Raw genomic sequence first — 114,125 nt, 5'->3', positions numbered from 1 at the left:
GGCTGGCACCGGAGGTGAATGCGGTGCTCAAAGCTCGGGACATGGCACTGAAGAAGAAGGCGGGTTCCGATGCACGCGAATTGCGTTCGGAGCTGGACAGACTCGGCGTAGTGGTGCGCGACAAGAAGACCAGCCAATACTGGCGCCCCCTGGTCAGATCATGACTGTGCTGCGACGGCATCGAGAACGCGCATGGGACGTCGCCGCCATCGTGTTCGCACTGTTGTTGGTGTTGTCGGTAGCCGCAGGCACCGAAGGGATGACCACTACCCAAACGGTCGTCTCGATCGTCGTGGGCGTTCTCGGCGCTGTGTTGCTGTGGTGGCGTCGACGGTGGCCGATCGAAATCGCCGTAGCGCTGGCGGCCTGCGCTGTTCTCACCGATGCAGTGGGCGGTGCCGAATTGGTGGCCGTCTTCACCGTGGCATCTCGAAAGTCGTGGCGGGTCACCGCTGCGGTGGTGGTTCTGCATGTGCTGGCATCGGTGTTGTGGACGACTTTGTGGGCCGAACAGTCCATCTTCTACATCGGGATTGTCAGCGTTGCCTTTCTGACCATCCCGGCGGCATGGGGCATCGCCGTCAAGTCGCGCCGCGAGGTCATCGATTCGTTGCGTGAGCGGGCCGAGCGGGCCGAGTCGGAGTCGAACCTGCGGGCCGAGACCGTTCGCGGACTCGAACGTGAGCGGATCGCGCGCGAGATGCACGACGCTCTGGCGCACCGGATCTCGCTGGTCAGTCTCCACGCCGGTGCGCTCGAAGTTCGGCCGGATGTCGGTGCGCACGAGGTCGAAGTGCTTGCGTCGACCATCAGATCCAATGCCCATGGTGCTCTGGAGGATTTGCGAGAGATATTGGGAGTGCTTCGATCCGGCGACGTGAACGCGCCGCGTCCACAGCCGGGTGTGGGCGATATAGCTGCGCTGATCGAGGATTCGGAAAAAGCCGGTACGCAGGTGACGTTCGTCGACGAGATGCCTGCGGACATCTCGCTGCCGCCTTCTACTTCACGGACCGTCCACCGCGTGATTCAGGAAGGTCTGACCAACGCCAGGAAGCACGCTCCGGGGTTACCGGTGTACTGCGGGATTGCGTCGATGGACAACGAGATTCGAGTGTGGCTCGAAAACGGCATCAGTGCAGGGGGGTTCGCGACAGTACCCGGTTCTCGTTCGGGGATGATCGGACTCACCGAGCGAATCGAGCTGGCCGGAGGGCGCATCGAGTACGGAATCGCCCGCAGCAGTAGCGGAGTGGTCTACCGTTTGGAAGCGTGGCTACCATGTCCGAAGTGACCGATGGTTCCCGAGCTGGCAAGACACTCGAGGTGTTGCTGGTCGACGACGACGCATTGGTCCGGGCCGGTTTGTCGCTCATTCTGAGTTCGGATCCGGGAATCGTCGTGGTCGGTGAGTCATCGGACGGGCACAGTGGTATCGAGGCAGTGCACGCGCTGTCTCCCGATGTGGTTCTGATGGATGTGCGGATGCCTGTCCTGGACGGTCTGGCTGCCACCGAAATGCTTCGTGCAGAGGGCTTTTCAGCGGCAATCGTGGTGTTGACCACCTTCGACACCGACGAATATCTGCTGCGCGCTCTGCGTGCGGGAGCCAATGGGTTCTTGCTCAAGGACACGCCACCGCGCGACATCATCGACGCGGTGCATCGCGTCGGAACCGGGGAGTCGATGCTGTCGCCGACGGCCGTCGGACGCTTGGTCACCCACTGGCGCGAGCAGGACGCTCGATCGCACGACTCCGCCACGGCTCGAGCCCGGGACATGCTCGATTCTCTGACCGATCGAGAGCGTGAGGTGGCAGTCGCTGTCGGATCGGGGAGGTCCAACGCGGAGATCAGCGCAGAGTTGTACATGAGTGTGGCGACGGTGAAGACCTACGTGTCGCGGATCTTGACGAAGCTGGAGTGCAGCAACAGGGTTCAGATCGCGATCGTCGTGCACGAGGCGCGTTGACGCTGCGGCTCGATTCGTCTACAGCACAACGGTGATCACCAGAATCAGAACTATTGCGACAGCGAGGATCAGTGCAGCGAGGATGGCGGGCGCTGGAATCGACGTCCGATCGCCGACGGCGTCGTCGATCTGCATCAGCACGTTCTCGATGGGGTTCTTCTTCTTTCTGGGTAGATCGAACGGTGGGGGAGAGTAGGTGGAGGGAACCGGATTCACTGTGCTTTCACCGGGTTGCACGGCGGGTAGTCCCGCGACGGTGCTACCGAATTCGCGGGACGGTCGGCGAGATTCGGACACCGGTGTCGAGCGCCTCGCCCACGCCGGAACCACGCCGTCCGCAGAAGTCAGTGGTACTCCGCGTAGCTGAGCTATGGTGCCGCGCTTGCTGATCGCAGCGAGGATGATCTCGTCGCGAGCCTGCGCCATGGTGGGACGCCGAGAAGGATCGGGCTCGAGCATGTGCAGCAGCGGACCGGTGAGATCTCCGCTGCGGGTGGGAGAAATGATCTGCCCCTTGGCAACTCGGTGCAGTAATGCGATCGAATCGTGATCGATGTCGAACGGGGGTTTGCCTTCGATGGCGGTGTACAACGTGGCACCGAGGGAGAACACGTCGCTGGCGGCAGTGGGATCCTGTCCGCGGGCGACCTCCGGGGCGAAATATGCAGGCGTGCCGGTGATCACGCTGTCGTCGGATTCCTCGACGTCCCCTTTGGCGCGGGAGATGCCGAAATCACTGATCTTGACGATGCCCAGATCCTTGCCGCGGTCGGCGATCAAAATGTTGCCCGGCTTGATGTCGCGGTGCACGATTCCTGCCTCGTGCGCCTCGGTCAGTGCGTCGGCGATCTGTGCCCCGATCTGAGCAACCTCGAACGGCGGTAGCGAATCGGTGGTGCCGAGCGCCTGCGCGAGACTGCGTGAGGACAGGTATTCCATGACCAGCCACGGCTCGCCGTCGACCAGAGCGACATCGTGCATCGCGATGGCGTGGGGGCTGGACAGGCGGGCGGCGATGCGCCCCTCACGCATGGCCCGATTGCGCACCTCGACGGCTTGCTCAGGGCTCAGTGTGGTGGTGGACGTGACCTGTTTGACGGCAACCTGACGGTGCAGGAGTGTGTCGGTGGCGAGCCATACTGCGCCCATTCCGCCGCCCCCGAGTTTGCCCGCAAGGCGGTATCTTCCGGCCAGGAGGTAGTCGGGTCCGACTCCTCGTCGAACACGCTGCTGATCGGTCACGCCCACAGGTTAGTTCACGATGGCCGGGTGTGCCCGCGGCCACAGAACGGAAGCCCTCACCAGCGGCTTCGGCACCGCCTTGACGAGTCGGCGTCCGAGCGGCTTTACTGAGTGCAGATCGAAATTGTGTTCGAATACGCCACTTCCCGCGTTCGACGAACACCGATGTTTCGGCTCGATTTTCTACATCGTGAAGGGGAGTGACATGACTGTATCGGGAGCTTCTGTCACGCCGGATGTGCTCGACGGGTTGTCGCTGCCGGAGCGTGTCGCGTTGCTGCGTAGCAGGATGGCTGCCGTGCCCTCGCGGGGCGAAACGGCGTCGGTGCGCATCGAGAATTCGGTCCCCGATCCAGATCCCGTTCGCTCGGATCGGGGCGAGGCCGAGCCGATACGTCCGGTCCGTCAGCGGGCCGTTCTTCCGGTGCCCTCTGCGCTGATCGACGTGCTGCCGCACGGTGGACTGGTGCGTGGAACGGTGGCCTCGGTGTCCGGTGCCGGCTCGCTGCTGATCGGTTTGGTGGCCGCAGTGACAGGTGCCGGTGGGCATGTCGCCGTCATCGGGCAGCCTCGTTTCGGAATTCTCGCTGCGGTGGAGATGGGCGCACAGCTGAGCAAACTGGCTCTGATTCCCGATCCCGGACCCGATCCGGTGGAAGTGGCGGCAATCCTGCTCGACGGCGTGGACCTCGTGGTACTCGGTCTCGGTGGTCTGTCGGTACCGCCCACTCGGGCCAGAGCCGTGGTGGCCAGGGCGCGGAGCAAGGGTTCTACGCTGCTGGTGACCGATGGACACTGGGACGGGGCAGAGCTACGACTGGACGCATCGGTGCACGGTTACGACGGTCTCGGTACCGGTCGGGAGCTGGGGCGCGGCCGGCTCCGCGGCGTCCGATTGTCGGTGTGCGCGCGCGGCAAGGCGATGCGTCCCCGCACCGTTCGACTCGACCTGCGTTCGGAGAACGGCCGCATCGAGTGGCATGCCGAACAGCCCGAGCAGAATCCATTGTCGATCGCGGTCTCGACATGAGCATCGATCGCTCCAGCCGTGTTCTTGCCAGTCGTGTACTAGCACTGTGGTGTCCTGATTGGCCCGCTGTTGCGGCAGCTGCTCAGGCCGATCTGCCTGCCACGCATCCGGTGGTCGTCACGTCCGCCAACAGGGTCGTCGCGTGCTCGGCGACGGCACGTGCGTCGGGTATCAAACGCGGACTACGGCGTCGGGAAGCCCAGGCGCGGTGCCCGGATGTGCATGTCGCTCTGGCCGATGCCGATCGTGATGCGCGACTGTTCGAGCCCGTGGTCTCTGCCGTCGCCGCTATCGCACCGGGAGTCGAAGTGCTGCGGCCGGGCCTGTTGGTTCTCGCTGCCCGCGGTGTCGGACGGTATTTCGGTACCGAGCATCGGGCCGCGGAACGGCTGATCGACCAAGCGTCGGCTGCCGGTGTGGAATGCCAGATCGGTATCGCCGACGAGTTGTCCACTGCAGTCGTTGCCGCTCGGTACGCGCAGGTGGTACCGCGTGGAGGTGGTGCCGGCTTTCTCGCTCCGTTACCGGTGGCAGAACTCTCGGCCGAACCGAGTATGTCCGCTGCCGATCGTGGTGAGTTGGTGGACCTGTTGCGACGCTTGGGTCTACGAACCATCGGCGATTTCGCTGCGCTGTCTCCGGGTGATGTCGCGTCGCGGTTCGGTACCGATGCGGTGTTGGCGCATCGTAGTGCCAGGGGCGAGCCCGAACGCCCGCCCTCGGCCCGAGCACTGCCGCCGGATCTCGATGTGGAGTACCGGTGCGATCCGCCGATCGATCGGGTCGACGCTGCTGCATTCGCCGGGCGCGGTCTTGCCGAACAGCTGCACACCAAGCTTGCCGCCGCTGCCGTTGCGTGTACTCGTCTGCTGGTACATGCCAGTACCGGCAACGGTGAGAACCTGTCGCGGATCTGGCGCTGCGCGGAGCCGTTGACGCCGGAGGGGACAGCCGATCGCGTGCGGTGGCAGCTGGACGGCTGGCTGACCGGGCGCAGCGAGAACAAGCCGACGTCCGCGATCACCGTTCTGAGGCTCGAGCCGATCGAGGTGGTGGCAGCCGGCGAGCTGCAACTGGGGTTGTGGGGCAGTGTCGGCGACGAGGACGAGAGAGCGCGTCGGGCATTGGTCCGCGTTCAGGGTCTGCTCGGTGGCGAATCGGTGCTGGGCGGTGTGCTCAGCGGTGGGCGCGGGCCGGCCGAACGGATAACGCTGCGCCCACTCGGCGACGAGCTGGTGCCGATGTCCGATCCCTCCCATCCATGGCCCGGACGGTTACCCGAGCCTGCTCCCGCGGCGGTGATCGAGACGCGTCCCACGGTGACGCTGATGAATCGGACGGGTACGGGAATCGGCGTCACCGACCGCGGTGTGTTCGACGCGCCACCGGCACGATTGCGCTGGGGAACCAAGGAATGGGAACTGACGGGATTGGCCGGGCCGTGGCCGGTGGACGAGCGGTGGTGGGACAGCGGCAACGCATCGACAGGTCCGACAGCGCGGGCCCAGGTGGTGCTCGACGACGAAAGGGCTCTGCTGCTCGTGTTCGACGAAGGTCGGTGGCGGGTGGAGGGAATCTACGAATAGCGAGACCGCTACATTCGAGTGAATGCAGATGATGTCGGAGACGGTCGACCTCGGTGGCGTCGATATCGCCTATCGCTCGTTCGTCCCGCCGGAACACGTGAGCGCGACGCCGGTGATGTTGGTGCACGGCATGGGCGGGGACAGTGGAACCTGGGATCGCTTCGCCCGAGCACTGACCGCTCTAGGTCGCCGGGTGATCACCGTCGATCTGCGCGGTCACGGCAAGAGCGCTCACACCTCCACGTACGAGTTCGACTCGTTCGGTGGGGATCTCCTCGCTCTGATCGACCACCTCGGGCTCACCGAAGTCGATCTCGTCGGGCATTCCCTCGGCGGATATGCGGTCTCGCTCGTCGCGCAGCGTCGCCCGTCACTCGTCCGCCGCCTGGTACTCGAAGAACTTCCGATACCGATCAGGCCGGGGGATGCCCCGCCGACTCTGACGGGCAAGATGCCATCGGTCACCGAGCTCTGGCATGCGGCGACCAGCATTGTTCTGCATCCTCGTGCGGTACTCGCGTTCGATCGGTCGATGACTGCCACTGCTCTCGAACAGTTCCGTCGGCCGAATCCGCAGTGGTGGGAGTCGTTGGCCGACATCACCGCTCCGACATTGGTGCTTCGCGGAGGTCCCGGCGGCATGGTCGATCCGGTTCGGCTCGACGCGATGGTCGCCGAGATCTCGACCTGCCGCGTCGAGGCGTTCCGCACCGGGCACAGCATCCATCGCGACGGTTACTCGGCGTTCGAGGCCACAGTTCTTCCGTTCCTCGCGCACTAGGGTCTACTGATATGACTCTCGGTGTGCTGGATCGTCGGATGCTGGGTTGGTCGGCACTGTTCGTCGTGTCGCAGGCCATCATTGCTCGGTTGCTCGGACCCACTGCCCCGAATGTGCTTGCCGTGCAGACGGCGTGGTCCGCCCAGCGCTACCGGCAGAACCTGACGAGCATGGACGAGACCGAGATCGCCAGATTCCGTAGCCACTATTTCCCCGACTTCGTGCATCCGGCGATCTACGCCATCGCGCTCAGGGCCGGCGCACGCAGCCTGGCGGCGAAGACGCCGCTGAGTCCCGCGGCGACAACGGCATTGGCCGTCGCGCCCGTGGCCTCGGCCGCCGGTGACTACATCGAGAACATCGTCGGTCTGATCCTGGTGGACAACCGAGAACAGATCACCGACACCGTCGTTCGCGCCACCACCGTGGTCAGTACCGTCAAGTGGCTACTGGCGATCGGCTCACTGGGGTACCTGAGTCAGGGATTTCTGCGAGTGTGGGCACAGGCTCTGTTTCGCTGAACCTCGTGTGTCGGCTCTACCCCTGCCGTCCGACCAACTCGTCCCCGAGGGCTGTGCGTACGTACAGCACCGATCGTCCCTGCCGGACGCGTCGCACCGCCGCGGCTTCGCGCAGAACGCGAAGATGCTGGCTCGCCGCGCTGGGTGAGACGCCCAGTGCAACAGCGAGTTCCCCGGTGGTGGTGGGCGCGTCGAGCACCGTGAGAATCGTTGCACGTTGGGTACCGAGAAGATTGGTCAGTGCTCGGTTCGGAGCTGTCCGTGCCAGGTTCCACAGTGCGCCGTCCCACACTGCGCCACGCCCGCGGGCCGGATACACCAGGGAGGGAGCCCGCGTGAGGCTCGTCTGAGTGATCGCGCCGTGCACGAACACCGACGGAATCAGTGGAAGTCCACGTCCGTCGACGTCGACCCACACCTGGTCCTCGAGCCGGTCGACCCACAGCACGCCGTCGTCCCATCGAACTCGGGAATCGAGGTGCTCGAACATCTTTCGTGCCCCGAAGTGCGAGAGCTGTTGTGCTCGGTAGTCCACATCACCGTCCAGTACCGCTCGGATCCGGGCCCAGTCGGGTTCGAGGCACGTGGCCCAGTAGTGCGAGAGTGCCTGGACTGTACGGGTGCGCACCGCTCGGGCCGGACCGATGAGGACCGCAGGAACGTCTCCGGAGAAGGCGGCGGCAATATCGCGTCGCAACTCCAGTGCCGGTGTTGCGCCGACAACGGCGATCTCGTCTTCGAAGGCCGGGGCCTGGTTGGGCGGACGAGGAGCGAGAAAGTCGGGGATTCTGCCGTCGGGAGAGACCAACGCCGTCAGCATCTCGGTGTCACACTGCTGCCATGCCGTGGCGACGCGTCGACGCCACGGCTCGTGCAGACGGTGGCGATTCGGCGAGGTCCAGGCACGCAGGCTCAGGACCGTCTCGAACAGCGGCGAGACGGTCAACGAGGTATCCGCCAGGTCGGCGGCTCGGAGATGAAGTGCGAGCATGTAGTCCCACACTAAATGGTGGCGATCGCCAGCCGTGCTCGGTGTACTGATCCACATGCCCATCGACTTCGGAGATCCAGCCAATGCCGACACCTATTCCGGTCGTGAGGCCGACCCTTCCTGGGTTGCCGCGATCACCGATATCGTCGATCCGGTCGGTGCGTACGTCGTCGATCTCGGATGTGGCGGGGGCACTTATGCGCGGGCATGGCACGCACTGGGAGCGCACGTCACAGCTATCGATTCGAGTAAACCGATCCTGGAGTCCGCTCGCCGATCGTCGCCCTCGGACATTGCGTTCGAGTGTGCACCGGCTGAGCGCACCGGCCTACCCGACGGCCTGGCAGACATCGTGTTCGCTCGTGCTCTCGTCCATCACCTGCCCGACGCATCCGCCCTGGCAACAGAGATGTTCCGGCTGCTGAGGCCGGGTGGTATCGCGATCGTCCAGGACAGGACGGGCAAGGACGCGACACTGGCAGGATCGCGCACGAATCCGCGTGGTTACTTCTTCGATGCGTTTCCGCGGTTGTCGCGGGTCGAGGATCGCCGCCGACACGACGTCGACGATGTATCGGCCGCGCTCTCTCGGCCAGGATTCACCGACGTTGCCACGCAACCACTCTGGGAAACTCGTCGACGCTACACCGATCGTGAGCAGTATCTGACGGAGATAGCCGGCAGAACCGGGCGCTCCATCCTGCACGAACTCTCCGACGTCGAACTCGCGCAGTTGGTCCAGCATCTGCGTGGTCGCCTGGCATCCGGTGAGGTGATCGAACGCGATCGCTGGACTCTGTGGACCGCCGTGGCCCCATGACGCCACTCCTCACCAACTGGTGCCGGGGACCAATCTGCCGACGCGCCGGATGACCTTGCCGATGCGTGCTGTCGGTGTCTTCGGATCGTAGGGGCGGACTCGGTAAGGTACCTTCCCGTCCTCGACGGGTATCGGCACTTCGCCCTTGGCAGCAGCGGATTCGGCAAATTTTCGGTAATGCTGATGCATCGTGCGATCTTTGCCCTTGGGGCTGAAGATGGCTCCGTACTGTCCCAGTGTTCCCAACGGTGTATCGATGCGTTTGGGCTTGTCGCTCAGTGCGCGGATCACCATCGCAGCGGCCTTCTCGGGTGAGAACACGGGGCCGACGTTCTTGTCGCCTGTCGGGGTGATCATCGGGGTGTCCACCAGGGGCATGTGGATGGTGGTGTAAGTGATTCCGTCCGAGAGTGTTTCTGCGGCAGCAACATCGGTGAAGCCATCGAGTGCGGCCTTGCTCGCCACATAGGCCGAGAAGCGCGGAGGGTGTCCCAGTACTGCGGCACTGGAGATGTTGACTACATGTCCGAACTGGCGTTCGCGCAGGTGCGGTAGCAGCGCCAGCACCAATCGAATCGCTCCGAAGTAGTTGACGGCCATGGTGCGCTCGTAATCGTGCAACCGGTCTGTGGACCTATAGAGCGAGCGGCGGATGGATCGGCCGGCGCTGTTCACCAGCATGTCGACGTGACCGTGTTCGCTCAGAACGGTTTTCACGGTGTGGTCCACCGATTCGGTGTCGGTCACGTCGCACGGGTAACCGTAGGCGGTGCCGCCCGATTCGCGAATATGCTCGACCACTTCGTCGAGCTGATCTTGTCCGCGGGCCAGAAGAATGACCACAGCACCCTTGCGTGCCGCAGCCTCGGCACTGGCTCGGCCGATGCCGGACGACCCGCCGGTGATGATGATGTGACGACCGAACAGTGGTCCCCGCGGGTCGTCCCGGCGGTTCCGCTGAGGATCGAAGTTCTTCTGCCAGTACGTCCATACTCGATCCGCGTAGGTCCGCAGTGGGGGCGAAGTGATCGAGCTGCCGTGCAACGCTTTCTGGGTCGCTGCCGACTCGAACACGGTGGGCAGTGTCAGGTGATCGAGCATGACCGGTGGGACGCCGAGATCGCGGAGGGCGGCGTTGCGTTGCTTTCGTACCGCTCGGGACTTGGGGGAGACGACCGGGGCAACCAATGCTCCGGGAACGTCGAGAACTTTCGCTCGGGATCCGGCCGCCGTCGAGAATGCGGAGTACACCTCGGCCATGGACTGCGGACTCGGGTTCACCAAATGAAAAACACTGTGGGAAGCCGTGTCTCGGTGCACGAGCTCGACGATGGCGTCGGCGACGTAGTCGACCGGTACCAGGTTGGTATTGCCCATCTTCGGCACCGTGATCGGTAGCACGGAGGGTAGCTTGGCCAGTTGTGCAAAGAACGGAAAGAAGTAGTACGGCCCGTCGATCTTGTCGATGGCTCCGGTCTCCGAGTGTCCGATGATCGCGGCAGGCCGGTAGACCCGCCAGTCCACGGTGCTGTCGCGGACCAATTTCTCGGACTCGAACTTGGTGCGATGATAGGCCGTCGGAAATCTCTGGCCGAGGTCGAAATCGTTCTCGGAGAACGTCCCTCGGTAGTCTCCGGCAACGGCGATCGACGAGATGTGGTGCAGCCGAGCGCCGGTCTTCTCGGCCAGACCGATGACCGAGGCGGTTCCGGCGACATTGGTCGGTGTCTGCTCGTCGCCTGCGGTCAGGTCGTAGACGGCACCGAGATGGAGGATGTGGTCGATGTCGGACGGCACGTCGGAGAGTCCGAGCTCGGGCTCGGTGAGATCACCGATCAACGGACGAATCCGATCGCCGCCGTCGAGGTGCTGCGCGTGTCGCTCGAGGCGAGCCACCGAGGTCGGGCGCACCAGCACGTGGATCACAGCGTTCGCATCACGCTCCAGCAGTCGGGGTAGGACGTTCTTCCCGAGAAACCCGGTACCGCCGGTCACGATGTAGTTCGCCATGCGAGCCGACCTTACTCCGAAGTAAGTTCCTGGGCTAGTGGCCGATACCGGCCTTGTCGTGCACTTTCTTCATCCATGCCGGAGCCCACCAATTGGCCTCACCCATGAGCTTGACCAAGGACGGAACCAGCAGCATACGGATGATGGTGGCGTCGATGATCAGGGCGAGAATGACGCCGAAGCCGAGAAACTTCATGATCGACAGACCCGAGATGGTGAACGCCCCGGTGACCACGATCAGAATCAGCGCTGCTGCGGTGACGATACGTCCGGTGCGCTGAGCGCCGAAGACAACGGCTTCTTCGGTGCTCGCACCCGCCGCGCGAGCTTCGACCATGCGAGACATCAGGAACACTTCGTAGTCGGTCGACAAGCCGAAGATGACTGCGAGGATGAGGACCACGAACGTCGATTCGAGTGGTCCTGGGGTGACGCCGATCAGTCCTGCCCCGTGACCTTCCTGGAACACCCACGTCAGGGCACCGAAGGTTGCGCCCAAGCTCAGGCCTGCCATCAGTACAGCCTTGATCGGCAACACGATCGAGCCGAATGCGAGGAACAGCAGTACCAGCGTCGAGACGACCATGATCGAGATCATCACCGGTAGCCACTTCGCGATGGCCGCGTTTCCGTCGTCGATGTTGGCGCGTCCGCCGCCGACGAGGATCTCGGTACCGTCAGGAGGGGTGATCGAGCGCAGTGCAGACACTGCGTCGGATTGTGATTCGGCCTCGGTCAGTCGGCCGGTCGGTTCGCTGTAGGCCGCCTCGAGGGTCACGAAATCGTCTTTGGAGCCGATGAATTCGGCGCGGGCGATACCGGGCGTGGATTCCACAGCCGAGGTCAGAGCTGCAATGGGTGCGCCCTGAGGCTTCACGCCGTCCAGGCCACGAAGAACAACGGTGGCACCGTCACCGGTCGACTCGAAGTCGGTGCCGAGTGTCTCGAACGCCATGCGCGCAGGGTTGTCTTTCGGCAACGCCGTGTAGTCGACCTCGCCGAGCGAGACCTTGAGGATCGGGGTGGCGATGATCAGCAACCCAGCGACGATGACGGCTGCGACGATTCCTGGATGCTTCATCACACGGGTGACGACACCACCCCAGAACTTGTGTGCGCGTGCATCGCTGCGATCGGACGCAGTACGCGACCAGGTCCAGGAATTGATGTGGGTGCCGAGAATTGCGAGCAATGCCGGAACGACGGTCAGTGACAGGGCCGCGGCGCTCGCCACCGCGGCCATGGCGCCGAATCCGAGGGATCGGATCACCGCCTGGGGGAAGACGAGCATGCCGGCGAACGCACAGACCAACAGCAGTCCTGAGAAGACGACGGTCTTGCCGGCAGTGGCGACGGTGCGGACGGTCGCGTCGATCGGCGTCGACCCACTGCGTAGTTCTTCGCGGAACCGGCTGACGATGAACAGTCCGTAGTCGATGGCCAGCCCCAGTCCCAACAGCGACGCGACGTTGATCGAGAACGAGCTGACTTCGGTGAACTCGGTGAGGACGCGCAGGATCGCCAGGGAGCTGAGCACGCTCAGGATGCCGACGAACACCGGAACCGCCGCGGCGATCACGCCGCCGAAGATGAAGATCAGCAGCAGCAGTGTGATGGGGACTGCGATGAGCTCCGAGCGGACGAGGTCGCTTTCGAGTGTCTCACTGAGCGACACTCCGACCACGGAGGCTCCGGCGAACTGCGACTCGACGCCGGGTACTTCGAGCTGGGGCGGAAGTTCGCCGAAGGTATTGAACGTGACGCCCGAGTTGGCACCGAGGGACACCGTCACCAGTGCCTTCGTTCGGTCCTTCGAGACCAGGAATTCTTTGCTGACCGGGTCTGCGGTCCAGTACGAATTCACGTTGCCGAGGGTGTATCGACCGGTGAACTCGTCGAGCGTCGCCTGTACTCGGGGTCCGATGTCGTCGATCGTCTCGCCGTCGGGTGCGGTGTAGATCGCCACGATGTCCGGCGTCGGCTGACCGATGCCCTGGACCAGGCGTGCCACCTCCGAGGACTCACTGCCGGCGTCGGCATAGCCGCCCTCGCTCAGTTTCGAGAAGACGCTCAGCCCCAACACCCCGCCGACAGCGACGACGGCAACGACGACTGCCAGCACCCATCGTTTGTGCGATACGACGAACGAGGCCCAACGGGTCACGACGGTGCTCCGGCTCTGTGGAAGGGGTCTGTGGCGACTCGACTGTAGTTGATCGTGTCGGACCCTCGTGCTCTCATTAGAACAAGTGTTCGATGCAGTGATATCGGCAAACGGTTGATATCGGCAAACGGCAGTGGCGATGCAGTGAGGGAGGGCTCGATGGGATGGAACGACGGACCACCCACGTGGTCGGAGATGGAGCGTGTCCTGTCCGGACGTCCCAAGCCTGCGGCCCAGGGCGACGGCGGCGACAGCCCGGCGTGGTCGCGAAAGCGGGACGTCTACGACCGCACCATCGACAAGCCCGCACTGTCGGTGACGCCGTATGCAGAATTGCATGCGCACTCGGCGTTCAGCTTTCTCGACGGTGCCTCGCAGCCGGAGGAGATGGTCGAAGAAGCGGTACGCCTGGGCCTCGAATCCATCGCCATCACCGATCACGACGGTTTCTATGGAGTCGTTCGCTTCGCCGAGGCGGCCAGAGCCCTCGGCATCGGAACCGTGTTCGGTGCCGAACTATCACTCGACAGCGATCGATCGAGGGCCGGAGCGACCGACCCCGACGGCACTCATCTACTGGTGCTCGCCCGCGGGCAAGAGGGGTATCGACGGCTCTCGCGTCGGATCGCGGCCGCGCACCTCGCCGGCGGGGTGAAGGGCAAGCCGCAGTACGACATCGACGAGCTCACCGACGCTGCGGGCGGTCACTGGCAGATTCTCACCGGTTGTCGGAAGGGTCATGTTCGGCAGGCACTCGCGCGCGGTGGTCCGGAGGCAGCCGAGGCCGCGCTGCGCACTCTCGTCGACCGCTTCGGTCCCGACCGCGTGACCGTCGAACTCACCCGGCACGGAATTGCGGACGACGACGAGCGCAACGATGCGCTCGCGACTCTGGCTCGTAAATACAGCCTTCCGATGATCGCGACCACGGCCGCGCACTACGCGAGTCCGCGCAGTAGAAGGTTGGCCATGGCGATGGCCGCGGTACGTGCACGCAGCAGCTTGGACGAAGCCGCCGGTTGGATGGCACCGACAGGCGGCGCACATCTTCGGTCCGGGGCGGAGATGGCCGAATTGTTCGCGCACTATCCGGGCGCGGTGCGCGGTGCCGTCGAACTCGGTCGTGAGTGCTCGTTCGATCTGAAACTGATCGCGCCGCGCCTGCCGCCGTTCGAGGTGCCCGACGGATACACCGAGATCAGTTATCTGCGGCGACTCACGTTCGAGGGCGCGGCCCGACGCTATGGCCCGCAATCGGCGAATCCGGCGGCGTACTCCCAGCTCGAATACGAGCTCGACATCATCGAGCGGCTCGAGTTCCCCGGTTATTTCCTGGTGGTCCACGACATCGTCGATTTCTGCAAGACACACGACATCCTCTGTCAGGGAAGAGGTTCGGCGGCGAACTCCGCTGTCTGCTATGCCATCGGTATCACCAACGTCGATCCGGTGGCCAACAAGCTGCTGTTCGAGAGGTTCCTCGCACCCGAACGCGACGGACCACCCGACATCGACATCGACATCGAATCGGATCGCCGCGAGGAGGCGATCCAGCACGTCTACGCCAAGTACGGCCGCACCCATGCCGCTCAGGTGGCGAACGTCATCACCTACCGCGGCAAGTCCTCGGTACGAGACATGGCCCGTGCGCTCGGCTTCTCGCAGGGGCAACAGGACGCGTGGAGCAAGCAGATCACCCGCTGGTCCGGAATCGGTGATCAGGAAGGTGACGGTATTCCCGAGTCCGTCCTCCAACTCGCGCGGCAGATCGAGGGGTTCCCGCGGCACCTCGGCATTCACTCCGGCGGCATGGTGATCTGCGATCGGCCGATCGCAGACGTCTGCCCGGTGGAGTGGGCGACGATGGAGAATCGCAGTGTGCTGCAGTGGGACAAGGACGATTGTGCCGCAGTGGGTTTGGTGAAGTTCGACATGCTCGGGCTCGGCATGCTGTCGGCGCTGCACTACATGATGGACCTGATCGCCGAGCACAAGGGCATCGACATCGACCTCGCCTCGATCGACCTGTCCGAGCCCGAGGTGTACGAGATGCTTCAACGAGCCGATTCGGTGGGCGTGTTCCAGGTCGAGTCACGTGCGCAGATGGCTACTCTGCCGCGGCTCAAGCCGCGTAACTTCTACGATCTGGTGGTCGAGGTCGCCCTGATTCGTCCCGGTCCGATTCAGGGTGGTTCGGTGCATCCGTACATCAAGCGTCGCAACGGACTCGAGCCGGTGATCTTCGAGCACCCGTCGCTCAAGAAGGCGCTCGATCGAACTCTCGGCGTACCACTGTTCCAGGAACAGCTGATGCAGATGGCCATCGATGTCGCCGGTTTCAGTGCCGCCGACGCCGACCAATTGCGTCGCGCCATGGGATCGAAGCGATCACCGGAGAAGATGGAGCTGCTGCGCGGGCGATTCTACGACGGGATGCGCGATCTGCACGGAATCACCGGTGAGGCAGCCGACCGCATCTACGAAAAGCTGTCGGCATTCGCCAATTTCGGCTTCCCCGAGAGTCATTCGCAGAGCTTCGCCTCGTTGGTCTTCTATTCGTCGTGGTTCAAGTTGCATCATCCGGCGGCTTTCTGCGCAGGCTTGTTGCGTGCCCAGCCGATGGGCTTCTACTCACCTCAATCTTTGGTCGCCGATGCCAGGCGGCACGGGGTGCTGGTGCACGGTGCCGACGTGAACGCCAGTCTCGGCCATGCGAATCTCGAGGGAGACGGCCTCGAGATTCGCATGGGGTTGGCCGATGTGAAGTTCATCGGTACCGCACTGGCTCAGAAGATCGTCGATGCGCGAGACTCACAGGGGCCGTACTCCTCGTTTCTGGATCTGACGGGTCGCGTCGAACTGTCGGTTGCGCAGGCGGAATCCCTCGCCACGTCCGGCGCCCTGGGGTGTTTTGGAATCACGCGTCGAGAGGCATTGTGGGCTGCCGGCGCGGCGGCGGGGGAGCGCCCAGGCCTGCTCCCCGGCATCGGTGCGTCGACGAAAGCGCCTGCGCTACCGGGTATGACGGACCTCGATCTGGCGTCGGCCGATGTCTGGGCAACCGGGGTCTCGCCCAATTCCTATCCCACCCAGTTCTTTCGAGATCGGCTCGAATCTCTCGGGGTGGTTCCCGCGAATCGGTTGCTGCAGATCCCGGACGGAGACAGAGTCCTCGTCGGCGGTGCGGTGACGCATCGCCAGCGGCCGGCCACGGCGGGAGGTGTCACGTTCATCAACCTCGAGGACGAGACCGGCATGGTCAACGTGGTGTGCTCGGTCGGATTGTGGGCCAAGTACCGCAAGCTGGCGATCACCGCCCCGGCGTTGCTGATTCGCGGCAAGGTACAGAACGCAGAGGGCGCGGTGACCGTGGTGGCAGACCATCTGCAACTGATGGATCTGCGAGTGGCATCCAGGTCGAGGGACTTTCGCTGACCGGGCCACACCGCTCGCGTGCACAATCGAGTGGTGAAGCTGCTGCTGATTGCCGACACTCATCTCCCCAAGCGTGCTCGCGACCTGCCCGACGAGGTGTGGGCGGCCGTCGACGACGCAGATGTCGTGATTCATGCGGGTGATTGGGTGGACCTTGCATCGTTCGAAGCGCTGTCACAGCGGGCACGTCGTCTGGTCGCGTGCTGGGGAAACAACGACGGCGACGACTTACGGGCTCTGATGCCCGAACGCGCCGACGTCTCGCTCGGCGGGGTTCGCGTCACAGTTGTGCACGAGACCGGTGCCGCGACGGGCCGTGAACGACGCATGGCGGCGGCATACCCGGAGACGGACGTTCTTGTGTTCGGGCACAGCCACATACCATGGGACACATTCGCGGACAACGGTTTACGGCTGCTCAACCCAGGATCTCCGACGGACCGGCGTCGACAACCGTTCTGCACATACATGACGGCTGTCGCCGAGAACGGAGAGCTCGACGAAGTCGAACTGCACCGCATCGCACCTCGTTAGTGGCAGCCGAGGCGTTCACATACCGCCGGCCACCCTGATGACGGTTCCGGTGGCGTACCGCGCATCGTCGGAGAGCAACCACGACACCGCACCCGCGATCTCGTCCGGCACACCGGGGCGGCCGAGCGGGATGCTCGACGCCATCTTCTGCGGCCGCTGCCGATCTCGGTGGAAGTCGGTCTCGATGACGCCCGGTGCAACGGCGTTGACGCGAATATTCTGCGCAGCAACCTCTTTGGACAGACCGATGGTCAGTGTATCGACCGCAGCCTTGGCGGCCGCGTAGTGCACGTACATTCCGGGGCTACCGAGGGTGGCGGCAGCGGAGGAGATGTTGACGATTGCTCCGCCCGATTCGGCCATCGCTGCGATCGCATATTTGCAGCAGGTGAGGACGCCGACCAGATTGACGTCGAGGTCTGCTCTGATGGTCTCGATGTCGTTGTCCGCCAGCATCCCGACGGCGCGTGCCGAACCGGCGTTGTTCACCACACCGGTGACCGAGCCGATCTCTGCGGCCGCTGTGAACAGATCGATCACCGCTTGCTCGTCGGTGGTGTCGGCGCGCACGGCGATCACCGTTCGCCCGGATGCCGACAATTCCGTGGCCAACGCTTCCGCGGCGGCGGCACCGGAGCGGTAACCGATCACCACATGGTGCCCGTCTGCGACCAGTCGTCGGGATATCGCAGCACCGATGCCGCGGCTGCCACCGGTGACGATGGTCAAGGGAGCGCTCATCGTTCGACAATAGCCACCGCGGAGAGGGCACAATTGCAGCAGCAGCGATCGCATTCGACGGAAGGAGGCTGCGGTGATCGATCGGCCGGAGCTGGCCGCTTTTCTACGGCAGCGTCGTGAGTCGTTGCAGCCCGAGGACACCGGCCTTCCGCGTGGGCAGCGCCGGCGAACGCGGGGCCTTCGGCGCGAGGAGGTCGCCGAACTCTGCCACATGTCCACCGACTACTACGCCCGGCTCGAACGTGGGTCCGGTCCTGCTCCGTCGGAGCAGATGATTGCGTCGATCGCGCAGGGTTTGCATCTGTCGCTGGACGAGCGTGATCACGTGTTCCGCCTCGCCGGGCACGCTCCTCCAGCACGCGGAGCGTCGAGCGACCACATCAGCCCCGGATTGCTGCGGATCTTGGACCGACTGAACGACACCCCCGCCGAGATCGTGTCCGAGCTCGGTGAAACTCTGCGCCAGTCGCCGCTGGGCGCTGCATTGACCGGGGATGCGTCGTTGCGAACCGGGCCGAACCGGAGTCTGGGATATCGCTGGTTCACCGACCGAGCTGTCCGACAGACGTACCCACCAGAAGAGCGGGAGGCGCTGTCCAGGGTGTACGCGTCGGGGCTGCGTGAGATCGTCACACTTCGCGGACCTGAGTCGACCGCAGCCCGACTGTCGGCCGAGCTGCAGGAGGTCAGCGAGGAATTCCGAACCCTGTGGGAGAAGCGTGAAGTGGGGGTGCGCCCACCCGAGACCAAACGCTTCCTACACCCGACGGTAGGCATGCTGCACTTGAATTGCCAGACCCTTCTCGATCCGGAGCAGGCGCATCGTCTTCTGGTGTACACGGCGGTCCCCGGTAGCGAGAGCTACGCCAAACTGGAACTGCTCGCGGTGGTGGGAACCCAGGTCCTGACCTGATCCACGGTATCGGTCGTACACGGTGTCGGTCGTATCAGTGGATCGAGAAGTCCTGGATAAGCCCGACACCGCCGTCGAACATGGGACCTGCACGTTCACGCAGAACGATCTCCACCACCCGAGGAGCTTGAAATGGGCCGCATCGCAGATCTATCCATCCCCGACCTCAACGGGAAGCGCGCCGTCGTTACGGGAGCCAGCGACGGGATCGGCACGGTCATCGCGACGCAACTCGCGCGCGCCGGAGCGGAGGTCGTCATGCCGGTGCGCTCTGCCGCCAAAGGGAAGCGCGCAGCCGAGTCCATCCGGGCTGCGGTACCCGGCGCACAGGTAAGCACCCGCGAATTGGACCTGTCGTCACTGGATTCGGTTGCAGCGTTGTCGAGCGAACTCGTCGCCGACGGCCGGCCTATCGACGTGCTCGTCAACAATGCGGGAGTCATGCAGCCACCCGAGCGTCAAGTGACTCAGGACGGATTCGAGCTGCAGTTCGGAACCAACCATCTCGGTCATTTTGCACTCACCCTCGCTCTGCTGCCGCTTCTTCGGGCCGGTGGTGCGCGAGTCACTCATCAGACGAGCATCGCCGCACGATCGGGGACCATCAACTGGGACGACCTGAACTGGGAGCGGTCCTACGCTGTCATGAAGGCATACAGCCAGTCGAAGCTCGCGGTGGCCTTGTTCGCCCGGGAACTCGACTCACGCAGCAGGGCCGGTGGATGGGGAATCACCAGCAACATTGCCCATCCGGGAATTTCACCGACCAATCTACTTGCGGCGCAACCGGGTCTGGGGCGCCCGAAAGACTCCGCGGGACGACGGCTCATCGGTGTACTAGCCCGCGTCGGCATTGCGGGAACAGTGGACAGCGCCGCGCAACCGGGTGTGATCGCGGCGGCAGGTACAGCCTCTCGCGGTGATCAATTCGTCGGTCCTACCCGGCTGATCGGCGGGCCGCCGGCCGAGGTCGGGTTCTGGAAGCCTCTGCGCAACATGGACGACGCGCGACGACTGTGGGAAGCGTCCGAACAGCTGACCGGAGTGCGATTGACGTCCTGAAGCGATCGATGTCGGCTGGGTCGCACCATCGTCAGTGCGGTGTCGGAGCGGGTTCCCGGGCGTGGTCGACGAGATCGTGCACCAACCCGATGATCACGTCCATCTGGGCAATGACCTCGACCCGTAAGCGATCTTGCTCTTCTTCGGGCATGTTAGGTGCGTCGGGCCTGTCGAGAGACATCAGCAGGTCGATGTTCGTGCGCAGCGCTGTCAGGGGCTCCATGAGACCGGCACCGGCGTCGACGATCAGCCGTCCCTGCCTTGACCGCGACCGAGACAGGGACGCCAACATCTCGTTGAAGCTGTTGGCGAGCGATGCGAGTTCGTCGTCTCCGTTGACGTCGATGGGTTCGAAGTCGCCGGTCCTCGCAACGCGTTCGGTGCCTGCGCGGAGGCGGGTGACGGGTCTGAGGCCGGTGCGGGCAACCGCGGTACCGGCGACGCCGGCAAGCGCGACGAGGAATCCTCCGACGAGGACGAGAGCCAGAGTGAGTTTGGCAAGGAGGCGTGATGCTCCACTGAGCGATTCGGCCACCATGATGGTTTCCCCGGAGGCCGTGCGCTGGGCGGATATGTAATAGCCACGTACTTCGCGCAACGACCGATCCGCGCTGCCGTCTACGACCGACTTCTCGGGGGCATCCAGAACGCCATCGGAGTTCATGAAGGGATCGGCACCGTTCGAGGAGGTCATCAATTCTCCGCCGGTCGCGACCAGTGCGACTTTCGCTGTGGAATCTTCGGTCGCAAAACCGAACAGGTAGGGCGAAGCGCCCGACGCTGCACTGGCCATCAGGGCGTCGCTGTTTCGCCCGACGCGGTCGATGACCTGCGAACGAAGGGCCTGTTCCGCGACGAGATAGATCGCCAGAGCACTCACCGCTACGGCGAGCGCCGCCACACTCATCGTCAGCACTCGTATCCGGCCGTGCAACGACAGCGCCCTCGGGCGAGCGGTTGCACGTGAGTAGCTCATCTCTCGAGTATGCAGGTCGACGGATGATGACGATTTCGCAGGCCGCGCAGATCCACCCGGTGTGCGGCCAAGGTCGACATTCGTTCGTGTTCGGCCCTTCCCTCCGCTCCCGATACTGCCGAGCACCGGAAGCTGGATCTGATGCCGTTCCAGAGGGTCACTGATCAGAATGGCGGGTCTTCGGTGTCTTCGATCGTTGGTTCTGATTCCTGCTCGTGGTTGTCCGGTTGCTGGCGGTAGGCGATGATGCCGGATCGTCTGGGTTTGGTGGGGATGTGGGGTCTCAGGTCGTTGTCGAGGATGGGGACGGCTGTGCCATTGGCGGGCAGTGTGATTCGGGTGGTCTTGGAGGTGGATCGCCAGAGGATCGCGCCGCCCGGGAGCATGACGGCGCTCCAGTAGCCGGCGGTTTTGACGGTGTGGTGGAACTCGCAGAGACATTGGAGGTTGTTGACGGTGGTCCAGCCGCCGCCGAGGGGGTTGGCATGGTCGAACGGGGTGATGTGGTCGAGTTGGCAGCGGTCTGCTGGTCTTTGGCAGCCGGGGAATCGGCAGTGTCGGTCGCGTAGTCGGACGGCGGCGGTGGTGAGGGCGTCGGGTCGGTAGATGAGGGCTCGGTCGGTGAGTGGATCGCGGGCGACGGTCTTGCCGAGGGTGGGGTCGGCGGCGATCGCTGCTTCGAGAGCAGCGGCGAGGGAGGCGTTGCCGAGGTAAATACCTGAGGGTGTGCGGGCTGCGGGCGTGTGGCCTGTGGTGTGGCTGGCCGGGTTGTTGCGCCGACTCGCGGTGGGCAGGACGAGGGCAGAGCTGTGCCGTGTGCCCTTGCCGACGGGGGTGTGGGTACAGAACAGCGCTGCAGCGGAGGCCAGTGATCCCGGTCGATGCGGGTGCCGGTCGTCGCTGGCGGCTGCGGCTGCGGGTACCGGGTCTGTTCCTGATGCCGGGCCTGTTGGTGGTGCCGGGCCTGTTTGTGGTGCCAGGCCAGCTGGTCTCTGGCCGGAGGCTGCGGGGCCGGATGGTGTTGCAGACGAACGTGATTGCGCACAGTCCGATGCGATATCAGGTGCCTGCGATGCCTGTTCCGGAGACAGTCCTGAAGCTGGCGCGGTTTCCGAGGGAGTAGCTGCCTCGGGGTCGGTGGAGGACGGTGCGTCCGCCTGCGGGTCGGTCACCGGTGTCCCTGCACGTGTTGCTGCGTTCTTCCGGACAGGCTCGGCGGCATCAGTTTCGGGAGTTGCCGACGGGTCGGTCGCAGGTACGGGTGTGGACTCGTCGTCCTCCTCGGACCCGGCAGTCTCGTCGACCTCGCCGGTCTTCTCGTTCTCCTCAGGCCCGCCAGTCTCGCCCATCTCGTCTGCCGGCGTCTCTGGTGCCGGAGTGTTTTCCGGCGCACGTTCAGATGCGGGTGCACTGGCCGAAGTCGGTGAGGTCGAGGGACCAGCCTTCGCCTCCGAATCCGTCGCTGACCCGCCTTCCACATCATCAGCAGCATCTGCCGAGTCTGCGTCTGCGTTCACGTCGGTGTCTGCTTGCGTGTCTGTGTCCTCATCCGTCACCGTTCCCGCAGCGGATCCCGCATCGGATCCCGTTGCCGTCCCTGCTTTCTCGCCGCCGCTGCGTCGTTCCCATTCCCCGGTCTCCGGGTTCTGCACCGCCAGTCCGAGCTTCTCCGCGAGAGTGACCGCCTCGGTGAGCAGGATCTGCCATTGACTGTTGCGCGCCAACTCCCGCGCGAGATCCGGGTCGATCGAACCGTGACCGGCCAGGTATGCCGGGTTGGCGAGTAGTCCGATGAGGGTGGCGATGTCGACGGTGATCATCGTCAACGGCACCCGGCGATCGGGTTCGGGCAGTCCTCGCGTTGGCACAGGCATGCCAGGCGGGGTTCACCGTGCATCCTCGCCATGAACGCATCACACAACCGGTCCTGTTTACCGCGGGGATCTTTCGGGCAGAGGGTGTCGGCCATCTCCTCGAGCAGCTGCCACGCCGCCGCGGCCTCGGGGGCGGTCAATTCTGCTCGGATCCGCGCCAACTCACCGGCCGGGTTGTACGAGATGTGCCTGAATCGTTTCGCGAACTCGCGTAGTGCTGCCGCTTCCTCGGGGGCGACGCGTAGCAGGATGTCCCAGATCTCCGTCTCGAGTGGACCGGGCGGAGTGCGGCGGGCGGCTTCGACGATCTCGTCCTCGACCATGCGCACGATCTCGTCGGAGAGATTGTCGAGGATCCGGCACACCGTCCGCACGCGCGGAAGATCGATCTCCCGAGCGAGTCGCCCTTCAAGTATTCGTTCAGAACTACGTTGATCNCCGGGCGGAGTGCGGCGGGCGGCTTCGACGATCTCGTCCTCGACCATGCGCACGATCTCGTCGGAGAGATTGTCGAGGATCCGGCACACCGTCCGCACGCGCGGAAGATCGATCTCCCCGGCCTCGAATGCTGTCCGTACCAGGGGCAGTCGCGTGTGCAGGGCAACACCGACCGAAATGTACGATTCGGCAACCGTCGCCGAGCAGCCCAACGCGGCCGCCATCTCGGTGCGCCCGTACCGGCTGTAATGCTTGAACTTGATGTCGTGGTTGATCCAGGTCCGATGAACGTCGTAGCAGGCGGCAATCTTGCGGAACGCATGCTGGTTTTCTGCCTGCGCAGCGGCGGTCAACGCCACCAACGACACGANTGATCCAGGTCCGATGAACGTCGTAGCAGGCGGCAATCTTGCGGAACGCATGCTGGTTTTCTGCCTGCGCAGCGGCGGTCAACGCCACCAACGACACGATAGGTACAGCCATCCCCATTCACCCCCCGGTGACCCAAAACAAGAACGCATGTTCGAACAAGATGAACAGTAACCCGGAGCACCGACAGAAACGGATAAAGCCAACGAGGAGTTGATTCGCCCTGTTCAGGGGGATGACCGACGGTGTCGCCTCGCTCGTTCCACCGTTGACCTGTGCTACGCCGCTTCCAATGCCGGACCCAACCCGTCGCCGAGTTCGGTGAGGCGGTCGGAGCTCTCGGCGTCTTCGAGAAGTACTCGAGCGTCGACGACTTACGGCGAAACCTGGCGGCTGCAACGCCGGCGAGATGTTGTCCGTACGTCGCCCGAGTTCGAGGGAGTCGAGAGGCCCATCGGGGAGTCTCCGCAGGAGGCGCGGGTTTCATCGCAGTTCCCAGAGATCGACCACGACCATCGTCGATCGGCGGGGTGCATTTCCACGGTCGAAAGGTGGTCCCGGTCGGGTGCGAGCCCATTGCCGCCCATAAGCGTGCAGAGAAATGGGCCCTACTCGACTTAATTCGCCACTTCGAGGACGCATTGCCGACTCGAGGAACATGATCGAGGGCACGATCGTCGTCACTCTGCTGGAACGTCGAAACCTCGACGCGGTGGCCGCTCATACCGCACACGGTGCGTCTTCCACAGTCTCTGAGTTCGCTGCGACTGTGTTGTCAGCATGCGTCGGCGGAGCCGATCACCTCAAGCCTTGGCTTCGGGTAACCGGCTCCGTTCGACGACCGGGGATCGAGTCCCCGAAGATCAGCTACCGAGGACGCAGAACTGACCGCTGGAAAGATTCAGCGCCAGAGAGAGCGGTCCGACGCAATCGACACCCCGGCCCTCGGAGGTGGCACCGGAGCCCCACCCGGCGACGGCGAGAGTGGTCTGGCCGGCGTCGGCCCACGAGTGTGCGATGCCTCCACCCAGTGCGAAGGCGTAGGCCGTACCCGCGTTCTTGCTCGCTCCGAGTGCGACGCCGAATCCGTTGGCAAATGTGGCCGTCGATCCGGGACCGTCGTTGACGCTGACCGCGGTACCGCTGTCAGCGGCACCGGCGGTGGCCCGGCCGGTGCCCTCCGAAGTGGCACCGCAACTCGCGGTGCGGTCGACCTGGATGTCGTTGGCCGAGGGCGGAGACACGCAGTTGACTGGGGCGGCCGACGCGGTGGCGGTGCCCATCAGCGCTGCGGCGGTCATTCCTGAACCGAGAGCGAATATTGCTGCGGTACGGGCAATTCGGTTACCGAACCGACTCGACGATCGCGTGGTGGAGGAGTAGGAAGAAGAACGGCGGGGCTGGGAAACAGAGAACAACAGAAAGCTCCTTCACGAACGAAACGGGTCGATGCGGCACACCGTACCCCGCTCGAGTCCTTCACGGCAGCATGCTGCCGAGGTTTGTATAACGGTGCCGCTGGCATCCGGGAATGAATCGTCGCGGAAGTGAGGTTTCCGGACCCTGGCCAAAGCTGTTTGCACCGCCGATCGAGCGCCGAAGGCAGTGTTCCGGCCAGCGGTGAATAAGTCGAATCCAATTCTCTTACTTGCTATTTCGATATTCGGATCAGTCCTGTCCGTCGTGTCGGGCTGGGCTTGGAGCGCTGCCCGGGCGTGTGCACCGACGCCCGTCCATCGCCAGGAAATCGTTACCGACAGCTGTCGACCGGCACTGGGCGCGGGCACGTCGAACACCGCCGATCCCATAGAGGCAGGATCGACGATATCGAGCTCTGAGGGGAGCCGTCGCGGTTCGGTGTCACAGCAGAAGTGTCCGGCCATTTGTCGACGCTCACAATTGATTTCGCGTAACAGAACGGGGCGGCCCGGCCGAAGCCAGTTGCGTGGTGAATCGGTCCGCTGTGCTGCAGATGCCATGAAAGGCACGCCGGGGCTTCGACCCGAGCCCGTCAGACGCTGCCCTCGTACCCGTGTTGCCGCCATGCCTCGTACATCGTCACCGCCGCTGCGTTGGCGAGGTTGAGTGATCGACGGCCGGGGATCATCGGTATGCGAAGGCGGTCGCTCACGTGTGGGTCGTCGAGGACCTCGTCGGGGAGTCCTGTGGGTTCCGGACCGAAGAGGAGAACATCGCCGGGCTCGTACGCGACGTCGGAGTAGGAGCGTGTGGCGTGGGCGGTGTAGGCGAACACTCGCGTCGGTGCCAAGGCCGACCAAGCCGACGGCAAGTCTCGGTGCACGGTGACGGACGCCAGATCGTGGTAGTCCAAGCCGGCCCGTTTGAGCTTCGGCTCGGACATGTCGAAACCGAGCGGACCCACCAGGTGCAGTTCGCATCCGGTGCCGGCGACCAGGCGAATTGCGTTGCCGGTGTTCTGGGGGATTCGGGGCTCGAAGAACATCAGTCGAAACACCCGCTTCACTCTGCCACCACGAACCGAGGAAGTATGGGGCAGGTGGACGACGAGCAGATCATCGGTGAAGATTTTTCCGACTCTCGACTGGATGGGCAGGAGTGGAACGGCAGGCAGTTCGTCCGGTGCACCTTTCGTGATGCCGACATGAGCGGAGTTCGAACCGACTCGGTCGTGTTCACCGAATGCGATTTCACCGGCACCGACCTGACCGAATCGATCCACACGAATTCTGCTTTTCGCTCGTGCACCTTCACTCGGACAAATCTGCAGCACAGTACATTTCGCCACTCGACCATGATGGGTTCGGTGTTCGTGGACAGCCGGATGCGGCCCGCGACCTATGACGAGGTCGATTTCACTCTGGCGGCGTTGGGCAACGTCGACCTGCGCGGTCTCGACCTCACGGGGTGCCGGATGCGGGAGGCAAATCTGGTGTCTGCAGATTTTCGGAAAGCAACGGTGCGGTCGGTCGATTTTTCCGGGGCCCGTACCGTCGACGCCAAGTTCGACGAGGCCGACCTACGCGGAGCCGTCGCCGATCCGTCCCTGTGGGTGAGCGCGAGCGTCCGGGGTACCAAGATCGAGCTGATGCAGGCCGTGGCATACGCGGGAGCGCACGGTCTCGTCGTGGAAGGCTGACGCGGTCTTCGGACCGGCGCGGCACGGGTGACCCCGAGCCTGGAACAATGGCCGGGTGACTGCAACGATCCTCGATGGCAAAGCGACCCGTGACGAGATATTCGTCGATCTCACCGCCCGCGTGGCAGCGCTGCGGGAGCAGGGCATCACCCCAGGGCTGGCCACTGTCTTGGTGGGAGACGACCCGGGTTCTGCCGCGTACGTCAGGGGCAAGCACAACGACTGCGCGAAGGTCGGGATCACCTCGATTCGTCGTGATCTGCCCGCGGACATCACCCAGGCGGATCTCGAAGCAGTGATCGACGAACTCAACGCCAACCCCGACTGCACCGGATACATCGTGCAGCTGCCGTTGCCGAAACATCTCGACGAGAATGCTGCTCTGGAACGGATCGACCCGGACAAGGATGCAGACGGCCTCCATCCGATCAACCTGGGCCGTTTGGTGCTCGGTAAAGACGCTGCGCTGCCGTGCACGCCCCGTGGCATCGTGCACCTGTTGCGTCGCTACGACGTGGCACTCGACGGCGCGCACGCCGTGGTCATCGGCCGCGGCGTCACTGTCGGTCGCCCCATCGGTCTGTTGCTCACGAGACGTTCGGAGAACGCCACGGTCACGTTGTGCCACACCGGGACTCGCGATCTTGCCGCTGAAGTCTCCCGTGCCGACATCATCGTTGCTGCCGCTGGGGTTCCGGGACTGATCACCGCAGACATGGTCAAGCCCGGTGCCGCCGTGCTCGATGTCGGCGTGACCCGCACCGAGGACGGATTGCGCGGGGACGTTGCCGACGGTGTTGCCGAGGTAGCAGGTTTCCTCTCGCCCAACCCCGGCGGCGTCGGACCTCTCACTCGAGCGTTCTTGCTCACCAACGTCGTCGAGCGCGCCGAGCGCACCGCAGCCGAGAGCTGAGCGATCCGAGCATGAACGCCGCCGAGGATGCACGAGCTGAATCCGACCAGGGATTTCGTGCAGCCGTAGCCCGCAACCTGCCGATCGTCGCGGTGTCGGTCGTCGTGCTGGCGGCGCTTGTTCTGGTGTTGGCGGATCGCTGGCGGCGCGGCGCGTTCATCTTCGGATGTGCGGCGCTACTGGCCGCGGTGCTACGACTGTGCTTGCCCGAATCTCGGGTAGGAACCCTGAGCGTGCGCAGTCGTGCATTCGACGTGCTCGCGTTGGGTTGCGTCGGCGGAGCGATCGTGTTCTTGTCGCTGTCGATCGATCCGCTCGGAACCGACTGATTCCCGCTGCGGAGCCGCAGAAGTGTCAGCGGCGTCCGAGGCGAGCGAGCTCCATCGTCTCGGCGAGCAGCTTCGCCACCGAATCGGCTTCGGTGAGGAATCCGTCGTGCCCGTCGCGGGATTGGATCACTTCCAGTCCGCGGCACTGGGGGAGTTCGCGAGCGATCTCCTTCTGCAAGCGCAGTGGATAGAGACGATCCGAATCGACGCCGCCGACGATGGTCGGAACCGGTACCGACGCAAGAGCTTCGGCTACACCGCCGCGGCCACGACCGACGTCGTGACGGTTCATCGCCTCGGTGAGCAGAACGTACGTCGCCGCGTCGAACCGATTGACCAGCTTGGCGGCCTGGTGCTCGAGGTAGCTCTGAACCGAGTAGCGACCGCCGGCCCACGGATCTTCGTCGTTCTGCGCAGAGTTGCCGAACCGAATGTCGAGTTCGCTCTCGGTGCGATACGTCAGATGTGCGATGCGTCGTGCGATGCCCAGTCCGGCCGTCGGAGATGTTCCGGTCGCGTGGTAGTTGCCGCCGAGCCACCCCGGATCCGCCTTGATAGCGGCGATCTGCGTTGTCTGCGTGCCGATCTGATCAGCTGTCGCGCGGGCTCCGACTGCCAGAACCAGTGCAGCTGCCACACGATCGGGGCGACTCACGATCCATTCGAGGGTCCGCATGCCGCCCATCGAGCCGCCGACGACAGCGGCGAACCGGTCGATGCCCAGTGCGTCGGCGACGGCTGCCTCGGCCGCGACCTGATCGCGGATGGAGATTTCGGGGAACGTCGAACCGTACGGTGTGCCATCGGGTGACAAGCTGCTCGGCCCGGTGGTGCCGCCGCACCCGCCGAGCACGTTGGTTGCGAGCACACACCACTCGTCGGTGTCGATAGGGCGCCCGGGCCCGACCATTCCGTTCCACCAACCGGGCAGAGCATGATCGGCGTCCGGCGGGCCGGACACGTGCGAATCGCCCGTCAGGGCATGTTCGACGAGAACAACGTTGCTGCGGTCGGTGGCGAGTTCGCCCCATCGCTGCACCGCGACGGTGACCTGCGGAATACGAGCGCCGTTCTCGAGATCGAGACCGCCGATGTCTATGGTGCCCAGCCGCCCGTCCGGAGACGGAAGAACCGCCTCCGGACGAACGCCTGTGTCGCAGCTGTGACTCAAGATGCCGCCGCGCTGAAGCCGACCTTGAGATCGGCGATGATGTCGTCGATTCCTTCGATACCCACGGCCAGGCGGACCAGGCCGGGTGTCACTCCCGATGCCAGCTGCTCTTCGGGAGTCAGCTGGGAATGGGTGGTGGACGCGGGATGAATGACGAGTGAGCGCACGTCTCCGATGTTAGCGACGTGGCTGTGCAGTGTGAGCGCGTTGACGAACTTCTTGCCCGCGTCCACTCCGCCCTTCAACTCGAAGGCGACGATCGCACCCTGCCCCTTGGGCAACAACTCCTGGCCGCGTCGGTACCACGGAGACGATTCGAGTCCGGCGTAGTTGATCGAGACGACGTCGTCGCGGCCGGCGAGGAACTCGGCCACCTTCTGTGCGTTCGCCACATGCCGCTCGATTCGCAGGCTCAACGTCTCGATGCCTTGGCTGATGAGGAAGGCGTTGAACGGTGAGACCGCCGCACCGATGTCACGCAGCAACTGCACGCGTGCTTTCAATGCGAACGCGGGCGCGCCGAGATCGGCGAAGACCACACCGTGGTAGCTCGGGTCCGCGGTGGTGAAGTTGGGGTGACGGCCCTGGGTCCAATCGAAGGTGCCACCGTCGACGATGACGCCCGCGATGGCCGTGCCGTGCCCGCCCAGATACTTGGTCGCCGAGTGCACGACGATGTCGGCACCGTGCTTCAGGGGCTGTAGCAGGTACGGCGTCGCTACCGTGTTGTCCACGATCAACGGGATGCCGTTCTCGTGAGCTACCGCCGAGATACCGGGGATGTCGAGAATGTCGTTCTTCGGGTTGGAGATCGATTCGCCGTAGAACGCCTTGGTCGACGGCGTGATCGCGGCACGCCACTGCTCGAGATCATCGGGATCGTCGACGAACGAGACGGTGATGCCCAGCTTGGGGAGCGTGTAGTGGAAGAGGTTGTACGTGCCGCCGTACAGCCGCGGGCTCGAGACGATGTGGTCGCCTGCTTCCGCGAGGTTGAGAATCGCGAACGTCTCGGCGGCCTGACCCGATGCGAGCAAGAGCGCGGCGACGCCACCTTCGAGGGCGGCGATGCGCTGCTCGACGACGTCCTGCGTCGGGTTGATGATGCGGGTATAGATATTGCCCGGCTCCGCCAGACCGAACAACGCGGCCGCGTGATCGGTGTTGTCGAACGTGTACGAGGTGGTCTGGTAGATCGGCAAGGCGCGAGCGTTGGTAGCGCCGTCCGGGGTCTGGCCCGAGTGAATCTGCTTGGTCTCGAAGCTCCAGTTGGCAGCCGGATCGGTGAACGGATCCTCGGTGGGTGCTCCGGTGGCGTCGACGATGTCGGGGGTCGAATCGGTCATGGCTGGTGATACTCCGTTTTCTTGAGACGAGTCTGTCTACGACGAATCGAATGTCGAATGATGCTCGAAAAGTCGAGCGTTACGGGGCGTATCGGTACAGCAACACATGAGAGAACCTCCTGACAGGCCTCGGCCCCAGGAGGCCGAAGATTCAGTGGGTCCGCTGCCTGCGGACCCGCGCTTGTCGATCCGGTACTCGCGTGCCGGATCGGCCTGGTCGTTCACCCGGGGCACCCCACCGCGGTTGGAGGGTTGCCGGCCAGCAAGCCGGGGCTCGATGCTGGCACTCATGACCTGGCGAAGATGTTACCGGGTGCGGACATGGCACAGAAACAAGGGCTCGGTGCGTCGGCCGGTGGGGCTCGAGCAGATGCTCGGGTGAGGACAATCACCGCGCTGCGACTCGAAAACCAGTTGCCCGAGGGAAGACAATGAACGGGCTGGCTGTTCTCTTACTCGGTTGTGCTGTGCTGAATCGATTCGGCCGGCCGCCGTTCTTGTTGCTCACTCACCCGATCGAAACGAAGGTAGTACCGCTGTGACTGTCACCGATTCCGCTTTGTCCCGAGTCAGCGCTGTGCGCGGCAGGGTGTCGAGTGGTCTGAGTGTCAGTCATCGACCGCACTCGACCCGTCGCAAACTCGCGATGTTGGCCCTGTCCATCGGCGGCTTCGGCATCGGCACCACGGAATTTGCGTCGATGGGCTTGCTGCCGGACATCGCCACCACGATGGGGATCTCCGAGCCTTCCGCGGGTCACATGATCTCTGCCTACGCGCTGGGCGTCGTGGTCGGCGCGCCCACCATCGCTGCCCTGGCTGCGCGCGTTCCCCGGCGGATGTTGCTGCTGGTGCTGATGGTCGCCTTCACCCTGGGCAACATCGGCACGGTGTTCGCACCCAGCTTCAACGAGCTCGTCGCTTCGCGATTCGTCGCCGGCCTGCCGCACGGCGCGTACTTCGGAGTGGCTGCGCTGGTGGCTGCACACCTGGCCGAGCCGGGTAAACGGGCCAAAGCTGTCGCGATGGTGATGATGGGCCTTTCGGTCGCCAACGTCGTCGGCGTACCGGTCGCAACCTGGATCGGGCAGGCGCTGGGTTGGCGCAGTGCGTTCGCTCTCGTAGCGGTCATCGGTGCCCTCACGGTCGCCGCGCTCGCTGTGTGGATGCCGCGCCTCGACGCCATGCCGACCACCAGTCCCATCACCGAGCTGGGTGCGCTGCGCCGCAGTCAGGTCTGGATGACCCTGTTCGTGGGCATCGTCGGATTCGGTGGCATGTTCGCGGTGTACACCTACATCGCGTCGACGCTGACCGATGTCGCCGGCCTTGCTCGCGCGCTCGTTCCGGTCGCCCTGATGATCTATGGACTCGGGATGGTTGCAGGCAACTACGCGGGCGGCTGGCTGGCCGACCGATACCAGCTCAAGGGCACTTTCGTCGGCCTGGCTGCAACTGCAGTGTTCTTGGCGATGTTCGTGGCAGCGGCCCACAATCCGGTCACCGCTCTGCTTCTGGTGTTCCTGATCGGCGCGTCCGGCTCCTCGGTGGTTCCGGGGCTGCAAACGAGATTGATGGACGTGGCCGAGGACGCTCAGACGCTGGCCGCGTCGCTGAATCACGCCGCATTCAACCTGGCCAATGCCATCGGAGCCGCAGTCGGTGGTGCCGTGATCGCCGCCGGATTCGGCTACACGGCACCCGCGGCCGTCGGCTCGGGCCTGGCGGTGGCCGGTCTCGGTGTGCTGGCCACCGCCATGTGGATGGACAAGCGCGCGGCCGCGAAGTAGGCCGCCCGGTTCTGTCAGCCGGTGATCGTCGCTGCCGTTCCGTCGAGTGCGTCGGTCAGCGCCGGGGTCAGCTTGTCGATCACATACGGCAGGCTCAGCACGCTGGTGAAATAGATCGCCCCGGCCGTCACCCCGTCGGTGAAGACCAGATTGCCGTCCTGCACCGGCTCCAGCGCGTTGTACACCGCTTCTTTCTCCAACTGCGCGCGGTCGCCGGGCCCCTCGGTTCCCCAGATCAACACGTCGGCGACGTCGAGTACAGACAGGTTCTCCAGCGGAATACTGGCTTGAGCGCTACCGTCGGCCGGAACGTACGCGTCGATGTCGTCGGGGATCGCGAAGCCTAGCTCGGTGAGAAAGTCGGTGCTCAGTCCGTCCTGGTACGCAATCGCCTTGCCCTCGTAGAACGCGTTCTGCAAGAAGATCGCTTTCTTGCCTGCGAATTCCGGGTGGGCGGCAGCGGCGTCCGCGAACTTCTGGTTCACTCCGTCGATCAATGCATCGACCTCGGTCTTCCGGCCCAGAGCGCGTCCGATTTTCTCTGCCTGCACGTCCCACGGCTCGAAGTAGGCGGTCGACGCATCGGACTGCGCGAGCGTCGGTGCGATGTCGCTGAGAGTGTCGTACGTGTCCGCCGTCAGGCCTGCATTGGTGGCGATGATCAGATCGGGCTCGAGTGCGGCGATCTTCTCTGTCTCGAATCCATCGTCGTTCGAGAGAACCTCGGGCTGCGCGTCACCGAGCGCTTCCTGGGCCCACGGCCACGTTGCGTAGGGCTGTTCGCCGTACCACTCGGTGACGCCGACGGGTACGACGCCGAGCGCCAGGACGGTGTCCTGCTCGGTGTACCCCGCCACGACGATGCGAGTCGGTCCCGCGGGAACGACGGTCTCGCCGAACGCGTGCTCGATCGTGACCGGAAATGCGGACGAGCCGGCCGTGGAGCCCGTGCCCGTGCCCGCGGCAGGCGACGGCTCGTCATTCGAGTTCGAGCAGGCGCTGAGGAGCCCCGTGGTGGTCAGCGCTATCGCGAACACCGCCAGAGTCGTGCGGAATGGTCGGGTGTGCATCGACATGCCTTTCGGAAGGGTTGGCTAACAAACAGTAGGATAGTCGACCCTAATTCTTCTGTGCGGCCGAGCACGGAATCGACTTGACGGTAGGACCCGAACCTTCACTGAACCTCCACATTTCCCGACGGGCTCCTCCTTGTGTGCCCTCTAGGGTCAGTTCTCATGAGCCGCACAGTTCTCGTCGTGGACGACGAGCCCACGATCTCCGACGCCGTAGCGGCGCGACTCCGTGGCGAGGGGTACGAGGTCGTCACCGCAGCCGATGGCCCCGCCGCGGTCGAGGCCTGTGCACGATTCGATCCCGACCTTGTGGTTCTCGACCTGATGCTGCCCGGTTACGACGGGCTCGAGGTGTGCCGTCGAATTCAAGCGTCCCGGCCGGTGCCGGTGTTGATGCTGACGGCCAAGTCCGACGAGACCGACATGCTCGTCGGCCTCGGTGTCGGCGCGGACGACTATCTGGGTAAGCCGTTCAGTATGCGGGAGTTGGTCGCTCGCGTGCACGCGTTGATTCGGCGCGCCGAGCGATCGGCCACCGTCGAATCCCACTCCGTCCGAATCGGCGACCTGCAGATCGATCACCGTGAACGACGGGTGTCCAACGACTCCGGCGACATCCATTTGACCAGAACGGAATTCGACATCCTGGCTTATCTCGCTGCCCGTCCCCGGACCGCTGTCTCTCGAGAGACTCTGCTGTCGCAATTGTGGGGCTGGGACGATTCCGCGAGCAGCCGAACCGTCGACTCTCACGTGAAAGCATTGCGCCGCAAGCTCGGTGGCGATCTCATCCGAACGGTGCACGGTGTCGGGTATGCCGTGGAGTCGCCGCGATGATGCGCATGCTGCCGCGCCCGTTGGATCCCTTGCGCTCGTTCAAGCTCAAGGTCTCGTTCGTCGTAGGCACGGTGTTGGTCTTGGCGAGTGTCGTCTTCTGGATCGGGGCGGGCTGGCAATTTCGCTACACCCTGCTCGCTGCGCTCGTGGTCTCCTTGGCCGCAACACAATTCGTCGCTCACGGAATGACGTCGCCGCTACGCGAGATGACCTCGGCAGCCAGGGCGATGGCGCGCGGCGACTACTCGAAACGCGTGCGGGCGACGTCGCGGGACGAGGTGGGAGAGCTGGCCACCGCGTTCAACACCATGGCAGACGATCTGGAAGCCGCCGAGAAGTATCGCCGGGAACTGATCGGCAACGTCTCGCACGAGTTGAAGACGCCCATCGCTGCCCTGCGTGCGGTGTTGGAGAACATGGTCGACGGGGTGACCGACGCGAATCCCGCAACGCTGTCCGTGGCACTGCACCAGACCGAGAGACTGGGCGATCTGGTCAGCGAGCTGCTCGACCTGTCGCGAGTGGAGGGCGGTGTCCTCACCATTGCCCCAGAGGAGTTCGCGGTGCGGCAGTTCCTCGATGATGCGATCTCCGTTCACCGAGAACGAGTGTCGATCGTCGTCGCGCCCGGTGATTCGACCGTCGTGGCCGACCGCTCCCGTATGACACAGGTGATCACCAACCTCGTCGACAACGCGGTGCGGCATTCCCCCCATTCGAGCACTGTGACGCTGCGGGCCCATCGAATCGAAGGAGCGTATGCCTTCGACGTCATCGATCAAGGCCCAGGCATCGCGCCGGCCGACCGCAGTACGGTGTTCGATCGATTCACCCGCGGCGGATCCACCGACGGCGGAACAGGTCTCGGCCTCGGCATCGCCCGCTGGGCCACGGAACTGCACGGTGGAACCATCGAAGTTCTCGACAGCGAATTCGGCTGCCATATCAGAGTGGCCATCCCCGAGCACTGACTTTCTCGATCCATCCGAACCGCGACTGCTCGTCTCCGGACTGCAGCCGCCGACCTCCCATGCCCGAAACACAGAAAAGGGACGAGCCATGAGCACGATCGACATTCCGATTCATCAGAGTACGAAGCACGGGCGCTTTCCCTGGGGGCCGCGCACCTGGCCGGTGCTGCGGTATTCGCAGCCTCCTCGCGCGGCACTCCTCGGGTCGACTCTCGCCGGCCTGATCGGGGCAGTGACGTTGGTGGACATCATGTTCGGTGTGGCGATCACTGCCCTGGCCTTCGTGGGCGTGGTGCTCGCAGTGCGCAGCGGCAGGCTGTCGCGGTGGGAATGGGCGGGCGTGGCAGGGGTACTGGCGTTGGCCAGCGTGTCCGCCCTCCGAGCGGCCGAATGGATCGTGACGATGTCGACGACGCTTGCCATCGTGGTCGGGGTGGTGGTGCTCTCCCGCGCCTGGACCTGGACGGGAATTGCGCTCGTCGGTGTTCTGCCGTTCTTTCTGCCGGTGCGGGTGGCGCGGTGGACCCGACGCGGAGCCGGTTCGATCGATCTGCAGGGGCCTCGCCCGGTGCGGATCGGCATGGTGGCCGTCGTGACTGTGGCGCTCTGCGTCGTGTTCGCGGCGTTGTTCGGTGCGGCCGACAGGCGTTTCGCGGATGCACTGGGCGCGGTGACGCCCGAGTTCGATGCCGCATCGATCGTCGGACGCACCCTCGTCTTCGTATTCACCGCAGCAGGTGCGCTGGCCGTGGCATACGTCGCACTGCATCCGCCTCGGTTCGACTGCCTCGCACCGTCGTCGCGTAGAACACTGCGGTTGTGGGAGTGGATGGTTCCCCTGGGGGCGGTGGACGCGCTGTTCATCGTGTTCGTCGGATTCCAGGTGCCGACGCTGTTCGGCGGCCAGGGGCACGTTCTGACTACCGAGGGTCTGACCAACGCCGAGTACGCGCGGCAGGGCTTCTGGCAGTTGCTCGCGGTGACGGTGCTGACGTTGCTCGTCATCGCGGTCACCGTGACCAAGGCCGAGCGCCTCGCTCAACGCGACCGAATTGCGTTGCGTGTGCTGTTGGGCGCGCTGTGTGTCCTGTCGATGGTGATCGTGGCGTCGGCGCTGCATCGAATGTCGTTGTACGAGGCGCAGTACGGGTACACCACTCTCAGATTGTTCGTCACGGCCGTCGAGTGGTGGCTGGGATCGGTGTTCGTGCTCCTGCTCGCGGCCGGCGTGCGGATGTCGGGTCGCTGGATTCCACGAGCGGTGGGCGTCGGGGCGGTGCTCACTGTGCTCGCATTGGCGGCCCTGAATCCCGATGCGTACATCGCGCGCCACAACGTGGAGCGATTCGAGCAGACCGGCCGCATCGACTCGTTCTATCTGGGTGGGTTGTCGTCCGACGCCGACGCGGAGCTCGATCGACTTCCGGATTACATCCGTCCGTGCGTACAGGCCAGGGGCCCCGTGTTAACCGGTGATACGTGGCACCTGTGCACAGACCCGTCGGTATCTGTACCCTGAGTAACGACTCGGATCAGCGGCACGCCAGGGAGGTGGGGGATGAAGTACCAGAGCTTCGTCGTCACCTCGCTGCTTCTTCTGTCGCTGCTGCTGACGACGCCGGCCACGCCGGTGGACCTGGCACTCGTTCTCGTTGCGGCACTAGCGGTCTCGATGCTGCTCACACGCCGTGTCGATGTTCTGACCCTCCTTCGCCGGTTGTCGAACGTCGGACCCACCGCCGAGGAACGTCACCTACGAGGTGCGTTCCGCCGTCAGCATCGCCCGGATGCTCCGGGCCGTCCACAGCCACGAGCACCCGGCGCCCTGGTGGGGGCACTCTAGTTTCGAGTTCCCCCACGACTTCGCAACCCGTTGTCCGCGAAGCCTGCTCGAGGAACCGACGATGCTCGTATCTCGATCACACCCATGTCGCCTGGATGTTCGACGCCACGCGACCACACTCGTCGGCGTCATCGCCGTCCTGCTTGTTGTCCTCACAGTTGTCGACGCTCAACCTGCCGCCCAGATTGCGATGTTCGGTGCAGTGGTGGCGGCATCGCTGCTGACCTTCGGCGCGCCGGTCGATCCTGGGGCGGTCGCACCACGGTCGACGTGCGCCGGAGCTGCGGACGGCCGACGTCTTCGAGGATCCTTCCGTAGGCAGGAGCACCCCGATACTCCCGGCCGCCCCATGCCGAGAGCGCCCGGTTCGGTCTTTCGACCGGACCGGTGGCTCGTATTCTGCTGAGTCACTGCGAGATCCGGTCGAGACGCCTTCCGACCGACTTTCTCTCACAGTGAGGTGCTCCACCATGCTCGATTTCGTCTACTATCCCGTCTCCGCAGTCCTCTGGTTCTGGCACCGAGTCTTCGGCTTCGTGCTCGGACCCGACAACGGCTTCGCCTGGGCATTGGCGGTGATCTTTCTCGTCTTCACTCTGCGAGCGGTGTTGATCAAGCCGTTCGTCAGCCAAATTCGTTCTCAGCTCCTCATGAAGCAGCTGAAGCCCCAGCTCGAGGCCATCCGGAAGAAGCACTCCGGGGACCGGGCCCGGCAGGCCACCGAAACCCGGAAGCTGCAGCAGGAACACGGATTCAACCCCCTCATGGGATGTCTGCCACTGCTGGCGCAGGCCCCTGTGTTCATCGGCTTGCTTCACGTGCTGCGCTCGTTCAATCGAACCGGTACCGGATTCGGTCATCTCGGTATGACGGCGCAGGAGAATGCGAACACCGCGAACTACGTCTTCAGCGCCGGCGATGTGCAGTCCTTTCTCGACGCACGGCTCTTCGGTGCCCCGATCTCGGCTGCTGTCAGCAGCTCTCAGGAGGTTCTCGAAGCGTTCGGTCCGTTCGGGGGAGTGCCGTCCGTGTGGAGTATCGCGTTCGTTGCGGTGCCGTTGATGATCGTCGCTGCGATCGCGACGCATCTGAATTCCCGGGCGTCGATCGCCCGTCAGGACGCGACGGCGGCTGTGAACCCGCAGACGGCGATCATGAACAAGCTCACGCTCTGGGTGTTTCCGGCCGGGGTGCTGGTCGGCGGCTCGTTTCTACCGGTCGCGGTGCTTCTGTACTTCATGAGCAACAACATCTGGACCTACGTCCAACAGCACGTCGTCTACCGGCGCATCGATCGTGAGCCGGTGGTGGTGCCGGAGGTGACGTCGACGGTCACCGCTCCGAAGCCGGGGGCCAAACCTCGGCGTCGATGACTGGTCTGCGGAAATACCGCCGACGGACGGCGAACTGCCGTCTGTCGGCGGTCTCCGCTACGGTCGTCGGCGTGCCGATCACAATTTCCACAGTCAACGTCAACGGAATACGCGCTGCTGTTCGCAAGGGAATGCTGCCGTGGCTGGAGACCACCGATGCCGACGTCATCTGCCTGCAGGAGACTCGGGCCAACGACGGAGAACTGACCAAGGCGCTGGCACCGGCCCTCGATGCGGGGTGGCACCTTGCGTCGGCCGAACCGTCGGCGAAGGGTCGGAACGGTGTGGCGTTGCTGTCGAAGGCGGCACCCGATGCCATTCGCGTCGGCATCGGCGCTGTCGAGTTCGCCGATGCCGGCCGCTACATCGAAGGTGATTACGGAGATGTCACCGTGGCGAGCCTGTATCTGCCGTCGGGCGAGGTGGGTACCGACCGTCAGGACGAAAAAGAACGCTTCATGAGCGCGTTCGCGAAGTACCTGAGCACGTCGGCCAAGGCCGCGAAGTCCGCCGACCGGGACGTGGTGGTCTGCGGCGACTGGAACATCGCCCACACCGAGGCCGATCTGAAGGCCTGGAAGACGAACCGGAAGAACTCGGGGTTCTTGCCGGAGGAACGTGAGTGGGTGTCGAAGCTGCTTGCCGAGAAGGCCCCGTGGACCGATGTCGTCCGGGCGCTGCACCCGGACGTCGAGGGGCCGTACAGCTGGTGGTCGTACCGAGGGAAGGCATTCGACAACGACGCCGGTTGGCGGATCGACTACCAGCTGGCAACGAGTGACCTCGCCGAGCGCGCCAAGGAAGCAATCACCGAGCGCGCCGAGGCCTACGACCAGCGATGGTCGGACCACGCTCCGGTGACGGTGCGCTACCGCTAGGCAAGATCCAGGTGTCGATCGCGCCGTGAAAAGATTGCACCATGTCTTCTCCCGACTCCATCGATACTCCGCAGGGTCCGCGTCGGCGGGTGCTCTCCGGCATCCAACCGACTGCCGATTCGTTCCATCTCGGCAACTACCTGGGTGCGGTGCGGAACTGGGTGGAGTTGCAGGACGAGTTCGACGCGTTCTACTTCGTTCCTGATCTGCACGCCATCACCGTTCCGCAGGATCCCAAGGAACTGCGTCGGCGCACCAGAGTCGCTGCGGCGCAGTTGCTCGCAGTGGGTATCGACCCCGAGAAATCGACCTTGTTCGTACAGAGTCAGGTGCCCGAGCATGCGCAGTTGGCGTGGGTTCTCAACTGCATCACAGGGTTCGGCGAAGCGGCGCGGATGACGCAGTTCAAGGACAAATCGGCCAAGCAGGGCCGCGATCACACCAGCGTGGGGCTGTTCACCTATCCGATTCTGCAGGCCGCAGACATCCTGCTCTACCGACCCAACCTGGTTCCGGTGGGTGAGGATCAGCGTCAGCATCTGGAGTTGACCCGTGATCTGGCGCAGCGATTCAACACCCGGTTCAAGAAGACGTTCGTTGTGCCCGACGCACACATCATCAAGGGCACCGCGAAGATATTCGATCTGCAAGATCCCACCGCGAAGATGAGCAAGTCCTCTTCCAATCCGGCGGGCATCGTCAATATTCTCGACGATCCGAAGGTATCGGCGAAGAAGATTCGCTCGGCGGTGACCGACAACGAGCGCGACATCGTGTTCGATACCGAGAACAAGGCCGGGGTCAGTAATCTGCTGGTCATTCAGTCTGCACTGTCGGGTACGAGCATCGACGATCTCGTGACCGGATATGCCGGAAAAGGCTACGGCGACCTCAAATCCGACACCGCTGATGTCCTCACCGAGTTCGTAGTTCCGCTACGTGAGCGGATGGACGGGTTCATGGCCGACGTCGCCGAGTTGGATCGCATCCTCTCGGCGGGGGCCGACCGCGCCAGAGAAGTGGCGAGTCGAACGCTGGCTCAGGTCTACGACCGAGTGGGTTTCTTGCCCCCCGGCGCATAGCATTTACCACACACCGGGTTTCGCAGCGCAGCGATGCGGCGACACTCTTCGACAGCGGCCGACGACAGCGAAAAGGTGAGCGCGATGCCCGATTTCAAGGCCATGCTCGACGATCGGCGAGCCCGGTGGCCCTGGCTGGACCACACTGTCGTTGCAGCGCAGCGTTATCAAGGTCAGAAGGGTGACTACTACGCGGCCGGTATGACGTACTTCAGTGTGCTGGCATTGTTTCCGCTGCTGATGGTCGCGTTTGCGATCGCCGGCTTCGTACTGGTGAATCAGCCCGACTGGCTTGCCGAGATCCAGTCTCAGATCGCCGAGAACGTGCCGGGCACTTTCGGTGAGACCATCAACGACCTGATTCAGTCGGCCATCGAGTCACGCGCGAGTGTCGGTGTCATCGGCCTGCTCGGTGCGCTGTACGCCGGTCTCGGGTGGATCGCCAACCTTCGAGAAGCGCTGACCGCCATGTGGGAAAGCCAGCACGAGCAGGGTGGCTTTCTGGCGACGAAGGCCAAGGACTTCGCGGCGTTGCTCGGACTCGGAACCGCATTGGTTCTTTCGCTGGGCCTCTCGGCTCTGGCCGGTGGCGGCGTCATGCGCAGCATCCTCGAGTGGGCGAATCTCGACTCCGTACCGGGCGTGGGAGTTGCACTGCGCATATTTTCGGTGCTCCTCGCCTTGGCGGGCACGTGGGCACTGTTCACCTGGGTGATCTCACGCTTGCCGCGCGAACCGGTGTCGTGGCGCAGCGCCGCCAAGGGTGCACTGCTGGCCGCAATCGGGTTCGAGATCTTCAAGCAACTCGGTGCCCTCTATCTGGCGTCGGTGACCAGCGGTCCCGCAGGCGTCGTATTCGGACCCATCATCGGTCTGTTGGTGTTCGTGTTCACGACTTCACGGCTGGTGCTGTTCTCCACGTCGTTCGCCGCGACCACTCGCGAAAGCCTCGCAGAAGCCCACGTTCCGGCACCGGAACCCGCCGTGATCAACACCAGGGTCGAGGTCAGCGACGGGCCGGGTGTAACCGGCGGGCTGGCGTTGGTGGGTGCGGGTGTTCTCGCCGCGGTCGGAGTCGCGGGACTGCGCAACCGACGCCGCTGATACCTCGCGACGGCGGACGACCTAAGAGTCCGATCACCGGTTGCGCGAGAGCCGTCGAGCGCCCCAGAGCAGCCCGATCACCACGATCGCACCGATGACACCGATTGCGATGCGGACCACAGTGTCACCCTGGGCCTGCATCTCGGACTGGCGGGAACTGGACCCCGATGCCGTCGCGGGCGGCTGGGCCAGAGTCGGCGTCGCCTCGCTCGCACGGGTACTCGTCACCGCCGATACCGACTGCGGTTCGACGAGATTCCCGACAGTGCTGTTCGGGCCGAGGGCAAACCCGTAGTCCAGCAGTCGTGCCGCCTGCTCCCACGGACGTATCGGCAGCACATCGCCCTTCATGATGGTCACCACGAGGCGTCGACCATTGCGTTCGGCCCCGGCGACGAACGTCTGGCGGGCGTCGTCGGTGTACCCGGTCTTGCCGCCCAGAGCACCTTCGTAGTTGTAGAGCAGCTGATTGTCGTTGGAGAGTGCGAAGCCGGGTCGGTCCTGATCCTCCGGGATCGCAGGATCTTTCGGGTAGCCCGGAAACTGCACCATCGGCGTCGAAATCAGTTGCGCGAAAGTGGAATTCTGCATTGCGGCACGGAAGATCAGGGCCAGATCGTACGCGGAGCTGGCCATCCCGGGGCCGTCGAGACCGGACGGCGTCGCGGTACGCGTGTCGAGTGCGCCCAGCTCTGCGGCCTTGGCATTCATCTTGTCGACAGTGGCCGCGTCCCCGCCGAGTTGGGTCGACAATGCTCGCGCCGCATCGTTTCCCGATGCCATCACCAATCCTTGCATCAGCTGCAAGTTGGTGTAGACGCCGTTCTTGCCGATGCCGACGGCGCTGCCCTCGGCTTCGGCATCTTCGGCGGTTGCGGTGATCTGGGTGCTCAAATTCAACTCGTCCAGTGCGACGAGGGCCAGCAAGATCTTGATCGTGCTGGCGGGTCGGTACCGTCCGTGTGGATCCTTGGCCGCAAGAACCGCACCCGAGTCCATGTCCGCCACCACGAACCCGGTGGCCGAAATGTCTGCGGGTAGCGGGGGAGCGCCGTCCGGCACCACGGCTCCGCACTCGGCGAGGCGTTCGCCGCCGACGGCCTCAGCGGGGATCGGGAGTGGTTGCGGGGCAGTGCTTCCAGGGGCCGGTACCTCGGATAGGTCGATCGCCGGGGGAGGTGACGCGGCGTACGGGCAGCTGTCTGTGTCCGGCGTCGTGAACGGCGGTGTTGTCGTCGTCGGAACCGCCGGCTCGGCGACAGGCTGCGCCATGGCCGGGCCGGCACCGATACCGACGAGAGCCATCGATATCGCCGACACGGCCAGCACACTTCTGATCCTTTTCATCGCGAATCACCATAGGCGCTGGGTGGCTCGTCGACGCGGCGACTCGCGCTGGCTGACCGACACCTACCCCATGGGTTCGCAGAGACGTCGTGGTACCGGGACGGACCAGCCCCGTGAGGCAGATGAGACGATATTGCGGGCAACGTCGATGCCCGTCCCGACAAACGAGGTGCGACTGTGCTCCGTATATTTCGTTTTCCAGGTAGTGACCGGACCGGCCGGGCCAGGATCGTTCGGTCGTCCGAGAGGAAGTGCAATGACGTTTCGACAGAGGCTCGACGGTGAGCCCACACCGACTCGGAACCGGCCGGGCCGCAGGCCGAGTGCGGTTGTACTGGCTGTTACCGCCGCACTGACCCTCGCTGCCTGCTCGAGCACCGGCGGTGCGCCGCGATCGTCCGACGACGGAAACAATGCGGGCGTTGCCGACACGCCGACCGCGACGATAGCGATGATCACACACGAAGTGCCCGGTGACACGTTCTGGGATCTCGTGCGTAAGGGAGCCGAGGCTGCGGCGGCCAAGGACAACATCGAACTGCGCTACTCCGCAGATCCCGAAGCGCCCAATCAGGCCAACCTCGTGCAGAGTGCGATCGACTCGAAGGTCGATGGCATCGCGGTCACACTGGCCAAGCCCGACGCGATGGCCCCGGCAGTCGAGACAGCCACCGCCGCAGGCATTCCGGTGGTCGCGTTCAATTCCGGCTACGACTCCTGGAAGGATATGGGAGTCCAGCAGTACTTCGGTCAGGACGAGACCATCGCCGGACGGGCTGCTGGGGCTCGCCTCACCACCGACGGTGCTCGCAAGACCCTGTGCATCGTCCATGAGCAGGGTGCAGTGTCGCTCGAGGCGCGATGTTCCGGCGTGACGCAGGGCTTCGGTGGTACCACCGAGATCCTCAACGTCAACAGCAAGGACCTGCCGTCCGTCGAGTCGACCATCACCGCAAAGCTGCAGCAGGACCCGACCATCGACCACATCATCGCGCTGGCCGCTCCGATTGCTCTGACTGCGGTGCAGTCCAAGAACAATGCGGGGAGCGACGCCACGATCGTCACGTTCGACACCAACGCCGCGCTCGTCGATGCGATCGAGGCCGGCGACGTCGCGTGGGCCATCGACCAGCAGCCGTACCTGCAGGGCTACCTGGCAATCGACTCGCTGTGGCTCTACCTCAACAACGGCAACACCATCGGCGGAGGCACCCCGGTACTGACCGGGCCCGCGTTCATCGACCCGACCAATATCGATGCGGTCGCCGAGTACGCCCGTAACGGCACACGCTGAGTGCATCGCCTCGGCGCGGAAGGAACATCATGCCCACACAGGCCGATCCGGCTGCGACCGAACACGACGTCGCAGCAGACGAGCGGGTCAAGAGACGTAAACCGTTGCAGCGGTTCTTGATTCGACCGGAGGTGGGTGCCCTGTTCGGTGCGGTCGCCATCTTCGTCTTCTTCTGCATCGTGGCACCACCGTTTCGGTCGCCCGAGGCACTGGCGACCGTGCTGTACGCGTCCTCGACCATCGGCATCATGGCGATCGGTGTCTCCCTGCTGATGATCGGCGGAGAATTCGACCTGTCGACCGGTGTGGCAGTGACCTTCTCGTCCATCATGGCGTCGATGCTCGCCTACAACTTGCATCTGAACGTGTGGGCCGGCTCGGCGTTGGCGCTGCTCTTGGCACTGTCGGTCGGCGTGTTCAACGGCTATCTGGTGATGCGAACCAAAATTCCGTCGTTCCTGATCACCTTGGCGTCATTCCTCATGCTCACCGGCATCAATCTGGCCGTCACCAAGCTGGTGACCGGACAGGTTGCGACGCCGTCGATCTCGGACATGGAAGGGTTCGATTCGGCCAAGGCCGTGTTCTCGTCGTCGTTCTCGGTGTTCGGGGTGTCCATCCGCGTCACTGTCGTGTGGTGGATCGTGTTGACGCTGGCGGCGACCTGGGTCTTGATGCGAACGCGCACCGGCAACTGGATCTTTGCCGTCGGCGGGAATCAGGAATCAGCGCGAGCCGTCGGGGTGCCGGTCACGAGGGTCAAGATCGGCTTGTTCATGTTCGTCGGCTTCTGCGCCTGGTTCGTCGGCATGCATCTGCTGTTCGCCTTCGATACGGTGCAGTCCGGTCAGGGAGTCGGCAACGAGTTCCTGTACATCATCGCGGCAGTCATCGGCGGCTGTTTGCTCACGGGCGGATACGGCACAGCCATCGGCGCATTCATCGGCGCGTTCATCTTCGGCATGACCAACCAGGGCATCGTCTACGCCGGGTGGAACCCCGACTGGTTCAAGTTCTTCCTCGGCGCGATGCTGCTGTTCGCAGTCATCGCCAACAACTCCTTCCGCAACTTCGCGGCGAAAAGGTGATTCATGATTTCCTCCGCGAATGCGCCCGTCATCGAACTTCGGAACGTGGGCAAGAGTTACGGCAACGTCACTGCGCTGCAGGGAATCGATCTGCGCGTCGGTTCCGGTGCAGTCACATGCGTTCTGGGTGACAACGGCGCAGGAAAGTCCACCTTGATCAAGATCATGGCCGGCCTCCATCAGCAGTCCGAGGGTCAGTTGCTCGTCGACGGCGAAGCTACGACCTTCGGCTCGCCGAAAGACGCCCTGGACAAGGGGATTGCCACCGTCTATCAGGACCTGGCGGTCGTATCCCAGATGCCGGTGTGGCGCAACTTCTTCCTCGGCCAGGAGTTGCGTCGTGGAAAGGTCCTGAAATCACTCGACATCCAGGCCATGCGCGCGACGACCGTCGACGAGCTCCGCAAGATCGGCATCGATCTGCCCGACGTCGATGCCCCCATCGGCTCCCTCTCCGGTGGACAGCGACAGTGCGTGGCCATCGCTCGCGCCATCTTCTTCGGAGCGCGCGTGCTCATTCTCGACGAGCCGACGGCCGCCTTGGGCGTCAAGCAGTCGGGCATGGTTCTGCGTTACGTTTCTGCGGCCCGGGAGCAAGGCTTCGGGGTCGTGTTCATCACCCACAATCCACACCACGCGTACCTGGTCGGAAACCACTTCGTTCTACTCAACCGTGGCCGCCAGACGCTCGACTGTGCGTACGACGACATCTCGCTCGATGACCTCACCGAGCAGATGGCGGGTGGCGACGAACTGGCGACCCTTACCCACGAACTGCGTCGCTGACAGTGGTGCAGGCGGGTCGCATGCGTGAGAAGTGGGCTCGGCGGGTAGAAGAGGAACAAGGGCACCTGATGGCAGGTGCCGGACGAAGGAGCCGACCATGAGCGAGCACGAGCCCCTCGGACCGCTGTCGCCCGATTTTCTCGAGTCCGATTTCTACGGATATCAGGGGACGCTCGACGACGCCGAGATCGAGGTGGTGCTGCGCACACGTCGGTTCCTGCAGGAGGAGGTCGCGCCGCGGGCGAATGAATTCTGGGAGCAGGCGAGCTCGCCGGTACATCTGTTGCCGATGATCGCCGAGCTCGAGATTGCTGGTCTCGGTTACGAGTTCGACGATCGAAAGGCCTCCCGCAAGCTGCTCACCGGATGGCTAGAGATGGAGTTCGCGCGAATCGACCCGTCGACGGGAACGATGTTCAGCGTGCACAGTTCGCTGGCAATGAGCAGTATCTCGATTCTCGGCTCCGAGGAGCAGCGCGAGCGGTGGTTACCTGCCATGCGCCGAATGGAGACGATCGGCGCGTTCGGTCTGTCCGAACCACACGGCGGGTCCGACGTCGCCGGCGGGCTGGAAACCACGGCCCGACTCGAGGGCGACCACTGGATCCTCAACGGCAGTAAGCGCTGGATCGGCAATGCCACCTTCGCTGACCTGACCATCGTCTTCGCCAAGGACGAGGCCGACGGCGAGGTCAAAGGCTTCGTGGTCGAAAAGCACTTCGAAGGATTCAGGGCCGAGAAGATCGAGGGCAAGTACTCCCTCCGCGCGGTCGAGAACGCCGACATCCATCTCGAGAACTGCCGAGTTCCGGTCGCCAACAAGCTCGCCGACGCCAACTCGTTCGCCGATACCGCCAAGGTGCTTCGGTTGACCCGCGGAGGAGTGGCCTTCCAGGCTGTGGGCGTCATGATGGGTGCCTACGAGCGAGCCGTCGCGTATGCACGTGAACGCGAGCAGTTCGGATCACCGATCGCGTCGTTTCAGCTGATCTCCGATCTGATCGCTCGTATGACGGCGAACATCACAGCCTCGCTGGGCATGGCGATTCGCGTCTCTCAATTGCAGGACAACGGCATCCACTATGACGAGCATGCCGCGCTCGCGAAGACGTTTTGTACGACGCGGCTGCGCGAGGTGGTGAGTTGGGCGCGAGAAATAATGGGAGGCAACGGAATTCTGATCGAGCATGATGTCATCAGGTTCTTCGCCGACGCCGAGGCGCTGTACTCGTACGAGGGCACAGCGCAGATCAACAACCTGATCGTCGGCCGCGGTGTGACGGGCTTCAGCGCGTTCGTGTGATGTCGGTACGTGACGCCACTTCGACGACCCGGTCGATCATCTCCATGTTCAGCACTGCGTCATGGGCATCCAACGGTATCGAAGCGCCGTGCAGGACGTGGTTCGCAAAGGCCTCGAGCTGGTAGGTGTAGGACGAGCGTCTACCGAGGTGCTCGGTTCTGCGGTCGCCGTTCACGATCGTCGTCACGCGATCGTCCTCGTTCGGCTTGATGAAGTTGTGCGCCAACGCTTCTCCGCGTGTGCCGGTAATCTTGATTCGGAAATCGTACGCCGGTGCGGCCATGGAGCCAGTGACACTTCCCGTGACACCGCCGGGGAAAGCCAGATCGACGTCGAAGGCGGCGTCCACTCCGGACGGATGTGGGGTGAGTCGGGCTGCGGTGACGCTCGGCCGGCCACCGGCCATAGATCCGAACAGCCGTTGCACATGCAGGCCGTAGCACCCGAGGTCCATCAGGGCACCGCCGGCCAAGTCGGGCCGCCATCTGGGGTCGTCATCGGCCGGGGCAGGCATATGGGTGATCGTCTCGATGCGAAGTAGGTCGCCCAGGGTTCCGTCACTCGCCAACTGCTGCAGGCGCTCGGTGACCGGGTGGAACATGTAGTGGAATCCCTCCATCACCGGGACTCCGGCTCGAGACGCTGCTTCCACAACCAGCTCGGCCTCGGATGCAGTGCTAGCGGAAGGCTTCTCGGTGAGTACCGGTTTCCCGGCTCGGACCGACGCGAGATTCCACGGTCCGTGCATCGCATTGGCGAGCGGGTTGTAGACGACGTCGACCTCCGGATCGTCGAGGACGTGCTGGTAGGAGTCGAGAACCCGCTCCACTCCGTGTCTTTCGGCGAAGCTTTCCGCTCGTGTGCGGTCGCGCGCTGCGCACGCAACCAGTCGGTGGCCGAGAATGTGAGCCGGTTCGACCAGCGCCTGTTCGGCGATCCGGGACGCACCCAGTATGCCGATACGCAGTGCGCTCACGAGCGTGCCCCCGCACGCAACCGCACGATATTTCGCAAGAACTCGACACTTGCCACGACATCGCGAACCGGCCCTTCGCCGGACGGCTCCTCGGCCAGGATCGTGTCCTGTTCCAGTACGAACCAGCCCTCGAAACCGGCGTCGAGCAGCTGATTCACGACCGAGGAGATGTCGACATCGCCGGTGCCGAGCGGTGTGTACATGCCGCGAGCCACCGCCTCGGTGTAGGTGAGCTCACCCGATTGCACCTGAGCGGCCAGTGGCAGAGATACGTCCTTGAGGTGGGCGTGGGTGATGCGTTCGGACGCGACGGTCACCAGTTCCACCGGATCGGTCCCGCCGATGAGTAGGTGGCCGGTATCGAGACACAGCGGGATGCTCGATCCATCGAGCACTCGGAACACTTCGTCGCGTTTTTCGATCATGGTGCCCACGTGTGGATGCAGGACGGCACGGATGCCTCGGCTGTCGGCGGCAGCACGCAGCCGATCGAGGTTGAGCAGCAACGTCGTCCATTGATCGGCGTTCAGGACGGGTCGTGAGTCGTAACCGTCACTGCCGGTGGCAGCGGCGAGCACGAGAACCTCGGCGTGGCTCGCGACGAACGCGTCGAGCAGAGGCCCGATGCCTGGAACCGGGTCGTGATCTCGCTCGTGCAGCAGCACCGGCGCGAACCCGCCCACGGATGTGAGGCCGTGACGTTGGAGAGTGTGTGCGAGTTCGGCGGGCTCGGCAGGGAGGAATCCCTCCGGTCCCACCTCCGTGGCCGTCAGTCCCGCGCCGCGCATCTCGGTCAGCACGCGGTCCGACGGGATTTGGTAGCCCCAGCCGGGAACCTCGCACACTCCCCACGAGATAGGTGCTCCGGCAATACGAATGGCGGTCATGGACGTACCTCGTCGATCCGCACCGGTCGGTGCTGTTGTAGGGACAGTGTTGCGGCCTCGGCGATCCATGCGACTTCGAGGGCGTCGCTCGCCGTGCACGGTGAGGGGATGTCCCCGGTGGCGACGCGGAGGAAGGCAGACAGTTCGGCCCGGTAGGCCGACTCGAAGCGGTCCATGAAGAAGCTGTGCGGTGTGGAATCGGGGAAAGTTGCACGTGCCTCGAGGTTGCGCACCGGTAACTGCTGGTCCCATCCGGCCACGACGGTGTCGTCGCTTCCGTGGACCTCGAGGCGGCAGTCGTAACCGCGTCCGTTGTATCGAGTGTTGGATACGACGCCGAGCGTGCCGTTCTCGAAAGTGATCGTGGTGGTTGCGGTATCGACGTCGCCGACTGCGGAGAACTCGGGATCGCCCTGGTTGGACCCGGCCGCGTAGACTTCGACGACCTCGTGTCCGACCACCCATCGAACGATATCGAAATCGTGCACACTGCAGTCTCGAAAGATTCCGCCGGAGGTGGCGATGTACGACATCGGCGGGGGAGCAGGATCGAGGGTGGTCGAGCGGACGGTGTGCAGCCGGCCGAGCTCGCCCGAGACCACAGCGGCCTTGGCGGCGACGAAGGCGGGATCGAATCGGCGGTTGTATCCGATCTGAACCGGCACGGAGCCACCCGAGATTCGCTGCACCACAGCGAGACTCTCGGCCGCGGTGAATGCAATGGGCTTCTCGCAGAACACCGGTATCCCGGCATCGACACACGCCAGAACCAGCCCCGCGTGCGCTGACGTTGCCGCGGCGACGACGATTCCGTCGACCCCCGACGCGATCATCTCGGCCGCGGACGTGGCCGCTGTGGCACCCGATTTCTGCGCCACTGCCTCGGTCACTTCCCGACGCTCGTCTGTGACGACGAGGCTGTCCACGCCGTCGAGTGTGCTCAGCGTGTCGACGTGGAATGCGCCGATACGTCCGAGTCCGATGACACCGATTCGCGATCCCATCAGTCCTGCCCTCCGATGACCGTTTGATCCCAGTCGATGACGGAACCGGTGACTACTCCGCTGCGCGAGGAGAGCAGTAGGACGACGAAGTCGGCAATCTCGTCCACCTGGCCGAGCGTGCCCATGGGAACACTGTTGTTCGCGGTGGCGGCCCAGTCGTCGTCACCACCGTGGAAGCGCTTCTGTATCTCGGTCTCGCCCTCGGTTTCGGTCCAGCCGATGTTCAGCCCGTTGATACGGATGCGATCCCACCGGTGCGCGTAGGCCGCGTTCTTCGTCAGACCGGCCAGTCCTGCTTTGGCCGCGACGTAGGGGGCGAGGAAGGATTGGCCGCCGTGCTCGGCAATCGAGATGATGTTGACGATGGTCCCGGCTGCACTGCGCGAGAGCATGTTCTGTACTGCAGCCTGCATCGTGAAGAAGGGGCCTCGCAGATTGACGCCGATGTGCTGATCGAACAACTCCGGAGTGGTGTCCACCAGCGTGCCCCGGGTGGTGAGCCCGGCGGCATTGCACAGCGCGTCTATTCGTCCGAACTTGTCCACCGTGCGCTCGACCGATCGTCGAGCGGAGTCGGGATCCGAGACGTCGGCCTCGATGAAGTGGGCGGTGTGGCCGGCGGCGTTCAACTCGTCCTGCAACGCCGAACCGACGCCGACGCGTCGGCCGGTGAATGCGACTACAGCTCCCTCTCGAACAGCGGCTCGTACGACGCCCGCACCGACGCCTTGGGTTCCTCCACTGACGAGAACGACGCAGTTCTCGAGAAGGGGTGTACCGGACAGGTAGGAATTCATGCGTTCAGTGTTGCGGCCGATGAGGTTATGATCAACCGTCGAAACCCCTCAAAAAGGCATCAGGAAACGAGGTCGGTATGAGGCATCGATTCAAGGTCCGTGAGATCGCGCAGCAGGCCGGTCTCAGCGAAGCCACCGTCGATCGTGTTCTGCACGACAGGCCGGGGGTGCGGCAGGACACCAGAGCCGAAGTGCAGCAGGCGATCACAGACCTGGACAAGCAGCGATCGCAACTTCGCCTGAACGGTCGCAAGTTTCTGTTCGACGTCGTGATGCAGACGCCGCCACGATTCTCGGCCGAATACCGTGCGGCGATCGAGGCCGAACTGCCGATGCTCTCGCCTGCGCTCGTCCGATGCAGGTTCCACTTCCGAGATACCGAATCGGTACCTGCGATGGTCGAGACCCTCGAGAAGCTCGTCGCCCGTGGCACTCACGGAGTCATACTCAAGGCCCCGGACGATCCCGACGTCGCTCAGGCAATCGACGCAGTGGTCGGCACCGGTGCCCCGGTGGTGACATACGTGACCGACGTACCGGCCTCGAATCGCCTCGGGTACGTGGGCATCGACAATCGCGCGGCAGGTGCCACCGCCGCGTTTCTGGTCGATCAGTGGCTCGGGGACGTGGATCGGGACGTGTTGATCACCCTGAGCAGCAATACCTTTCGTGGCGAAGAGGAACGCGAGATGGGATTCCGAACGACTCTGCGCACCCTGGCTGCAGAGCGGGGTGCGGGAGTCGGCCGTACCGTCGTCGAGCTCGCCGGTACCGACGGCCTGGACGCGACCGTCGAGACCCTCGTCCGGGAGGCTCTCGGCCGGAATCCGGCGATCGAAGCCGTCTACTCGATCGGGGGCGGGAACACCGCGATCGTCAGAGCATTCGAGGCCGCAGGGCGCAGGTGCCGGGTGTTCATCGGCCACGACCTCGACGAGGACAATCGGGTGCTGCTGCGGTCCGGGGCGGTGTCCGCAGTTCTGCATCACGAGCTACGTGCCGACGCACGGTTGGCCTGCCGAATGATCATGCAGGCACGGGGCGCACTGGACGGCGTGGTCAACGAGGCCTCGCGGATCCATGTTCTGACCCGCTACAACAACGGGTGACCTGTCAGATGCGCCTGCGCCGCTCCTGATCCTCGAGCAGTGCCGTCAACTCGCGAGCGGGCATCGCGGCGTCGACGGCGCGTGCGACGAGTTCGGCCTGCGTCTCACCTGCCAGGCCGGTCGTCGGTCGGTCGCGATCGAGGTTGGTGGGGAATGCGTACCCCTCGGCCGACGCCGCAATGACGTTGCCGACGGACGCTGCGCTGCTGCTCGACGCCATCCGAAGCAGGGACGGATAGATGGCCTCGACTATGGCCTTGCGGTCGACCGTGTCGATCGCGCGACCGAACGCAGACGACACCTGCAGTAAATTCGCTATCCGGCGAATGCCCGTCGAGGTGTTGTGTCCGGCAGCATGGAACAGTGCCGGATTGAAGAAGACGGCGTCGCCGACCCGAAGGGGCAGTTGAATGTAGTTCTGTGCGAAGTACTCTCGAAACTCGGGCAAATTGAAAGCGATGTAGCCCGGTTCGTACCGCTGTGAGAACGGTAAGTACATGGTCGGTCCGCTCTCGAGCGGCATGTCGCAGTGTGCGACGGCTCCCTGCAGAGTCAGGGCAGGCGACAGTCGGTGCACGTGCGCGGGGAATGCAGCGGCGGTGTCGACCGACATGAATCCCAGGTGGTAGTCACGATGCGGATTCTGTGCGCGACCGCCCGGGTTGACGACATTGACCGACGATGTCACCTGGTACATCGGTCCCAACCAGGCATGCGATACCAATGCGAGGACGTCGTTGGCGTAGTAGTCGGTGAACACCTCGGGTCGATCGACGGCCAGCTTCTGCAATGCAGACCAGACTCGATCGTTGGCACCGGGCGGAGCGAAATGATCGCCCGAGTTCAAGCCTGCTGCGTGCTGACCGGCGATGGTGTCCATGAAGTAGTCGGTGGCCTCGCTCACACGGTGGGTTTCGGTGAACGCGCCCTCGAACAGGACGATGCCGGGCCCGGTGAGCAGAGCCTGGGCCAGCTCGTTCTGTACCGACTCGCGTGTCGGGGCATCGAGGCCCTCGACCGAGCGGGCGTCGTAGATCAGAACGTTTTCCCGAACACCCGTTGCATGCGGATAGTTCGCGAGGTCGAGTTGCTCGGATACCGATTCACGGAATCGATCGATGTCGCAGTCGTCTTCTCCGAGCCGTCCGGTCCGGGTTGTGCTCGTGTAGGTGGTCATGATCGAAGTCCTTTCGAGGGCCAGGTGCAGAGTTCGACCTCGAGCCTGATCCCTTTCCACCTGCGAATCAACCCTCAAAATCCATCAGAAACCCCTCATGTCGTCCGACTGTCGACATGAATGCCGCGGGGCCGGCATGCCGATGCAACACGAAAGCCCCCACGCAGACTGTCTGCGTGGGGGCCTCTGTGGTTCCCGACCGGAAACCGACGATCAGCGAGCGAAGAGCAGCGCGCGCTTGACTTCCTGAATTGCCTTGGTCACCTGGATGCCGCGGGGGCATGCGTCGGTGCAGTTGAAGGTGGTCCGGCAACGCCAGACACCCTCCACATCGTTGAGAATGTCCAGACGTTCGCTTCCACCCTCGTCGCGGCTGTCGAAGATGAACCGGTGTGCATTGACGATCGCAGCGGGTCCGAAGTAGCTGCCGTCGCTCCAGAACACGGGGCACGAGGTCGTGCAGCACGCGCACAGGATGCACTTGGTGGTGTCGTCGAACCGGGCGCGGTCCGCGGCGGACTGGATGCGCTCACGGGTCGGCTCGTTGCCCGTCGTCATCAGGAACGGCTTCACGGCGCGGAACGCGTCGAAGAAGGGTTCCATGTCGACGATGAGATCCTTCTCCACCGGCAGGCCCTTGATGGGCTCGATGGTGATGTTCAGCGTCTTCGACGAGTCCTTGGGGAGCATGTCGCGCATCAGCACCTTGCAGGCGAGACGGTTGACGCCGTTGATCCGCATCGCGTCGCTGCCGCACACGCCGTGAGCACACGAACGACGGAACGTCAAAGTTCCGTCCAGGTAGCCCTTCACGTACAGCAGGAGGTTGAGCAGACGGTCGGTCTCCAGGGTGGGCACCTGGAAGGTGTCCCAACGCTGGCCGTCACCGCTTTCGGGGTTGAAGCGAGCGATCTTGAGGTTCACCATCACCGCGCCCTCCGGCACGGGTGGCAGATCGGACTCGGTCTTCTTGTCCAGGGTAGGTGCGCTCATATCAGTACTTCCGCTCCATCGGCTCGTAGCGGGTTTGGATTACCGGCTTGTAATCCAGGCGAATCTCGGTGAGCAGACCTTCGCCCTCTTTGTAGGCCATGGTGTGCTTCATGTACTCGGCGTCGTTGCGCTCGGGGTAGTCCTCGCGAGCGTGACCGCCCCGCGATTCCTTGCGGTTGAGCGCTCCGACGACCGTGACCTCGGCCATTTCGAGAAGGAAGCCGAGTTCGATGGCCTCGAGCAGATCGCTGTTGTAGCGCTTGCCCTTGTCCTCGACGGTGATCTTGTTGTACCGCTCCTTGAGCGCCCGCACATCCTTGAGCGCCGTCTCGAGGCGCTCCTCGGTGCGGAACACCGATGCGTTGTTGTCCATCGACTGCTGCATCTCGGTACGGATGTCGGCTGCGCGCTCGTGACCGTGATCCGACAGGATGAGTTCCAGCCAGTCCTGGACCATCTTGGCCGGCTCCTCGGGGAGCGGGGTGAAGTCGACTGAGTTTGCGTACTCGGCCGCGGCAATGCCGGCACGACGTCCGAAGACGTTGATGTCGAGCAGCGAGTTGGTGCCGAGACGGTTGGCTCCGTGCACCGAAACGCAGGCACACTCACCGGCGGCGTACAGACCGGGAACGATATCGGTGTTGTTGCGGAGCACCTCGCCGTGAATCTTGGTGGGGATGCCGCCCATGACGTAGTGACAGGTCGGGTAGACCGGCACCGGCTCCTTGACGGGATCCACACCGAGGTACGTACGCGAGAACTCCATGATGTCGGGGAGTTTCTCGTCGAGTACTTCCTCGGGAATATGCGTGACGTCGATGTAGACGTAATCCTTGTTGGGACCACCGCCGCGTCCTTCGAGCACCTCGAGCACCATCGAACGAGCGACGATGTCGCGGGGCGCGAGGTCCTTGATGGTCGGTGCGTAGCGCTCCATGAAGCGCTCACCCGACTCGTTGCGCAGGATGCCGCCCTCACCTCGGACGGCCTCGGAGATGAGAATCCCCAGACCGGCGAGACCTGTCGGGTGGAACTGGTGGAACTCCATGTCCTCCAAGGGAAGACCCTTGCGGAACACGATGCTCATGCCGTCACCGGTGAGGGTGTGGGCGTTGGACGTGGTCTTGTAGATTCGGCCCGAACCGCCCGTGGCGAAGATGATCGACTTCGCGTGGAAGATGTGCAGCTCGCCGGTCGAGAGCTCGTAGGCGATGATGCCCGTTGCTACGGGACCGTCGTCGGTTTCGGTCAGACACAGATCCAGTGCGTAGAACTCGTTGTAGAACTCGACGTCGTGCTTGACGCAGTTCTGGTAGAGCGTCTGCAGAATCATGTGGCCGGTGCGGTCGGCCGCGTAGCACGCACGACGAACCGGCGCTTTGCCGTGGTCGCGGGTGTGACCGCCGAAGCGACGCTGATCGATCTTGCCCTCGGGTGTCCGGTTGAACGGAAGACCCATCTTCTCGAGGTCGAGAACGGCGTCGATTGCTTCCTTTGCCATGATCTCCACCGCGTCCTGGTCGGCGAGGTAGTCGCCGCCCTTGACGGTGTCGAACGTGTGCCATTCCCAGTTGTCTTCCTCCACGTTCGCCAGAGCGGCGCACATGCCACCCTGGGCTGCACCGGTGTGCGAACGAGTGGGGTAGAGCTTGGTCAGTACGGCGGTGCGAGCGCGGGGTCCGGCTTCGATCGCAGCACGCATACCGGCACCGCCTGCGCCGACGATCAGTACGTCGTAACGATGTTCCTGCATGTAAGCGTCAGTGTCCTTAGCTCGCCGAGATGTTGGGATCGAACGTGAAGATGACGTAGGTGCCGACGCCCATGATCAGGATCATGGACAGCACCAGCAGCGTCGTCAGCCAGAATCGCGTCGAATCCTTGCGGGAGTAGTCCGCGATGATCGTGCGTAGGCCGTTGCCACCGTGGAGCTGAGCGAGCCACAGCATCGTCAGATCCCAGAACTGCCAGAACGGGCTGGCCCAACGACCGGCGACGAACGCGAAGTTGATGCGGTGCACACCGTCGTCGAGCATCAGCATGATGAACATGTGACCGAGTACGAGCACGACGAGTGCCAGACCCGAGAAGCGCATGAACAGCCACGCGTAGAGCTCGAAGTTGCCCTTGCTCTGCCGACGCGGTGAACGGGGGTTGGCCAAGCTGGCCGGACGGTCGTAGTTCGTGCCGAGGACCTTCGCCTCGGGACCCTGCGTCGACATCAGTGACCACCCGCCGTGAACATGTTGTAGAAGATTCGTCCCGCGCCCGGGATCATGACGACGAGCCAGACGACTGCGATGACCCAGAGCATCGGCTTCTGGTACTGCGGTCCCTTGGACCAGAAATCGACCAGCATGACCCGGATGCCGTTCAATGCGTGATACAGCACTGCGGCCACGAGGCCGAGTTCCATCAGGCCGACGAGCGGGGTCTTGTAGGTCTCGATGATGGCGTCGTACGTTTCGGGATTGACCCGAACCATCGCCGTGTCGAGGACGTGGACGAACAAGAAGAAGAACGTCAACACGCCAGTGATGCGGTGCAGAACCCAGGACCACATGCCCGGATCCCCGCGGTACAGAGACCGCTTACGCTCCTTGACCGGAGCGACTTCCGTCGTGCTACTCATCGAGTGCAATGCCTCCAACGTCGTTGGTGGACGCTTCGAGCCCGGTGGACGGGTCTTGTCCTGACTCGATTTGTCGCGATTCGGCCCTAGTGCTGGTTGTACTAGCCGCTTACTTGAAACTGTAAACCCATTCGAAACACGGAACTAATTCGACTCGAGGTTCGTACGGTGCCGAAATTCGGTGTTAGGTTTGCCTTCCCAATTCGGACACGACGATTCGGGCAGTTCTCTGCATCAATTCAGACAGCGTGATTGGATGGGTAACCATGGATGAAATCGACTGGAATACGTTGCGCGACAACGCTCATGAAGTAATGCGTCATGCTTACGCCCCGTACTCGAACTTTCCGGTCGGTGCGGCCGCTCTGGTGGACGACAATCGAATAGTCACCGGGTGCAATGTGGAGAATGTCTCATACGGTTTGGGGCTCTGCGCCGAATGCGGGTTGGTCTCGAACCTGCACGCGACCGGCGGCGGCAGACTGGTGGCCTTCTCCTGCTGCGATTCTCGTCGTGAGATCCTGATGCCGTGCGGGCGGTGTCGGCAGTTGCTGTTCGAATTCGGCGGCCCGGATCTGCTCGTCGATACCAACTCGGGACCGCGTCGACTGGCAGAGTTGCTGCCGGATGCATTCGGACCCGACAACCTCGACGAAGGACGCGTGAACAACCATGCCTGACGCCGTATCGATCATCAGCGCGAAGCGCGACGGCCGCGTTCTCGACGACGAACAGATCGAGTGGGTGATCGCGGAGTTCACTCGCGGAACCGTCGCGCCGGAACAGATGTCGGCACTGGCGATGGCAATTCTGTTGCGCGGATTGTCCCGTCGGGAATTGAGCACGTGGACCGGCGCGATGATCGCATCGGGCACCCGCATGGATTTCTCGGCATTGCCGCTGCCCACCGTCGACAAGCATTCGACCGGCGGTGTCGGAGACAAGATCACGCTGCCGTTGGCCCCCCTGGTCGCCGCGTGCGGGGCAGCTGTTCCACAGCTGTCGGGTCGAGGCCTGGGGCATACCGGCGGCACGCTCGACAAGCTCGAGTCGATCCCCGGGTGGCGAGCCGACCTCAGCGGTGAGGAAATGCATCGCATCCTGGCCGATCCGGCGGTGGGAGCGGTCGTCTGCGCCGCCGGTGCCGATCTGGCTCCCGCCGACAAGAAGCTCTACGCCTTACGCGACGTGACCGGAACCGTAGAGTCGATTCCGCTGATCGCCAGCTCGATCATGAGCAAGAAGATTGCCGAGGGCACCGGTGCCCTCGTATTGGATGTGAAGGTCGGCGCGGGCGCGTTCATGAAGAACGTCGACGATGCGCGCGAACTCGCCACCGCGATGGTCGAGCTCGGAACCGATGCGGGTGTGCGCACCATGGCGGTTCTGACGTCCATGGACATCCCGCTCGGGCTCACCGCAGGCAATGCGCTCGAAGTGCAGGAGTCTGTCGAGGTGCTCGCCGGAGGCGGCCCCGCCGACATCGTCGAGCTGACGATCACGCTGGCCCGGACCATGCTCGCCGCGGCCGGTATCGAGGGCATCGATCCGGCCGACAAGCTCGCCGACGGGTCCGCCATGGATCGGTGGAAGGCAATGATCGCCGCGCAGGGCGGGGATCCCGACGCGGCGCTGCCCGTCGCCCGGGAGAGCCAGGAATTCAAGGCAACCCAGGACGGCATCGTCACCGGCCTGGACGCGATGGGCGTCGGGCTTGCCGCATGGCGGCTGGGGGCAGGCCGCGAGCGTCAGGGTGAGCCGGTGCAGAGCGCAGCCGGTGTGCGGCTGCACGCCAAGCCGGGTGATCGGGTGCGGGCCGGGGATCGGCTCGCAACCCTGTACACCGACACTCCCGAACGGTTCGAGTACGCGCAGCAGGCACTCGACGGCAGCTGGGAAATAGGTGCCACGGCTGTCGAGCCGAGCCCTCTCGTCATCGACCGCATCGGCCAGTAGCAGTCTCGGTCAGATCAGGTTGCCCGCCTCGGTCAAGACGCTGCGCAAGATCTGTTCCATCTCGTCGAACTCCTTCTGACCACAGATGAGTGGCGGAGCCAGCTGCACTACCGGATCGCCGCGGTCGTCGGCGCGGCAGTACAGCCCTGCGTCGAACAGAGCTGTGGACAGGAACCCGCGGAGGATGCGTTCTGCTTCGGCGTCGTCGAACGTTTCCTTCGTGGCCTTGTCCTTGACCAGTTCGATGCCGTAGAAGAACCCTTCGCCGCGCACGTCTCCGACGATCGGCAGGTCGTGCAGCTTCTCGAGCGTCGAGCGAAACGCCGGTGCGTTGTCTGCGACGTGGGCGTTGATTCCCTCGCGCTCGAAGATGTCGAGATTGGCCATGGCGACCGCTGCGGACACGGGATGGCCGCCGAAGGTGTACCCGTGCGCGAAGCTGGACGTGCCGTCGTCGAACGGCTCGAAGAGCTTGTCGGAGGCGATCATTGCGCCGATCGGGGAATAGCCCGAGGTCAATCCCTTGGCGCAGGTGATGATGTCCGGGACGTAGCCGAAGTCGTTGCAGGCGAACATGGATCCGATCCGTCCGAACGCACAGATCACCTCGTCCGAGACCAGGAGGACGTCGTAGCGGTCGCAGATCTCGCGGACCCGCTCGAAGTATCCGGGCGGGGGAGGGAAGCAACCCCCGGCATTCTGGACCGGCTCGAGGAACACCGCGGCCACCGAATCGGGGCCTTCGAACTCGATGGCCTCGGCGATGCGATCTGCAGCCCAGATTCCGAACGCCTTCGGATCGGTGTCCAGGGGAGCCGGAGCGCGGTAGATGTTGGTGTTCGGCACCCGGAACGCACCCGGTGTCAGCGGCTCGAAAGGCTCTTTGAGCGCCGGAATTCCGGTGATCGCGAGCGCACCCTGCGGGGTGCCGTGATAAGCAATGGCCCGCGAGATCACCTTGTGCTTACCGGGCTTGCCGACCTTCTTGAAGTACTGCTTGGCCAGCTTCCATGCGCTCTCGACGGCCTCGCCGCCACCGGTGGTGAAGAAGACCCGGTTCAGGTCGCCGGGGGCGTACCCGGCGAGGCGTTCGGCCAGTTCGATGGCCGGTTCGGTGACGTACGACCACAGCGGGAAGAATGCCAATTCCTTTGCCTGCTTTGCCGCCGCCTCGGCCAGTTCCTCGCGGCCGTGACCGACCTGAACCACGAACAGGCCCGAGAGCCCGTCGATGTAGCTCTTGCCGTTCGAGTCCCAAATGGTCGCGCCTTCGCCGCGGGTGATGATCGGGGGCGTGACCCCGGCACCGTGGCGGGTGAAGTGACCCCACAGGTGCTTGGCTGCGGAGGCGTCGAGTTCGGCTGTCGTTCGTGTCATCGGGTTCCCCAATTGTATTGCTGCTTGACGAGTTTGAGATAGACCAGGGTTTCGGTACTGGTGACACCGTCCAGGCTGCGGATCTGCTTGTTGAGAATCTGCAGGAGCTGTTCGTCGTCCTCGCACACCACTTCCACAACGACGTCGAACGACCCTGCGGTGAGGACGACATAGTCGATTGCGGCGATGGCCGACAGTTCCTCGGACAACGCGTAGCTGTCTCCGGTGCACTTGATGCCGATCATCGCCTGCCGCTTGAATCCGACCTGTACCGGATCGGTCACCGCGACGATCTGCATGACGCCGGAATCAGTCAGACGCTGAACACGTTGGCGAACAGCAGCTTCCGAGAGTCCTACGGCTTTGCCGATCGCGGCGTACGAGCGTCGCCCGTCCTCCTGGAGTTGTTCGATGATCGCCTTGGAGACGTCGTCGAGTGCGATGGGTGGCTGCTCGGGCATACGTCGATCTTGTCATTGTCGCGGTGGTGAACACAACCCTTCGACGATGAAATGCGTATTAATTGCCCATTCGGACGACAGAATCAGTTGTCGAGAGGCGAGAAACTGAGAGAATCAGTAGCTCGGGCGGTACTGTGCAGGTATGGCGAACATTCCTGCTTGTTGGATCGACGGGCGCGCGGTGGACGGTAGTGGTCAGCGATATGCCGTCGACGATCCCGCGACGGGGGCGGTTGTGGCCGAGGTCGGGCTGGCGACGGCGGAGGACGTCGATTCGGCACTCGCACATGCTCGGTCGGCATTTCCGGAATGGTCCGGCGCAACGCCGGCGCAGCGAAGCGCGGTGCTGGCAGAGCTGGCTCGGCTGGTTGCGGCCGACGCCGATTCCTTTGCGACAGAGGAAGTGGCACAGACCGGCAAAGCGGTGCGGCTGGCGCAGGAATTCGACGTTCCGGGCAGCATCGACAACATCGAGTTCTTCGCCGGAGCGGCGCGGAACCTCGATGGCAAGGCCGCAGCGGAGTACTCGGGTGAGCACACCTCCGCAATCCGTCGCGACGCCGTCGGAGTGGTCGGGTCGATCACTCCATGGAACTATCCGCTGCAGATGGCGGTGTGGAAGGCGATTCCGGCTCTGGCGGCAGGGTGCGCCATCGTGCTCAAGCCCAGTGAACTCACTCCGCTGACCACGTTGCGACTGGCGCGCTTGGCCACCGAGGCCGGAGTTCCCGACGGGGTGTTCAACGTCGTGACCGGAACCGGAGAAGACGCCGGAGTGGCACTGTCCTCGCACGCGGGCCTCGATCTGATGACCTTCACCGGCTCGACTCCTGTCGGCAGGCGCGTCATGGCGCAGGCCGCCGCCCACGGCACTCGGGTCCAACTGGAACTGGGCGGCAAGGCCCCGTTCGTGGTGTTCGACGACGCGGATCTCGAGGCCGCCATTCACGGCGCGGTCGCCGGATCGTTGATCAACGGTGGCCAGGACTGCACGGCGGCCACCCGCGCCATCGTCGCCGAGTCTCTCTACGACGAATTCGTTGCCGGAGTGGCCGAGTTGATGGGACGCGTCGTGATGGGAGACCCGACCGATCCGGCGACCGACATGGGTTCACTGATCTCGAACGCCCATCGCGATCGTGTTGCGGCCATGGTGAATCGAGCTCGCGATGCCGGAGCCAGGATCGTCACCGGAGGCCGCGTGCCGGAGGGTCGAGGGGCGTTCTATCCGCCCACCCTGATTGCCGATGTCGGTGAGCAGGACGAGATCTATCGCGACGAGGTGTTCGGTCCGGTGCTCACGGTATCCAAGCATCACGGTGACGACGATGCGATCCGGCGCGCCAACGACACTGCGTTCGGACTCGCGGCTTCCGCGTGGACCCGAGACGTGTACCGCGCAGGACGAGCGACGCGCGAGATCGCCGCCGGCTGTGTGTGGATCAACGACCACATTCCGATCATCAGCGAGATGCCCCACGGCGGATTCGGGGCCTCGGGCTTCGGCAAGGACATGTCGAGCTATTCGCTGGACGAGTACCTCACCGTCAAGCACGTCATGACCGACATCACGGGTGTGGCCCGAAAGCCCTGGCATCGAACGGTCTTCGCCGACGTTCAGGAACAAGCCCGGTGAGCGGCGTGTGGGCCACCGAGCCCTCCGAACGCGGTGTAGCAATGGTGGCGGGTGCAACGCCGGAGTCCTATTGGCTCGACCGTCCCCAACGGCCCGCTCCGCGCAGTCGGCACACCAGCTCTGCGACAGCAGATCTGGTGATAGTCGGCGGCGGCTTCACCGGACTGTGGGCGGCGGTGCACGCGGCCGAGGAGAATCCGGACAGATCGATCGTGTTGCTCGAGGGCGACCGCATCGCGGAGGGGGCGACCGGTCGCAACGGCGGCTTCTGTGCGGCCAGCCTGACGCACGGGCTGGGCAACGGACTCGACCGGTATGCCGACGAACTACCCCAGTTGCTGCGGATGGGCACAGAGACGCTCGACGCGATCTGCGCGACTGCGGAGAAGTACGGAATCGATGCCGACATCGAACGCACCGGCGAGCTCGACATCGCCAATTTCGATTGGCAGGTAGACGATCTGCGCGAGCTCGGCGAGGAGGGTGCACGCCTGTCTCAGCCGATGGAATACCTCGACGCCGCTGCAGTGCGGTCCAAAATCACTTCACCGATGGCGCGCGGCGCACTGTTCGACCCCGACGTCGCGATGATCGACCCCGGCAAACTTGCCTGGGGCCTGGCCGACGCGGCCGAGTCGCTCGGCGTACACATTCACGAGAACACCAAGGCACTGTCGATCGACAAGTCCGGCAACGGTATTCGAGTGACAACGGGGTACGGAACCATCGAGGCGGGCAAGGTTCTGCTGGCCACCTCGGCATCGAAGTCGTTGCGCCGCAAACTCCGCCACTGGATCGTGCCCGTGTGGGACTACGTCATCATGACCGAGCCTCTGAGTCCGTCGCAGCTCGCCGACATCGGCTGGTCCGGCCGGGAAGGATTGGCCGACTCCGGCAACAGATTTCACTACTTCCGGTTGACGGCGGACAACCGCATCCTGTTCGGCGGGTGGGATGCGCACTACTTCTACGGTAGCGACACCGACCCTCGCCGAACCCAACATCCCGAAGAGTTCGCATTGCTCGCCGAGCACCTGCTGCAGATGTTCCCCGGACTCGAGGGAATCCGTGCCACCCACGCCTGGGGCGGATCGATCGACACGTGCTCGCGGTTCAGTGCGTTCTGGGATCTCGGCATGAACGGACGGGTGGCCTCGGTGGCCGGGTTCACCGGCCTCGGCGTCGGCGCGTCGCACTTCGGGGCCCGCACCGCGCTCGATCTACTGGACGGCAAGGATACCGAACGAACACGGCTGAAGATGGTGCGCAGCATGCCGCTTCCGTTTCCGCCCGAGCCCCTCAAGTCCATCGGCATCAACATCACCCGTGCTGCATTCGCCCGAGCCGACCGGAACGGCGGAAAGCGCGGCCTGTGGCTCAAGGGTATGGACGCCCTCGGTCTCGGCTTCGACAGCTGACGGAGCGGCTTCGCCGCACGTGCACGGAAACTCGTTCTCTGCTACGAAGTTTCGCTCACAAGCGGCGGAGCCGCTCTACTCGTGCGGAACGACGACCACCGGCACCGGGGCGGCCCGCAGTATCTTGGTCGCACTCGATCCGAGGAACACGCGCTTGGGGCTTGCCAATCCACTCGAGCCGAGAAACAGCACATCGCCCGGCTTCCAGTCGAGGTTGCCCATGGCCTCGTCCAACGAAGACCCGTCGGCGACGACCGACTGCAAGCCGTCGATACCGGGAAGAGTGCGGGCCGCGAGCTCGAGGTTCTCTTGCGCTGCCGCGACCTGTCGTCGACGCGTGTCCAGCGAGCTCTCGTCGCTGGGTGCTCCGGTCGGTTCGAGGGACACAAGCGACACCAACCGGACCGGCACATGGGCCGCGCTGGCAAGGGTGATCGCGAACGGCAACGGATTCGAGGCCGATGCTCGGGTGGGGACCGCGACGGTGAGGTCGGTGATCGGAGCGTCGGAGAGCCGGTAACCCCGAGGTGCGAGTGCCAGCGGTACTTCGGAGGCGTGCAGAAGCTGACCGGCAACCGACCCGATCGAATGCCGATTCAGCAGGCCGTCGCCTGCGCCGCCGACGACGATCATGTCGGAACCGGTCTGTACGGCGAAGTCGATGAGGGCCCGGGCGAAAGACTCGTGCGAGAGCACGTGGGTGGTCACCGCGATGCCCGACGGGACCTGGGCGGCGGCGTCGTCCACCCACCCCTTCGCCTTGGCCTCGAGCACTTTTCGGTACGGGCCGCTGCCTTCCATGACCGGTTCGTCCACGGCCATGACCAGCACGATGTCGATGGAGGCGTCGAGGGCACGAGCGAGGGCGATGGCCAGGGCTACGCCGTCGTCGCCGCTGGGAGTGGCGAGGTAGCCGACGGTGATCTTCATGAGTTTCGGTCCTTCTCTTCTAGTAAGTGTCCGGAACCTTGACTTCGGTGGACGCGGTGAGTGTTTTGCCCTGGAAGAAGTCCTTGTTGCCCACGAAGCACAGCAGCATCAGCGGGATTCCGAGTACCAGCATTCCGACGCCGAGGACGAACACTCCGCCGATCGATCCGTAGACGGTGTAACCGTAGTCGGGCTTGATCATGTCGATGGCACTCTGGACGAACGCCCAGGTCATCGACAATCCGCCGAGCAGCGGAAAGATGCCGCGCATGAACAGGTTTCGGGCGGACGAGAACAGCGTTCGGCGGAAATACCACGTGCATGCGTACGCGGTGATGCCGTAGTAGAACGCGACCGCGAGCCCGAGCGAGGCCACCGAATCCTGCAGCGCATTGGCGCTGACGAAGGTGAGCACCAGGTAGAACAGCAGAGCCGCCGCGCCCATCACGAGTGTGCCGAAGCCGGGCGTCATGTACTTGGGGTGGACGCTGGCGAACCGCTTGGGAATGGCCTCGTACACGGCCATCGACAGGGTTCCTCGGGCCGTGGGCAGAATGGTTGTCTGAGTGGAGGACAGAGCCGAGATCGAGACGGTCAGCAACAGCAACGACGCCACGATCGAGCCCGCGACGGGATCTCCGAGGATGGTGAGTACGTCGTCGACGTTGTCCGGGTTGTTCAGGCCGATACCGGTATCGCCGAAGCCGGCGAACGACTGCACGGCGTAGCCGACGAGAACGTACGTGGCGACGAGGATCAGCGTGGTGATCACCGCGGCGCGTCCCGGCGTCTTCTCGGAATCTTTCGTTTCCTCGCCGACGGCCAGGCAGGCGTCCCATCCCCAGTAGATGAAGATGCACAGGATGATGGCCTGGGCCGCGTCGGACATCGTCACCCCGGTGGGAACCAACCAACTCCACTGGGGCGTGATGGCCTGAGGTCCGGCGGTGCCGGTCCCCACCTTGACCAGTGCCGTCACCGACACTCCGATGAGTACACCGAACTGCACGACCAGCAGTACGTTCTGCATGCGTTCGCTGATCAGGATGCCGCGGAAACTGACGTAGGTCATCGAGGCGATGAAGAACGAACCGAGTGCGACCTTGGCGGCAGTGGACTCCGCCAAGTCCGAGAGGCCGAGGAACTCGAACAGATAGATGGCAGCGATCTCGGCCACGTTGGCGAGCACGATGATCGCCGAGACCGCCAGCCCCCATCCCGCCATCCAGCCGACCCACGGGCCGAACGCCTTGGTGCCCCACGTGAACGATGTTCCGCAGTCCGGGGTGTCGCGTCCCAATTCTCGGTAGGCGAAGGCTGTGAGCAGCATCGGGACGAACGCGATGAGGAACATCGACGGTGCTTTGTCGCCGACGGCCAGGACGACGTAGCCGAGGGTGGCGGCCAGGCTGTAGGCCGGCGCCACCGCCGACAGTCCGATGACGATGTTGCCGACCAACCCGAGAGCGCCGGTGTTGAGTCCTTTACCCGGAATGGTGTTCGGCGGTTCCGCAATCGACATAGGTCTCTCCGAGGTTCGAGTCGACCGAGGACGTCGGAAGGAGACCCGACAGAATCGGTCGCGTGTGTTGGATGAACACTACGATTTCCGTCGCCGATCCGCTGTGTATCGACGGAATTGTTTTCATCGGAGTAACAATGCAACGAAATAGGTCGCATAAGCAGCACGGTTCGCCGGAATCCGCGGACTCGCCGTGTGGCTCCGGCGGACGCGCGGACGCACGGGCTGCGCGCTACCGTCGACACATGAGCACCACGGAGAACACACAGTCTTCGATCGGTGGCAGTGCGCCACTCGATCTCGCGTCGATCAGGACAGCTCCGAAGGCATTGCTGCACGATCACCTCGATGGCGGACTTCGACCGCAGACCGTGCTGGAACTGGCCGACGAGTGCGGTTACGACGGACTTCCCGCCACCGACGGCGCAGCATTGGGCACCTGGTTCCGCGAATCCGCCGACAGCGGCTCGCTCGTGCGCTACCTCGAAACGTTCGCGCACACGGTCGCCGTGATGCAAACCCCCGAGGGCCTGTTTCGGGTGGCGCGCGAATGCGCCGAGGATCTCGCCGACGACGGCGTCGTGTATGCCGAGGTGCGCTTCGCCCCGGAGCAGCATCTCGAACGCGGACTGACCCTCGACGAGGTCGTCACCCACACACTCGCAGGTTTCGAGGCGGGAATCTCCGCAGCCAAGGTGCGAGGCAAGAACATCACGATCGGCACCCTGCTCACCGCGATGCGACATGCAGCCAGGTCGCGGGAGATCGCCGAGCTGACGGTTCGATTCCGCGATCGCGGTGTCGTCGGCTTCGACATCGCCGGTGCCGAAGCGGGCTTTCCTCCCAGCCGCCACCTCGATGCCTTCGAGTACATGCGAGCAAGTAACGCGCACTTCACCATTCATGCGGGCGAAGCGTTCGGGCTGCCGTCCATTCAGGAAGCAGTGGCGTTCTGCGGGACCGACCGGCTCGGACATGGAGTGCGGATCACCGACGACATCACCCGCGAAGCCGACGGCTCGCCCACGCTCGGTTTGCTGGCCGCGTACGTTCGTGACACCCGTATGCCGCTCGAACTGTGCCCGAGCTCCAACGTGCAGACCGGCGCGGTCGAGTCGTTGGCGACACACCCGTTCGATCTGCTTGCACGCCTGCGCTTTCGGGTCACCGTGAACACGGACAACCGGCTGATGAGCGACACCTCGATGAGTCGCGAGATGGTCAAGCTCGTCGAGACGTTCGGCTACGGGTGGAGCGATCTCGAGCGGTTCACCATCAACGCGATGAAGTCCGCGTTTCTACCGTTCGACGAGCGACTGGCGCTGATCGACGACGTGATCAAGCCCGGTTATGCGGTCCTGATCGGCTGACCTCCGTGCGAGGTCGCGCACTACTTCTTGCGGAGCCGACCCTCGAACTCGCGCTCGAGAGCGCGCCATGCTTCGGCCTCGACGGCGAACGGCGCGCTCGGAGCGAGCCGATCGGGGCTCGGTTCGAGCGTGTACGACACGTACCAGCCCAACGGCGTGGACGTGGCAAGCGCTTCCTCGACGGAGTCGTCGCCGGCGAACTCGGCTGCATCGGTGAACAATTCGACGGCAAGATCCAGTTGATCCGCGTCGACGGCAGTGGGGCCCTCGGCCAGATCGTCGGCCAGTCCGGGTAAGACATATACGTTGTCGTCGGTGATCGAGATGTCGAGCGAGCCGTCGATCGCAGCGGTCTGAATGTCGGAGAACGTGCTGACCTGCGCCAGATCATGATCGTGATCGTCGGCCAGGTACCGGGCGAGCGAGCGCTCGGAGCCGAAAACGCTGATCGCACCGCCGCGGCCGAGGAACACCGGTTTGTCCCCGAGGTAGCAACGCAGGGTGTACAGAGTGTCGTCCGAGGTGATGATCCGGATCGGATCGATGCCGACGGTGGTCCAGAACGTCTCCTCGGCGGCCGCCGCGGCGATCGGATCACGATCGACATCCTCGTCGTCCGAATCGTCGTCGTCGGAATCGGAGTCGATATCGTCCGTGGCGTCATCGGCGTCGACGGCGTTCTCGGCCGCCGCTGTGATCTCTGCTTCCGCTACGGCAACGGCAGCGGAGTCGACGTCGGGCGAGGTGACGATGGAGTCGACTGCGTCCAGAACGTCGTCCCAGTGTTTGGCGACCGCAGCTCCGATGCGATCCCACAACTCGGCTCCCTCGCGACCGAGAAAGTTCTCGACGCCTCCGCCTACTGCGCCCACGAACGAATTTGTACCGAAAAAGCTTGTGACGGAACGTAGTTCACATACATCGCCGATGGAGGCGACGATGTCGAAGGTTGCCTGAAGTTCGGCGAGGACATCGGCTTCGGGGTCCGAGGCCACCAGTTCCGGTACCGCAACCAGATCGAAGCGATGCAGATCGTCGGGCTCGAGCTCGTACGCAGCCAGAGCGGAGACCACCGGCCACGACGGGTGGTCGGTGAGATCGTTGTCGTCGTCGGATCGGACGAACGCCGCAAGTTCAGCGACGGTCGAGAATCCGTACAGATCTTCCTCGTGTCCGAGGAATGCCTCCCATTCGTCGTCGCCTTCTCGCCACTCCGGTGCCCAGAGAGTCGAGAAGTCACCGGCGGTGAGACCGAGTTCGATCGGGATGATGTCTCCAGCCATGGCGCGAAGCCTATCTCAGGAGTCTGTGAACGATGCCTGCAGACTTTGCAGGATGTCCGCTCGCTGGTCGAGGGCTCCAGCGGCGGCCTCGGCGGCCACCGAAGTGATCGTCGAGGCGAGTGCGCGAGCGGTCACCGATCCGAGGTTCTCGGCGAGTTCGAGTTCGACCATGGCACCCGATCCATCGGCGACGACGGTCGCCAGGTTGTCGGCAGAGGTGACTCGAAACCTGATGCGGTCCAGCCGCTCGTGAGTCTCGCGCAGGGTGTCCAGACGGTGCTGGGCACTGCCGACCAGAGCGTCCAGTTCGGTGGTGTGCGCGTGGGTCATACCGGCCTCAGCCAACTCGCGGGCGCAACGTCCTCGGCGAGGTCCTCGTTCGCGGCGGCCGCGACTCGGGCGCTCGTGGGTAGTCCGAGGCGATCGAGAACCTCGGCAGGAACGCCGTCCTCGGCCAGCACGGTCCGGCGCTGGGCGCGAGCTGTGGCGCTCGCCCGTTCGCATTGCTGCAGAATTGTCGCTGCCAACACGGTTCCGCCGTAACGCATTTCGCGGTCATCGATGGCGACTGCGATCGGTAGCCCGTGTTCGGTGGAGCGCACCGTCACCGATCCAGATCTGGTGCCCGACACCGCGGTGAAGGTCGAGTCGGTTGTTACCTGGCCCGTCATCAGGTCGCCTCTCATTCGGTCGGACGGTAGAAGCCCTTGAAGCCCATACCGCTGTTGGTCGTTCGGATCGGTCCGACCTGTACCGGGTCTCCGGCTTCGACCAGCTGGCCGTTGCCGATGACCATGGCCACGTGCCCGTCCCAGACCGCGAGGTCGCCGGGCATGAGGTCACTCGGTGCCACGGCGGTGCCGATGTCCTGTTCCTGAGCCAGGCGGGGGATCTCGACGCCCTGCTGCGAGTACGCCCACTGCGTCAATCCGCTGCAGTCGAGCCCGGTGCCCGGCGTGGTGCCGCCCCACGCGTAGGGCACGCCCTGTTGCGTCAATGCACTACGAACGGCACCGGCCGCCTCGGGGTTCGGTGCGGTGACGGTACTGCCGTCGGGCAACTGGACGTCGACTCCACTACCGGCGCTGTCGGTCGACCGGGACGGGTCGGTTGCCGGACCACCCAGATAGTTCAGCGCGCCACCGCCGGGCGCGTCGGCTCCGCCGGCAGGGGAGGCGACCGACTGCGCGAACGTCTTCGCCAGCTTCTCGCCGGCCTCGATCACCTGCGACGTCGCAGGTGAGGTCATGAGATTCGAGGGTGAACCCGGACTCGGTACCGGTTCTCCGCCCACCGGAGCAGGCACCGTCGGCGGGGCGGCGAGTGCTCCGACTTTCGCAGTGTGCGCTGCCAATTCGGCGCGAACACGCGCAACCACCACCAGCGCCCGCTCGAGGTGCTCGATCGCTGCCGAGATCAGCATGGTCTGTCCTACCGGTGAAGCGATGATCGGCCCGGCCGAGAGGGCGATACCCACGAACGACGCCGCGATGGCCTGCAGTTCGAGGAAACCCTGATTGGTATCGCGGCAGGCCTGATCGACGACGGCCGCGATGTCGTCGGCGTGGTCCGCGAGGGCGATCGCGGACGAGTGTGCGTCCTCGGCGTACCGAATTGCGGCGTCGGCGGCGGCCCCGTTCCAATTCGCGGCGAGCTCGGTGATCGCGACCCTGCCGATTCCCTGCGCCGCCTCGATCGCTGCCGAGGACACGCGAAGCACATCGGCCGGACCGCCGGTGGGCAGCGCTCCGCTGCCGAAAGCACCGAGTAGATCGACGATCGGACGGGCCAAAAGATCGATCACGGCAGCTACCGCGCGTCCGGCGTAAGTGCGGCCGCCGAGCCCACGACGGATGCTCCGGTGCCGGCATCGGTGAGGGCGTACGAGACGGCCGATGCCGTGGCCGCGGACCCTATGCTGGCCACCGCTCCGGCCAAGCGCACGACGGCGTCCGTATGCGCAAGATGGGTACCGGCGGCGGCCCCCAGAAATTCTTGTCCGATCAGACCGAACACCGGTGCGAGCACGGCGGGCCCGCACGCAGCTGCGGCAGCACCCGCCGCGGCGATCTGTTGGGCCATGGTCGACGCCACCGCACTGTAGGCGAGGACTCCCTCGGTATCGACGACGAGTTCGGCCATCAGTGCCCCCTGAGAAAAGCAATCGATTCACGGGCGCCGAGTGCGACGCCCAACTTGTTCGACGCGGATGCCCGGCATTCGGTTCCCCTGACTTGCCGTTCGCGTCCGACCCCCGAAGTCCTATCCTGGACGGCATGGAAACACACGTGGTCGACCACCCACTGGCCGCAGCACTGCTCACCACGATGCGGGACGAGCGCAGCGACAATGCCACGTTCCGGACGGCTCTTCGCCAACTGACCCACATGCTGGTCTACGAGGCCACCCGAGACGCCGCCATCGACACCTTCGAGGTGCGCACCCCCGTCGCCGTGACCGAGGGCACCAGGCTGGCTCGCCCGCCGCTGCTCGTACCGGTTCTGCGTGCAGGTCTGGGCATGGTGGAGAAGGCCAGCAGTCTGATCCCGCAGTCCGGCGTCGGATTCGTCGGGATGGCCCGGGACGAACAGACGCATCAGCCCGTCCCGTACATGGAGTCCTTGCCCGACGACCTCTCGCAGACGCCGGTGTACGTGCTGGACCCCATGCTGGCCACCGGCGGTTCCATGGTGCACACCATCGAACTGCTCGTCGGTCGCGGTGCAGCGGAGGTGACGGCCATCTGCGTCGTGGCCGCTCCCGAAGGTGTTGCCGCGCTCGAAGCCTCGGGTCTGCCGGTGCGATTGGTGGCAGCGAGCATCGACGACGGCCTGAACGAGAATGCGTTCATCGTCCCCGGTCTCGGTGACGCGGGCGATCGTCAGTTCGGTCCGCGCTGACCGGCAGTCCCGCGGCGAGATTGGTGCTGGGAGTCTCGTGGCCTTCGGACGCGTCCACCAGTCCGAGCCTGCGGTTGCTCGACGTCGACACAGAGCAGCTCGAGTTCCTCGAATTGGTCGGACGCAGACTCGGTTTCCGTGCGCTGGGTTCCTCGACCGATCGCTACTGCACCGGGCGAACGGCCTTCAGGGCAGACGGTCCACCGCGTTACGTTCCCTGCCCCGGTAGGGAGCGGGCTGTCGGGGCGAGTCAGTGCGAGGCGTGCGCCGGCAAGGACAGCTTCAGGTTCGTGCACACCGTGCATCGCAGCGGCTTCGTCTCGCGTGATCTGGAAAAGCATGTCATGCAGCCACATTGGCTCTACCTGGCTGCTTTTGCCAACGGAGCCTTCAAGATCGGCACGGCGGCCGATACACGCAAGTGGGGCCGGCTCGCCGAGCAGGGGGCTATCAGTGCGCGGTACGTCGCCCACGCCGACGACGGGAAAGCGGTTCGGGTGGCCGAGGATCTCGTGACCGAGTCGATGGGGCTTCGGCAAGCAGTGCGATCCACGGTGAAGGCGGCCTCGCTGTGTCTACCGATCGACGTCGGGAAGCTCGACGCCGCCACCGCCCGCCGCGCAGTACAGGTCCGCGAGATGTTGTCCGGCGCGGGCATCGCTGGGTGCACTCCGATCGACGATCGGTGGACGCCGCCTGCTGGTCGTGAAGCGTTGAGCGAGAACGTCAGTCGCGTTGCCTACCCCGCCGATGTCGCGACCGGATCCCACGGACTGGCGATCAGGACATGCGTCGGGCAGGCGGTGATCGCGACCGTGGACGACGACACCTACGTCGCGGATCTGGCAGCACTCAAGGGTCGGCGAATCGAACTCGGGGCCTTCACGTCCGATTTGCCTGCGGTGCAGTCGGCGCTCTTCTGAGGGTTGGTCGACGCTCAGAGGTGCTGGGCGAAGTCGGTCAGTTCGACGAGGATCTGGCCTGCTGCTGTCCGTGCTCTCGGCAGGTCCTCTGGGCCGTCGACCGGCTCGATCACTTCGAGGTAGGCCTTGAGTTTGGGTTCGGTGCCGGACGGCCGCACGATCGCCCGCAGCCCCGATCCCCTGATTTCGACTGCGTCGGTACGTAATTCGTCGTCGCGCTGGGCATAATCCTGAGCGGCGACAGCGCGGCCGGCCAGTGTCGTCGGTGGTTCACTACGCAACCTGCGCATCATGTTCCCGATCTCGGCGAGGTCCTCGACCCGCCGCGAGACCTGCGCACCCAGGTGCACCCCGAACTCGACCGCGAGCTCGTCGAGTACGTCGAGCAGAGTGCGACGGTCCTGCTTCAAGCCGGCGGCCAGATCTGTGAGCACCACCGCCGCCGAGATACCGTCCTTGTCGCGCACGACATTCGGATCGACGCAGTGTCCGATGGCCTCCTCGTAGGCGTACACGAGACCGTCGCCGGCGCGGACCAACCACTTGAAACCGGTCAGCGTGCGGGCATAGCGGGCACCACGCGCCGGAGCGAGTGCAGAGAGCAGCTGCGACGAGACGATGGTGTTGGCCACCAACGGGTCGGCCGTCGAACCGCTCAGCACGTAGTTCGCGAGCAAGGCTCCCGTCTCGTCCCCGGTCAGCATTCGCCACCCGTCCGGCCCCAGAACTCCGACCGCACAGCGATCGGCATCGGGGTCGAGGGCGATCGCGATATCGGCGTCGATCTCGGCCGCAAGAGCGAGCACCGCATCGGCGGCACCCGGCTCCTCGGGGTTGGGGAACGTGACGGTAGGGAAAGCCGGGTCGGGCTCGAATTGCTCCTCGACCACCTGAACGTCGCGGAAACCTGCTCCACGCAGCGCAGCGGTGGCCAGCTCGCCGCCGACGCCGTGCAGTGCCGTGAGAGCGATGCGGAGATCTCGGCGAGTCGAACGGGGCAGTGCAACAACCGAATCGAGGTATCGCGCAGCGATGTCGCTACCACTGGGTTCGACGATCGAACGGGGAACGTCGACCGCGTCACCGGTGGCGGCGATCAGCGTCTCGATCTCCGCGTCACTCGGCGGGATCAATTGCGAACCGCCGCGAAGGTACACCTTGTAGCCGTTGTCCGCCGCGGGGTTGTGCGACGCGGTGATCTGCACGCCGAGTTCGGCATCGAGGGCCCGTACCGCGAAGGCGACGACGGGAGTCGGGAGCGGTCGAGGCAGCAACACCACCGAAAAGCCCTGAGCGGTCAGGGTTTCCGCGGCCGCGAAAGCGAACTGTTCGGAGCCGGTTCTGGCGTCGCGACCGACGACGACGGTAGAGCCGCCGAGGCCCTTCTCGGTCAACCAGGCTGCGATACCGGCAGTGGTCTTCACCACCACCGCGACGTTCATGCCGTTCGGTCCCGCGCGTACCGGTCCTCGCAAGCCCGCCGTACCGAACGTCAGGGGGCCGCTGAACCGATCGGCGAGTTCGGCATCGGACAGGCCGTCCAGTTCCTCGCGGGTAGCGGGGTCCGGATCGCCGGCGATCCAGCGCTGCACGCGTTCGGCGAGCTCCTCGGTCACAGTCGAGAGACCAATTCGTGCAGCAGGGCACCCATTCGGGCAGCGGAATCCTTACCGGCAGCGAGTACTTCGGTGTGGTTCAGGTGCTCGCCGGTCATTCCGGCCGCGAGATTGGTGACCAGTGAGATGCCGAGGACTCGAGCGCCCTTCGCCCGCGCGGCGATCGTCTCGTGCACCGTCGACATACCCACGAGGTCTGCGCCGAGAGTGCGCAGCATCCGGATCTCGGCAGGCGTCTCGTAGTGGGGGCCGGGTAGACCCGCGTAGACGCCGTCTTCGAGCGACGGATCGATCTGGGCTGCCAGAGCGCGAAGTTCGGGTGAGTACGCGTCGACCAGATCGACGAACTCGGCTCCGACCAGAGGCGAGCGAGCTGTGAGGTTGAGGTGGTCGCAAATGAGGACGGGCTGCCCGACGCTCATGCCGTCGCGGATTCCGCCTGCGGCATTGGTCAGCACGACGGTGGTCGCGCCTGCGGCGATCGCCGTGCGCACGGGGTGCACGACGCGTCGCAGGTCGTGACCTTCGTAGGCATGGGTGCGCCCCTGCAGTAGCAGGGTGTGGGTGCCGCCGACGTCCACCGAGGTGATGGTGCCGGAGTGACCCGATGCCGACGGCGGCGCGAAACCGGGCAGGTCGGCCATACGCACGGTCGCGGTGGGGGAGCCGAAGACGTCGGCTGCTGCCTGCCAGCCGGAGCCGAGCACGATGGCCACGGAATGGGTGTCGACTCCGGTCGCCGCGGCGAGAGCGTCGGCCGCGGTGCGTGCGGCCCCCTCGGGATCGGTCACGGGGTCGGTCTCATGTGCGTCGGTGGTTGCCACGATGAACAACAGTAGGAGATCGACGCGATGGATGTGCGACCGATGGAGGTTGCCACCAGCAAGTTACTCCCGAGTAGTATCCGCTGCATGCCTTATCTCGAAAGCGACGGCGACGTCCATATCCTGTTCCTCGGTGCCCAGGACGGCGCGAACAACCCGGAGAATCGATTCCACCCGGACTGGATCGACGCCGTCCACGCGCTGCTCGACGAGGTCGAGGCGTCGACCGGTCCGGCGGCACTGGTCACCACGTCGGCGGGCAAGTTCTACACCAACGGTCTCGACACCGATTGGCTCTTCGCCAACCTGGACAAGATCACCTGGTATCTCGATCGCGTCCACACGCTCTACACCCGGTTGCTCGCCTTCCCGATGGCCACCGTCGCTGCTGTGCAAGGCCACGCGTTCGGAGCCGGCGCGATGCTCGCCACCTCGCACGACTTCCGCATCCAACGCGTCGATCGCGGCTTCTACTGCTTGCCCGAGGTCAACCTGAACATGCCGTTCACCGTGGGAATGTCCGCATTGATCAATTCCCGGCTTCCCAAGCAGACCGCCGTCGATGCCATGACGACCGGACGCCGTTACGGCGGTGCCGACGCGCTGGCCGCGGGAATCGTCGAGTCGACTGCTCCCGAGGAATCGCTCGTCTCCGACGCAGTTGCCAAGGCTGCGGCACTGACCAGCACCCGGGGCGCGAACCTGGCGGGGATCAAGAGCCGCATTCACGTCGACCTGCTGGCCGCGCTGAACACCGCAACCGACGACAGCAACTTCAGCTTCGGAAAGTAGACGCCTCGTCTCTTTCTGCAACTCGGCACAGCCGTTCCGACTCTCGGCCACGCTAGTGACACACTGTCTCTCGTGATCGACGAATCGAACAGCGCTGCGGCGGGCGAGGCGATGGGCCGCGCCCTGGCGACCGTCACGGACGAACTGGTCGCGCTGTCGCACTCGATTCACGCGGAACCGGAGCTGGCGTTCGAGGAACATCGCAGCGTCGCCAAGATTCTCGATACGCTCCGAGCTCACGATTTCGAGGTCGAGACGGCCGTCGCAGGTCTGGACACCGCGTTCACTGCGTCGTTCGGCAGCGGTGATCTGGTGATCGGTATCTGTGCGGAGTACGACGCCCTGCCCGAGATCGGTCATGCGTGCGGGCACAACATCATTGCGGCGTCCGCGGTGGGGGCGGCGCTGGCACTCGCTCCGGTAGCCGATGATCTGGGCATCACTGTCCGAGTGCTCGGCACCCCGGCCGAGGAGACCGGCGGCGGCAAGGTGCTGATGCTCGAGCGCGGAGTGTTCGACGGCATCGGTGCGGCTCTGATGGTCCACCCCGGGCCGTTCGACATCGTCGGGGCGACCTCGCTGGCACTGGCCGACGTCGCCGTGAAGTTCACCGGCCGCGCCGCGCACGCGTCGGCAGCTCCTGAATGGGGAATCAACGCCGGCGATGCGGTGACCATCAGCCAGGTGGCACTCGGTCTGCTGCGCCAGCACCTGGCACCGGGTCAGCAATTCCACGGCATCGTCAGCGACGGCGGGGTGGCACCGAACATCGTTCCCGGCCATGCCGAGTTGCTGTACTACCTGCGGGCGAACACCACGGAGTCGCTGGAGACTCTGACGACGAAGGCGTTCGCGTGTTTCGAGGCCGGGGCCCTCGCCACCGGGTGTACGCACGAGATTCGTACGGTCTCACCGACATACGCTGCGTTGACGCCGGATTCGTGGCTGGTCGCGGCTTTTCGTCAGGAGATCGAAGCGTTGGGCCGATCGCCGTTGGCTCCGGATTTGGAAGGATTTCGCCCGTTGGGCAGCACAGACATGGGAAACGTGACGAATGTTCTACCCGGTATTCATCCCGTTGTCGGACTCGACGCGGGTGGGGCGGTGACGCATCAGCCGGAGTTCGCCGCCGCATGTGTCACCGAGTCCGCCGACCGAGCACTGCGTGACGGTGCCCTCGGTCTGGCCAGGACTGCCGCACGAGCTGCGGCCGATCCCGGTACTCGGGCCCGCCTGCTCGACGGCGTGATCGCCCGATCGGCTGGGCAACTGTGAACCCTCGTGAGGCGCAGATCGATCGGTGGATCGAGTCGCACACGGCAGATCTGTCGCTGTGGCGTCGGCACATTCACGCGAACCCTGAGCTCGCTCGACGCGAATTCGGCACAACGGCATTCGTGATCGAACAGCTGGAAGCAGCAGGTCTGTCACCCAAGCCCCTCCCCGGCGGAACGGGGTTGATCTGTGACATCGGACCCGACGGTCCTCGGGTCGCGCTGCGGGCAGACATGGATGCTCTACCGCTGCAGGAGAACACCGGCGCGGCGTATTCGTCGACCGTGCCCGGGGTCTCGCACGCCTGCGGCCACGACGCACACACCACGGTGCTGCTCGCGACCGGGCTTGCGCTGGCGTCCCTGCCGGACCTGCAGTACGGGGTACGCCTGATCTTTCAGCCCGCCGAGGAAGTCATGCCGGGCGGTGCGCTCGACGCAGTGGCCGCGGGAGCGCTCGACGGTGTCACCAAGATCTTTGCGCTGCACTGTGATCCGCGGCTCGAGGTCGGGCAGGTCGGCGTGCGCCTCGGTGCCATCACCTCTGCGGCCGACACCGTCGAGCTCCGGCTGGATTCACCCGGCGGACATACGTCTCGGCCGCACCTGACCACCGATCTGATCTACGCATTGGGCACCGTCATCACCGGCCTGCCCGGAATGTTGAGCAGGCGCATCGATCCGCGGACCAGCACGGTCATGGTGTGGGGAGCGGTGGTCGCGGGCCAGGCCCCCAACGCCATTCCGCAGACCGGCATGCTGACCGGGACCGTGCGCACCGGCGATCACGAAACCTGGGCGTTGCTCGAACCGTTGGTCCGCGAGATCGTCACCGGCTTGCTCGCACCCACCGGGGTGCAGTTCGAGTTGCACTACCGCCGCGGCGTACCACCGGTTGTCAACGATCCGGCGTCCACACACACGTTCGAGAAGGCGATCGGACGGGTCGGACCCGACGCGTTGGCCGATACTGCGCAGTCCGGTGGCGGCGAGGATTTCTCGTGGTACCTCGAAAGGGTGCCGGGGGCGATGGCTCGGCTGGGCGTCTGGCCCGGTACCGGGCCTCAACTCGACATCCATCAGCCGACGTTCGATCTCGACGAGCGAGCACTGGCCGTGGGCGTGAAGGTGATGACCGGAATCGCGCTGGATCCGAACTAGGGGCAGGGGCTGGATGGCTATCGAAGTGTCGCCGATCGGAATCGTTCGATCCGATCGCGCCGAGGTGGTGGACGACAACTGGGGATCGGTCGAGTCCGTCATCGAACTCGACGAGACCGTGCTCGACGTCGACGCGACTCTCGGTCTTGCCGAGTTCTCTCACCTCGAGGTCGTCTGCGCCTTCCATCGGTGTGATCCCGGCGCGACGACCACCGGTGCGCGCCACCCCCGCGGTGATACGACGCTTCCTCGGGTGGGAGTCCTGGCCCAACGGGTCAAGGACCGGCCCAATAATCTCGGGGTGTCGCGGTGCGAGGTCGTCGGCGTGGAGGGACTTCGTATCCGAGTTCGAGGTCTCGACGCGATCGACGGCTCACCTGTCCTCGACGTCAAACCGTTCCTGCAATCCATGGTTCCGGATCGGGCGGACGTGACCGAGCCGGCCTGGGTGGCGTCGGTGATGAATAACTACTTCTGATCCGTCCTTCGAGCTACGAGGCTGTTCCGGGGCCGACGTTGCGGCTGTTGCGGGTTCGTAGGTCTCGCACGTATTCGGCTGGGGCACCGGCAATTTCCGCTGCTTCCGCCATCACCCCGAGGTAGCGGGCCGACGGCAGGCCACCTTCGTACGCGTCGAGTACGTACATCCACGCCAGGACCGGCTCACGGCCGGTCTCGATGCGCAGTCGAATCTTGCGGTGAATGCCGAGTTCGGAGCCCTCCCAGCGATCGAGACTCTCCTCGTCCTCGTCGGACACGTCGTAGAGCACGACGAAGACCTGCGAGTCGGGATCTTCGACGATCGTGGCCAGTGCGCCTTCCCAACCGATGTCGCCGCCGCCGAAGGTCAACCGCCACCCGTGCAGCCACCCGGTTCCCGACAGGGGCGAGTGTGGGCATCGCTGCAACATCTGCTCCGGATGCATGTTCGATCCGTAGGCGGCATAAATTGGCACGTCGGCCAGCCTAAACCGTATCGGTGCCGGTTGACGCGTCGTGGTCCTGTTTCGGTGAGTCGTCGCAGGTCCGCCTGCTTCCGGGGTGACCGAAGCCAGCCCTACCGACGCGCCGGGGCTGCCTCTGCAATACCGTTGAGGGGACAAGGCGAGAGAATTTCGAGCACGCGAGAAGAGGATCAATGACCCGGATTGTGATCATCGGTGGTGGTCCGGCAGGGTACGAAGCAGCTTTGGTGGCCGCCCAGCACGGCGGACAGGTGACGCTTGTCGATTCCGACGGTATCGGCGGTGCCTGCGTTCTGTGGGATTGCGTGCCCTCGAAGACGTTCATTGCGTCGACCGGCATACGCACCGAGATGCGTCGAGCCAGCGATCTGGGCATTTCGCTCGATCCATCGCAGGCTGCCGTCGCGCTTCCGAAGATTCACGACCGAGTCAGAAGCCTTGCGCAGGCACAGTCGGCCGATATCGCCCACCGCGTCACCTCGGTCGGCGTCGAAATCTTGGCCGGCCGCGCCGAGATGATCGACAGCCACGTCGGTATGGCCTCGCATCAGATCAAAGCGGTACTGGCCGACGGCGAGGAGCGGATTCTCGACGCCGATGTCGTGCTCATCGCGACCGGTGCCCGGCCTCGCGTGGTCAAGGGAGCCGAGCCCGACGGCGAGCGAATTCTGAACTGGCGTCAGCTCTACGATCTCGAGGCCCTGCCCGAGCACCTGGTGGTCGTCGGATCCGGTGTGACCGGTGCCGAGTTCGTCTCGGCCTACACCGAGATGGGCGTCAAGGTCACCGCGGTCTCGAGCCGTGATCGCGTCCTTCCGCACGAGGACGAGGACGCTGCTCTGGTCCTCGAAGACGCGTTCAACGAACGCGGCGTCACTCTCGTCAAGCATGCCCGGGCCGATTCGGTCGTCCGCACCGAGAACGGCGTTCTCGTCACGCTGTCGGACGGACGCACCGTCGAGGGCAGCCACGCGCTGATGACCGTCGGATCCGTTCCCAACACCTCCGGTCTGGGACTCGAGAAGGTCGGCATCGAACTCGACCAGGGCGGCTACCTGCGGGTGGACCGCGTCTCTCGTACCGCGGTCGCGGGAATTTACGCAGCCGGTGACTGCACCGGGCTCCTCCCACTGGCATCGGTAGCAGCGATGCAGGGACGTATTGCGATGTACCACGCGCTGGGTCAGGCCGTCAGCCCGATCAAGCTGAAGACCGTGGCTTCGGCTGTGTTCACGCGACCCGAGATCGCCTCGGTCGGCGTCGCGCAGTCCAAGATCGACGCCGGTGATGTGCCGGCGCGCGTGGTGATGCTGCCGCTCACCACAAATCCGCGAGCGAAGATGAGCGGGCTCAAGCGCGGCTTCGTCAAGATCTTCTGCCGCCCGGCCACCGGCGTCGTCATCGGTGGCGTGGTGGTCGCCCCGAGCGCGTCGGAGCTGATTCTGCCCATCGCGATGGCGGTGCAGAACAATCTGTCGGTGAACGACCTGGCGAACACGTTCTCGGTGTACCCGTCGCTGTCCGGTTCGGTCATCGAGGCTGCGCGTCAGCTGATGGCGCACGACGATCTGGATTGATCTCACAATGTGAGAATTGCGTTTCATATTTCGGTAGCACGTGAGACAGTCGAGGGAGCGGACACACCCGTCCGCTCTCTCCTCGACTCAGCGGATCCGCGGGCCGTTCCCTCGTTCCTGCTGCCCCGGAGTCTCTTTCATGTCTTCTACTCACTTTCCTGGCGGCTTGGCCCGACGCACCGCGTCGCTGTCCAGCTCGGCCATCCGTGATCTTCTTGCCCTCACCGCTCGCGACGACGTCATCAGCCTGGCGGGCGGTCTACCGGCCACGGATCTGATCCCGATCGACCGCATCGCGGCAGCTGCCGAAGCGGTGCTGCGGAGCCCCGATTCCGTCCAATACTGCGAGACCGCCGGTCATCGCACGCTGCGTAGTGTGATCGCGTCCCGAGAGAGCGCTGTGCGTGGGGGAGTGACGGTTCCGACGGACACCGTCGCCGTCACGCACGGATCGCAGCAGGCCCTGACCCTGCTCGCGCAGGCACTGATCGACCCGGGTGCCGTCGTCGTCGTCGACGAACCCGCGTATATCGGTGCGCTGCAGGTGTTCTCGATCGCCGAAGCGCGGATCGTGGCCATCCCCATCGACGCCGACGGAATGGATACCGCCGAACTGGAACGACGGTTGACGGCGGGCCTGCGCCCAGCCGTGGTCCACACGGTGGCGAACTTCCACAATCCTCGCGGGGTCACGATGAGTGAGCAGCGTCGGCGGCACCTCGCCGCGCTGGCCGATCACTACGGATTCTGGGTGATCGAGGACGACCCGTACGGCGAGATCTGGTTCGCCGCAACGGACCCAACGCAGGGTACGGGCGCTCCGCCACGGCCGATAGCCTGTTTCGGTGATCGAGTCATTCGGCTGTCCAGTGCATCGAAGATCCTGGCTCCTACTCTGCGCGTCGGCTGGTTCGTCGCACCGCCCGACGTGTGTGCAGCTGTGGAGCTCCTCAAGCAGGGTGCGGATCTGTGCGGTTCCTCGATGACGCAGCTGATGGCAGCGAACATGCTGGGCGACACTGCGTGGTTGGACACGCACTTGACGACACTGCGTCGCGAGTATGCCTGCCGTGCAATGGCATTGACCGGCGCGCTCGACGCCCAGTTCTCTGGGCTCACGGTCTCGCGCCCGACGGGCGGAATGTTCGCCTGGGCCACGTTCGAGGACGGGACCGACACGAGCGCGTTGCTCGAGGCCGCCCTGGAGCATGGAGTCGCTTTCGTTCCCGGTTCCGCGTTCGCGTCGGCCGAGCAATACGGGCGTTCGCTTCGGTTGAGCTTCGCGGGATCTGCCCCGAAGGAGCTGGCGGATGCGGTTCGGCGATTGGGCAGCGCACACGAGGCCATTCGAGTGCCCTGAGCGTCGTCAGCAGGTTCTGCGCCTGGCAGACCTGGGGCGGTAACCTGACATGCACGTAGTGTGCCGGGGTTTTTCGACGGATAGGGAGCGTCACAGTGAGCAACCGATCGAACACGAAGTTCCTCGGACCGACTCAGCGGGTGGAGGCGTGGGATCAGCTCGGAACCGAGCAGTTCGACGTCGTGGTCGTCGGCGGTGGCGTCGTCGGCTCCGGTGCGGCCCTCGACGCGGCGACGCGGGGACTGAAAGTCGCTCTGGTCGAGGCTCGAGATTACGCGTCGGGCACCTCGTCTCGCTCGTCGAAGATGTTCCACGGCGGTCTTCGCTACCTCGAGCAGCTCGAGTTCGGTCTCGTGCGCGAGGCGCTGCACGAGAGGGAACTGTCACTGTCGACGCTTGCACCGCACCTGGTCAAGCCGTTGAAATTCCTGTTTCCGCTCACCCATCGCCTGTGGGAGCGCCCGTACATCGCCGCGGGCATCTTTCTCTACGACCGAATGGGTGGGGCCAAATCGGTTCCGCAGCAGAAGCATCTGACGCGTTCCGGCGCATTGCGGATGTCGCCCGGCATCAAACGGAAGTCGCTGATCGGCGGAATTCGGTACTACGACACCGTCGTCGACGATGCCCGGCACACCATGACGGTCGCCAGAACGGCTGCTCACTACGGCGCGGTGGTTCGCACATCCACCCAGGTCGTCGGGTTCCTCCGTGAGGCAGATCGGGTGTCGGGTGTGCGAGTCCGAGATTCCGAGACCGGTGCCACCACCGAGGTGCGCGCACACGTGGTGATCAATGCCGCCGGAGTGTGGACCGACGAGATCCAAGCCCTGTCCAACATGCGCGGACGGTTCCGGGTAAGAGCCTCGAAGGGCGTGCACATCGTGGTGCCCCGCGATCGAATCGTCAGCGAGGCGGCGATCATTTTGCGCACCGACAAGTCCGTCCTCTTCATCATCCCGTGGGGTGCGCACTGGATCATCGGTACCACCGACACCGACTGGAATCTCGATCTTGCCCATCCGGCCGCGACCAAAGCCGACATCGACTACATCCTGGGTGAGGTCAACGGCGTGCTCGTCACCCCGCTCACCCACGAGGACATCGACGGTGTGTACGCGGGCCTGCGGCCGCTGCTGGCAGGCGAGAGTGACGAGACCTCCAAGCTCTCCCGCGAGCATGCGGTCGCTCGTGTGGCGCCGGGACTGATCGCCATCGCCGGCGGCAAGTACACGACCTACCGAGTGATGGCCGAGGACGCCGTCGATCTGGCCGCGGAGGACATCCCGGTGCGGGTGGCGTCATCGATCACCGAGAAGGTGCCCCTCGTCGGTGCCGACGGCTATTTCGCTCTGGTCAATCAGGCACCGCATCTGGGCGAGATGTACAACTTGCATCCGCATCGGGTGACGCATCTGCTCGATCGATACGGTTCGTTGATCGACGAGGTGCTGGCCATGGCCGACGGCAAACCCGAACTGCTGCAACCACTCACCGATGCACCGGCATACCTCCAGGTGGAGGTGGTGTACGCAGCTGCCGCGGAAGGCGCGTTGCATCTGGAGGACGTGCTGTCGCGTCGCACCCGAATTTCCATCGAGTACTCGCATCGTGGGATGAACTGCGCGGGTCAGGTGGCAGCGTTGATCGCACCCGTTCTGGGATGGGACGAGGCCATGGTCGATCGTGAAGTCGAAACCTACCGCGCCCGGGTGGAGGCCGAGATCGAGTCGCAGCGCCAGCCCGACGACGAGTCGGCAGACGCGCTGCGGGTCGTCGCTCCGGAAGCCCGACAGGAAATCCTGGAACCGGTTCGCGGGTTCTGAGTCAGCGCGCTCGAACCAGTGTCTTCGGTGCGTGAACCGCCGTCGCGCCGGAGACGGCCATGACCAGCAGGGTGAGTATCGCAAGTGTGAGCATGCGTTCCATGGTGATCGGCGAAGCTGTGAGCAGGCTTGGTCTTCGCTGACAGAACACCGTCAGACGGGTCCGGGTTGGCAGTGCGGGCAGTGGTAGATCTGCCGCTCCTCGAGCGGGTTGTCGCCGATCAGACCGAACTCGATGGTGGTTCCGCACCGTCGGCACGGCTTGTTCTCTCGGCCGTACACCCAGAAATGACGACCCGCCCGTCGATCTCCGGTGGTGACACGTTGGTTCCGATCCTTGTTGGCCATGATCAATCGATAGGACAGGTCGATCGTCTTCTTCAGGTCGCCGGCGTCGCCGACCGGTGTACGTGGGTCGACTCCGCGCAGAAAACAGATCTCGTTTCGATAGACGTTGCCGAGCCCGGCGATGTTGCGCTGATCGAGCAGCGCGAGCCCTATCGGCCGGGCCGGATCCGATTTCAGATTGGTCAGGGCGGCTTCTGGGTCCCAGTCCGTACCGAGCAGGTCGGGTCCGAGGTATCCGACGGCCTCCTCCTCGTCCTCGATGATGTCGAGCACTCCGAGTTCGAACCCGATGGCCTGCGCGGTCGCGGTGTTCAAGATGATGCGGGCCTGGAACGCCGGGCGACGCCACCTCGCACCGGGTGCATAGACGTGCCAGGTGCCCTCCATCTTCAGGTGCGAATGGATGGAATAGCCGCCGACTCGAATCAGCAGATGCTTGCCGCGCGACGCGACAGAGTCGACCGTCTTGCCGGTGAAATCCACTGTGGCATAACGTGGTACGCGCACATCACAGGTGGTGAGTTGCTGGCCTTCCAGCGCCGCCCGCAGAGTGTTGGCCGCGCGCCAGACCGTATCGCCCTCGGGCATCGGTGTCGGTGTCCTCTCTGGTGTTCTTCTCGGTCACGGATGATTCAGCGGCGCAAGCGAAGCCCACGTGGTGTTGCCGAGAAACCGGCCTCGGTCAGCGTCTTGGAGAAGTCCGTGCCGTGGATGTCGTGACCATTGATCCGCTCGACCAGCAACTTGTCGACACCCCCGCGCCGGACGGTAGCCGCCAATGCGGTTGCTGCAGCGCCGATGTCCTCGGCATTTTCGCCGAACGTCAGCACCGACTTCCCGCCGCGTTCGACGAACATCGTCAATTCGCCTCGGACGAGAACGACCAACGCGCCGGCTTTACGGCCCGGGCGATGCTTCGTCGTCTCGTCCGGCTTCTCTGTGCCACCGGCCTCGCCGCTGCCGGCTTTCGGCCAGGGCAGTGCGCCGCCGTAGGGGTTGGCCGGATCGCACGATGCGAGCACGACAGCGGTGGCGTTCTTCTTCGGTTCGTCGTAGCTGCGTAACCGGTCGACGACGTCGGAGGTGGAGAACTGAGCGCCGCCGAGCGAATCGACGAAGTAGCCCCGCCGGCAGCGGCCGGAATCCTCGAACCCGGTCAGCACCTTGTACATCGTGGCGAATCCGCCGGGGACCCCTTCGTTCATCACCGATCCGCGGGTCACCACGCCGTAGCGCTCGAGCAGTACGTCGGCGGTGGCATGAGCGCGGACGGTGAGGTCGGGTTCGAGCTCGGGTAATCGCGACCACCGGCCGCCGGCAGTCGGGGGGCCGGTGCGGGTGGGCAGGGACGGCCGCTCGAACTGACGGTAGGAACGCAAGCGCGGAGTTCGACGCGGTGCACGATGACTCGGAGCCGAGCGAGTGGTGGTGGAATTCAACAACGCTCGCAGTGGCGCGAACGTGTCGTTGCTGAGCCGTCCGGCCCACACCAGCTCCCAGAGCGCAGCCTGCAGAGCGGTGTCGTCAGTGCTACCGACGGTGTCGGAGAGCTGCCGGAAGAAGTACGCACCGCCACCCGCGACTGCGTCCTGGATGCGAATCTGCAATTCCGACAGATCCGATTCGGCGGCGGGCACCAAAGTCAGTGGCGCGGTGTCGGCCATGTGCAGGCTCACCCAGCCGTCCTTGGACGAGATTGCTCCGTGCCCCGCCCACAGAACTTCGCCGGTGGAGGTCAACTCGTCGAGCATGGCGGGGCTGTAGTCGCTGATACGGGAGGAGAGCACGAGAGACTCCCACGCCGACGCCGGAACCGGCACGCCCGCAAGCTGTTCGATCACGGTTGCGACACCGTCGATTCCGCTCAGGCGTCGACTGTCCACGTGCTGCCAGGCCGGCAGGAACCGGCCGAGCGTGGCAGTGGAGACGGGTTCGACTTCCTGCCGTGCCGCTGCGAGGGATCGACGCCGCAGTCTGCGAAGAACCTCGGCGTCGCACCACTCGCTGCCCGTGGCACCGGGACGGAATTCGCCTTCGACGACGCGTTTGTCGACGGCAAGCCTGCGCAGGACGTCGCGTACCACGGCGGTACCGACACCGAACCGCGCCGCCGCGTCGTCGAGGGTAAAGGGTCCGTGGGTTCGGGCGTACCGGCTGATCAGGTCGACCAGCGGGTCGTCGACGGGTTCGATGAACGCGGCCGGGGTGCCGATGGGAAGTGGAACGCCGAGCGCATCGCGTAGGCGAGCCGCGTCCTCGATGGCTGTCCACCAGGTCTGTCCGGCGAACGAGACCTCCATCGCTCTCTTGGCATCGGCCAGTTCGGTGAGCCACTGCGGAAATTCGTCGCCGTTGGTGCGCAGGCCGATTTCCTCGACGGTCAACGGGCCGAGCAGCCGCAGCAGATCCGCCACACCTTCGATGTCCTTGGCGTGTCTGTCCTCGGGCAGTCTCTGCAACTCGAGCTCGGTGGTGGTGATGACGCTGTCGTCCAGCAACTCTCGGAGCTCGACGCGGCCGAGCAACTCGGCCAGCAGTGCGGAGTCCAGTGACAGTGCAGCGGCTCGGCGCTCGGCGAGGGGGCTGTCGCCCTCGTACATGAAGGCGCCGACGTAGTTGAACAGCAGCGAATTGGCGAACGGTGACGGTGACGGTGTCTCGACGTCGACGATCCTGATCTGGCGTCGACCGATGCGGGCCAGGATGTCTTCGAGGGCGGGGAGGTCGTAGACGTCCTGCAGACATTCGCGCACGGTTTCGAGCAGGATCGGGAACGTGGGGTACTTGCGTGCCACGTCGAGCAGCTGCGCCGAACGCTGCCGCTGTTGCCACAGCGGTGCCCGCTTGCCCGGGTTGCGACGAGGCAAAAGTAGTGCACGAGCGGCACATTCGCGAAATCTGGACGCGAACAATGCCGATCCGCCGACCTGCTCGGTGACGATGTCGGCAATCTCGTCGCGCTCGAACACGAACAGCTCCGCGCCGGGCGGCTGATCGTCGGTATCGGGGAGTCGGACGATGATGCCGTCGTCGGAGGCCGTGGGGGCGGCGTCGATGCCGTAGCGCTCGATCAGTCTTGCGCCCACCGCGAGCGCCCACGGCGCGTGTACCTGCTGGCCGTAGGTCGAGTGCAGCACCAGCCGCCAGTCGCCCAGTTCGTCGCGAAACCGCTCGACGATCATCGTCTTGTCGGTGGGCAGTTGACCCGTCGCCTCGAGTTGCTCGTCGAGCAACGCAATCAGATTGTTGACGGCATTGGCGTCGAGACCGTCGGAGCTCAGCCGCTCGGCCAAGTTGCTGCGATCGGTGGTGCTTCGCAGGAACTCTCCCAGAGCCTGGCCCAGTTCGGCCGGCCGGCCCAGGCCGTCGCCGTGCCAGAACGGGAGCCTGCCCGGTTGGCCATACGCCGGACTGACCAACACTCGGTCGTGGGTGATCTCCTCGATGCGCCAGCTGGTGGCACCGAGCGCGAAGACATCGCCCACTCGTGATTCGTAGACCATCTCTTCGTCGAGTTCGCCTACCCTGGACTGCTTTTCGCCGACCATGTAGACGGTGAACAATCCACGGTCGGGGATGGTTCCGCCCGAGGTGACCGCCAACCGCTGCGAACCGGGACGGCCGGTGAGGGTGTTTGCGTCGCGGTCCCACACGAGCCGTGGCCGTAGTTCCGCGAACTCGTCCGAGGGGTAGCGGCCCGAGAGTAGATCCAGGGTCGACTCGTAGGCGGATCGGGGCAGGGTGGCGAAACTGCCTGTGCGCCTGACGGAATCGAACCAGTCCTCGGCGTCGATGGGCTCGAGTGCGCACGCCGCGACGGTCTGTTGAGCCAGCACGTCGAGGGGATTGGCGGGTACGAAAAGAGCCTCGATCTTGCCCGACGTCATGCGTTCGACGGTGACCGCACAGTGGATCAGGTCGGTGCGGTGTTTGGGGAACAGCACGCCCTTCGAGATCTCGCCGACCTGGTGCCCCGCGCGGCCGACGCGTTGGAGCCCGCTGGCCACCGACGGCGGTGCCTCGACCTGAACGACCAGATCGACTGCGCCCATGTCGATTCCGAGTTCGAGGCTGCTGGTGGCGACGACGCAGCGCAGCCTGCCGGTCTTGAGGTCGTCCTCGATCAGTGCGCGTTGGTCCTTGCTGACGCTGCCGTGGTGGGCCCGGGCCAACAACGGATCGGCACCGTGGTTCACGTCGTTGGGAGTACCGACCTGCGACGGCGGCTTGTGTTGAGTGTCGACGCCGTCGCCGATTCGCTCGGCATACACCTCGTTCAGCCGCGCCGTGAGTCGCTCGGCGAGCCTTCGCGAGTTCGCGAACACGATGCACGAACTGTGCTCGAGGATGAGATCGACCATCTTCTCCTCGACGTGCGGCCAGATCGAGCCCTGCGCCGGGGGAGCGGCGGAGGTATCGGCGTTCGGATCGGTGACACCCAGTTCGGTCATGTCCTCGACGGGTACCTGGACCGTCAGATCGAACGTTTTCGGAGCTGGCGGCGCGACGATCTCGATGGGAGCAGCACCGGCCAGGAAGCGGCCGACCTCCTCGTGCGGGCGAACCGTCGCAGACAGGCCGATGCGCTGCGCAGGCTTGTCCAGCATGCCGTCGAGACGTTCGAGTGACACCGCAAGGTGTGCGCCGCGCTTGGTACCGGCCACGGCGTGTACCTCGTCGACGATTACGGTGTCGACCTCGGCGAGAATGTCTCGCGCTGCCGAGGTGAGCATGAGGAACAGCGACTCCGGGGTGGTGATGAGGATGTCCGGGGGAGTCTTGATCATGTTCCGACGGTCGGCCGCACTGGTGTCACCGGAGCGCACGCCCACCGAGATGTCGGGTGGATCGAGGCCGAGTCGCTTGGCCGTCTGAGTGATACCGACCAGGGGTGCGCGCAGGTTGCGTTCGACATCGACCGCCAGCGCTTTGAGCGGCGAGATGTAGAGGACCTTCGTCTTGCGCTTGCTGTCCGCGCCCAGTTGCGCCAATTCGTCCAGAGCCCACAGAAAAGCCGAGAGAGTCTTGCCCGATCCGGTCGGTGCAACGACGAGGGTGTGAGCGCCGCTCGAGATCGACGACCAGGCTCCGAGTTGCGCGGACGTAGGAGCTGGAAAAGCGCCGGTGAACCACTCACGAGTGGGCCGGGACAGCTTCTGCATCACCGACAGGTCTTCCGCGACGTCGGGGGTGCTGTGCCTGGCCATCTCATCATCATGCCCCGGGGCACCGACAGATAATCCCGTGCAGCTCGGAGGCGGTGTTGTTTCGTTCGATTCGGGTACCCCGACGCCATGACCGACGACCAAGAGATCATGCAGAAGATTTCCGCGAAACTCGACGCTCTGCTCGGCAGCAAGACCAACGGCCTGCAGAACGAGGTCCCCCCGGGGGCGAGCATCCAGTCCGACGAGGACGACGCCGAGCAGGGGCCACTCGGTCGGGATTACCACCTGGCCAGCAAGTACGCGCAGGCGCTCGCGATCAACGAGCCGCAGGTGATCGACCGCGACGAGTTCGACCGGTTGGTTGCCGAATACGGCTGACCACACGAGACTCGTTGAGGTGGACCTGGCGAACCTTGCGGCGTCGGATCTACAGTCGATGGGGTGACCGAACGCAAGAAGCCCGGAGTCACCTTCGAGTCCTGGGTGGACAAGCAGATCCGACAGGCTCAGGCCGAGGGTGCCTTCGACGGGCTCGAGGGGGCCGGTAAACCGATTCCGTTGGGCGATCCCCGGGACGAGCTGTGGTGGGTGCGCGGTTACCTCAAACGGGAGAATCTCCCGGCCGACGCGTTGTTGCCCACGGCGCTGCAGCTTCGCAAAGAGGTCGAGCGGCTGCCGGCCACGTTGATCGGTATCAGGCGCGAGGATTCCGCACGAGATGTATTGGACGAGTTGAATGCTCGCATAGTCGACTGGATTCGGTTTCCGACGCCGCCGATCGTCCCGCTGGGACCGGTCGACGTCGACGCATGGCTGGAAACGTGGCGGATCAACCGAGCCGAGGTCGACCGACTCGAGCGTGAACATCGCTCGCAGTCGGTCGGACCAGCGGCAGCCGCCATGCATACCGCCGAGCGATCATGGTGGACGCGCGTTCGTCGTGCATTTACCTGGCGGCGCTGAGACCCGTTGTCGTAGTGCACAGGGGCAGTGCTTCGGCCGCCGTCGACACGAACGGAATGCCGGTTGTTCCGTCGACCCGAACCTTCGACGGCAGCAACCCGTCGGAGTGTGTCGGTTCTTCCAACGTCGTCCAGCCGGTGGCCCGCCTGAGAATCCCGCCGATGAGAGTGTCCGTCGCATGACGGGTTCCGCTACGTACGGTGATCGGCGCGGTATCGAGCTCGACTCGCGCGAACCGCAAGGCTGCGTCCACGGCCTCGGTGGTCTGCGCCGCCGACGATCGGCCGCGCGGACCGGTGCTCAAGCCATGACCGGGTAGGTCGAGGACCACAACATCGACGCCTCTGGCAGCGATGTCCGAGGCCAACGGGGTGAGATACCGCGCATGTAGTCCTGCGTCGGCGACAAGCACTACCGACTGCTCGCACGCGACTGCCGCACGATGGATCTCGACGTGCACGCTTCCGTGCCCGGTATCCAGCTGTCTATGTTCCACGTCCAGCGCGGCGACATCCGCTCGGTTCAGCGCGACAGCCTCCGACGCCGGGCGTAACGCTGCTTCACACGCCGTGTTGCGCGCCAGGGCGTCGCCACGTCGGAGCAGCGACTTACCTTGCAGCAGAATCATCACCGCTGCACTCTCGTGGGCCGTGAGTGTCGGTGCCCAGCCGGTGGCTCGGCCGAGAGCCGAGGAATCGACGATGGGTTCGCCCGGTGTGACCCACTGACCGGAGAAGGGGGTGAGCCTCAGTCGGAACGCCACGTTCGCGACATGTGTTGCAGCTTTCTGCGGAACGTCGAACATCAACTGGCCCTGCATCGCTGCGAGTTCGCGCACACCGACCCAATCCAGCGGACCCAGGTTGTACGGCCCGATGAGATCGGTCTTGGCCGCGCGGTGAAAGGCGTCGGCCATGTCGTCCTGATACAGGAATTGATACGACGCCCGATCCGCCTCCGGGAATGCACCGATCGGTCCGGTGAACTGGTCGATCCCGTCGTTGGCGAAGTCGGGTCCGATGATGTAGGTGCACCGCAACATGGAGATGGTCATCTCGCCGGGGTGCCGACGGAGCCACCACTCCGCGTAATGTTCGACCTCGGCCTTGTCGTAGAAGTAGTAGCGATCGGGATCGCCTGCGGGATAACTGTTCTCGGTGAGCGGCTCCGGAGCGATCTCCGCACCGTATGCGTTGATGCTCGATGCGATCACCATTCGCGCGACGCCCGCTCGATATGCCGAATCGATGACGTTGCGTGAGCCGCGGAGGTTGATGTCGTGGGTCTCGGCCTTGTCCTTGAGCTCCTCGACCACGAACGCCAAATGCAGCACGACGTCGCATCCAGCGAACGTCTCCTCGAGGTCGGGAGAGCGAATGTCCGAGCGGATCGAGGTGAACTTCGGATGACTGATTCGGGCTGGGCGACGGGCTATCCCGACGACCGAGTCCACCTCTGGATCCTCGAACAACCTCGGCAGTATCGCCGCCGCGAAGTCGCTCGTGGCTCCGGTGACCGCGACTCGCAGACCGCGCGGCTCCTTGCTCATGCCGGCAACCCTGCGACCGCTTCCACTATCTGCTCGGTGGCGGTGGCCAATTGCTGCTCGGTGTGTGTCGCCATCACGCACAGGCGAATCAGTGCACCGGATTTCGGCACGGCCGGGTGCAATGCCGCACTGGTGAAAATCCCTCGGTCGTACAACGACTTCCACAGAGCCAACGCTTTGAGATCCTCACCCACGTGCAGTGCAACGATCGGCGAGGCGGTGTCGCCCGTCGGTGTAGTCGATCGTCCTGCAACATCGAGGCCGGCCGATTGCAAGCCGCCGCGGAGGATCTCGGCATTGTCCAGGACCCGTCGAGCACGGTCTTTGCCCTCCGCGCTGCGGATCAGGCGGACCGAAGCCAAGGCGGCACCCAGGGCGGCGGGCACGCCGGACGTCGTGAACAGAAAGGCGCGCGCCTTGATGCGGAGCGTGTCGATGAGATCGCTCGAACCGGTGACGAAACCACCGGTGGAGCTGGGGCTCTTGGAGAGCGATGCCATAGCGATGTCGACATCGTTGTTGATCCCGAACAGTTCGGCCGCGCCGGTGAGCTCGGGACCGTAGATGCCGAGACTGTGTGCTTCGTCGACCATCAGGGCTGCGTGATAGCGCAGGCAAAGGTCCGATATTGCACCGAGAGGGGCGAGGTCACCCTCCATGGAGTAGAGGCCGTCGACGATGACCAGCACGGCACCGTCGTCGATGACGGGCAACTGCAGTTTCGCTTCCAGGTCGGCCATGTCGTTGTGCTTGAACTTGACCACGGTCGCGCCGGACAGTGCGCTGCCGTCTCGAATCGACGCATGAGCTGCCGAGTCGACGATGATCGTGTCGCCGGGCCCGACGATCGCGCTGATCGTCCCGAGGTTCGTTTGATAGCCGGTGGTGAAGACCAACGCATCCTCGGTCCCGTGCCATTGCGCTATCTCGTGCTCGAGTTCGACGTGTAGATCCAGGGTGCCGTTGAGCAATCGGCTACCGGTCACTGCGCTACCGAACGTGTCCAACGCGTGCTGCGCACCTTCGACGACCTTGGGGTGGTCGGCGATGCCAAGGTAGTTGTTGGACCCGAGCATGATCTTGTCCACGCCTTCGACCCGTACGACGGGTGCCACGGCGGACTCCATTTTGCGGAAGTACGGGACGACATCTGCTTCCCGTGTTGCGCGGAGCAGGTCGACTCGTTCGTCCCCGCCGAGCCGCTTGATCAGTCTGTTGACAACCATCGTGGACCAGAACTCCTCACAGAGTTGATTGTGGATTGTCGCGAATTCAAGGGTTATTCGGAGCGGGGTGCACAGTCGATTGGTATTCGGCCGAAGAATATTCAACGCTTCAAAATGGGCTCTCGTTACGGAAATTGGTTGGTAAAGACCTCCGGAAAAATATTCTGGGTATCTTTTTGCGCGTGAGATTTTACGATATCTTTAGTTTAAGTTCCCAGGTCACAGGGTATTGTCGACGGTCAGCGCGAATTCACCTGCTCCACCGCTGTGTTTGTGGTTCTTCGACCGATTTGTCGCGATCATGTAATGGTACAAATAGTCGGCGACGCCACAAACAATTAGTGGCACACAATCGATTAGTGACACAAGGAGAAGAACTGTGACTGGATTAATGGTGCGCGAAAGAGAAACCCTCGAGAAGTACATGCCGGGTTTGATGCACTATCTGGACACAACCCCGCTGGACCAACTCGAATCCCGGGAATCGGACGCGATCGACAAGTTCCGGGAGTTCGGCGGCACCGGTTTGGTCGTTCCAGCCGAACTGGGCGGTCTCGGCGCTTCCGCTATCGACGCGGTCCGGGCGCAGCGGGCGATCGGGTCTCGCTCGCCCTCTCTCGGCGCGGGAACCACGATGCACCATCTGTCGCTCGCATCCCTGGCCGAGTTCGCGCGCGATGCGACCGAGGACGACCGAGCCCTGATCAAGGGATTGGTCGAACAGAAGGCGATCGTCGCTTCCGGATTCTCCGAGGGTGTCACCGGAGGAAGTGTGTTCATTCCGACGATGACAGCCGTCAAGAAGGGCGACAACTACATCGTCAACGGAAGCAAGAAGCCGTGCAGTCTGGCCCGTTCGATGGACTTGCTCACCTGCAGTGTCGAGATCGACTCGGGTGACCGCGCCGTCGCGCTGATTCCGGCCAGCCTCCCGGGTATGAGTGTGAAGCCGTTCTGGACCACCGACATTCTGGCCGGCGCGCAAAGCGAAGAAGTGTTGCTCGAAGACGTCGAAGTGCCCGCAAGCCTGGTGCTGCCGAACAAGGACGACGATCCCGATGGCGTGCACGAGATGACCGGTTACCTCTGGTTCGGAATGCTGATCTCTGCCAACTACATCGGTGCAGCGACGTCGCTGCTCGAGCGGATGATCGAGCAGAACAAGGGCGACTACGAGGGCTACGTTCGGGCGGCAGCCGAACTCGAGGTATCCATGGCGGCTATCGAGAACGTCGCCCGCGCTTTCGACGAAGGTGAACGCGGACAGGACATTTCGGTGAAACTGTTGTTCAACCGCATCGCGATACGTGACGCACTCGTCCGTAGTAGTTCGGCTGCAATCGAATCACTCGGCGGAATCGGCTTCATCAAGTCACCCGAGATAGCGTACGTGGCTTCGGCATTGCACGCCTTCGCATTTCATCCGCCATCACGACGATCCATTTCGGAGACCCTGGCTCGCTTCCACGCGGGTGAGGATTTCGCCTTCGTCAAGTAGCGGTCAGTCTTCGGTGCGTTCTTCCTCGTTCAGTTTGTCCTCGCCCCGGTTGCGGAAGAACTTGAACCCGGGGATGCCGATCACTGCGCGTCGGACATCTTTGGTGACTCCGAGCAACTCGTGGATCTCGGGCGACACGGTGTCGAGGGTGGCGAGGATGGGGAGCAGAGCTTCCATGTGGTCGAGAAGGCCGGGCAATTGATCGACCATGGCGATGGCGGCGTCGACCTCTTCGTCGGACAGGTTGTCGATGAACCTGCGCGCCATGGGCTCGGCCTGCTTGGCGATCGGATCGAACATTTCGATCAGCTCGAGCGCGGTGTGTGAGGCGACCGATGCCGACGCGACGACCTCGTCCGCGGCACCGGTCGTTCTCTGCACACTGGCAACAACCGCGTCGGCCGAGTCGATCACCCCGTCGATGCGTGTCATCAATGTCTCTATGTGGTTCATCAGTGCTTCGATTCGGCCGGGCAGGGTAAGCGCGAATTCGGTTGTGGTGAGCATCCAGCTCACACCGACCCGCGCCACCGCGACTCCGCGCCGGAGCACCGTTTCGGTACCGAGTGGATCGGGGAGCACCACACCTGCCAACACCAGAGCCATAGGAGCGACAATGCCACACCGACACCACGCCCCGAGTGCCGTTAGCCTCGTAGCATGAGAGCTCTTGTCACCGGTGCCAGCGGATACATCGGGTCGCGGCTGGTGGCAGCTCTGCTGGCAGACGACACCGATGTCGTCGTCGGGTCACGTACCCCGAGCAATCTGCGCACTTTCGACTATTACGACTCCGTCACCGCTGTATCGCTCGATGTCACCGACCAGCAGTCGTGTGCGGATGCGTTCGCAGAATCCGGGCCCATCGACGTTGCGTACTACCTGGTGCACGCCATCGGTGAGTCCGACTATCGTGCGCAGGATCGGCGGTCCGCCGAACAGTTCGCCGCAGCTGCGGCCCGGGCGGGTGTGCAGCGGATCGTGTATCTGGGTGGTTTCGTACCCGACGACGACCACCTCTCCGAGCATCTCGCCAGTCGTGCTGACGTGGGAGAAGCGCTGACGGTGGACGGCGTCGAGTTGGTCTGGCTCCGTGCGGCCATCGTCATGGGGGCCGGTTCGACGTCCTACGAGATGTTGCGCTACCTCGCCGACCGCTTGCCGGTACTGCCGCTGCCGAGCTGGCTCTCCGAGCCCGTGCAGCCGATCGCCGTCGACGACGTTCTGCACTATCTGGTGGCGTCCGCGGACGCCGAGACGGTGCCGGCGGGCTCGTACGACATCGGCGGGCCGGACGTGGTGCCGTATCGCGATCTGGTGTTCGCGTACGTCGAAGCTGCCGGTCTTCAGCGGATCGGGGTGCCGGTGCCGTTCGTACCGACCTCGCTCGCAGGCAAAGTCATCGGCCTGATCATTCCGGTTCCGGGTGGGCTCGCCGAGGATCTGGTGGGGTCGTTGCACAACACGATGACGACATCGGAGAGCCGGATACGTGACCTCGTTCCCGACCCTCCACGGGGTTTGACCACCATCGCAGACGCCATGGCCCGTAGTGTGCGAGGCATGGTCGGTGAGCCTCCCGGTGTCTGCGCGCTGAAGGATCCGCTTCGGCTGGCGAACACGGACGCGACGTGGAGCGGCGGCGACGCCCTGGGAGTCCGGCGCCGCGGTGTGGCGGCGTCCTCGGACCGTACCTGGGGCTTGATCGAAGCCCTCGGCGGGCGGCGACTGCTGGCCTCGAAGCCCGTCGCGGCAGCGGTGCGAACCAACCTGGACGTGGTGGCCGGTGTGAACCGACGCGTGACGTCGGCCGTGCGTCGCTTGACCGATACCGAGGAGGCGTGATGGGAACGTGGTCCACGACCGCACTCAACGTGATGAAGTCCGCTCTGGTCGATCCTGTCGAGCGAGACCACCGACAGTCCGACGCAGCGTTCCGTAAGCGGCGCATCGTCGTGTTGATCACATTGGTGATCGGTGCCACGGTGCTCTACTTCTCGCTCAAGGTCGAGCCGGGCGATCCGGTGTTCTACGCGCTGACGCTGCTGCTGGCGGCGGTGTGGACGGTGGGCGGATTTCTGTCGGGCCCATTGCATCTCGGGCGTATTCAGGTCGGGGGATCGATCAGGCGGCCGATCGTCACGCCCATCCTCATCGGTCTCGCCGTAGGCGGGGTGTTCATGCTCGGCGGTCTCGTGGTGCGTCAGATTCCGCCGCTGGCCGACTTCACCGAGAACGTGCTCGCGCACGCCAGGGTGGGCTCGCTGGTGCTGATCGTCTTCATCGCGCTGCTCAACGGCGTCGCGGAGGAGATTTTCTTCCGCGGAGCGCTGTACGCGGCGATCGGCGTCAAGAACCCGGTGATCATCTCGACCGTCGTGTACGCGATCGCCACTCTCGCGTCCGGCAATCCGATGCTCGGGTTCGCCGCTGTGCTGCTGGGATACGTGATGGGCCTTCAGCGGCGTGCATCGGGTGGAATCCTGGCACCGATCCTCACGCACGTCAGTTGGTCGGCGGTCATGGTCCTCGCACTGCCCCCACTGTTCGTGTGATCGCCGATGTTCGACGGGAAAGAGGCGTGAACACCGATTCGGTCGGCAGAAACGGTCCTGCGTGCTGATTCCTTCCGGAACTGGGCTAGATTGCGCAGGTGAGTGAAAATCTCGATCGCGTCGATCGTCTGATCATCGACGAGCTGGTGTCCGACGGCCGCGCTACGTTGGCGACGCTGGCGGAAAAGGCGTCCTTGTCCGTGTCGGCCGTCCAATCCAGAGTCCGACGGCTCGAGTCGCGGCGCGTGATTCGTGGCTACACCGCCCAAGTGGATCCCGAAGCTCTGGGTCGGCCGTTGTCGGCGTTCGTGGCCATCACTCCCATCGACCCGGCCCAACCCGATGACGCTCCCGCCAGGCTGAAGCACCTCTCGGCCATCGAATCGTGCCATTCGGTTGCAGGCGAGGAGAGCTACGTGCTGTTGGTGCGGGTCGAGTCACCCCGTGCACTCGAGCGGCTGCTGCAGGAAATCAGGGCCACCGCCAACGTGCAGACACGCAGCACCATCATTCTGCAGACGTTCTACGATCGCTGACGGCTCGCCACACGCGGTCCGAGGACATCGGTAGGTCGTACAGCCTCGCCCCCACGGCATCACGGATGGCGTTTGCCAGCGCAGGAGCGACCGGGTTGTACGGAGACTCGCTCATCGACTTCGCACCGAAAGGGCCCAACCGGTCGTAGGTGTCGGCGAACAGAACTTCGGTCCGCGGAATGTCCGCGAACTGCGGAACGTGATAGCTCCGGATGGAATCGGTGGTGACCAGACCGGCACCGTCGGTGCGGATTTCCTCGTACAGTGCGCTGCCGATGGCCTGCGCAACGCCGCCTTCCACCTGACCGCGGCACTGCTGGGGGTTCATCACCGTTCCGGCGTCCGCACTCTGCACCGAGTGCAGAATCCGCACGGTGCCGGTCTCCTCGTCCACCGCCACCCGGAAGGCCTGGACGTTGAAGGCCAGCGATCGCGGGAGCCCGCCGCTGTTGCCCTCGGTGACCAGTGATCCCCCCGCCGTTGCCAGGATGTCGTCGAGGGTGACGAACCGATCGCCGCACCGCACGCCTTCGGGACCCAGGATGCAGTCCGAGTTACGTTGTCCGGCAACGGTTGCCGCGATATCGACGATCCGCGCAGACAGGGCGCGTACTGCCGCGTACAGAGCCTTGCCCGCAACCACGGTGCCGGCCGAACCGAAGGCTCCGGTGTCGTAGGTGGTGGAATCGGTGTCGGACTGATCGACCCGAATGCGATCGACCGAGGTGCCCAACTCGCTCGCTGCGATCTGGGTGTGCACGGTAGTGGTCCCGTTCCCGAATTCTGCTGTCCCGACGCGTATCTCGTACCGCCCCTCGGGCAGCAGTGCTACGGAAGTCTCGGCGCGATGACCGCGTGGTGGAATGGTCGCGATCATCGCCACCGCCATTCCTTCGCCGACTTTCCATCCTGTCGGGGCATGCTCACCGTTGCCGCGTCGCAGAGCTGCCTGGGCCAGGTCGATGCACTGATCGAGGCCGTAACTTCCGAACTGCAGGTCGTCTTCCTCCAGATGCGCGGCGACGATGTCGTCGCCGGGGACGATCACGTTGCGTCGGCGAAACTCGAACGGATCGACGTCGATCTCTCTGGCAAGGTCGTCCATTGCCGACTCGATGGCGAACATCACCTGTCCGAGTCCGTATCCACGGAATGCCCCGGACGGAATGTTGTTGGTGTAGACGGTCTTCGCATCGACTCGCTTGTTGGCGCAACGGTAGATCGCGACGGACTCGCCGCACCCGTGGAACATCACTCCGGCACTGTGATTGCCGTAGGCCCCGGCATCGGTGAGAACGTCGATCGACAACGCGGTCAACGTGCCGTCGGCGCTCGCGGCAGCGGTGACGTCGACCCGGAACGGGTGCCGACACGGGGACACCGTGAACTCGTCGGTCCGGGTGAACTCGAATTGCACGGGTCGACCGGTGTGGAGCACTGCCAGCGCCACGACGTCCTCGGTCAGCAACTCCTGCTTACCGCCGAAGCCGCCGCCGACACGTGCGGTGAACACCCGCACCCGCTCGCGTGGAAGGCCGAAGATCTGGCAGATCTCGTCACGTACCAGGAACGGAACCTGAGTGCTGGTGCGCAGATTGAGCTTCCCCGTCTCGTCCAGCCATCCGATGGTGCCGTGGGTCTCCAGGTGCACGTGTTGAACTCGCTGCGTGGTCCACCGTCCGGTGACCACCGCCGCTGCGTCTCGGACCGCGGCGTCGACGTCTCCGGTGCTGCCGTGCAACTCTGCCACCAGGTTTCGTGACGGATCCGCAATTCGAGCGGCGGCATCCTTCTCGCCGTGGATCTTCGGCGCGTCGGGTTCGAGCGCGGATTCGGGATCGAACACTGCGGGTAGCACTTCGTACTCGACAACGAGGGCGCGGCACCCTTCCTCCGCGGCAGCAACCGAATCTGCGACCACGATCGCTACCCGCTGGCCGATGAACCGTACGACGGTGTCGAGCACGTGGGTGTCGTCGGGATCGTCGACGCGGCGATCGTGGCGTGCAGTCGAAAATGCCGCGGTGGGGCTGTCTTTCGCGGTGAGAACCAGCACGACCCCGGGCACCCGCTCCGCGGCGGTGACGTCGACGGTGACGATGCGCGCGTGCGCATGCGGACTGCCGAGCACCGTGGCGTGCAGTAGTCCCGGAGGTGCGTGATCGAGGGTGTAGGGCTCGATTCCGGTGACGATTCGGGCACTGGCAGGTGCAGCGACGGACCGCCCGCAAGCCGGTCCGTCGACGGCTTTCTCGGTGTTCACCACACCACCTACTGCGTCGGCTATGGCCCGGTACCCGGTGCAGCGGCACAGATTCCCTTTGAGCCGCTCGGGGAGTTCGTCCATATCGTTCTCGGTCAGTGCCGATGCAGTGACGACCATTCCTGCTGTACAGAAACCGCACTGGAAACCGGCGGCCTCGACGAAGCGACTCTGCATGGGATGCAGGTCTTCTGGAGTGCCGAGCCCGGAAACGGTGGTCACGGATCTGTTGGCGGCACGGAATGCGGGGAAGATGCACGAATGCACCGGCTCACCGTCGACGAGCACCGAACATGCTCCGCAGTCGCCCGCGTCGCAGCCTTTCTTCACTTCGAAGTGTTCGTGTTCGCGCAGCATGGTCCGCAGGCACTGGCCCGGCCGCGGATCGACGTCGGTCGGTACACCGTTGATGTCGACGATCATGACAACTCCTCGCGAATCTGCTGGGCTGCAGTACAACTGATGTGTCGACGCCAGTCCGGCGCACCGTGGGGGTCGTCGTACCAGTGCTCGGGACCGATTGCCGCGGCAATCGTGTCATCGAGCTCGGCGGCCGTCGGCAGAGCGGGAAAGCGAAGTACGAACGGGCGGACGGTCGATGCGCTGACCGTCAGCACGAACTCGCCGCCGACGTCGACTCGCCCGATGACCACCGCGGCCGATCGGCCGAGTGGTGACAGAGCGAGCGTGCGCATCGCGGTTCTCGCCTCGAGCGCGTACCGCGGAATCTCGATGCTGCGCAACACGTCTCCAGCGCGAAGGGCATTGGTGTGCGGTCCGGTGACCAGATCGTCGATAGCGATGTCGTAGTCGTGTTCGGGACCGTCTGCCGACCACACCTGCCCGATGCCGTCGAGGGCTGCGGTGACCGAGATCATCGCGCCGGCGGGCAGGGCCAACGCGATGTTGCCACCGACGGTGGCGGTCTTCCATATCTTGAACGAAGCCAACAGCGCTGCGGCGCAGCGAGGAAACAGTGCGGCGGCAGGCCACGGTGAATCGAATCGTGCCAGCGTCTCGATCGTGCACGTGGCGGCGATCTCGAGCCCGGCCTCGGTGACCGTCAACGGCTCCCAGCCCAAGGCGGTGATGTCGACGAGGGTACTCAGATGATCCTGCTTCTCCGAGAACAACCAGGTACCACCTGCGAGTACTGCGGTGTCCGCGCGTCCCGGCGGCAGGTCCGACCGGGAGCCGGGAAGCAGAATGCTGTCGACAGTGCCGAGATCCATGGTCTTCGTTCACCTCATCCTCGCCGGGAGCGTCCAGCGCGCCGGCAGGTCCACCACCCGATGTGTCACCTCGAACTGTAGTGAGTTTCTGTTACCGATCCGCGGTGGTCCGGCGATCCGTCCGAAACTCGGCGGAAACAACACGCACCTAGGGTTGCCTCGAACGAACGCAGCAATGCCGAGCCGGGGGAGGGCAACAGTGCAGGTCAAGGACTTGCTCGACGCCACAGGGCTCTGCATTCGATTACTCACCTCCGACCCCGATGCGCTGGATCGCACGTTGCGGTGGACGTACACCACCGATCTGCCGGATCCGTCGCGCTACATCGCCGGCGGTGAACTGGTCATCACCGGCCTCGTATGGCGTCGAACGCCGGCCGACAGCGAGGTGTTCGTCCGAGCTGTCGCAGAATCCGGGGCCTCGGCGCTGGCGGCGGGGGAGGGTTTGCTCGGCCATATTCCAGCAGATCTGATCGACGCCTGCGAGCGGCACGGACTTCCTCTGCTCGCTGTGCCGGACAATGTCTCGTTCGGCGAGGTCACCGAGTTTCTCGTCGGGCGAGTCACCGGTGATCGAATTGCCTCGCTCAACAACTCCCTCGTTCGGCACCGCCAACTGCTCACCGCGGTAGCAGACGGAAGGGCCCTCGACGAGCTGGCTCTGCACACCTCCAGGGAAACGGGCATGGCATGCCTGATCTTCACCGCTACCGGGCGGCGGCTGGTGGCCGAAGTCGTCGCGTTCTCCGATGCCGACGTCGACACGTTGACGCATGCCGCACTGTCCTCCGAAAGACTCCCCACAACAGCAACTCTCAGCGACGGTGAGCCGTACAGCATCTTCGGAATCGGCCCGTCGCTCGCGCAGAGGACCACGCGGTGGTTCCTCGCGGTGGCGGGAGACAGGGACAACTTCCCTCCAGCGATCTCCGACGCGTTCGGTCAGCTGGCAGCCATCGCCGCCCTCGATCGTGCTCGACGCGAGGAAGGACGGCTGGTTCGGCGTGAGATAGCAGACCAGGCCGTGGCATTGATCGAAGCCGACAGCACCAGGCCCGAGGCGCTGACTCGGCTGCGTCAGGCAGCCGTCGACCCAGACCGTCCGCTGGTTGTCATCAGGATCGTGCACAGCGGTAAAGCCGATCTGCGCGAGATGCTGAGGACAGTGCTCAGCGACACCCTGACCTCCTTCGGTGGCGGCTGCGTCGGTGCCAGCACGCACGGCGACATCGTCGGGATCGTGAACACCGAGGATCCATACATCGCGCAGACTCTCCGAACCCGATTGTCCCGCCTGGGTTCCGGTATCGGTCGCAGCCGCCTTCTCGTGGGCGTCAGCTCGGAGGCCACCGGTCTGACCATCGACGGCGCGCTGCGTTCGGCCCGGCACGCACTCGACATGAGCAGGCAGGGGACCGGCCCCGTCACGGTGACCACGGGTGCGCAGCTGACGTCGGCAGTGTCGATGCTGTCGGCACTGCCCGACGACGTGCGTCGATCTTTCGTCGAGCATGTTCTGGCTCCTCTGCTCGAGTACGACCGGCGCGCCGACGCCGGTCTGATCGACACACTTCGTGAGTTTCTTGCCACCGGCGGATCATGGAACCGAACCGCCGACTCGTTGCATGTGCACCTCAACACCGTCCGGTATCGAATCAAGCGTGTCGAGGAACTGCTCGGCCGCGACCTGGGCTCCACCGAGGACAGACTGGACATCTACCTCGCTCTGCAATCCATCCCTCGGTCGTCGGCCACGGGGGCGGCATAGGATCGAGGAATGACAGGCTTCACCGGAATCCCTTTCGCTGCGCTGGACTTCTACGAGGACCTCGAGGCCGACAACAGCAAGCTCTGGTGGAACGAGCACAAAGCGGTTTACGAGAACGCGGTCAAGGGCCCGATGACGTCGTTGCTCGCGACACTGGAACCGGAGTTCGGTACTGCCAAGGTCTTCCGCCCCTACCGTGACGTTCGCTTCTCCAAGGACAAGACCCCGTACAAGACCCATCAGGGCGGATTCGTCGCTCGCGGCGACAGTCTGGGCTACTACGTCCAGATCGACCCCGCCGGATTGTTCGTCGCCGGAGGCTTCTACAACTCCTCGACCGACGGTGTTGCCCGCTATCGCCGCACCGTCGACGACGACGTGCGCGGAGCCGAGCTCGAGCGGATATTGGCGACGTTGACCAAGGCCGGATACGAGATCGGCGGAGACAAGCTGAAGACCAAGCCGCGGGGATACGAGCTCGATCACCCGCGCATCGACCTTCTGCGCCACAAGTCACTCACCGCGGGTAAGCATTTCGGCTCACCCGAGTGGCTGAAGACACCGAAAGCCGCGACGAAGGTGCGCGACGCCTGGCGGGCGCTCACCCCGTTGGTGGAGTGGACCGCGGCGCTGCACACGTGAGCGCAGCGCTCTATCCGACGACAGAGTAAGTCCGCCAGGCACTTCCGGCGTCCGGGGCATCCTCGCGTTCGACGGTTGCCTGAATCAGACCGTACGGCCGATCGTCCGCGTTGAACACCTCGAGGTTGTTCTCGATACCGAACTTGCCCAGGTCGTAGACGAAGTGGTGCTTGTTCGGGGCCGACATCGAGATCTCGGCGATGAACGGATACTTCTCCAGCACCGCCTCGCCCATGGCGTACAACGTCTGCTGCAGCGCCAAGGACTGCAGATTGGCGAACCGTTCGATCATGGCGGCCTTCACCCCGGCGTACACTTCGTCCCACTCGACATCGGTTGTCGTGTAACGCCATTGCGCCGTCAAGGACGTCGCCATCACACGGTCGGTGGTGGGCTCGAGTATCGTCAGGTCGTCCTCGAGGAAGCCGTGGAATTCCGAGCCCGTGGACTTGAGAATCACCATCTCTTTGAACCCGCTGATCACCCACGTCTGCTGGGCATCACCCTTGCCTTCGACGGTCACTGCCGACGTGCGGATCTCCTCACCCTTGCGTGTCCACGTATGGTCGTGCTCGACGCCGTCGATCACTGCTCGAGCCCAGGCGTACTCCTCGAGCTCGATGCGGGCACCGTCGACGGGCTCGACGTCGTCGACGTAGTGGCGAGCCAAATCGAGGCCGTAACTCTCCAGGTGCAGTAGGCCTTTGGTCTTGGCGTACGCGTACGCGGTCTGCTTCTGGGTGTCGGTGGGCAGCACGTTGGATTGATCACCCACCAGATGTGCGGGGGAGAAGTTACCGCGCAGCGCGCTCGACACGTTGATGTCGTGAATTTCGTGCCGCGGCGAGTCTCGATAGATCCGCACCACGCGGTTCTCCGCCTTGCCGTACTGATTGGATCCGAGGACGATCTTGCCGGTCAAGTCGGTCATGTCAGCTCCCGCGATAGGTCGAATAAGCAAAGGGGGACAACAGCAGAGGCACGTGATAGTGCGCATCGGGATCGGCGACGGTGAACGAGATGGACACCTCGGGGTAGAAACTCGGTGTCGCTGTCGCCTCGAAGTAGTCACCCGTGTCGAACGAGAGACGGTAGACGCCCGGATCGATCGGCCCGGGTACAACTTCACCGATGCGTCCGTCCCCGTCCGTGGTAGCGGTGGAGATCTCACCCTTCTCGGGGTGGAACAACCGCACCCGCATTCCGACCGCCGGGGTCCCCGAGGTGGCGTCGAGCACGTGCGTCGACAACCCGGTCACTGCTCCGGACCCAGCATGCGGCCGAGGCGAATTCGATTGATCTTGGCCAGTTCCACGCGGAGCACCCGTCTCTCGGTTTCGGCATCGTTGTCGAGCCTCTCCTCGAGGATAGCGAGCAGGTCCTCCGCGGACCTGCCGGTGGCACACACCAGATAGACATGGCCGAACTTGTCCTCGTACGCACGGTTTCCCGCCGCCAATTTCTCGAGCACCGCGGTGCCGGCGGTCGTGACCGCTGCCTGCTCCCGCTTCGACGACGGATTGTCGGCCTTGCCGCCGATTCGGGGATGACCGTCGAGCGCGTGATCTATCTCGGCTTCGGGTAGTTCGGCGAGCACTCGATCTGCTCTGTCCAACAGTAGATCTCGACTGTCGAACGGGCGGCCCTGGGCTACTCGACGGGCCCAGATCGACGACGCACAACACTCGTAGAGTGCGTGCATCGCTTGTCGATCGCTGAGTCGGTTGAACCCGTCGAGCCCTATCCATTCGTGTAGCAACGTGCGCTCACTATCTGAAGTCGTTGATGCGACCGAAGCGCGCGGCCGCGATCGGGTTGGCATCGGCCACCAGATCGTCGAATCGGTAGTTCGCGATCTTGGCTATCTCGATCATGGCAAACGACCGCTCTGCCGACGGCGCGTTCTCGACGCGCGACCAACCGTTGGCCAGGACTCGATCGTAGCGCTCGGTCTCCCGCGCGCAGATCACCAGCGGAAAGCCGAAGTGCTCGCGGTATTCGGCGGCGAGTTGCACGATGTTGTCGTGCTCGTCCTCCTCCAAGTTGGACAAGCCGACGTGGTCCGCTGCGTTGAGGGTGCCGGTGGCGTCCTCGCTGCCGAGATCGGGATAGCTGTTGATCAGTTCGATCTGCTCCTCGGTTGTGCCGGCCAACAGTGCCTCCTGGAAGGCCTCGCGTAGACCGTGCGCATCGGCGAAAGGCCGCTGCTGGTACGCGCGTTCGACAACCCACGGGGTGCCCTGCACCAAGCCGCCGAACGTGGCAGCGAAGTCCTCGGATGACATCTCGTTGACCTGGTCGAGGGTGATGCCCTTCCCTGGACCACCGGCGACGGCCTGCCCGCGATTTCCGATATGGAAGAACAACACGTTGAGCACGATTGCCGAGACAGCGCCCAGAACGATGCCACTGCCGAACAGCATTGCGAGCCAGTCCGGTACGCCTTCCGAGACGGTGGGCTGGATGGTGACGAGCATCGCCAGTCCGAGACTGGTAGCAACGATGATCAGGTTGCGGTGATCGGTGAAGTCCACCTTCGAGAGGGTCTGGATTCCGACCACGGCGACGGTCGCGAACAGCGCGAGCGCGGCTCCGCCGAGCACCGGCGGCGGGATGGATGCCACGACTGCTGCCGTTTTGGGCAGCAAGCCGAGCAGAATCATGATGCCGCCGGCCGTGGCCACCACCCACCGGCTGCGAACACCGGTCAGCCGGACCAGACCGACGTTCTCTGAGAATGCCGTGTACGGGAACGAGTTGAACGTGCCACCGATGACGGTAGCAACGCCGTCTGCGCGCAGTGTCGCGGCGATGTCGTCCTTCTTGATGCGTTTGCCGACGATCTCACCGGTGGCATACACGCTGCCGGTGGTTTCGACCGCGATGATGAGCATGACGACGATCATCGAAATGATGGCGATGACACTGAATTTGGGAACACCGAACAGGAAGGGCTGAGTGAAACCGACCCATGATGCTTCCGAGGTGCCGTCGAAGTTCATGTCTCCCAGCACGAATGCGACGGCGCTGCCGATGACCAGGCCGAGGAGCACGGCAATGGTGGCCATGAATCCTTTGAAGAACCGTTGGATCAACACGATGATCAGCAGTGTGCCGATCGCGTACGCCATCCACCGCCCGTTGGTCGGGTCCTGTTCGTGCGTAGCGGGATTGGTCACCGCATCGTTGACGGCCACCGGCAGCAAGGCGACACCGATGATCGTGATGACGGTACCGGTCACCACCGGCGGGAAGAAACGCAACAGCTTGCTGAAGTACGGCGCCATGAAGAACGTGACGAGGCCGGCCACGATGACGGCGCCGTAGACGTACAGCAACCCCTCGGTGCCGCCGCCGTTCGCCATCGCGATTGCGATCACCGGAGAGACACCGGCGAACGTCACGCCCTGCAGCAGCGGCAGCCGGACACCGATCTTCCAGAATCCGACGGACTGAATGATCGACGCGATGCCGCAGGTGAACAGGTCGGCATTGATCAGATGAATCAGTTGTTCGTTGGTCAGTCCGATCGCGCTGCCGATGATGATCGGTACCAAGACCGCGCCGGCGTAGAACGCGACGACATGTTGGAACCCGTAGGCGGCAAGTTTCGGAACGGGGAGCACTTCGTCGACGGGATGGACACGTTTGCGTGTGGTGGGCTTGACGGACATGGGTGGGCACCTCGCGGAAGCAACAGGGCAGGATTCCTGCGACGCTGCAGGAGAAGTGCACTAAGAATCGGTCATCGCGCCTATCCTCGCTAGTCGAGCACGCACAAACTTCGGGGCGTACTCGACGTGGCCGTTGTGCGAACATCCAACACTCGGCCCAGCGACAGAAGGAGCCAGGGTGTCCGACGGTGCAGTGGGAGTGCTCCTGGCTGCGGGTGCCGGAACGCGGTACGGCTCGCCGAAGGTTCTCGCCCACGACGGTCTATGGCTTCGCACGGCAGTGCAGGCGCTGCGGGACGGCGGGTGCGACCGCGTGGTCGTGGTGCTGGGCGCGGCTGATGCGCCCGTTCCCGACGGTGCGATCGCTGTTCATGCACCCCAGTGGGAACAAGGAATGAGCGCGTCGTTCGAGGCCGGTCTGACCGCGGCGTCGGACGCGGACTACGCGGTGGTGCATGTGGTCGATACGCCAGACGTGGGAGCGGAGGTGGTGCGGGCGGTTCTCGATGCTGCGCGGGAAACCGGTCTCGCCAGGGCCGTGTTCAACGGCCGCCCAGGTCATCCGGTCGTGTTGGCGCGGCGTCATTTCGAGGCCGCTGGGGCGTCGGCGTCGGGCGATTTCGGTGCCCGGGGCTTTTTGAAAGGCCGCGACGACGTGAGTGCCGTCGAATGTTCGCAGTGGGCAACGGGAATCGATCACGACTATCGGTAGTTGGCCTACTTCCTGAAGCCGGCCGCGATCGCCTCGATCATGCCGTCGAACTGATGACCACCCGTCGGGAACTCGACCACTCTCGCCGATGGGAGAGCCGTCGAGTTCAGCGCCAGGTGGGAAAAGGGAACCACCTCGTCGTCCCGGCAGTGGACAAGTGTCAGGGCGGTCTCGGGCTCTGGGTCGGTGAACGCGTAGTCGGCGACGTCCCACCCACGCGGAGTCCAGTCCGGCATCGCCAGTAGAGCAGCCCGGACGGGCCGATTCCGGCGACGTTCTGCCAGGACCCTGACGAGGATCGATGCACCGAAGGAATGCGCAATCACCGAATCCTCCGGTCCGAGCCGGTCCAGGTGCTGCCGAATCGGTTCGGCCCAGTCCTCGAAACCCATGGCGGTGTCGGACAGCTCCGGCATACGAAGATCGAGACGCAGAGCTTCGGCCAACCCGCGCGCCAACTCCGCGTCGTCGACGAATCCGCCGGCACCATGTACGAACAGAAGTCGACGAACCACGATGACGTCCCTTCTTCGGCCGTGTTCTGTTATCAGGAAAACACAATTCTGTCGTGCGCGTTTTGCGTAGTCGGAGCTACGCAAAACGCGCACCAGGGGTTGACCGGGATTCAGGGTTCGTGGAACCATCTGGCTCAGCGTCGCGTATCGATGACGGACTGCGTCAGGCATGGAGGCGTCGTACTGCCCAGGAGGCAGCGCATGTCCATATCGTTCGATCACACCATCATTGCCGCGAAGAACAGTTCCGCATCGGCCGAATTCTTCCGCACCCTGTTCGGCTTACCAGAGGCTCCGTCATGGGGGCCGTTCGTGAACGTGCAACTCACCGACGGCACACTGATTCAGTTCGCCGAACCGCCGGTGGACGACATTCAGTTCCAGCACTACGCTTTTCGAGTCAGCGAGGACCTGTTCGACGAGGCGTACGCCCGGCTGGTCGACAACGATGTCGAACATTGGGCAGACCCCCGAATGACCGAACCAGGAACGGTCAACACCGGACACGGTGGCCGCGGAGTGTATTTCCGTGATCCCACCGGCCACTTTTTCGAGATGCTGACACACTCGTACCTGACCCCGCAGGGTGTACCGGTACCCTAGCGATTGTGGCCGAGCAGCAGCATGTTTCGATGACGAGAACTGCCTACGACACTGTTGCGGAGAGCTACGCAGACCTCGTTCGTGGCGAGCTCGACGGCAAGCATCTCGAGCTGGGCCTTTTGGCGGCGTTTGCCGACCGAGTGCGGGGCGGCGAGGTTCTCGAGGTCGGTTGCGGATCCGGCCGCATCACCGAGCACCTACACGGTCTGGGTGTAAACGTCGCTGGAATCGATTTGTCGTCCAACATGATCGACGTTGCTCGACGCGAATTCCCACATCTGAGATTTCGTATCGAGTCGATGGAGTCACTGTCGGCGGCAGACGGCTCGGTTGCGGGGATTGTTGCGTGGTACTCGATCATTCACACTCCTCCAGCGGAGCTGCCTGCGATATTTGCAGAACTGAACCGAGCGATGGCAGCGGATGGTCTGCTGCTGCTGGCATTTCAATCCGGCGACGAGCGAGTACGGCTCGAACATGTTTACGGACATACAGTCTCGTACGACGCCTATCGACTGGACCCCGACGCCATTGCACAGATGGTGGTCGACGCCGAGTTCGAGATCGAGGTTCGAATACACCGGGCCCCGGTGGGAAACGAGCCGACGCCGCAGGCATATCTGATGGCGCGCAAGCGAACATCGTGACGTCTCGAGACCGGTAGAGTTTGCCCGATGTGTGCACCTCGTCCATGCGTTCTCTTCGTCACCGACCTGGCTTATCTGTCGAAGGGCCGACGCTACTGCGACGAAGACATTTTCCTCTCGTCGCAGCTCCGCGAGTGGGTCGACATTGCGCTGTGTCACCCGCTCGACGCGCGGGCGCTGATGGACGTGTTCGACGTAGTCGTTGTCCGAAACTCGGGGCCCGTGCTGGGGTACCAGGATGCGTTCGACGCGTTCACTCGCCACGCACGCGAGAACGGCACGAAAGTTTTCACGCAGCTCACCGGCAAAGGCGACCAGAAAGGCAAGCAATACCTGGTCGATCTTTGTGCAGACGGCTTTCCGGTCATCCCTACCGTCGACAATCCGCGGGATATCTCGCGCTTGCCCGAGGTGGATACCTATGTGGTGAAACCGAAATGGGGCGCAGACTCGATCGGTATGCGAAACATCGGGCGCGCCGAACTGACGGACGTGGAGCCGAACAACCTGATTCAGCCGCGAATCGATTTTGTGTACGAGGTGTCGCTCTACTTCATCGGCCGTACGTTGCAATATGCCTTGTACGCTCCGGATCCCGGCCGACGTTGGGAGTTGGAACCGTACTCGACTTCTGCTGAGGACGAAGAGTTCGCGCAACGATTCGTCGACTGGAACGACATCGACCACGGAATCACGAGGGTCGACGCGTGCCGCACCGTCGATGGGGCTCTGCTCTTGGTCGAGCTCGAAGACCTGAACCCGTACCTCTCACTCGACCGGTTGCCCGAGTCGGCGCGTCGAGAGTTCGTCAACCACATGGCAGAGGCGATCGTAGCCCTGAGCGCCCAATCGTAGGGGGCGAACTCAGTCGGGTACAGCACGCGCGACGCCGCATCGGTGCTGACGATTGGATAGCGTCGAGTCCGTGATTCTCGAACCGAACGATGCAGTGTCCCATCGGCCCTCGAGGATCGTCGTTGCCGGGACGTCCGGTTCCGGCAAAACCACGCTGTCTGCCCGTCTCGGCTCGGTTCTGGGAATCGAACACATCGAGATCGACAGCCTGTACCACGGGCCGAATTGGACGCCGCGCGCGACTTTCGAGTCCGACGTGGAGGAGTTGATTGCGCGCCCGTCGTGGGTCACCGAGTGGCAGTACGAAGCTGTGCGGGATCGCCTCGCCGATCGTGCGGATCTGATGTTGTGGTTCGACCTACCGCGGCGAACGGTGATGCGGCAGATCGTGATTCGAACGTTGCGTCGACGATTCGGCAGGCGCGAACTGTGGAACGGTAACGTCGAGCCGCCGCTGCATCGAATCTTCTTCGACCGTGACCACATCATTCGATGGGCATGGCGTACGTACCCCCGGACCTCGAAGAGAGTGCATCACCTCAACGTTCGGCGTCCGGAGTCGATAATCGTACGCTTCGAGTCACACAGGGAAGTGGACGCCTGGATTGCGCATTGCCTCCGTCCGACCGAGTCGAGCTGAAGCAGCCGAACGTCAACAGTGCAGTTGTGTGGCGAGGGACTCGATCGAGTCGACGCTGTAGGTCCAGTCCGACTCTGCCACCAGGTCGGCAGTCTGTCCCGGTCCGTGTTCGAGTGGACGGGCTACGAACGCCGTCGCGAACCCGCAGTCGGCTGCCGCGACGAGATCGCTGTTGTGCGCGGCCACCATCATGCAGTCACTCGGCTCGAGACCCAGAATATCGGCGGTACGTAGGTAAGCGTCCGGGGTGGGCTTGTACGCCCGAACCGGTTCTGCGCCGAGGATTGCATCCCACGGCAGTCCGGCGTTCTTTGCCATGTCGAGCAGCAGGGAGATGTTGCCGTTCGAGAGCGGGGCGATGATGAATTCGGTACGAAGCCGGGTGAGCCCGGGGACCGAATCCGGCCAGGGATCCAATCGGTGCCACGCCTGATTCAGCTCGGCAATGCTGTCGTCGGACAGCCGAATGTCGAACTCGGACAAGACGACTCGAAGCGATTCGAGATGCAGTACGTCGAGCCGGGTGAATGGCCTGCGGCCGGATCGGACCTCTTCCATCGCCGGCTGATACAGGCTGCGCCAGCGGTCTGCAAAGGAATAGCTGTCGACTTCCGGCCCGCACCGAGTTCGTACCTCGCGAGCGATAGTGGTGCGCCAGTCGACGACGGTGCCGAAAACGTCGAACAGAAGCGCCTTCAACGGTTCTTCTTCTTTTTCTTCGGACTCTTCGAGTGACCGCCCGCGGACAGCAATGCACCGGCCAGAGGAATGAGAAGGAAGAACAGCCACTTCTGGTCGAAGTCGGTAAGGAAGAACAACGCCAGCGAACCGAAGATCACGATCGGCATGACCACTGCACGCCAATCCAGGCCGGCACTGGTATCGGCCGAAGCAGGCGTACGCGGCGTCGTCGACGTAGCGGGGAGATCGACGAATACCGTGTCGAGCTCCCCGCGCGTCGTGGCGGAAGCGATAGTGGCACTGCGCTCGTCGAACTCGGGGACCGTGAGACGACCCTCGCTGAAGTGCAGGCTCAGCGCGTCCAGCGCCTTTTCGCGATCAGCGGTACCGATACGAATTTCCGGAAGCTCGGACATCGCTACAGGGTAACGCTATCCAAGGCCCGGATTCGAGCCGAAATTCGCATCGCTACCGATATGTCCCTATTTGATTTCGGTGAGGACGGTGCCCTGGGTGATGGCGTCGCCTGCGGTGACGGACAGGCCGGTGACGGTGCCGGCTTTGTGGGCGGTGACGGGGTTTTCCATCTTCATCGCTTCGAGGACGGCGATGAGGTCNGGCGTCGCCTGCGGTGACGGACAGGCCGGTGACGGTGCCGGCTTTGTGGGCGGTGACGGGGTTTTCCATCTTCATCGCTTCGAGGACGGCGATGAGGTCCCCTGCTTCGACGGTTTGTCCTTCGTCGACGGCGACTTTGACCACGGTGCCCTGCATGGGTGCGGTGACCGCGTCACCGGACGCCGCCCCTGCTCCGGCACCGCCACGGGTGCGGGCTTTCGGCTTGCGCCGCACCGCACCGGCAGACCCGGCACCACCGTTGCCGCCGCCTCCGTTGCCGCCGAGGGACAGTTCCCCGGGCAGGGACACCTCGACGCGGCGGCCTCCGACCTCGACGACCACCGATTGACGCGGCAGCATCTCCTCGTCGTCGAGCGGTTGTCCGGCGGTGAACGGGGGAACCTGGTTGTCCCATTCGGTTTCGATCCACCGAGTGTGCACCGAGAAGGATTCGCCGTCGCCGATGAACGCCGGATCGGAGACCACCGCAGCATGGAACGGGATCACCGTCGCCAACCCTTCGACAGTGAACTCCGCCAACGCCCGACGCGAGCGTGCGAGGGCCTCCTCGCGGGTGGCTCCGGTGACGATGAGCTTGGCGAGCATCGAATCGAACTGGCCCCCGATCACACTGCCGGATTCGACACCGGAATCCACGCGCACTCCCGGACCGGACGGGGCGGTGAAGGTGGTGACCGGTCCGGGGGCGGGCAGGAACCCACGGCCGGCGTCTTCGCCGTTGATCCCTTCGAGCCCGAGGCAGACGCCGAGCCGCGAGGTAGCGAAGCCGGGGGAGTGGATTCGACACCGGAATCCACGCGCACTCCCGGACCGGACGGGGCGGTGAAGGTGGTGACCGGTCCGGGGGCGGGCAGGAACCCACGGCCGGCGTCTTCGCCGTTGATCCGGAACTCGAACGAATGCCCCCGCGGTGCAGGGTCTTCCGTGATGGACAGTTCCTCACCGTTGGCGATCGCGAATTGTTGCAGGACGAGGTCGATGCCGGAGGTTTCCTCGGTGACCGGATGCTCGACCTGCAGACGAGTGTTCACTTCCAAGAAGCTCACCAGGCCGTCCTGGCCGACGAGGTATTCCACCGTCCCGGCACCGTAGTAGCCGGCTTCGAGGCAGATGGCTTTGGCGGAGGCGTGGATTTCTTTGCGTTGGGCGTCGGTGAGGAACGGGGCGGGGGCTTCTTCGACGAGTTTCTGGAAGCGGCGTTGCAGGGAGCAGTCGCGGGTGCCGGCGACGATGACGTTGCCGTGCTGGTCGGCGATGACCTGGGCTTCGACGTGGCGGGGCTTGTCGAGGTAGCGTTCGACGAAGCATTCCCCCCGCCCGAATGCTGCGACTGCTTCGCGGGTGGCGGAGTCGAACAGTTCGGGGATTTCCTCGCGGGTGCGGGCCACTTTCATGCCGCGTCCGCCGCCACCGAATGCGGCTTTGATGGCGATGGGGAGGCCGTGTTCGTCGACGAACGCGAGTATTTCGTCGGCGTCTTTGACCGGTTCGGAGGTGCCGGGGACCGAGGGTGCTTTGGCGCGGGCGGCGATGTGGCGGGCGGTGACCTTGTCGCCGAGGTC

Annotated in this window: 108 protein-coding genes, 3 pseudogenes and 1 riboswitch (1 of these 112 running past the window's edge); of the genes and pseudogenes, 57 read left to right on the top strand and 54 right to left on the bottom strand. The window is 64.2% G+C overall.

The window, feature by feature from the left end; all coding sequences use genetic code 11:
* The 3 genes in view from ASG84_RS03310 to ASG84_RS03300 are tightly spaced (each overlapping or abutting the next) and all read left to right on the top strand, a layout consistent with a single transcriptional unit that may run on beyond the window.
* Nucleotides 1-164, top strand: the 3' end of a protein-coding gene (locus ASG84_RS03310; protein WP_235581516.1) for an alkaline shock response membrane anchor protein AmaP. Its footprint begins 538 nt before the window's first position; only the last 164 of its 702 coding nucleotides appear in the window; the start codon falls outside the window, past its left edge; it ends in the stop codon at nt 162-164.
* On the top strand, nt 161-1,294 hold the full coding sequence (locus ASG84_RS03305; protein ID WP_057475624.1) for a sensor histidine kinase: 1,134 nt from the start codon (nt 161-163) through the stop codon (nt 1,292-1,294). The genes ASG84_RS03310 and ASG84_RS03305 overlap by 4 nt, the downstream gene beginning before the upstream one ends.
* Nucleotides 1,282-1,971 (top strand): response regulator, encoded by a 690-nt coding sequence (locus tag ASG84_RS03300; protein ID WP_057475623.1) that lies wholly within the window; start codon nt 1,282-1,284, stop codon nt 1,969-1,971. Before ASG84_RS03305 ends, ASG84_RS03300 begins: the two co-directional genes overlap by 13 nt.
* An 18-nt stretch (nt 1,972-1,989) precedes the next feature.
* Here the strand turns inward: ASG84_RS03300 and ASG84_RS03295 are convergent, their stop codons facing one another.
* Nucleotides 1,990-3,219: a serine/threonine-protein kinase gene (locus ASG84_RS03295; RefSeq protein ID WP_057475622.1), complete on the bottom strand. Its 1,230-nt coding sequence runs from the start codon at nt 3,217-3,219 to the stop codon at nt 1,990-1,992.
* A gap of 199 nt (nt 3,220-3,418) precedes the next feature.
* Between ASG84_RS03295 and ASG84_RS03290 the strand changes: the two genes are divergently transcribed.
* Genes ASG84_RS03290 through ASG84_RS03275 form a run of 4 tightly spaced genes read left to right on the top strand, consistent with a single transcriptional unit; the run spans nt 3,419 to nt 7,131 of the window.
* Nucleotides 3,419-4,243 carry a hypothetical protein gene (locus ASG84_RS03290; protein WP_156399366.1) on the top strand — a complete coding sequence of 275 codons (825 nt, stop codon included), beginning with the start codon at nt 3,419-3,421 and terminating at the stop codon, nt 4,241-4,243.
* Nucleotides 4,240-5,829 (top strand): DNA polymerase Y family protein, encoded by a 1,590-nt coding sequence (locus ASG84_RS03285; RefSeq protein WP_057475621.1) that lies wholly within the window; start codon nt 4,240-4,242, stop codon nt 5,827-5,829. The genes ASG84_RS03290 and ASG84_RS03285 overlap by 4 nt, the downstream gene beginning before the upstream one ends.
* A 22-nt stretch (nt 5,830-5,851) precedes the next feature.
* A complete protein-coding gene (locus tag ASG84_RS03280; RefSeq protein WP_057475620.1) occupies nt 5,852-6,610 on the top strand; it encodes an alpha/beta fold hydrolase in 759 nt (252 codons plus the stop codon).
* An 11-nt stretch (nt 6,611-6,621) separates the two neighbouring features.
* Nucleotides 6,622-7,131 (top strand): hypothetical protein, encoded by a 510-nt coding sequence (locus ASG84_RS03275; RefSeq protein ID WP_057475619.1) that lies wholly within the window; start codon nt 6,622-6,624, stop codon nt 7,129-7,131.
* A gap of 16 nt (nt 7,132-7,147) precedes the next feature.
* On the opposite strand, the gene ASG84_RS03270 is transcribed toward ASG84_RS03275, so the two are convergent.
* The gene (locus tag ASG84_RS03270) at nt 7,148-8,122 is read right to left on the bottom strand and encodes an ArsR/SmtB family transcription factor (protein WP_162248307.1); all 975 of its coding nucleotides are present in this window, start codon (nt 8,120-8,122) and stop codon (nt 7,148-7,150) included.
* Between the two features lie 55 nt (nt 8,123-8,177).
* Here ASG84_RS03270 and ASG84_RS03265 point away from each other — a divergent pair, with 55 nt between their 5' ends.
* Entirely contained in the window at nt 8,178-8,942 is a 765-nt protein-coding gene (locus ASG84_RS03265) for a class I SAM-dependent methyltransferase (protein ID WP_057475791.1), read from the top strand.
* 9 nt (nt 8,943-8,951) lie between these two features.
* On the opposite strand, the gene ASG84_RS03260 is transcribed toward ASG84_RS03265, so the two are convergent.
* Complete coding sequence (locus tag ASG84_RS03260; protein WP_057475617.1) at nt 8,952-10,952, bottom strand: SDR family oxidoreductase; 2,001 nt, start codon at nt 10,950-10,952, stop codon at nt 8,952-8,954.
* A 34-nt stretch (nt 10,953-10,986) separates the two neighbouring features.
* Nucleotides 10,987-13,116: an MMPL family transporter gene (locus ASG84_RS03255; RefSeq protein WP_057475616.1), complete on the bottom strand. Its 2,130-nt coding sequence runs from the start codon at nt 13,114-13,116 to the stop codon at nt 10,987-10,989.
* A gap of 159 nt (nt 13,117-13,275) precedes the next feature.
* Here ASG84_RS03255 and ASG84_RS03250 point away from each other — a divergent pair, with 159 nt between their 5' ends.
* A complete protein-coding gene (locus ASG84_RS03250; protein ID WP_057475615.1) occupies nt 13,276-16,551 on the top strand; it encodes an error-prone DNA polymerase in 3,276 nt (1,091 codons plus the stop codon).
* Between the two features lie 33 nt (nt 16,552-16,584).
* Nucleotides 16,585-17,085, top strand: a complete 501-nt coding sequence (locus tag ASG84_RS03245; protein WP_057475790.1) for a metallophosphoesterase family protein — start codon at nt 16,585-16,587, stop codon at nt 17,083-17,085.
* Nucleotides 17,086-17,100: 15 nt separating this feature from the next.
* Here the strand turns inward: ASG84_RS03245 and ASG84_RS03240 are convergent, their stop codons facing one another.
* Nucleotides 17,101-17,826 (bottom strand): SDR family NAD(P)-dependent oxidoreductase, encoded by a 726-nt coding sequence (locus tag ASG84_RS03240; protein WP_057475789.1) that lies wholly within the window; start codon nt 17,824-17,826, stop codon nt 17,101-17,103.
* Nucleotides 17,827-17,899: 73 nt separating this feature from the next.
* Here ASG84_RS03240 and ASG84_RS03235 point away from each other — a divergent pair, with 73 nt between their 5' ends.
* Both ASG84_RS03235 and ASG84_RS03230 read left to right on the top strand, forming a co-directional pair.
* Nucleotides 17,900-18,739 (top strand): helix-turn-helix transcriptional regulator, encoded by an 840-nt coding sequence (locus ASG84_RS03235; RefSeq protein WP_057475614.1) that lies wholly within the window; start codon nt 17,900-17,902, stop codon nt 18,737-18,739.
* 132 nt (nt 18,740-18,871) lie between these two features.
* Nucleotides 18,872-19,801, top strand: a complete 930-nt coding sequence (locus ASG84_RS03230) for an SDR family oxidoreductase (protein ID WP_057475613.1) — start codon at nt 18,872-18,874, stop codon at nt 19,799-19,801.
* Between the two features lie 31 nt (nt 19,802-19,832).
* Here ASG84_RS03230 and ASG84_RS03225 read toward each other — a convergent pair whose 3' ends face one another.
* The 6 genes and pseudogenes from ASG84_RS03225 to ASG84_RS03205 all read right to left on the bottom strand — a co-directional run bounded on the left by ASG84_RS03225 (nt 19,833) and on the right by ASG84_RS03205 (nt 25,934).
* Entirely contained in the window at nt 19,833-20,777 is a 945-nt protein-coding gene (locus tag ASG84_RS03225; RefSeq protein ID WP_057475612.1) for a HAMP domain-containing protein, read from the bottom strand.
* 164 nt (nt 20,778-20,941) lie between these two features.
* Nucleotides 20,942-22,651: an HNH endonuclease signature motif containing protein gene (locus ASG84_RS03220; protein WP_156399364.1), complete on the bottom strand. Its 1,710-nt coding sequence runs from the start codon at nt 22,649-22,651 to the stop codon at nt 20,942-20,944.
* A pseudogene (locus tag ASG84_RS28690) lies at nt 22,600-23,088 on the bottom strand (DUF222 domain-containing protein); the annotation flags it as partial. The gene ASG84_RS03220 and the pseudogene ASG84_RS28690, both read right to left, overlap by 52 nt.
* A 1-nt stretch (nt 23,089) precedes the next feature.
* A partial coding sequence (locus tag ASG84_RS28685) for a DUF222 domain-containing protein (RefSeq protein ID WP_442970905.1) occupies nt 23,090-23,313 on the bottom strand: 224 nt, incomplete at its 3' end.
* Nucleotides 23,314-24,321: 1,008 nt separating this feature from the next.
* On the bottom strand, nt 24,322-24,876 hold the full coding sequence (locus tag ASG84_RS03210; RefSeq protein ID WP_200936491.1) for a DUF6764 family protein: 555 nt from the start codon (nt 24,874-24,876) through the stop codon (nt 24,322-24,324).
* Nucleotides 24,877-25,469: 593 nt separating this feature from the next.
* Complete coding sequence (locus ASG84_RS03205) at nt 25,470-25,934, bottom strand: tRNA (cytidine(34)-2'-O)-methyltransferase (protein ID WP_200936495.1); 465 nt, start codon at nt 25,932-25,934, stop codon at nt 25,470-25,472.
* Nucleotides 25,935-25,967: 33 nt separating this feature from the next.
* On the opposite strand from ASG84_RS03205, the gene ASG84_RS03200 reads away from it, so the two are divergent.
* From ASG84_RS03200 to ASG84_RS03190, 3 genes are read left to right on the top strand one after another with little or no spacing between them, the layout of a single operon-like run.
* Complete coding sequence (locus ASG84_RS03200; RefSeq protein WP_057475608.1) at nt 25,968-26,576, top strand: pentapeptide repeat-containing protein; 609 nt, start codon at nt 25,968-25,970, stop codon at nt 26,574-26,576.
* A gap of 55 nt (nt 26,577-26,631) precedes the next feature.
* Nucleotides 26,632-27,489 carry a bifunctional methylenetetrahydrofolate dehydrogenase/methenyltetrahydrofolate cyclohydrolase gene (locus ASG84_RS03195; RefSeq protein WP_057475607.1) on the top strand — a complete coding sequence of 286 codons (858 nt, stop codon included), beginning with the start codon at nt 26,632-26,634 and terminating at the stop codon, nt 27,487-27,489.
* Nucleotides 27,490-27,500: 11 nt separating this feature from the next.
* Nucleotides 27,501-27,818, top strand: coding sequence for a DUF3017 domain-containing protein (locus ASG84_RS03190; protein WP_057475606.1), 318 nt, complete (start codon nt 27,501-27,503; stop codon nt 27,816-27,818).
* 25 nt (nt 27,819-27,843) lie between these two features.
* Here the strand turns inward: ASG84_RS03190 and metX are convergent, their stop codons facing one another.
* Both metX and ASG84_RS03180 read right to left on the bottom strand, forming a co-directional pair.
* The gene (gene metX / locus ASG84_RS03185; RefSeq protein WP_057475605.1) at nt 27,844-28,989 is read right to left on the bottom strand and encodes a homoserine O-acetyltransferase MetX; all 1,146 of its coding nucleotides are present in this window, start codon (nt 28,987-28,989) and stop codon (nt 27,844-27,846) included.
* The gene (locus ASG84_RS03180; protein WP_082520755.1) at nt 28,986-30,335 is read right to left on the bottom strand and encodes a bifunctional o-acetylhomoserine/o-acetylserine sulfhydrylase; all 1,350 of its coding nucleotides are present in this window, start codon (nt 30,333-30,335) and stop codon (nt 28,986-28,988) included. Before ASG84_RS03180 ends, metX begins: the two co-directional genes overlap by 4 nt.
* Nucleotides 30,336-30,507: 172 nt before the next feature.
* Nucleotides 30,508-30,630, bottom strand: a riboswitch (SAM riboswitch).
* 351 nt (nt 30,631-30,981) lie between these two features.
* Here ASG84_RS03180 and ASG84_RS03175 point away from each other — a divergent pair.
* On the top strand, nt 30,982-32,124 hold the full coding sequence (locus ASG84_RS03175; protein WP_057475786.1) for an MFS transporter: 1,143 nt from the start codon (nt 30,982-30,984) through the stop codon (nt 32,122-32,124).
* A gap of 14 nt (nt 32,125-32,138) precedes the next feature.
* Here ASG84_RS03175 and ASG84_RS03170 read toward each other — a convergent pair whose 3' ends face one another.
* Nucleotides 32,139-33,194, bottom strand: a complete 1,056-nt coding sequence (locus ASG84_RS03170; protein ID WP_156399363.1) for an ABC transporter substrate-binding protein — start codon at nt 33,192-33,194, stop codon at nt 32,139-32,141.
* A gap of 165 nt (nt 33,195-33,359) precedes the next feature.
* On the opposite strand from ASG84_RS03170, the gene ASG84_RS03165 reads away from it, so the two are divergent.
* The 9 genes from ASG84_RS03165 (at nt 33,360) to yhjD (ending at nt 41,285) form a co-directional block, all read left to right on the top strand.
* Complete coding sequence (locus tag ASG84_RS03165) at nt 33,360-34,034, top strand: response regulator transcription factor (RefSeq protein WP_057475603.1); 675 nt, start codon at nt 33,360-33,362, stop codon at nt 34,032-34,034.
* Nucleotides 34,034-35,005 carry a HAMP domain-containing sensor histidine kinase gene (locus ASG84_RS03160; protein WP_082520774.1) on the top strand — a complete coding sequence of 324 codons (972 nt, stop codon included), beginning with the start codon at nt 34,034-34,036 and terminating at the stop codon, nt 35,003-35,005. The genes ASG84_RS03165 and ASG84_RS03160 overlap by 1 nt, the downstream gene beginning before the upstream one ends.
* 88 nt (nt 35,006-35,093) lie before the next feature.
* Nucleotides 35,094-36,524: a DUF4153 domain-containing protein gene (locus ASG84_RS03155; RefSeq protein WP_057475601.1), complete on the top strand. Its 1,431-nt coding sequence runs from the start codon at nt 35,094-35,096 to the stop codon at nt 36,522-36,524.
* 39 nt (nt 36,525-36,563) lie between these two features.
* Nucleotides 36,564-36,848 carry a DUF6412 domain-containing protein gene (locus ASG84_RS03150; RefSeq protein WP_057475600.1) on the top strand — a complete coding sequence of 95 codons (285 nt, stop codon included), beginning with the start codon at nt 36,564-36,566 and terminating at the stop codon, nt 36,846-36,848.
* Between the two features lie 61 nt (nt 36,849-36,909).
* Nucleotides 36,910-37,254 carry a DUF6412 domain-containing protein gene (locus ASG84_RS26815; protein WP_235581514.1) on the top strand — a complete coding sequence of 115 codons (345 nt, stop codon included), beginning with the start codon at nt 36,910-36,912 and terminating at the stop codon, nt 37,252-37,254.
* 64 nt (nt 37,255-37,318) lie between these two features.
* Complete coding sequence (gene yidC / locus ASG84_RS03140; protein WP_057475598.1) at nt 37,319-38,221, top strand: membrane protein insertase YidC; 903 nt, start codon at nt 37,319-37,321, stop codon at nt 38,219-38,221.
* A gap of 71 nt (nt 38,222-38,292) precedes the next feature.
* The gene (locus ASG84_RS03135; RefSeq protein ID WP_082520772.1) at nt 38,293-39,099 is read left to right on the top strand and encodes an exodeoxyribonuclease III; all 807 of its coding nucleotides are present in this window, start codon (nt 38,293-38,295) and stop codon (nt 39,097-39,099) included.
* 41 nt (nt 39,100-39,140) lie between these two features.
* The gene (trpS, locus tag ASG84_RS03130; protein ID WP_057475597.1) at nt 39,141-40,181 is read left to right on the top strand and encodes a tryptophan--tRNA ligase; all 1,041 of its coding nucleotides are present in this window, start codon (nt 39,141-39,143) and stop codon (nt 40,179-40,181) included.
* 84 nt (nt 40,182-40,265) lie between these two features.
* Nucleotides 40,266-41,285 (top strand): inner membrane protein YhjD, encoded by a 1,020-nt coding sequence (yhjD, locus tag ASG84_RS03125; protein WP_057475596.1) that lies wholly within the window; start codon nt 40,266-40,268, stop codon nt 41,283-41,285.
* Between the two features lie 33 nt (nt 41,286-41,318).
* Here the strand turns inward: yhjD and ASG84_RS03120 are convergent, their stop codons facing one another.
* A complete protein-coding gene (locus tag ASG84_RS03120; RefSeq protein ID WP_057475595.1) occupies nt 41,319-42,632 on the bottom strand; it encodes a D-alanyl-D-alanine carboxypeptidase family protein in 1,314 nt (437 codons plus the stop codon).
* Nucleotides 42,633-42,888: 256 nt separating this feature from the next.
* Between ASG84_RS03120 and ASG84_RS03115 the strand changes: the two genes are divergently transcribed.
* The 4 genes from ASG84_RS03115 to ASG84_RS03100 all read left to right on the top strand — a co-directional run bounded on the left by ASG84_RS03115 (nt 42,889) and on the right by ASG84_RS03100 (nt 47,103).
* A complete protein-coding gene (locus ASG84_RS03115) occupies nt 42,889-43,926 on the top strand; it encodes a sugar ABC transporter substrate-binding protein (protein WP_082520754.1) in 1,038 nt (345 codons plus the stop codon).
* A 29-nt stretch (nt 43,927-43,955) separates the two neighbouring features.
* Entirely contained in the window at nt 43,956-45,014 is a 1,059-nt protein-coding gene (locus ASG84_RS03110) for an ABC transporter permease (RefSeq protein ID WP_057475594.1), read from the top strand.
* 3 nt (nt 45,015-45,017) lie between these two features.
* On the top strand, nt 45,018-45,800 hold the full coding sequence (locus tag ASG84_RS03105; protein ID WP_057475593.1) for an ATP-binding cassette domain-containing protein: 783 nt from the start codon (nt 45,018-45,020) through the stop codon (nt 45,798-45,800).
* Nucleotides 45,801-45,897: 97 nt separating this feature from the next.
* Nucleotides 45,898-47,103, top strand: a complete 1,206-nt coding sequence (locus tag ASG84_RS03100) for an acyl-CoA dehydrogenase family protein (protein ID WP_057475592.1) — start codon at nt 45,898-45,900, stop codon at nt 47,101-47,103.
* Here ASG84_RS03100 and ASG84_RS03095 read toward each other — a convergent pair.
* Genes ASG84_RS03095 through ASG84_RS03080 form a run of 4 tightly spaced genes read right to left on the bottom strand, consistent with a single transcriptional unit; the run spans nt 47,087 to nt 50,767 of the window.
* Nucleotides 47,087-48,079: a Gfo/Idh/MocA family protein gene (locus ASG84_RS03095; protein ID WP_057475591.1), complete on the bottom strand. Its 993-nt coding sequence runs from the start codon at nt 48,077-48,079 to the stop codon at nt 47,087-47,089. The genes ASG84_RS03100 and ASG84_RS03095 overlap by 17 nt on opposite strands.
* Nucleotides 48,076-48,966, bottom strand: coding sequence for a sugar phosphate isomerase/epimerase family protein (locus ASG84_RS03090; RefSeq protein ID WP_057475590.1), 891 nt, complete (start codon nt 48,964-48,966; stop codon nt 48,076-48,078). The genes ASG84_RS03095 and ASG84_RS03090 overlap by 4 nt, the downstream gene beginning before the upstream one ends.
* Entirely contained in the window at nt 48,963-49,970 is a 1,008-nt protein-coding gene (locus tag ASG84_RS03085; RefSeq protein WP_057475589.1) for a Gfo/Idh/MocA family protein, read from the bottom strand. The genes ASG84_RS03090 and ASG84_RS03085 overlap by 4 nt, the downstream gene beginning before the upstream one ends.
* Nucleotides 49,970-50,767, bottom strand: a complete 798-nt coding sequence (locus tag ASG84_RS03080; RefSeq protein ID WP_057475588.1) for an SDR family oxidoreductase — start codon at nt 50,765-50,767, stop codon at nt 49,970-49,972. Before ASG84_RS03080 ends, ASG84_RS03085 begins: the two co-directional genes overlap by 1 nt.
* Nucleotides 50,768-50,844: 77 nt before the next feature.
* On the opposite strand from ASG84_RS03080, the gene ASG84_RS03075 reads away from it, so the two are divergent.
* The gene (locus tag ASG84_RS03075) at nt 50,845-51,876 is read left to right on the top strand and encodes a LacI family DNA-binding transcriptional regulator (protein WP_057475587.1); all 1,032 of its coding nucleotides are present in this window, start codon (nt 50,845-50,847) and stop codon (nt 51,874-51,876) included.
* A 4-nt stretch (nt 51,877-51,880) separates the two neighbouring features.
* Here ASG84_RS03075 and ASG84_RS03070 read toward each other — a convergent pair whose 3' ends face one another.
* The 5 genes from ASG84_RS03070 to sdhC form a co-directional block, all read right to left on the bottom strand.
* Complete coding sequence (locus ASG84_RS03070) at nt 51,881-53,053, bottom strand: phytanoyl-CoA dioxygenase family protein (protein WP_057475586.1); 1,173 nt, start codon at nt 53,051-53,053, stop codon at nt 51,881-51,883.
* Nucleotides 53,054-53,266: 213 nt separating this feature from the next.
* Nucleotides 53,267-54,046, bottom strand: coding sequence for a succinate dehydrogenase iron-sulfur subunit (locus tag ASG84_RS03065; protein WP_057475585.1), 780 nt, complete (start codon nt 54,044-54,046; stop codon nt 53,267-53,269).
* 1 nt (nt 54,047) lies between these two features.
* Nucleotides 54,048-55,799 carry a succinate dehydrogenase flavoprotein subunit gene (sdhA, locus tag ASG84_RS03060; protein ID WP_032376833.1) on the bottom strand — a complete coding sequence of 584 codons (1,752 nt, stop codon included), beginning with the start codon at nt 55,797-55,799 and terminating at the stop codon, nt 54,048-54,050.
* Nucleotides 55,800-55,815: 16 nt separating this feature from the next.
* Nucleotides 55,816-56,268 (bottom strand): succinate dehydrogenase hydrophobic membrane anchor subunit, encoded by a 453-nt coding sequence (locus tag ASG84_RS03055; protein ID WP_027496419.1) that lies wholly within the window; start codon nt 56,266-56,268, stop codon nt 55,816-55,818.
* Nucleotides 56,268-56,609, bottom strand: a complete 342-nt coding sequence (sdhC, locus tag ASG84_RS03050) for a succinate dehydrogenase, cytochrome b556 subunit (protein WP_032378103.1) — start codon at nt 56,607-56,609, stop codon at nt 56,268-56,270. The genes ASG84_RS03055 and sdhC overlap by 1 nt, the downstream gene beginning before the upstream one ends.
* A gap of 335 nt (nt 56,610-56,944) precedes the next feature.
* Here sdhC and ASG84_RS03045 point away from each other — a divergent pair, with 335 nt between their 5' ends.
* Both ASG84_RS03045 and ASG84_RS03040 read left to right on the top strand, forming a co-directional pair.
* Nucleotides 56,945-57,358, top strand: a complete 414-nt coding sequence (locus ASG84_RS03045; RefSeq protein WP_057475584.1) for a cytidine deaminase — start codon at nt 56,945-56,947, stop codon at nt 57,356-57,358.
* On the top strand, nt 57,351-58,634 hold the full coding sequence (locus ASG84_RS03040; RefSeq protein ID WP_057475583.1) for a thymidine phosphorylase: 1,284 nt from the start codon (nt 57,351-57,353) through the stop codon (nt 58,632-58,634). The genes ASG84_RS03045 and ASG84_RS03040 overlap by 8 nt, the downstream gene beginning before the upstream one ends.
* A gap of 9 nt (nt 58,635-58,643) precedes the next feature.
* Here ASG84_RS03040 and ASG84_RS03035 read toward each other — a convergent pair whose 3' ends face one another.
* Entirely contained in the window at nt 58,644-60,011 is a 1,368-nt protein-coding gene (locus ASG84_RS03035) for an aspartate aminotransferase family protein (protein WP_057475582.1), read from the bottom strand.
* Nucleotides 60,008-60,472 carry an Lrp/AsnC family transcriptional regulator gene (locus ASG84_RS03030; protein WP_057475581.1) on the bottom strand — a complete coding sequence of 155 codons (465 nt, stop codon included), beginning with the start codon at nt 60,470-60,472 and terminating at the stop codon, nt 60,008-60,010. The genes ASG84_RS03035 and ASG84_RS03030 overlap by 4 nt, the downstream gene beginning before the upstream one ends.
* 142 nt (nt 60,473-60,614) lie before the next feature.
* On the opposite strand from ASG84_RS03030, the gene ASG84_RS03025 reads away from it, so the two are divergent.
* Nucleotides 60,615-62,108: a gamma-aminobutyraldehyde dehydrogenase gene (locus ASG84_RS03025; RefSeq protein ID WP_057475580.1), complete on the top strand. Its 1,494-nt coding sequence runs from the start codon at nt 60,615-60,617 to the stop codon at nt 62,106-62,108.
* Nucleotides 62,105-63,526 carry an NAD(P)/FAD-dependent oxidoreductase gene (locus ASG84_RS03020; RefSeq protein ID WP_235581513.1) on the top strand — a complete coding sequence of 474 codons (1,422 nt, stop codon included), beginning with the start codon at nt 62,105-62,107 and terminating at the stop codon, nt 63,524-63,526. Before ASG84_RS03025 ends, ASG84_RS03020 begins: the two co-directional genes overlap by 4 nt.
* Nucleotides 63,527-63,601: 75 nt before the next feature.
* On the opposite strand, the gene ASG84_RS03015 is transcribed toward ASG84_RS03020, so the two are convergent.
* Together ASG84_RS03015 and ASG84_RS03010 are read right to left on the bottom strand one after the other, a co-directional pair.
* A complete protein-coding gene (locus ASG84_RS03015) occupies nt 63,602-64,456 on the bottom strand; it encodes a universal stress protein (protein ID WP_057475579.1) in 855 nt (284 codons plus the stop codon).
* Between the two features lie 19 nt (nt 64,457-64,475).
* Nucleotides 64,476-65,978, bottom strand: coding sequence for an APC family permease (locus ASG84_RS03010; RefSeq protein ID WP_057475578.1), 1,503 nt, complete (start codon nt 65,976-65,978; stop codon nt 64,476-64,478).
* Nucleotides 65,979-66,223: 245 nt separating this feature from the next.
* On the opposite strand from ASG84_RS03010, the gene ASG84_RS03005 reads away from it, so the two are divergent.
* Nucleotides 66,224-67,348 (top strand): adenosine deaminase, encoded by a 1,125-nt coding sequence (locus ASG84_RS03005; protein WP_057475577.1) that lies wholly within the window; start codon nt 66,224-66,226, stop codon nt 67,346-67,348.
* A gap of 20 nt (nt 67,349-67,368) precedes the next feature.
* Here the strand turns inward: ASG84_RS03005 and ASG84_RS03000 are convergent, their stop codons facing one another.
* The 5 genes from ASG84_RS03000 to ASG84_RS02980 are packed head-to-tail and all read right to left on the bottom strand — an operon-like array spanning nt 67,369 to nt 70,773.
* Entirely contained in the window at nt 67,369-68,631 is a 1,263-nt protein-coding gene (locus tag ASG84_RS03000; RefSeq protein WP_057475576.1) for a hypothetical protein, read from the bottom strand.
* A gap of 15 nt (nt 68,632-68,646) precedes the next feature.
* The gene (locus ASG84_RS27875) at nt 68,647-68,961 is read right to left on the bottom strand and encodes a YbaB/EbfC family nucleoid-associated protein (protein ID WP_057475575.1); all 315 of its coding nucleotides are present in this window, start codon (nt 68,959-68,961) and stop codon (nt 68,647-68,649) included.
* Nucleotides 68,958-69,317 carry a hypothetical protein gene (locus ASG84_RS02990; protein ID WP_235581512.1) on the bottom strand — a complete coding sequence of 120 codons (360 nt, stop codon included), beginning with the start codon at nt 69,315-69,317 and terminating at the stop codon, nt 68,958-68,960. Before ASG84_RS02990 ends, ASG84_RS27875 begins: the two co-directional genes overlap by 4 nt.
* A complete protein-coding gene (locus tag ASG84_RS02985) occupies nt 69,314-70,435 on the bottom strand; it encodes a C40 family peptidase (RefSeq protein ID WP_057475573.1) in 1,122 nt (373 codons plus the stop codon). The genes ASG84_RS02990 and ASG84_RS02985 overlap by 4 nt, the downstream gene beginning before the upstream one ends.
* A gap of 5 nt (nt 70,436-70,440) precedes the next feature.
* The gene (locus ASG84_RS02980) at nt 70,441-70,773 is read right to left on the bottom strand and encodes a type VII secretion target (RefSeq protein ID WP_082520753.1); all 333 of its coding nucleotides are present in this window, start codon (nt 70,771-70,773) and stop codon (nt 70,441-70,443) included.
* A 134-nt stretch (nt 70,774-70,907) separates the two neighbouring features.
* Here ASG84_RS02980 and upp point away from each other — a divergent pair, with 134 nt between their 5' ends.
* On the top strand, nt 70,908-71,531 hold the full coding sequence (upp, locus tag ASG84_RS02975) for a uracil phosphoribosyltransferase (RefSeq protein ID WP_057475572.1): 624 nt from the start codon (nt 70,908-70,910) through the stop codon (nt 71,529-71,531).
* Nucleotides 71,532-71,554: 23 nt separating this feature from the next.
* Nucleotides 71,555-72,454, top strand: a complete 900-nt coding sequence (locus ASG84_RS02970) for a DUF2797 domain-containing protein (RefSeq protein ID WP_235581511.1) — start codon at nt 71,555-71,557, stop codon at nt 72,452-72,454.
* Between the two features lie 14 nt (nt 72,455-72,468).
* Here the strand turns inward: ASG84_RS02970 and ASG84_RS02965 are convergent, their stop codons facing one another.
* Together ASG84_RS02965 and ASG84_RS02960 are read right to left on the bottom strand one after the other, a co-directional pair.
* Nucleotides 72,469-74,070, bottom strand: a complete 1,602-nt coding sequence (locus ASG84_RS02965) for a phospho-sugar mutase (RefSeq protein ID WP_057475571.1) — start codon at nt 74,068-74,070, stop codon at nt 72,469-72,471.
* Nucleotides 74,067-74,861: a purine-nucleoside phosphorylase gene (locus ASG84_RS02960; protein WP_156399379.1), complete on the bottom strand. Its 795-nt coding sequence runs from the start codon at nt 74,859-74,861 to the stop codon at nt 74,067-74,069. The genes ASG84_RS02965 and ASG84_RS02960 overlap by 4 nt, the downstream gene beginning before the upstream one ends.
* Before the next feature lie 120 nt (nt 74,862-74,981).
* Between ASG84_RS02960 and ASG84_RS02955 the strand changes: the two genes are divergently transcribed.
* The 4 genes from ASG84_RS02955 to ASG84_RS02940 all read left to right on the top strand — a co-directional run bounded on the left by ASG84_RS02955 (nt 74,982) and on the right by ASG84_RS02940 (nt 78,599).
* Nucleotides 74,982-75,686 carry an enoyl-CoA hydratase/isomerase family protein gene (locus ASG84_RS02955; protein ID WP_057475779.1) on the top strand — a complete coding sequence of 235 codons (705 nt, stop codon included), beginning with the start codon at nt 74,982-74,984 and terminating at the stop codon, nt 75,684-75,686.
* 111 nt (nt 75,687-75,797) lie between these two features.
* On the top strand, nt 75,798-76,961 hold the full coding sequence (locus ASG84_RS02950; RefSeq protein ID WP_057475778.1) for a M20 family metallopeptidase: 1,164 nt from the start codon (nt 75,798-75,800) through the stop codon (nt 76,959-76,961).
* On the top strand, nt 76,958-78,121 hold the full coding sequence (locus tag ASG84_RS02945) for a M20 family metallopeptidase (protein ID WP_057475570.1): 1,164 nt from the start codon (nt 76,958-76,960) through the stop codon (nt 78,119-78,121). The genes ASG84_RS02950 and ASG84_RS02945 overlap by 4 nt, the downstream gene beginning before the upstream one ends.
* A 13-nt stretch (nt 78,122-78,134) precedes the next feature.
* On the top strand, nt 78,135-78,599 hold the full coding sequence (locus tag ASG84_RS02940; protein ID WP_057475569.1) for a TrmO family methyltransferase domain-containing protein: 465 nt from the start codon (nt 78,135-78,137) through the stop codon (nt 78,597-78,599).
* Nucleotides 78,600-78,612: 13 nt separating this feature from the next.
* Here the strand turns inward: ASG84_RS02940 and ASG84_RS02935 are convergent, their stop codons facing one another.
* Nucleotides 78,613-79,077: a gamma-glutamylcyclotransferase gene (locus ASG84_RS02935; RefSeq protein ID WP_032404793.1), complete on the bottom strand. Its 465-nt coding sequence runs from the start codon at nt 79,075-79,077 to the stop codon at nt 78,613-78,615.
* Nucleotides 79,078-79,259: 182 nt separating this feature from the next.
* Between ASG84_RS02935 and ASG84_RS02930 the strand changes: the two genes are divergently transcribed.
* From ASG84_RS02930 to glpD, 3 genes are all read left to right on the top strand, one after another.
* Complete coding sequence (locus ASG84_RS02930; protein WP_057475568.1) at nt 79,260-80,663, top strand: NAD(P)H-quinone dehydrogenase; 1,404 nt, start codon at nt 79,260-79,262, stop codon at nt 80,661-80,663.
* Nucleotides 80,664-80,802: 139 nt separating this feature from the next.
* The gene (locus ASG84_RS02925) at nt 80,803-82,023 is read left to right on the top strand and encodes an aminotransferase-like domain-containing protein (RefSeq protein WP_057475567.1); all 1,221 of its coding nucleotides are present in this window, start codon (nt 80,803-80,805) and stop codon (nt 82,021-82,023) included.
* 95 nt (nt 82,024-82,118) lie between these two features.
* The gene (glpD, locus tag ASG84_RS02920) at nt 82,119-83,849 is read left to right on the top strand and encodes a glycerol-3-phosphate dehydrogenase (protein WP_057475566.1); all 1,731 of its coding nucleotides are present in this window, start codon (nt 82,119-82,121) and stop codon (nt 83,847-83,849) included.
* Nucleotides 83,850-84,002: 153 nt separating this feature from the next.
* Here the strand turns inward: glpD and ASG84_RS02915 are convergent, their stop codons facing one another.
* Both ASG84_RS02915 and ASG84_RS02910 read right to left on the bottom strand, forming a co-directional pair.
* Nucleotides 84,003-84,785: a DNA-formamidopyrimidine glycosylase family protein gene (locus ASG84_RS02915; protein WP_057475565.1), complete on the bottom strand. Its 783-nt coding sequence runs from the start codon at nt 84,783-84,785 to the stop codon at nt 84,003-84,005.
* A gap of 44 nt (nt 84,786-84,829) precedes the next feature.
* A complete protein-coding gene (locus ASG84_RS02910; RefSeq protein WP_057475564.1) occupies nt 84,830-89,404 on the bottom strand; it encodes an ATP-dependent helicase in 4,575 nt (1,524 codons plus the stop codon).
* A gap of 87 nt (nt 89,405-89,491) precedes the next feature.
* Here ASG84_RS02910 and ASG84_RS02905 point away from each other — a divergent pair, with 87 nt between their 5' ends.
* Together ASG84_RS02905 and ASG84_RS02900 are read left to right on the top strand one after the other, a co-directional pair.
* Entirely contained in the window at nt 89,492-89,743 is a 252-nt protein-coding gene (locus tag ASG84_RS02905) for a hypothetical protein (protein ID WP_032397441.1), read from the top strand.
* 63 nt (nt 89,744-89,806) lie between these two features.
* The gene (locus ASG84_RS02900; protein WP_057475563.1) at nt 89,807-90,328 is read left to right on the top strand and encodes a J-domain-containing protein; all 522 of its coding nucleotides are present in this window, start codon (nt 89,807-89,809) and stop codon (nt 90,326-90,328) included.
* Here the strand turns inward: ASG84_RS02900 and ASG84_RS02895 are convergent.
* Complete coding sequence (locus tag ASG84_RS02895; RefSeq protein WP_057475562.1) at nt 90,312-91,877, bottom strand: NAD-dependent epimerase/dehydratase family protein; 1,566 nt, start codon at nt 91,875-91,877, stop codon at nt 90,312-90,314. The two genes, ASG84_RS02900 and ASG84_RS02895, sit on opposite strands and share 17 nt — an antisense overlap.
* The gene (locus ASG84_RS02890) at nt 91,874-93,103 is read right to left on the bottom strand and encodes an aminotransferase class I/II-fold pyridoxal phosphate-dependent enzyme (RefSeq protein ID WP_156399362.1); all 1,230 of its coding nucleotides are present in this window, start codon (nt 93,101-93,103) and stop codon (nt 91,874-91,876) included. Before ASG84_RS02890 ends, ASG84_RS02895 begins: the two co-directional genes overlap by 4 nt.
* Before the next feature lie 379 nt (nt 93,104-93,482).
* Between ASG84_RS02890 and ASG84_RS02885 the strand changes: the two genes are divergently transcribed.
* Nucleotides 93,483-94,601: an acyl-CoA dehydrogenase family protein gene (locus ASG84_RS02885; RefSeq protein WP_057475561.1), complete on the top strand. Its 1,119-nt coding sequence runs from the start codon at nt 93,483-93,485 to the stop codon at nt 94,599-94,601.
* A 3-nt stretch (nt 94,602-94,604) separates the two neighbouring features.
* Here the strand turns inward: ASG84_RS02885 and ASG84_RS02880 are convergent, their stop codons facing one another.
* Nucleotides 94,605-95,207 (bottom strand): hypothetical protein, encoded by a 603-nt coding sequence (locus ASG84_RS02880; RefSeq protein WP_057475560.1) that lies wholly within the window; start codon nt 95,205-95,207, stop codon nt 94,605-94,607.
* Nucleotides 95,208-95,261: 54 nt separating this feature from the next.
* On the opposite strand from ASG84_RS02880, the gene ASG84_RS02875 reads away from it, so the two are divergent.
* From ASG84_RS02875 to ASG84_RS02865, 3 genes are all read left to right on the top strand, one after another.
* Nucleotides 95,262-96,446: an NAD(P)H-binding protein gene (locus ASG84_RS02875; protein ID WP_057475559.1), complete on the top strand. Its 1,185-nt coding sequence runs from the start codon at nt 95,262-95,264 to the stop codon at nt 96,444-96,446.
* On the top strand, nt 96,446-97,156 hold the full coding sequence (locus ASG84_RS02870) for a CPBP family intramembrane glutamic endopeptidase (RefSeq protein ID WP_057475558.1): 711 nt from the start codon (nt 96,446-96,448) through the stop codon (nt 97,154-97,156). The genes ASG84_RS02875 and ASG84_RS02870 overlap by 1 nt, the downstream gene beginning before the upstream one ends.
* A 98-nt stretch (nt 97,157-97,254) precedes the next feature.
* On the top strand, nt 97,255-97,692 hold the full coding sequence (locus ASG84_RS02865) for an Lrp/AsnC family transcriptional regulator (protein WP_032376860.1): 438 nt from the start codon (nt 97,255-97,257) through the stop codon (nt 97,690-97,692).
* Here the strand turns inward: ASG84_RS02865 and ASG84_RS02860 are convergent.
* Nucleotides 97,664-100,378 (bottom strand): molybdopterin-dependent oxidoreductase, encoded by a 2,715-nt coding sequence (locus ASG84_RS02860; protein ID WP_057475557.1) that lies wholly within the window; start codon nt 100,376-100,378, stop codon nt 97,664-97,666. The two genes, ASG84_RS02865 and ASG84_RS02860, sit on opposite strands and share 29 nt — an antisense overlap.
* Complete coding sequence (locus ASG84_RS02855) at nt 100,375-101,187, bottom strand: FAD binding domain-containing protein (RefSeq protein ID WP_057475556.1); 813 nt, start codon at nt 101,185-101,187, stop codon at nt 100,375-100,377. The genes ASG84_RS02860 and ASG84_RS02855 overlap by 4 nt, the downstream gene beginning before the upstream one ends.
* Nucleotides 101,188-101,386: 199 nt before the next feature.
* On the opposite strand from ASG84_RS02855, the gene ASG84_RS02850 reads away from it, so the two are divergent.
* A complete protein-coding gene (locus ASG84_RS02850) occupies nt 101,387-102,955 on the top strand; it encodes a PucR family transcriptional regulator (RefSeq protein ID WP_235581510.1) in 1,569 nt (522 codons plus the stop codon).
* Nucleotides 102,956-102,964: 9 nt separating this feature from the next.
* Nucleotides 102,965-103,597: a DUF2461 domain-containing protein gene (locus ASG84_RS02845; protein WP_057475555.1), complete on the top strand. Its 633-nt coding sequence runs from the start codon at nt 102,965-102,967 to the stop codon at nt 103,595-103,597.
* Between the two features lie 10 nt (nt 103,598-103,607).
* Here the strand turns inward: ASG84_RS02845 and pucL are convergent, their stop codons facing one another.
* The 4 genes from pucL to uraD (ASG84_RS02825) are packed head-to-tail and all read right to left on the bottom strand — an operon-like array spanning nt 103,608 to nt 107,271.
* Nucleotides 103,608-104,528 carry a factor-independent urate hydroxylase gene (pucL, locus tag ASG84_RS02840; protein ID WP_057475554.1) on the bottom strand — a complete coding sequence of 307 codons (921 nt, stop codon included), beginning with the start codon at nt 104,526-104,528 and terminating at the stop codon, nt 103,608-103,610.
* Between the two features lies 1 nt (nt 104,529).
* Nucleotides 104,530-104,856 (bottom strand): hydroxyisourate hydrolase, encoded by a 327-nt coding sequence (gene uraH, locus ASG84_RS02835; RefSeq protein WP_057475553.1) that lies wholly within the window; start codon nt 104,854-104,856, stop codon nt 104,530-104,532.
* Entirely contained in the window at nt 104,853-105,356 is a 504-nt protein-coding gene (gene uraD / locus ASG84_RS02830) for a 2-oxo-4-hydroxy-4-carboxy-5-ureidoimidazoline decarboxylase (RefSeq protein ID WP_082520752.1), read from the bottom strand. The genes uraH and uraD (ASG84_RS02830) overlap by 4 nt, the downstream gene beginning before the upstream one ends.
* Nucleotides 105,357-105,366: 10 nt before the next feature.
* Nucleotides 105,367-107,271: a 2-oxo-4-hydroxy-4-carboxy-5-ureidoimidazoline decarboxylase gene (gene uraD, locus ASG84_RS02825; protein ID WP_057475551.1), complete on the bottom strand. Its 1,905-nt coding sequence runs from the start codon at nt 107,269-107,271 to the stop codon at nt 105,367-105,369.
* Between the two features lie 178 nt (nt 107,272-107,449).
* Between uraD (ASG84_RS02825) and ASG84_RS02820 the strand changes: the two genes are divergently transcribed.
* On the top strand, nt 107,450-107,983 hold the full coding sequence (locus tag ASG84_RS02820; protein WP_057475550.1) for a nucleotidyltransferase family protein: 534 nt from the start codon (nt 107,450-107,452) through the stop codon (nt 107,981-107,983).
* A 5-nt stretch (nt 107,984-107,988) separates the two neighbouring features.
* Here the strand turns inward: ASG84_RS02820 and ASG84_RS02815 are convergent, their stop codons facing one another.
* Complete coding sequence (locus ASG84_RS02815) at nt 107,989-108,498, bottom strand: alpha/beta fold hydrolase (protein ID WP_057475549.1); 510 nt, start codon at nt 108,496-108,498, stop codon at nt 107,989-107,991.
* A gap of 201 nt (nt 108,499-108,699) precedes the next feature.
* Here ASG84_RS02815 and ASG84_RS02810 point away from each other — a divergent pair, with 201 nt between their 5' ends.
* The 4 genes from ASG84_RS02810 (at nt 108,700) to ASG84_RS02795 (ending at nt 111,243) form a co-directional block, all read left to right on the top strand.
* Entirely contained in the window at nt 108,700-109,101 is a 402-nt protein-coding gene (locus ASG84_RS02810) for a VOC family protein (RefSeq protein WP_057475548.1), read from the top strand.
* Nucleotides 109,102-109,130: 29 nt separating this feature from the next.
* Nucleotides 109,131-109,748, top strand: a complete 618-nt coding sequence (locus ASG84_RS02805) for a class I SAM-dependent DNA methyltransferase (RefSeq protein WP_057475775.1) — start codon at nt 109,131-109,133, stop codon at nt 109,746-109,748.
* Between the two features lie 27 nt (nt 109,749-109,775).
* Nucleotides 109,776-110,603 (top strand): hypothetical protein, encoded by an 828-nt coding sequence (locus ASG84_RS02800; RefSeq protein WP_057475547.1) that lies wholly within the window; start codon nt 109,776-109,778, stop codon nt 110,601-110,603.
* A 70-nt stretch (nt 110,604-110,673) separates the two neighbouring features.
* Complete coding sequence (locus ASG84_RS02795; protein WP_057475546.1) at nt 110,674-111,243, top strand: AAA family ATPase; 570 nt, start codon at nt 110,674-110,676, stop codon at nt 111,241-111,243.
* A gap of 12 nt (nt 111,244-111,255) precedes the next feature.
* On the opposite strand, the gene ASG84_RS02790 is transcribed toward ASG84_RS02795, so the two are convergent.
* The 6 genes and pseudogenes from ASG84_RS02790 to ASG84_RS02775 all read right to left on the bottom strand — a co-directional run.
* Nucleotides 111,256-111,942 carry a haloacid dehalogenase type II gene (locus ASG84_RS02790; protein WP_057475545.1) on the bottom strand — a complete coding sequence of 229 codons (687 nt, stop codon included), beginning with the start codon at nt 111,940-111,942 and terminating at the stop codon, nt 111,256-111,258.
* Nucleotides 111,939-112,340, bottom strand: a complete 402-nt coding sequence (locus ASG84_RS02785; RefSeq protein WP_057475544.1) for a DUF1707 SHOCT-like domain-containing protein — start codon at nt 112,338-112,340, stop codon at nt 111,939-111,941. Before ASG84_RS02785 ends, ASG84_RS02790 begins: the two co-directional genes overlap by 4 nt.
* A gap of 66 nt (nt 112,341-112,406) precedes the next feature.
* Nucleotides 112,407-112,535, bottom strand: a complete 129-nt coding sequence (locus tag ASG84_RS28680; RefSeq protein ID WP_442970904.1) for an acetyl-CoA carboxylase biotin carboxyl carrier protein subunit — start codon at nt 112,533-112,535, stop codon at nt 112,407-112,409.
* 7 nt (nt 112,536-112,542) lie between these two features.
* Nucleotides 112,543-113,286: pseudogene (locus tag ASG84_RS02780) on the bottom strand (biotin/lipoyl-containing protein); the annotation flags it as partial.
* A complete protein-coding gene (locus ASG84_RS28675; protein ID WP_442970903.1) occupies nt 113,169-113,417 on the bottom strand; it encodes a hypothetical protein in 249 nt (82 codons plus the stop codon). The pseudogene ASG84_RS02780 and the gene ASG84_RS28675, both read right to left, overlap by 118 nt.
* Before the next feature lie 30 nt (nt 113,418-113,447).
* Nucleotides 113,448-114,125: pseudogene (locus tag ASG84_RS02775) on the bottom strand (ATP-binding protein); the annotation flags it as partial.

The sequence above is a fragment of the Rhodococcus sp. Leaf278 genome, assembly GCF_001426085.1.
Taxonomy (GTDB): Bacteria; Actinomycetota; Actinomycetes; order Mycobacteriales; family Mycobacteriaceae; genus Rhodococcoides.
This window is presented reverse-complemented; position numbering and strand designations above follow the sequence as displayed.

Coding starts and splice junctions, on each gene's coding strand:
- ASG84_RS03305 (WP_057475624.1), top strand. CDS start 161: ATGACTGTGCTGCGACGGCATCGAGAACGCGCATGGGACGTCGCCGCC.
- ASG84_RS03300 (WP_057475623.1), top strand. CDS start 1,282: ATGTCCGAAGTGACCGATGGTTCCCGAGCTGGCAAGACACTCGAGGTG.
- ASG84_RS03290 (WP_156399366.1), top strand. CDS start 3,419: ATGACTGTATCGGGAGCTTCTGTCACGCCGGATGTGCTCGACGGGTTG.
- ASG84_RS03285 (WP_057475621.1), top strand. CDS start 4,240: ATGAGCATCGATCGCTCCAGCCGTGTTCTTGCCAGTCGTGTACTAGCA.
- ASG84_RS03280 (WP_057475620.1), top strand. CDS start 5,852: ATGCAGATGATGTCGGAGACGGTCGACCTCGGTGGCGTCGATATCGCC.
- ASG84_RS03275 (WP_057475619.1), top strand. CDS start 6,622: ATGACTCTCGGTGTGCTGGATCGTCGGATGCTGGGTTGGTCGGCACTG.
- ASG84_RS03270 (WP_162248307.1), bottom strand. CDS start 8,122: ATGCTCGCACTTCATCTCCGAGCCGCCGACCTGGCGGATACCTCGTTG.
- ASG84_RS03265 (WP_057475791.1), top strand. CDS start 8,178: ATGCCCATCGACTTCGGAGATCCAGCCAATGCCGACACCTATTCCGGT.
- ASG84_RS03260 (WP_057475617.1), bottom strand. CDS start 10,952: ATGGCGAACTACATCGTGACCGGCGGTACCGGGTTTCTCGGGAAGAAC.
- ASG84_RS03250 (WP_057475615.1), top strand. CDS start 13,276: ATGGGATGGAACGACGGACCACCCACGTGGTCGGAGATGGAGCGTGTC.
- ASG84_RS03240 (WP_057475789.1), bottom strand. CDS start 17,826: ATGAGCGCTCCCTTGACCATCGTCACCGGTGGCAGCCGCGGCATCGGT.
- ASG84_RS03230 (WP_057475613.1), top strand. CDS start 18,872: ATGGGCCGCATCGCAGATCTATCCATCCCCGACCTCAACGGGAAGCGC.
- ASG84_RS03225 (WP_057475612.1), bottom strand. CDS start 20,777: ATGAGCTACTCACGTGCAACCGCTCGCCCGAGGGCGCTGTCGTTGCAC.
- ASG84_RS03220 (WP_156399364.1), bottom strand. CDS start 22,651: ATGCCTGTGCCAACGCGAGGACTGCCCGAACCCGATCGCCGGGTGCCG.
- ASG84_RS03200 (WP_057475608.1), top strand. CDS start 25,968: ATGGGGCAGGTGGACGACGAGCAGATCATCGGTGAAGATTTTTCCGAC.
- ASG84_RS03190 (WP_057475606.1), top strand. CDS start 27,501: ATGAACGCCGCCGAGGATGCACGAGCTGAATCCGACCAGGGATTTCGT.
- ASG84_RS03180 (WP_082520755.1), bottom strand. CDS start 30,335: ATGACCGATTCGACCCCCGACATCGTCGACGCCACCGGAGCACCCACC.
- ASG84_RS03175 (WP_057475786.1), top strand. CDS start 30,982: ATGTTGGCCCTGTCCATCGGCGGCTTCGGCATCGGCACCACGGAATTT.
- ASG84_RS03170 (WP_156399363.1), bottom strand. CDS start 33,194: ATGCACACCCGACCATTCCGCACGACTCTGGCGGTGTTCGCGATAGCG.
- ASG84_RS03165 (WP_057475603.1), top strand. CDS start 33,360: ATGAGCCGCACAGTTCTCGTCGTGGACGACGAGCCCACGATCTCCGAC.
- ASG84_RS03160 (WP_082520774.1), top strand. CDS start 34,034: ATGCGCATGCTGCCGCGCCCGTTGGATCCCTTGCGCTCGTTCAAGCTC.
- ASG84_RS03155 (WP_057475601.1), top strand. CDS start 35,094: ATGAGCACGATCGACATTCCGATTCATCAGAGTACGAAGCACGGGCGC.
- ASG84_RS03150 (WP_057475600.1), top strand. CDS start 36,564: ATGAAGTACCAGAGCTTCGTCGTCACCTCGCTGCTTCTTCTGTCGCTG.
- ASG84_RS26815 (WP_235581514.1), top strand. CDS start 36,910: ATGCTCGTATCTCGATCACACCCATGTCGCCTGGATGTTCGACGCCAC.
- yidC (WP_057475598.1), top strand. CDS start 37,319: ATGCTCGATTTCGTCTACTATCCCGTCTCCGCAGTCCTCTGGTTCTGG.
- trpS (WP_057475597.1), top strand. CDS start 39,141: ATGTCTTCTCCCGACTCCATCGATACTCCGCAGGGTCCGCGTCGGCGG.
- yhjD (WP_057475596.1), top strand. CDS start 40,266: ATGCCCGATTTCAAGGCCATGCTCGACGATCGGCGAGCCCGGTGGCCC.
- ASG84_RS03120 (WP_057475595.1), bottom strand. CDS start 42,632: ATGAAAAGGATCAGAAGTGTGCTGGCCGTGTCGGCGATATCGATGGCT.
- ASG84_RS03115 (WP_082520754.1), top strand. CDS start 42,889: ATGACGTTTCGACAGAGGCTCGACGGTGAGCCCACACCGACTCGGAAC.
- ASG84_RS03110 (WP_057475594.1), top strand. CDS start 43,956: ATGCCCACACAGGCCGATCCGGCTGCGACCGAACACGACGTCGCAGCA.
- ASG84_RS03105 (WP_057475593.1), top strand. CDS start 45,018: ATGATTTCCTCCGCGAATGCGCCCGTCATCGAACTTCGGAACGTGGGC.
- ASG84_RS03100 (WP_057475592.1), top strand. CDS start 45,898: ATGAGCGAGCACGAGCCCCTCGGACCGCTGTCGCCCGATTTTCTCGAG.
- ASG84_RS03090 (WP_057475590.1), bottom strand. CDS start 48,966: ATGACCGCCATTCGTATTGCCGGAGCACCTATCTCGTGGGGAGTGTGC.
- ASG84_RS03085 (WP_057475589.1), bottom strand. CDS start 49,970: ATGGGATCGCGAATCGGTGTCATCGGACTCGGACGTATCGGCGCATTC.
- ASG84_RS03080 (WP_057475588.1), bottom strand. CDS start 50,767: ATGAATTCCTACCTGTCCGGTACACCCCTTCTCGAGAACTGCGTCGTT.
- ASG84_RS03075 (WP_057475587.1), top strand. CDS start 50,845: ATGAGGCATCGATTCAAGGTCCGTGAGATCGCGCAGCAGGCCGGTCTC.
- ASG84_RS03070 (WP_057475586.1), bottom strand. CDS start 53,053: ATGACCACCTACACGAGCACAACCCGGACCGGACGGCTCGGAGAAGAC.
- ASG84_RS03065 (WP_057475585.1), bottom strand. CDS start 54,046: ATGAGCGCACCTACCCTGGACAAGAAGACCGAGTCCGATCTGCCACCC.
- sdhA (WP_032376833.1), bottom strand. CDS start 55,799: ATGCAGGAACATCGTTACGACGTACTGATCGTCGGCGCAGGCGGTGCC.
- ASG84_RS03055 (WP_027496419.1), bottom strand. CDS start 56,268: ATGTCGACGCAGGGTCCCGAGGCGAAGGTCCTCGGCACGAACTACGAC.
- sdhC (WP_032378103.1), bottom strand. CDS start 56,609: ATGTGGTCCTGGGTTCTGCACCGCATCACTGGCGTGTTGACGTTCTTC.
- ASG84_RS03045 (WP_057475584.1), top strand. CDS start 56,945: ATGGATGAAATCGACTGGAATACGTTGCGCGACAACGCTCATGAAGTA.
- ASG84_RS03040 (WP_057475583.1), top strand. CDS start 57,351: ATGCCTGACGCCGTATCGATCATCAGCGCGAAGCGCGACGGCCGCGTT.
- ASG84_RS03035 (WP_057475582.1), bottom strand. CDS start 60,011: ATGACACGAACGACAGCCGAACTCGACGCCTCCGCAGCCAAGCACCTG.
- ASG84_RS03030 (WP_057475581.1), bottom strand. CDS start 60,472: ATGCCCGAGCAGCCACCCATCGCACTCGACGACGTCTCCAAGGCGATC.
- ASG84_RS03025 (WP_057475580.1), top strand. CDS start 60,615: ATGGCGAACATTCCTGCTTGTTGGATCGACGGGCGCGCGGTGGACGGT.
- ASG84_RS03015 (WP_057475579.1), bottom strand. CDS start 64,456: ATGAAGATCACCGTCGGCTACCTCGCCACTCCCAGCGGCGACGACGGC.
- ASG84_RS03010 (WP_057475578.1), bottom strand. CDS start 65,978: ATGTCGATTGCGGAACCGCCGAACACCATTCCGGGTAAAGGACTCAAC.
- ASG84_RS03005 (WP_057475577.1), top strand. CDS start 66,224: ATGAGCACCACGGAGAACACACAGTCTTCGATCGGTGGCAGTGCGCCA.
- ASG84_RS03000 (WP_057475576.1), bottom strand. CDS start 68,631: ATGGCTGGAGACATCATCCCGATCGAACTCGGTCTCACCGCCGGTGAC.
- ASG84_RS27875 (WP_057475575.1), bottom strand. CDS start 68,961: ATGACCCACGCGCACACCACCGAACTGGACGCTCTGGTCGGCAGTGCC.
- ASG84_RS02990 (WP_235581512.1), bottom strand. CDS start 69,317: ATGAGAGGCGACCTGATGACGGGCCAGGTAACAACCGACTCGACCTTC.
- ASG84_RS02980 (WP_082520753.1), bottom strand. CDS start 70,773: ATGGCCGAACTCGTCGTCGATACCGAGGGAGTCCTCGCCTACAGTGCG.
- upp (WP_057475572.1), top strand. CDS start 70,908: ATGGAAACACACGTGGTCGACCACCCACTGGCCGCAGCACTGCTCACC.
- ASG84_RS02955 (WP_057475779.1), top strand. CDS start 74,982: ATGCCTTATCTCGAAAGCGACGGCGACGTCCATATCCTGTTCCTCGGT.
- ASG84_RS02950 (WP_057475778.1), top strand. CDS start 75,798: ATGGGCCGCGCCCTGGCGACCGTCACGGACGAACTGGTCGCGCTGTCG.
- ASG84_RS02940 (WP_057475569.1), top strand. CDS start 78,135: ATGGCTATCGAAGTGTCGCCGATCGGAATCGTTCGATCCGATCGCGCC.
- ASG84_RS02930 (WP_057475568.1), top strand. CDS start 79,260: ATGACCCGGATTGTGATCATCGGTGGTGGTCCGGCAGGGTACGAAGCA.
- ASG84_RS02925 (WP_057475567.1), top strand. CDS start 80,803: ATGTCTTCTACTCACTTTCCTGGCGGCTTGGCCCGACGCACCGCGTCG.
- ASG84_RS02915 (WP_057475565.1), bottom strand. CDS start 84,785: ATGCCCGAGGGCGATACGGTCTGGCGCGCGGCCAACACTCTGCGGGCG.
- ASG84_RS02910 (WP_057475564.1), bottom strand. CDS start 89,404: ATGGCCAGGCACAGCACCCCCGACGTCGCGGAAGACCTGTCGGTGATG.
- ASG84_RS02905 (WP_032397441.1), top strand. CDS start 89,492: ATGACCGACGACCAAGAGATCATGCAGAAGATTTCCGCGAAACTCGAC.
- ASG84_RS02895 (WP_057475562.1), bottom strand. CDS start 91,877: ATGAGCAAGGAGCCGCGCGGTCTGCGAGTCGCGGTCACCGGAGCCACG.
- ASG84_RS02890 (WP_156399362.1), bottom strand. CDS start 93,103: ATGGTTGTCAACAGACTGATCAAGCGGCTCGGCGGGGACGAACGAGTC.
- ASG84_RS02880 (WP_057475560.1), bottom strand. CDS start 95,207: ATGGCTCTGGTGTTGGCAGGTGTGGTGCTCCCCGATCCACTCGGTACC.
- ASG84_RS02875 (WP_057475559.1), top strand. CDS start 95,262: ATGAGAGCTCTTGTCACCGGTGCCAGCGGATACATCGGGTCGCGGCTG.
- ASG84_RS02870 (WP_057475558.1), top strand. CDS start 96,446: ATGGGAACGTGGTCCACGACCGCACTCAACGTGATGAAGTCCGCTCTG.
- ASG84_RS02860 (WP_057475557.1), bottom strand. CDS start 100,378: ATGATCGTCGACATCAACGGTGTACCGACCGACGTCGATCCGCGGCCG.
- ASG84_RS02855 (WP_057475556.1), bottom strand. CDS start 101,187: ATGGATCTCGGCACTGTCGACAGCATTCTGCTTCCCGGCTCCCGGTCG.
- ASG84_RS02845 (WP_057475555.1), top strand. CDS start 102,965: ATGACAGGCTTCACCGGAATCCCTTTCGCTGCGCTGGACTTCTACGAG.
- pucL (WP_057475554.1), bottom strand. CDS start 104,528: ATGACCGACTTGACCGGCAAGATCGTCCTCGGATCCAATCAGTACGGC.
- uraD (WP_057475551.1), bottom strand. CDS start 107,271: ATGTCCGTCAAGCCCACCACACGCAAACGTGTCCATCCCGTCGACGAA.
- ASG84_RS02810 (WP_057475548.1), top strand. CDS start 108,700: ATGTCCATATCGTTCGATCACACCATCATTGCCGCGAAGAACAGTTCC.
- ASG84_RS02805 (WP_057475775.1), top strand. CDS start 109,131: ATGACGAGAACTGCCTACGACACTGTTGCGGAGAGCTACGCAGACCTC.
- ASG84_RS02800 (WP_057475547.1), top strand. CDS start 109,776: ATGTGTGCACCTCGTCCATGCGTTCTCTTCGTCACCGACCTGGCTTAT.
- ASG84_RS02785 (WP_057475544.1), bottom strand. CDS start 112,340: ATGTCCGAGCTTCCGGAAATTCGTATCGGTACCGCTGATCGCGAAAAG.